The following is a 100460-nucleotide window of genomic DNA, read 5'->3' as shown; positions in this document are numbered from 1 at the left end:
ACGGGCGCCGCGCTGGAAGCCATCGTGCGCGAGGTGCAGGAGATCAACGGCCATGTGAACGCCATCGTGCTTGCCGCGCGCGAACAGTCGACGGGTCTGCAGGAGATCAACACTGCGGTCAACACGATGGACCAGGGCACGCAGCAGAATGCCGCCATGGTGGAGGAGCAGACTGCCGCCAGCCACGGCCTTGCCGGCGAGGCAGCCGCACTGTCCGCGCTGCTCGCCCAGTTCAAGCTTGGCTCGGGCGGTGCCGGCTACGCCGCAACGCCGGCACGCCGCGCGGCTTGAGGCATAGGGAACCATGGAAAGGCCCGGGAGGGATCCCGGGCCTTTCTCTTTTCTGGCCACTTCTTGCCGTGCGGCCGATGGCGCTCCATCTATAGGCGACCCGAACGCAGTTCAGATAGCAGAGGCAGAAAATGGTTGAATTACAGGGACGTACGGCCGTCATCACCGGCGCGGGCCGCGGCTTGGGAGCGGCGCTTGCAATGTCCCTTGCGCAAGCGGGGTGCGAGCTCATCCTGTGCGGTCGCACCCTGGCGGCGGTTGAGCGCGTCGCGGAGACCGTCTGGCAGGCAACGGGCGCCCGTCCGACCTGCATCGAGGTCGACCTTGCCAGCAGCGAAAGCGTGCAGCGCGGCGTCGAGGCGATCAACCGGTTGCAGCGTGGTGTCGATCTCCTCGTGAACAACGGCGCGATGTGGCTGGGGGCGAGCGACGAGCCGCACACGGCGGAAGACGTGCTGAGCACCGTCAATTCCGCCGTTACCGGTACGTTTCTGTTCACGCAGGGCCTCTTGCCGCTGCTGCGGCAGTCCAGCCATCCGGACATCGTGACGATCGGCTCGATCAGCGGCTTGCCGAATGCGCTCATGCGGGATGTGTCCGTACCCTTCTACGCCGCAAAGCGTGCCCAGGCTGCCATCGCGGAGGGGCTGCAGCAGATGCTGGCGGGAACGCCCCTGCGCTCCATCGTGGTGCACCCGCCCTATCTCGATGACGTTCAGCCGGGTTCGCCGGAATGGGCTGCGGTGGCCGAGCGGGCGAAGGGCGCGCGCGGCACCACGCGGGATGTGGTCGAAGCCGTGCTCTTCGCCGTCACGCGCCCGCGCCACGTTTCCCTCTCCATCGTGCTGGACGCGGACGATGGCGGGGTGTTCGCCACGCAGGTCGATTGAACGAGGCCTACTTCTCCAGCACCGCCACCGCCTCGACATGGGCCGACCAGAGGAACTGGTCGATCGGTGTCACGAGGCGGATGCGGTAGCCGGCGGCGGTGAGGATCGCGAGGTCGCGGGCAAGGCTCACGGGATTGCACGAGACGGCGACAATGGTCTTGACGCCGGAGCGGGCAAGCTCCTTGCACTGGTCCTCCGCCCCGGCGCGCGGCGGATCGAAGACCACGGCGTCGAACACCTTCAGCTCGGAGGCCATCAGCGGGCGGCGGAAGAGATCGCGCCGCTCCACCGTCACCGGCTTCAGGCCCTGCGTGTTGCGTGCGGCCTGGTCGAGCGCCTTCAGCGCCTTTTCCTCGCCTTCCACCGCATGCATCTTGGCCTGCCGGGCGATACGCAGTGCGAAGGTGCCGGAGCCGGCGAAGAGATCGGCGACGCGCTTGGCCTTGCCGAGCGCGTCCAGCACCAGCTCGGCCATGGCGTCCTCGGCCGGCTTCGTCGCCTGGGTGAAGCCGCCGGCGGGCGGGAAGACGCGCACGCCGGAGAAATCGATCACCGGCTTCTGCGGCTCGATGAGGATTTCGCCGTCGCTGGAAACCCGGGCAATGCCGCGCAGTGACAGGACGCATTGGGTAACGGCGCGCCGCTCCTTGTCGCCCACCTTCTTCACGCCCTCGAAGGCAAGGTCGAGGCCGGAAAGGGTTTCGAGCACGGTTACGCGGAAGGGCTCGGCCGAGGTGGCGATGGCGGCGGCCACCCGGCGGATCGCCTCCAGCATGGACATGATGCCGTCGCTCGAAATCGGACAGTGGTCGATGGAGACGATGTGGTGGCTGCCGGCCTGGTTGAAGCCGAGCAGCATCTCCTTTTCCGTCCGGCGTGCGGTGAAGACGACGCGGCGGCGTTCACCCGGCCGGGCGATGACGAGCGGGGCGACCTCGGGCGTCAGGCCCTTGCTCTTCAAAGCATGAACGACGAGGTCGCGCTTGAAGTCGTGGTAGAGCGCATCGGAGGCGTGTTGCAGCGTGCAGCCGCCGCAGGTGCCGTTCTTGCCGTCGGGGCCGAAATGTGCGCAGGCCGGTTCCACCCGCTCGGGCGAGGCGACCGACATGGACATGACCGTGCCGTGGTTCTTGACCCGCGCGACGGCGACCGTCTCGCCCGGCAGGGTGAAGGGCACGTAGACCGGGCCACCGGCTGCCTCCGCAATGCCGTCGCCGCCGCTGCCGAGCCGGGCGATGGTGAGCGTTTCCGTCGTCATGGCTTGCGGCCTCCCAGAAGAAACTCCACATTTCCGTCGCCGCCGGCGATCGGTGAGGGAATGAGGCCGAGGCTCTGCCAGCCCATGTCCTCGACGAGCCAGCGCTCCAGTTCGGCCGCAACAGCCGGCGCGCTGTCCGGGTCTTTCAGCAGGCCCGCCTTGCTGATCGCCTCGCGTCCGGCCTCGAACTGCGGCTTGACGAGCAGCACGCAGAAGGCGCCGGGCTCGGCGAGCGAGAGGGCCGGCGGCAGCGCCAGTTTCAGCGAGATGAAGGAAACGTCGGAGACGACGCCGCCGATGGTACGATCGTCGAGATGGTCCGCATCGAGCACGCGGGCGTTGAGGCCCTCGTGGCTGGTGACGCGGGCATCCGCCATGAGCCGCGGGTGAAGCTGGTCGTGGCCCACGTCGACCGCGACGACGTGGCTCGCGCCGCGCTCCAGCAGGATCTCGGTGAAGCCGCCGGTGGAGGCGCCGATGTCGAGGCAGTCAAGGCCCGCGGGATCGAACCCGAAGGTCTCCAGCGCGGCCTTCAGTTTCAGCGCCGCGCGCGAGACATAGGCCTGGGCGGGATCGTCGATCTCGATGGTGACGGAGGGGGAAAAGCTCGAACTCGGCTTGGTGACGACGCGGCCGTTGACGCGCACGGTGCCGCGCGTGATGGCGTCGCGCGCCCGCGAGCGGCTGGCGACAAGGCCGGCATTCAGCAGGAGCTGGTCGAGGCGGATGGTTTCTGTAGTTTGGGACATCGCCTCTCATGACGCCTCACGCCCCGGGTGGCAAGCCCCATACGGTGTGTTGCGCCCGGCAAGGCTCGCTGGAACAGATGAAAACCCTAAAACTGTTGAGCTATATTCATCGCTCCTTAAATTATGACAATTAGCATTTGTTAAGCATAAGCCGGCATGACGACGGCGCTTTGCCCTATGACTCCCGAGCAGGGGGCATCCACAAATTCCCATGAACGAGCGGCCCGCCCGGTGCGGGCGCAAGGAGCATGCATGACCCTTCGTCTGTCACACCGCATCGGCCTGATGGCGCCGATTGCTGTCGCGGGCATCCTTCTCATCGTCGGCATTTTCGAAGTCGAAAAGCGCATCTCCGACGACTACCGCGTTACCGTCGAGCGCCATCGCAGCGCCGACGCGCAGCTGCGGGTGCTGGAGACCGAGTTCCTGCAGAACCGGCGGGCGGAGAAGGATTTCCTGCTGCGACGGGACGAGAAATACACCGCCGCCCACAAGGAGATTTCCGCGCGGGCGGAGAAGACGCTTGCCACGCTCGACGGCCTCATCGAAGCGCCGGCGACCCGTGCGGACCTCCAGGCGATCTCGGAAGGGTATGCGGCCTACCGCAAGAGTTTCGCAACGCTCGCCGATGCGAGCATTGCGCTCGGGCTTGATCCGTCGTCCGGGCGGGAAGGCGCCATGCGGTCGGCCGTGCATTCGATCGAGGAGCTGCTGAAGACCGTCGACGACAAGGGCCTCCAGGCCAGCATGCTGATGATGCGCCGCCACGAGAAGGACTTCATCATGCGCCGCGACGCGAAGTACGTCGCCAGGCATGCCGAGGAGCGCGCGGCTTTTGCCAGCGCGCCGGTGGACAGGTTCGGCGGTGCCGCAAACCAGGCGACCGTCCTCAAGGCGCTGGACACCTACGGCAAGGCTTTCGAGGACTATGCGGCGATTGCCGAGACCGAGGCTGCAGCCGGCGCCGGTGTCTCCGGGGCCTTTGCCGCCGTCGAGCCGTTCTTCGACCGGGTATCGGCCGCCATCGCCTCGGACAAGGCGAAGGCCGAGTCGGAAAGCGCAAGCGCCCTGGAGACGACGCACAGGATCGCGATCGCCGCGATCCTTGCGGCCATCGCGGCGATCGCCGCCACGGTCCTTCTCATCGGCCGTTCGATTTCCCGCCCGATCGTCGCCACCACAAAGGCGATGACGCAACTTGCCGGCGGTGACACCGCCTCGGCCATCCCTTTCGCCAGCCGCCGGGATGAAATCGGCCAGATGGCCAGCGCGGTCGAGGTTTTCCGTCAGGCGGCCATCGCCAATCGCCGTCTGGAAGCGGAAGCCGCGGAGAACCGTTCTCGTGCCGAGGCCGAGCGTGTCCGCCTGCAGGACGAGGCCGAAGCTTCGGCGCAGGCGCGTCTGCAGCAGGCCACCTCGGGGCTTGCCGGCGGCCTGCGCCGCCTTGCGTCCGGCGATCTCAGCTTCCAGCTGACCGAACCCTTCGCGCCCGATTTCGAACAGCTGCGCCATGACCTGAATTCGGCCGTCGCGCAGCTTGGCGAAACGCTCGGCTCCGTCGCGCTCTCCAGCACCTCCATCGACGACGGTTCGCGCGAGATCAGCGAGAGCGCCGACGATCTCTCCAAGCGTACGGAGCAACAGGCCGCCTCGCTGGAGGAAACGGCCGCAGCACTCGACGAGATCACGGCCAATGTCGCGAGTTCGACGAAGCGGGCGGAAGAGGCGCGCAGCGTCGCCAGCGAGGCGAACCGCAGCGCTCTGAAATCCGGCGAGATCGTTGCCGGCGCGGTCGAGGCGATGAAGCGCATCGAGACGTCGTCCAGCAGGATTTCCAACATTCTCGGCGTCATCGACGAGATCGCCTTCCAGACCAACCTGCTCGCTCTCAATGCGGGTGTCGAGGCGGCGCGCGCGGGCGAGGCCGGTAAGGGTTTCGCCGTCGTGGCGCAGGAGGTGCGGGAACTTGCACAGCGCTCGGCGCAGGCAGCACGCGAGATCAAGGAGCTGATCCGCAATTCGGCCGCCGAAGTGGAGGGCGGCGTGCGGCTGGTACAGGATACGGGTGCTTCGCTGGAGGCGATCGGCATGCATGTCGCCACCATCAACCAGCACATGGATGCCATTGCGATTTCCGCCCGCGAGCAGTCCGTCGGCCTCAGCGAGGTGAACACGGCCGTCAACCAGATGGACCAGGTCACGCAGCGCAATGCCGCCATGGTCGAGGAGGCGAATGCTGCCAGCGCATCGCTTGCCAACGAGGCGGTGCGCCTGCGCGATCAGATTTCTCGCTTCGTCCTGCCTGGCGCGGCGCGCGAACTCCGGGCCATGCACCGCACGATGGAGACGGCCGCGCGCCCAGGTCACCGGCCGGTGGCGGTCTCCCGCGGCAACACGGCCCTCGCGCAGGAATGGACCGAATTCTGACCTCTGCCTGAACGACAGGAAAGCGCCCCGGCCCATCCGCCGGGGCGTTTTGTTTTCAGCGGGAGACTGAGGGCGGAGATGCGACTATTCGCGGCGCCCACCCTGACAGCCGTCCGGCGGAGGGTCTGAAAGATGGTGGAGGCAATGCCGGAAACGGGGGCCGGTATCCTGCTCCTGAAGCCAAGCCGCACATAGCCGGCATCTCCTGCGTCAACCTTGGTTGACGGATGTCGAATCGTCAACTAAAGTTGACATATGGTCGATCTCGAAAAGCTGCCCGATCCCGAGGATCCGGAAAACGCCTTTGCGGCGGTGATTGCGCTTCGTCGCCTCGCGGACGGGCTGGAGCGGCGGGCGGTGCGATCGGCCTTGAAGCAGGGCTGGTCGTGGGCGCGCATCGCGCAGGCGCTCGGCGTCACCAAACAGGCCGCCCACAAGCGGCTTTCGGATATCGCCGCGGGTGACGATCCCGCATAGGAGGTTTTGTGTTCGACCGGATCAAGGAACGCTTTCAAAGCATGGGCACGATCAAGGCCCTTTGTGAACAGGCGGAACAGCATGCAAGGCAGGACCAGCAGAAGGAGCCCGGCGCGGAGCATTTCCTGCTCGCGGCGCTCGATCTGCCGGATGGCACCGCCCGCCGCGCCTTCGAGGCGATCGGCGCCGATCCCGATGCGTTTCGTCCCGCCATCGCGCGCCAATATGCGGATGCGCTGAAAATGCTGGGGCTCCCCGCCGGGCTTGCCGCGGGCCTGACGGAACCCGAGCCGGCACCCGCGCAGCATGCCGTCTTCGACGCCGCGCCCTCCGGCAAGGCGGTCATGCAGACGCTGGCGGAAGGGCGGGACAGCCACAACCCGCTGCTTGGCGCCCATGTCGTTGCGATCGTTGCCGCCATGCCGCATGGCGTTGCGGCCCGTGCCTTGCGGGCGATGGACATCGACGCCAAGGCCCTTCAGGCTGCGGCGGGCCGCATCCTGGGCAGCCAATAGGGCAATCCCCGCAAACGTGCGGCGCAGATTGCGCCGCACTTTCTTTAAAACAGTGCGTGAGAGCGTTTTGCGCTGCCGGAAACAGCGGAAACGCCGCGGAGATCAGCCGGCGACGCCCACGCCGACAGCCTTCTGGCCGAGGGCCTGGAAGACCGTGGAGACGATGCCGGCACGGTCGAGGCCCGCCTTGGCATACATCGCCTCGGGCTTGGCCTGTTCCATCCAGATATCCGGCAGCACCATCGGGCGCACCTTCAGACCATGGTCGAGCAGGCCTTCGAGCGCCAGGAACTGCAACACATGGCTGCCGAAACCGCCGATGGCGCCTTCCTCGATGGTGATCAGCACCTCGTGGTGGCGGGCAAGCTGGCGGATCAGGTCGTGGTCGAGCGGCTTGGCGAAGCGCGCATCGGCGACCGTCGTGGACAGGCCGGCCGCATCGAGGTCCTCGGCGGCGAGCAAACAGTCGGCCAGTCGCGTGCCGAAGGAGAGGAGAGCCACCTTGGAGCCCTGCTTGACGACGCGGCCCTTGCCGATCTGAAGAATCTCGCCGCGAACAGGCATGTCGACGCCGACGCCCTCGCCGCGCGGATAGCGGAAGGAGAGCGGGCCCTCGTCATAGGCGGCGGCGGTGCGCACCATATGCTTCAGTTCCGCCTCGTCGGCGGCTGCCATCACCACGAAACCGGGCAGGGTGGCGAGATAGGTCGTGTCGAACGAGCCGGCATGGGTCGGCCCGTCGGCGCCGACGAAACCGGCGCGGTCGATCGGGAAGCGCACGGGCAGGCCCTGGATGGCGACGTCATGCACCACCTGGTCGTAGCCGCGCTGCAGGAAGGTGGAATAGAGCGCGCAGAACGGCTTGTAGCCTTCGGAGGCAAGGCCGGCCGCAAAGGTCACGGCATGCTGCTCGGCAATGCCGACATCGAAGATGCGGGCCGGATAGGCCTTGGCGAACTTGTCGAGCCCGGTGCCGGACGGCATGGCGGCGGTGATGGCGAGGATCTTCTCGTCGAAGCCCGCCTCCTGCACCAGCGCCTCGGCGAAGACGGAGGTATAGGCGGGGGCGTTCGGCTTTGCCTTCGCCTGCGTGCCGGTGATGACGTCGAAGGTGTTGACGCCGTGATACTTGTCGGCGGCAGCTTCCGCCGGCGGATAGCCCTTGCCCTTCTGGGTAACGACGTGGATCAGCACCGGGCCCTTGGAATTGTCGCGCACATTGCGCAGCACGGGCAGAAGATGCTCGAAGGAATGGCCGTCGATCGGGCCGATATGGTAGAAACCCATCTCCTCGAACAGCGTGCCGCCGGTGACATAACCGCGCGCGTGCTCCACGGCGCGGGTGATCGCCCGATCGACCTTCTTGCCGAGATAGGCCGTCAGTTTCTTGCCGAGATCGCGGAAGCCCATATAGGTGCGCCCGGAGGCGAGGCGTGCGAGATAGGCGCTCATCGCGCCGGTCGGCGGGGCGATCGACATGTCGTTGTCGTTGAGGATGACGATGAGGCGGGCATCGAGCGCACCGGCATTGTTCAGCGCTTCATAGGCCATGCCGGCGGACATCGCGCCGTCGCCGATGACGGCGATGACGTTGCGGTGCTCGCCGGAAAGGTCGGCTGCGACGGCCATGCCGAGGCCGGCGGAAATCGACGTCGAGGAATGCGCCGCGCCGAAGGGGTCGTATTCGCTCTCTGCGCGTCGGGTGAAGCCGGACAGGCCGTCCTCCTGGCGCAGCGTGCGGATGCGCTCGCGCCGGCCGGTAAGGATCTTGTGCGGATAGCACTGGTGGCCGACGTCGAAGATCAGCCGGTCCTTCGGCGTGTCGAAGACCTTGTGGATGGCGATGGTCAGCTCCACCACGCCAAGGCCAGCACCCAGATGTCCACCGGTGCGCGAGACGGCATCGACCATTTCGGCGCGCAGTTCGCTGGCAAGCTGCGGCAGGTCACGGTCGTCCACGGCCTTCAGGTCCGCGGGAATGCGAACCTTGTCGAGCAGGGGGGTGGCGGGTGCTTGGGTCACTCTCATGCCTCGTGTTCTCGCCCGTGTGCCCTGGCTCCGTTGCGGAACCCGGCCCGGACATGCGGTCTCATGCCGCGCTCACCTGTCACATGCAGAATGCGGCGCGCGATTTCAACCGTTTCAGCAAGTCTAGAGCGTATTTCGCCGGATTGATACCGCGCAAACCGACGCATTCCCGCGTTCTCCCGGGCAATTGGGGCATTTTGCGGACACGAGGTGCCCGCAGTCACGCTGTCGTGATTCCCCTAGGCCCTTTTCGCCCGCGGCTTGGCGCGGGAAGCCTGGTTCAGCGCCACCGCGGTGCGGATGAGCGCCTTCAGGGCGTCCTCGCGGATGGCCTCGCCCTCGCGGAAGTCGATGGCGCGACGGGTATTGCCCTCCAGGCTGGAATTGAAGAGGCCTGCCGGGTCCTCCAGTGCGGCGCCCTTGGCAAAGGTCATCTTCACGACGGCCTTGTAGGTCTCCCCGGTGCAGACGATGCCGTCATGCTCCCAGATCGGCACGCCACGCCATTTCCATTCCTCGACGATATCGGGGTCGGCCGCCTTGACCAGCGCGCGCAGCCGGGCGAGCGTTTCGCCCCGCCAGTCGGCAAGTTCGGCAATGCGCGCGTCGATCTGCGCGGAAGGGGTGGCCGTCTCGCTTTTCGTCTCGTCCATGGTCGTCGTCTCCTTCGTCACAGGCGCTCGCCCGGCAGCCGGCTCGCCTGCGCGATCCAGTCGGCAAGCGGCGTCTTGTCGAGATCGTCGCCCTCCTGGATATGGAAATAGCGCGTTTCAGGGGTTTTCGAGGCGACCGGCGGCACCGGATCGAGTGACGTGCCGCGAAAGAAGGTCAGCTTGATGTATTTCGCAAAGCAATGGTAGCTGAGAAACCAGCCGTCTCCCTCGATGCCATAGAACGGCGAGTTCCATTTCACGGCCTTGTGGACGTCGGGCACTGCCTTCGCGATCAGCGCGTCGAGCTTGCGGCCGACATCGCTCTTCCAGCCCGGCATCGCCGCGATATAGGCCTGGATCGGGCCGTCGCCATAACCTTTGGCGATCTGCGGATTGCCACCGGAAAGGAGTTTGGGGTCCCCGGTCATCGCAGGCCCTCCGGGCTGCGTCGCCGCGCCAGATAGGGCAGGGCGAAGAGATAGAGCCCGCTTGCGAGCAGCAGGATGAGCGGAAAGAGCGCGAGAAGGCCGATCCAGAGGGCCGGGTTCTCCTGCGTCATGGCCGCGATGTTGATCAGCACGGCGACGGTGAAGACGATCGAGAGCCAGCGGTGTATCTGCCGGATCCGTATGTTCCAGTTCATGGTTGCCTCCTCGCAACGGTGAAGGGGGTGCCCGCCGATCAGTCCAGATCGCTCAGGACGCGGTCGAGATTGTCGAGGAACCGCGGCCAGCCGGCCTGCGCGCCCTGGAAGTAACGTGGCTGGTCCGGCTTGAAGCCGGTCTGTTCCATGCGCAGGGTCGTGCCTGCGCCGACCGGCGTCAGCGTCCAGGTGACGACGCTCTTCAGGCGCGAATCGCCCCAGGTGTAGGAAAGGCTGCGGTGCGGCTCGACCTCCAGCACCTCGCAGTTCACCGAGCCCCATTCCGCCCGGAAATCGAAGCGGTGACCGACACTGGCCGCAAAATCGGTCTCCATCAGCCATTCGGCGATGAGATGGGGCTGGGTCAGCGCGCGCCAGATCTTTTCCGGCGGATGGGGAATTTGCCGTTCCAGGACGACGGAAAGCGTTTCTGTCATTGATCCATTCTCTTCAGGAGGTCTTCCAGGCGATCGAACCGGCTCTGCCAGAAGCCGGCCATCTGGCTCGTCCAGTCGACGAGCGGGGCGAGTGCATCGAGCTGTGCGCTGTAATGCGTCTGCCGGCCCTCGTGCCGGTCGCGCACCAGGCCCGCCTGCTTGAGCAGGGCAAGATGTTTGGAAACGACCGGCTGGGAAACGCCGGCCTGCGCCGTCAGCGCCCCCACCGTCTTCTCCCCCTCGCGGCACAGTCGCTCGAACAGCGCCCGGCGGGTGGGATCCGCAAGCGTGCGGAAGAGCGCGTCGTGTGCTTCGGCCACGTTGATCCATACCTCGATAGCTATGGATTTCCTATAGCTGTATGGCTATGAATAAGTCAAGATGGGCACGAGGAGCCGAAAACCATCGGCTCGGCTCACGCGAACATATGCCCGCTCATCTATAGGTCAGCTGGCCGGCAGCGGTGTGAACTCCTCCTCGTCACCGGGTACTATGTCGAAGCGACCGGTGCGCCATTCCTCCTTGGCCTGCTCGATGCGCTCCTTAGAGGAGGAGACGAAGTTCCACCAGATATAGCGTTTCGAGCCGAGCGCCGCGCCGCCGAAGAGCATGATGTGACAGCCCTGCGGGCCGGCCTTCAGCGTGATCGCATCGCCGGGACGGAAGACGAGCAGTTGGTCGGGTGCAAAGACGTCGCCGGCGACATCCAGCGTGCCGGACAGTACGTAGACCGCCCGCTCCTCCCAGTCTGCCGCAAGCGGTGCGGCGGTGCCGGGCGCCAGCGTCAGGTCGGTGTAGAGCGTCTGCGTCGGCACGGCGACCGGCGATGCATAGCCCTCGTAGGAGCCGATGATGGTGCGTCCGGTGATGCCGTCCGCCGAAAAGGCAGGAAGCTCCGCCTTGGTCGTGTGGGCGAAGACGGGGGCAATCTCCTCGTGGCTGTCCGGCAGCGCAAGCCAGGTCTGCAGGCCGGAAATCGACTGCGGCTTGCCGCGCAGGTTCTCCGGCGAGCGCTCCGAATGCACGATGCCGCGCCCTGCCGTCATCAGGTTCACGTCGCCGGGCGCGATGACCATTTCGGTGCCGAGGCTGTCGCGGTGCTTGATCTCGCCGTCGAAGAGATAGGTGACGGTGGACAGCCCGATATGCGGATGTGGCTTGACGTCGATGGCCTCACCCGCGCGCAGCAGCGCCGGGCCCATGCGGTCGAAGAAGATGAACGGCCCGACGAGCCGGCGCTTGGCCGTCGGCAGCGCCCGCCGCACTTCCAGCCCGCCGATATCGCTCGTGCGCGGAATGATCAGATGCTCCAGCGCATCGCACGCCGCCGCATCGCCGGCCTCCGGGTCCTTTCCGGGAAAGAAACTCATGGCGCCCTCCTGTCGTTGCCGTGTGACCCGCATGCTAGCGGGCGGGGAGGGGCGTGGATAGGGCGGCGGGCGTTGACGGTGTGTCGCCGGGTTCGGCTGCTTGCCGATGTCGGGGAGTACCGCCCCGCCTCGCGAGCGGCGCAATGCGCCTCCCTGCTCACGGGGATTTTTCCAGAGGCAGGGACGGCGCCGGACTAGAGGCTCATGCCCCGTCGAGCGGCTCGGTGCCCTGCGGCTTGCCGGCGCGGTCGAGGCGGATCTTTTCGATGCGGTTCTCGGCGGCCGAGAGGAGCGTCTCGCAATGCTTCTTCAGCGCCTCGCCGCGTTCGTAAATCTCGATGGAGCGGTCGAGCGGCACGTCGCCGCGCTCGAGGGCGGCGACGATCTTTTCCAGCTCCTCCACGGCCTGTTCGAAGGAGAGGGCGGAGACGTCGGGGGTGGTGGCGTTGGTCATGGTCAGCCTCTCATCAGGCGGTAGATATGGGTGGCGGCGGATTCGGCGAGGCCCGTGAGGTCGTAGCCGCCTTCCAGCAGGCTGACCACCCGGTTGTTCGCCGATTTTTCGGAAAGCTCCATCAGCTTGGCGGTCGCCCAGTCGAAATCGTCGGCAACGAGGTTGATCTGGGCCAGGGGGTCACGGTGGTGGGCGTCGAAGCCGGCGGAGATGATGATGACATCCGGCCGGAAATCGGCGACGCGCGGCAGGACGCGCGACCTGAAGGCATCGCGGAAATGGTCGCTGCCGTCGTTCATCGAAAGAGGCGCGTTGACGATGTTGCCGGCGCCCGTCTCGTCCTTCGCGCCGCTGCCGGGATAGAGCGGCATCTGGTGCGTCGAGCAGAACAGCACGGACGGATCGTCGAAGAAGATGTCCTGCGTGCCGTTGCCGTGATGCACGTCCCAGTCGACGATGGCGACGCGCTCGGCGCCGTGCGCCTTCTGGGCATGGCGGGCGGCGATGGCGGCGTTGTTGAAGAAACAGAAGCCCATCGCCTTGTCGCGTTCGGCGTGGTGGCCGGGCGGGCGGGCGGCGACGAAGGCGTTGTCGGCCTTGCCGGTGAAGACGGCGTCGACCGCCGCGATGGCGCCGCCGATGCCGGTCAGTGCCGCCTGCAGCGTCGCGGGGCTCGCATAGGTATCGGCCTCGACCTGGGCGATGTCCTCCTCGGGCATGGCGGACATGACGGCGGTGAGGTGCCGCTCGGGATGGGCGAGCAGGACGAAATCCTCGTTCGCCTGCGGCGCCTTCTCGCGCAGGAGCGGCGAAAAGCGCTCGTGCTCCAGCGCAAGATTGATCGCCCGGATGCGGTCCGACCGCTCCGGGTGGCCCTCCGGCGTATGGTGCTCGAGGAAGATCGGGTTCTCGAAGAGACACGTCGTCATGGCCGGAAGCTACCCATTGCGGTTCGCGAGGTCCACGGGAAATGGGCCGGTGTCCACGGCTTTTCAACCGTCAGGGCGCAAGAAGCAGTTTTCCGGCGCGCGCGGGATCGTCCTGCCGGGCGAGTGCGGCGGAAAGGTCGGAAAGCGCGAAGACGCGGTCGACGGCCGAGCCGAGAAAGCCGGCGCGGATGCCCGCAAAGCTGCGTTCGAAGGCTGCTTCGATCGCCGCGCGCGGCGCCGAATGCACCCAGCCGCGCAGCCAGAGGAAGGAGAAGGCCACCGCCTCGCGCCGGTTCGCCACCAGCGCCGGGTCGAGCTGTGCGCCGCTCAGCGCGCCATACTGGATGAAGGCGCCGCCGTCGCGGATCTGCCGGAACAGCGCATTGCCGGGCTCTCCGCCGACCGCGTCGAGCACCGCATCGAGCGGCGGGGCGGCATGGGGAACGATCTCGCCGGCAAACGTCTCCGCCAGCCGCGTCGCGCTCGCCGGGCTGCGCACGAGGGCGACAGGCCGGAAGCCGGCCTCGGCCAGCAGCACCAGCAGCATGCGCCCGATGGCGGAGGCGGCGGCCGTCACGCCGACGCGCTGGCCCTCCACCGCGCCGAAATGCGTCCTGGCGGCCTCGACCAGCTGGAAGGCGGTGAGCGGGTTCACATAGGCCATCGCGGCGGCCTCGTCGGAAAGGTCGTCCGGCACGGCAAAACACCAGTCGGCCGGGCGCAGCAGAAAGGGTTGCCACAACCCGCTCGCGCCGATCGGCAGCACGCGCTGGCCGATGGAAAATCCGGTGACGCCCGCGCCGAGGGCGGCGACTTCCCCGACGCCCTCGAAGCCGGGCACGAAGGGCAGCGTCGTGCGGCTGCGATAGGCGCCGGTGACGGGAATGAGATCGGACGGGTTAATCGCCGCGCGGCGGATGCGGATCTCCACGTCGCCGGGACCGGGTGACGTGCGCTCGGCCTCCTCGAGGCGGATCACTTGCCGGGGATCGCCGAACGCTCTAACAACGGCACGAAGCATGGTTTACCCCGGGACAAGACGTGGAACAGGCGGCAGACATCACGGTCAGCGAAGTCCGGATACCCTTCCGCGATATAGACATGCACGGCCACATGCACAATGCCGCTTACTATGCCCATGCCGAGGCGGCCGTCGCCGGGCTCTGGCGGCACCGGCCGGAAGGCGCCGGTGATCCGGTCTATTTCGTGCGCAAGTCCGGCTGCACCTTTCACCGCGGCCTGAGGCTTGACGACCGCGCCCGCTTCAAGGTGTCCGTCACGCGCATCGGCGCGACCTCGCTGAGCTTTGCCGTGGCGATCTCCGCGGAGGGCGCACCGGTCGCCGACCTGGAGATCGTCTGGGTCGCCGTCGATCCCGCAAGCCGCCAGCCCGTCAACGTGCCGCAGCCGGTGCGCGACTGGCTGAAGTCATTCCTCGCCTGACGCGGTCTCGACCTTCAGCCAGCCGGGCCGGCAATCTTCGAAGGAATGGTATTGCGGCATGAGCGCGGGATCGCCCGGATCGTCGAAGCCGCCGATCAGCAGCGCCACGACAGGCTCGTCGTCGATCGCCCCGATGGAGCTGCCGCAGGCCGGGCAGAAGGCGCGGCTGGAATAGTCGGAGGAGCGCCAGGTGGCAGGCTTGCCGCCGCTGCCGGTCCAGGCGAGGCGCCCGGCGGGAAACTCCACCCAGGCGGCGGTCGGGGCCCCCGTGTGCTGCTGGCAGAAGCGGCAGGAGCAGGTATGCGGCTTTTCCGCCACGCCCGTCGCCTCGAAACGGATGGCGCCGCACAGGCAGCCGCCGGAATAGATCTTCTCGCCCATAATCCCCCTCACAATTTCCGGAAAAGTGTCACGATTCCCATGCCGCCGCCAATGCCCATCATGGCGAGCCCCTCCGTGCCCGCGTCCGCCGTCCGCATCTGCGCGAACAGCCGCGTGGCGAGGATGGCGCCGGAGGCTCCATAGGGGTGGCCGAGCGCCAGCGCCCCGCCTTCGCGGTTGACGGCGGCAGGATCGATGCCCAGCGCATCGAGGCTGGCAAGCACCTGGGAGGCGAAGGCCTCGTTGAATTCGATGAAGGGGACCCGCGCGGCGTCAAGGCCGGGATGGCGCGCGGCGAGCTTTTGCATCGCCGGCACGGGGCCAAGGCCGAGCAGGTTCGGATCGACGCCGGCGACCGCGCTGTCGACGATTTCCAGCAGCACCGTCAGGCCCAGCCTTAGCGCCTCGGCGCGCGAGGTGACGAGCACGACGGCGGCCCCGTCATTGACCGGGCACGCATTGCCCGCCGTCACCGTTCCATCGGGACGGAAGACGGGTTTCAGGGCGGCGAGTTTTTCCAGCGAGGTATTTTCGCGCGGGCATTCATCGTCAGGGACCGGGCCGGTGGGTGTGACGATCGGCACGATCTCGCCGGCAAAGCGCCCGGCCTTGCGCGCCGCCACGGCGCGGCGGTGGCTTTCGAGCGCGAAGCGATCCTGCCGCTCCCGGCTGATGCCGGCATGGGCGGCGACGTTTTCGGCGGCGATGCCCATGTCCGGATCGCCCACCGTATCCGGCGCCATGCGGGCGCGGCGGAGAGGCTCGGGCGCGCCGCCTGGCGTTGAGGGTGGACGGAAGCGCAGATGCGCGCGGCTGGTGCTCTCGGTGCCGCCGGCAAGATAGACGCGCCCGGCGCCTGCCTGCACCAGTCGCGCTGCCAGCGTAATCGCCTCCAGCCCGGAGCCGCATTGCCGGTCGATCGTCATGCCGGGCACGCAAACCGGAAGGCCCGCCTCCAGCGCGGCAAGGCGCGCGAGATTGCCGGCGCTGTTGGCGGCATTGCCGAGGATGACGTCGTCAACGGCATCCGGCGGCAGTCCCGTCTCCTCGAGGATTTTTCGGATGAGCGGCGCGGCGAGGCTGGCCGGCTCGATGGCCGAAAGCCACCCGCCGATGCGGCCGATCGGCGTGCGGAAGGCCGCGGCGACGACGGGAATGCGGTCAGAGGAAACGGTCGAGTGCATCGCTCTCCTCCGCCACCCATTGCCGGACGGTCTTTGCTGCCACCTTGCCGGAGGGCGTCATGGGCATGGCGCGGCACAGCCAGATGCGGCGCGGCTGCTTGTAGCGCGGCAGAAGCGCCGAGAGCGCCGCCGTCAGCGCCTTTGGTGTCAGGCCCGGCTGTTCCGGTTCGATCACGGCAACGAGCTCGCTGCCGAGATCGGCATGCTCGATGCCGAAGACATGGGCGGCACGCACCAGGGCCGTATCGCGCAGCGCCGTCTCCACTTCGGAAGGATAGATGTTGTTGCCGCCTGACAGCACCATGCCGCCGGAGCGGCCGAGGAGGTGCAGCGTGCCGTCCGCCTCCAGGAAGCCGAGGTCGCCGACCGTCGCCAATGTGCCGAAGCGGGAGAGTCCCGCCCCGTCGCCCTGTCCGAGATAGCCGGTGGCGACCAGCGGGCTTTCGACGAAGACCGTGCCCGTCTCTCCCGCTGGCAGCGGGTTACCGGCAGCGTCCAGAACGGCAATGTTCACACCCGGAAAGGCCTTGCCGACCGCGGTGGAGGAGGCGGCATCGCCCGGTGCGGCGACAGTGACGAAGCCGAGTTCGGAGGCGCCGTAATATTCGCGCAGCGCCGCGGCGGGAAAGTGCGCCGCGCACAGGGCGTGGTCCGTCGCCGTCAGCTTCGCGCCGGCAATCGTGATGGCGGCAACGCCGGTTGCCGGGGGCTCTGCGGCGAGCCGGCGCAGCATGGTGGGCACCAGGACGAGGCGGCGGATGGTGTTGGCCCGGATCGTTGCCAGCGCCGCATCCGGATCGAAATGCGCGGCGGAATGAAAGGCGCCGCCGGCAAGCAGCGTCTCGGTCATCGCATAGAGCGCAAGGCCATGGGCGAGGGGGCCGGGGGCATAGGTGTCCAGCGCCCGGTCGATGCCGAAGAAGGGCGCGCCCGTGGCAAGGCTGACGCGCCAGGAGCGCCGGTCGCGGATGATCGGCTTCGGATCGGCCGTCGTGCCCGAGGTGAAAACGATGAGGAACGGGTCGTCGTCGGCCCCTTCCGGCAGCACGGGCGTGTCCAGCGCGGCGCTTTCGGCGATGACCCGCCGCGCACCGTCGCGCCGGCTCTCGATGGCAAGATCGGCGCCGTGGGCGGTGACGACGAGGTCGGGGTCGATCTTGCCGATCAGGCGTGTACGCTGGGCTTCCGGCAGGTGCGGGTCGATCAGGGCGGCGCAATGGATGCCGGCCGTTGCGGCCGCAAAGGCGGCGGGAAAGAGCGCGTGGTTGCCGGTCATGATCGCGACCAGCCGGGTTTTCGGCCCGATGGTGCTGCGGCCTTCGGGCGCGAGATCGCAGAAGGCTGCAAGGAACCGCCGGGCCGTTGCCGCCAGTGCACCATAGGAAAGAACCCGGTCCTCCAGGTGGAAGGCCGGGTTCGAGGGGTTTTCGGCGGCGTGCCGTTCGAGGGCGCCGGAAAGCGGCATCGGCTCAGGCGCGCTGCGGCAGCAGCGGATAGCCGGCAAGCACCGCGCGGCCGGCCAGCATGGCGACGCCGGCCTTGATGATGTCGCCGGGCACGAAGACCATCGAGGCGAGGGCCGTCTCGAAGAAGGCCTTGCCGCTCATATAGGCCAGCCACGGAATGCCGAAGAGGTAGACGACCGCGATGCCGCCGACGATCGAGGCGCCGAGGAAGGCGGCGAACTGGGTCAGCTCCGGCTGGTCTTCCTTCACGAAGCGCTCGGCGATGAGGCCGCAGACATAGGCGCCGAAGAACCAGCCGACGAGGTAGCCGGCGGTCGGGCCGGCAAAGACGGCTAGGCCGCCGCGCCCGCCCGACAGGACCGGCAGGCCGATGGCCACGAGCAGCAGCACGAGCAGCACGGCGGCCGCGCCGCGCTTTGCGCCGAGAATGCAGCCGGCGAGCATGACGCCGAGCGTCTGCGCGGTGATCGGCACCGGAATGAAGCCGAGCGTGATCGGCGGCAGCAGGCCCAGCACCACGATGATCGCGGCGAAGAGGGCGACGAGGACGATGTCTCTGGTGGTCATGTGAGGTTCCCCGGTGGACAAAATTGGGTCGAATGCTTAGTGCCGCCGAAAGCCGCGCGCGTCAATCGCCATGGCGATCGTATCGGCGTCCTTCAGCGTCAGGATGATGAGCGGCACGAGAGTGGTCAAGGGCCGGACCGGCAGGCCGCGCGCCCGGTGGGCGTCGGTGATCTCGCCGTAGCGCGCGAAGATTTCCGGCACGAAGCGGATGACGAGGCCGACCGCGAGGCTCACATCGGCCGCGCGCACGAAGCCGAAGCGTTCGAGCGGTGTCAGGAACCGGGTGATCTCGTCCATGAAGGCGGAAATGGAGGTCGTGGCGGTGACGGCGGCAGCCAGTAGAACCAGTGCGCTCAGCCGGGAGAAGACAACCAGCGCCTCGTGCAGCGAATGGAAGGCATAGTTCGCGATTGCGACGAGGAGCACCGTGAAGAGCACGAAGCGCACGCGCCGGAAGGCCTCGCGAAGACCAATGCCGGTCGAAAGGCAGAGGACGGCCGAAAGCCCGAGCGCCGGCACGAGGATGCGCAGGTCGGCAACGATAAAGAGCCCGATCGCGGCGGCGAAGAGCATGAGCAGCTTGCCGCGCACCGGCATGCGGTGCAGCAGCGAGTCGCCCTCGATGTCGAGTCCGTTCAGCATGCCGCGATCCCCCGATAGGCGCGGATCGCCGCGGCCGGCCGGTCGTCGGCCGCAAGCCGGCCCTCGTGGAACACCAGCACCCGGTCGAACCCCTCCAGCAAGGCGAGATCGTGCGTGATGACGAGCACCTGTTCCGGCAGGCCCGCAACCGTGCGCTCGATGAGCGCGCGGTTCTTCAGGTCGAGCTGGTTGGTCGGCTCGTCGAGGATCAGGAGGTCCGGGCCGGTGACGAGCACGCTGGCGATGGCGCCGAGCTGCGTCTCGCCGCCGGAAAGCTCGTGCACGCGCCGCCGTGCGAGATGGGATATGCCGAAGCGCGCGAGCACCGCCTCCGTCCGTGCCGCGATCTCCGCCTTGTCGAAGCCGCGGTTCTTGAGGCCGAAGGCGATGTCTTCGGCCAGGATCGGCAGGATCATCTGGTGCTGCGGGTTCTGGAAGATGAACCCGGTTTTCCCGCGCGCAGCCGCTTCGTCGGCCACCGTGTCCAGCCCGGCGACCGTCACCGTGCCGCCCGTCGGCTTGACGAGGCCGTTGATCAGCCGCGCCATGGTGGTCTTGCCCGAACCGTTGAGCCCGACGACGCCGATGCGCGGCTCGCTCAGGGCAAGCGTCAGCGGGTGCAGCGCGGTGCGTCCGGCATAGGTCACCGTTGCGGCGGAAAAGACGATATCCAAAAGCGGGGTCCCGTTTCGTGGATGGTGGGGGAGCTATAGGCAATTCTACCGCATGTGCGAAGAGGTTTTCCGCGCCGGTCTGTTCGATAAGCGGCACTCGTGTGACGGGCACAGCGGCCCTATCCCGCTTGGCCATCGAAAATGTGTAGAACAAACCAAGAATATGTGTCTATCATCCACCATGACGATTCTTCTCTCCAATGCCGAGGCCCGGCGCATCTTTCTCGCCCGCCAGGGTCTGAGCGCTCCGCCCGGCCGCCTGCTCGGCAAGGCGGACCTGCTGAACCTCATCCACGACATCGGCTTCGTGCAGGTCGACAGCATCGCCACCGTGGAGCGGGCGCATCACCAGATCCTGTTCTCGCGCAACCAGACCTATCGCCGCGAGCATCTGACGGCGCTGCTGGAGAAGGACGGCGACCTCTTCGAACACTGGACCCATGATGCCTCGGTCATCCCGAGCAGCTTCTTCCGCTACTGGAAACACCGCTTCCGCCGCAAGGAGGCCTCGATGACCGAGCGGTGGCGCCGATGGCAGGGCGAGGGCTTCGACAAGGCGTTCGGCGAGACCTACGAGCGCATCGCCTCCGGCGGCGCGGTCCTTTCGCGGGACCTCAAGGCCGACGACCACAAATCCGGCGGCTGGTGGAACTGGCATCCGAACAAGACGGCGCTGGAATATCTCTGGCACACGGGCAAGCTGGCGATCGCCCGGCGCGAGAACTTCCAGAAGGTCTACGATCTCGTCGAGCGCGTGGTGCCGGCCCATCACCATGCGCCGGACGTCGAGCACGATGCCTTTGTCGACTGGGCCTGCCGCAGCGCGCTGGAGCGGTTGGGTTTTGCCACCCATGGCGAGATCGCCGCCTTCTGGGACCTCATCTCGCCGGAGGAGGCGAAGGCCTGGGTGGAGGACCATCGCGAGGAGCTGCGCCCGGTCTCCATCGAGCCGGCGGACGGCGGCAAGCCGCGCGCCTCGCACGCCTTTGCCGATTTCCCGGCCTGCCTTGGCGATGTGCCCGAACCGCCCGCCCGCCTGCGCGTGCTTTCGCCCTTCGATCCGCTGATCCGCGACCGAAACCGCACCGAACGGCTGTTCGGCTATTTCTACCGCATCGAGATCTTCGTGCCGGAGCCCAAGCGGCAATATGGCTACTACGTCTTCCCGCTGCTCGAGGGCGACCGCCTCGTCGGCCGCATCGACATGAAGGCCGACCGCAAGGCCGGTACGCTCGACGTCAAGCGGCTGTGGTGGGAGCCGAAGGTCCGCGCCTCCGCCGGCAGGCAGGAGAAGCTTGAGGCAGAGCTGGCCCGCATTGCGAAGTTCGCGGGCGTGGAGACGGTGCGGTATCTGGACGGCTGGCGCGGGGACGCGGGTTAGGCCGTCACCGGCCGCCCGCCGAAGGCGGCTTTGCCCTTTTCCGTAAGCGCACGGAATTTTTCGGAGGCGCCCGTCAGCTTGGCGTCCCATTCCGGGTCGGGCACCTGGCCGCGGATCGTGTCGAAATACACGGCCATCAGCGCGGCGATCGCGAAGGGCTCCAGCACGGCGGCCTTGAAGGCCCAGGCGAAGACGATGGCGACGACGAAGCTGTAGCCCGCGATCTCGCCCGGAAAGGCGTAGAGGATCGCGCCGGCGGGGGCGAGGGCGAGGAGGAAGACGACGATCGACAGCACCCAGAGGAAGACGGCGAGCCAGACGGCGTTCTTCACCATCTTCAGGCCGTTCTGCGCGTAGAGCACGAGGCCGCGGCGGGCGCCGTCCCAGGCATTGTCGCTGTTCGTGCGGATGTTGTAGCCGAGGATGATCTCGTCGACATAGGTCAGCGACAGGCGGATGACCGTGTTGGCGAAGCGGGCGATGGCGTCGAGCCCGGGGATCGGCAGGAAGGCGGCGACGCCGCCGATGAGCCCGGTAATGGCGGCGATGACGCCCTTGACGAGCTGGTCGAGTGCAAAGAGCACGTTGGCCTCGCCGAAACGGGCCGTGACGACCTCGCGGCCATAGGCGACCTGGCCCTTGCCGTCCGGCAGCGCCTCGCCGTCGATCAGTTTGACGATGACGGCGATATGGGCGGCCTTGACCATGTAGAGCAGCCATTCGCGCGCCCAGTAGACGGCGGCGGCAATGAAGCCCATGCCGATGAAGCCGCCCCAGGCGGCGTAGGATTCCGGGCTTTCACTGAGCGAGCCGACGCCGTAGCCGATACCGGCTCCCGCACCCGTTGCGAGGATGAAGGCGAGCGTGATGACGAAGTAGATCACCATCCGCAGGAGGATGAACGGCATGGTCCTGGCAAGGATACCGATGGTCCTGCCGATGCTGAAATCCCACATGCCCCGCCATCCCCCGAGAAAATCCCGCGATCCCCGATTGCCGCGTGAAACTCAGACGTTTCGGGGAAGCGGGATATTCGGTTTCAGCAGAGGTCGGTGGCGCTGATCTGGATGCCAAACCCTTCGAGGCCGACATAGTGGCGCTCGCGCGAGGCCATCAGGCGGATCGACGTGATGCCGAGATCCTTCAGGATCTGCGCACCGAGGCCGATTTCCAGCCATTCGCTTTCGCGCGCCTGCGCCTCGTCGTGGCCCTCGCGGTCGTGTTTGCCCTTGCGCGCGGTGGAGGACTGGCCGACGCCGACGGACCCCTCGCGCAGATAGACGATCACGCCGCGGCCCTGTTCGGCGATGCGCTTCATGATCGCGTCGATCTGGCGGCTCGCACCAAAGACGTCACCGCCGACATTTTCGAGATGCAGGCGCACCGGAATGTCGACGCCGTCCCTGATGTCGCCGAAGACGACAGCAAGATGCTGCATCGGGTCCCAGGGCAGGGTGTAGGTCAGGGCCTTCGCCTTGCCGTAGGGCGTATCGATGTCGAAACCGTCGACCTGCTCGATCAGTGTTTCCTTGCGCTGGCGATAGGCGATGAGGTCGGCGACGGAGACCTGCTTGAGGCCGTGCTGCTCGGCAAAGCCTGCCACCTGCGGCCCGCGCATGACGGTGCCGTCGTCGTTGACGAGCTCGCTGATCACGCCGATCGGCGGCAGGCTTGCGAGCTTGCAGAGGTCGACCGCGGCTTCCGTGTGGCCGGAGCGCATGAGGACGCCGCCTTCGCGGGCGACGAGCGGGAAGATGTGGCCGGGGCGCACGAAGTCGGCGGCGCCGACATTGGGGTTGGCGAGGTTGCGCACCGTCAGCGTGCGGTCGTCGGCCGAAATGCCCGTCGTCGTGCCGTGCTTGAAGTCGACCGAGACGGTGAAGGCGGTGGTATGCGCCGAATCGTTCTCCGCCACCATGGCGTTGAGGTTGAGGCGCTTGGCCTCCTCGCGCGGCATGGGGGTGCAGACGATGCCGGAGGTGTGGCGCACGATGAAGGCCATCTTTTCGGGCGTGCAGTGCACGGCGGCGACGATGAGGTCGCCCTCGTTCTCGCGGCCGTCGTCATCCATGACGACGACGATCTCGCCGGCCTCGAAGGCGCGGATGGCATCGACGACACGCTTCTGATCGTAGCTCATGGCAGGCTCCTATTCAGCCGATTATTTCAGGCGGCCGGTCTGGCCGCGATCGCGCAGGTAGTGGTCGGCAACGGCGCAGGCGACCATTGCCTCGCCGATCGGCACGGCACGGATGCCGACACAGGGATCGTGCCGGCCCTTGGTGCGCACGTCGACATTGTTGCCGTCGGCATCGATCGAGCGGCGCTCGGTGAGGATCGAGGAGGTCGGCTTGATGGCGAAGCGGGCGACGACCGGCTGGCCGGTGGAAATGCCGCCGAGAATACCGCCGGCGTGGTTGGACAGGAAGATCGGATTGCCGTCATTGCCCATGCGCATCTCGTCGGCATTGTCCTCGCCGGTGAGTTCGGCAGACGCAAATCCTTCGCCGATCTCGACGCCCTTGACGGCGTTGATCGACATGAGGAGGGAGGCGATGTCCTGGTCGAGCTTGCCGTAGATCGGTGCGCCGATGCCGGCGGGAACGCCCTCGGCGATCACTTCGACGACCGCGCCGATCGAGGAGCCCGCCTTGCGGATACCGTCGAGATAGTCCTCCCACACGGGCACGATGGCAGGGTCGGGCGCGAAGAACGGGTTGTTGTTCACCTCGTTCCAGTCCCAGTTGCTGCGGTCGATCTTGTGTTTGCCGATCTGCACCAGCGCGGCGCGGACGGTGAGCCCCGGCACGACCTTGCGGGCAAGGCCGCCGGCGGCGACGCGGGCCGCCGTCTCGCGGGCGGAGGAGCGCCCGCCGCCGCGATAGTCGCGGATGCCGTATTTGACGTCATAGGTATAGTCGGCATGGCCGGGGCGGTAGCGTTTCGCGATCTCGCCGTAGTCCTTGGAGCGCTGGTCGGTGTTCTCGATCAGCATGGAGACGGGCGTGCCCGTCGTGATCATCGTCTCGCCGTCGTCGTCCAGCATCACGCCGGAGAGCACCTTGACGAGGTCGTCCTCGCGGCGCTGCGTCACGAAGCGCGACTGGCCCGGCTTTCGCTTGTCGAGCCAGGCCTGCAGTTCGGCCAGCGTGAAGCGGATGCCGGGCGGGCAGCCGTCCACCACGCAGCCAAGCGCCGGCCCGTGGCTTTCGCCCCAGGTGGTGACGCGGAAGAGATGACCGAAGGTATTGTGCGACATGAGCGGAACCGGACCCCACAGGAAAGTGCGACCTCTCTTAGTGGAAAAGGCGGGGTAGGGACAAGGGTTTCGCGCTTTTACCATCAGGATGCCCGGTGATTGCCCCTCATCCCGCTGCCGCGACCTTCTCCCCGCAGGCGGGGAGAAGGGGCAAGGGGCGATGTTCTCCCCCACAACGATGCCGCTGTCTGGGGAAACGGGCGCGACACCCCCTTCGCCCCGCCTGCGGGGAGAAGGTGCCGGCAGGCGGATGAGGGGCGATCCAGGCCCTTACGACGCCAGCTTCCACCGCATCTCGCTGCCGAAGGCGAGGAAGGCGTCGCGGGAGAGCGGCTTGGCGAAGGCGTAGCCCTGCAGAAGATCGCAGCCGAGCAGGCCCAGCATCTCGGCATGCTCCATCGTCTCCACGCCTTCGGCGACGATCTCGATGCCGAGCGAGCGGCCGATCTCGATGATCGAGCGCACCAGCGCCTGTTCGTTGCGGGCGGTGAGGATGGGGGCGACAAGCTGGCGGTCGATCTTCAGCCGCTTCGGCTTCAGCTTCAGGAGGCTGACGATGGAGGTGTGGCCGGTGCCGAAATCGTCGATCTCGATGTCGATGCCGAGCGCCTTGATGCGTTCCAGGTTGGTGAGAACGACGTCGTCGCTCTCGTCGAGAAAGATCGATTCGACCAGTTCGAAGGCGATCTGGCCGGGCTGGATGGAGAGGCCGGTGAGGCTGTCGATCAGGCTCTCGTCCCGGAGGCGCCGGGCCGACACGTTGACCGAGATCTTCGGCATGATCAGGCCCTGCGCCGCCCAGCGGGCGCAGTCGAGCAGCGCCTTTTCCAGGACGATGCGGTCGAGCGTGGCCATGACGTTGAGGTCTTCGGCGATCTTCAGGAAGTGGTCGGGCGTCAGCAGGCCTTCGCGCGGATGGTTCCAGCGGATCAGCGCTTCGGCGCCGGCGAGCTTCAGTGTGCCTGCGTCGATCTGCGGCTGGTAGTAGGGCACGAATTCGTTGTTCTCGATGCCGGCCAGGATATCGTCGGCGATGCGCTTGTTCGAGATGATCTCGGCCTGCAGCGCCTCGGTGAAGAATTCATGCCGGTTCCGCCCGAGCGCCTTGGCCCGGTAGAGCGCGATATCGGCATTGACGAGCAGCCTGGCCGTGTCGATCGACCGGCCCTCGGCAAGGGCGATGCCGATGCTGACGCCGAAGCGGCAGAGATGGCCCTCATATTCGACGGGCTGCTGCATCAGGCTGATGATGCGCCGCGACAGCGCGCTGAGATAGACCTGATCGGTCGTGTTGGTCACCACCACGACGAATTCGTCGCCGCCGATGCGTGCCACGAGGTCGCCGGTGTGCACGCAGGCGCGCAGCACCTGCGAGGCATGCACGAGAAGCGCATCGCCCGCGGCATGACCGAGCGTGTCGTTGATCTGCTTGAAGCGGTCGAGGTCGATATGCAGGATGCCGACGCGCGCATCCTTCGTCTCGCTGCGCGTGGCGATGTCCGTCAGCTCGTCGTCGAGCTTGCGGCGGTTGCCGAGCCCGGTCAGCGGGTCGTGCAGCGCGTTGTGCTCGATGCGGACCTTGGCCTGTTCCAGCTCGATGTTCTTGGCGTCCGCCTGTTCCTTGGCCGCCTTCAGGTTTTCCTTCAGGATCACGTCTTCCGTGACGTCGAAGGCAAGGCCGATCAGCTTGCGGCCGCCGTCCTGAGCGTGGTGGACCTTGCCGACGGAGCGCACATGGCGGATCTCGCCGTCCGGCATCAGGATGCGGGCCTCGCGCACATAGGGTAAATCGTGTTCGACGCAGTGATTGACCGTCTGGACCGTTTCTTCCCGGTCGTCCGGGTGCATTGCGGCGAGCCATTCCTCGTGCGTCACGGTGCCGTCGGTGAAGACCAGGCCGTAAAGCTGGTGCATGCGCTCGTCCCAGTAGGTCCGGCGGAGGTCGAGATCGGCTTCCCAGAGGCCGCACTGGTAGGAATCGAGTGCGAGGTCGAGGCGGCGGCTGGTCTGTTCCAGTTCGGTATTCTGCCGTTCGGACTGTTCCTTGGCCTGGCGCAGGCGGGCGGTCATCTGCATGTCGTCGGTGACGTCGAAGGCGAGCCCGACCAGCTTGCGGCGGCCGTCCTGCCCGGTATGCAGCTTGCCGACCGACTGGATATGGCGAATGGATCCGTCCGGATGCACGACGCGCGAGGTGCGCGAATAGGGCACGTTCTCGTCGATGGTCCGGCTGGCCTTGCCTTCCGCCTCGGCACGGTCGTCGGGATGGATGGCATTGATCCAGGTGTCGTGGGTGATGCGCTTGCCGGTGTTGGTGATCCCGTAGAGCTGGTGCATGCGGTCGTCCCACAGCGTCAGCCCATCCTCCAGATCGGCCTCCCACAGGCCGCATTCGTAGGAATCGAGCGCGAGGTCGAGGCGCTGCGTCAGCTTGGCGAGCTCGGCGTTCTGCACCTCGGCATGGTCCTTGGCACTCTTCAGCGCCTCGTTCAGCAGCACGTCCTCGGTCACGTCCCAGCTGATGCCGGTCAGCTTGTCCTCGCCGTTGGGACCGGTGAGGCGTGAACCGACATTGCGGATATGGTGCCAGTTGCCGTCGGGCATGAGGATGCGGTACTGCGACTTGTAGTCGTTGCCGCCGGCGCGGATCCGGTCCATCTCGCCCCTGGCGATGGCGACGTCGTCGGGGTGGAGAACGGAACGCCATTCGTGGTCGTTCGGCGTCTCGTTTTCCGGGAAGCCGTGCAGACGGTGCATCTGTTCGTCCCAGTTGCGCGCGCCGGTCGACAGCTCGACTTCCCAGATGCCGATCTTGGAGGCGTCGAGCGCGATGTCGAGGCGCTGGGAGAGTGACTGCACCTGCCGCTCGCGCGCCCGCAGCCGGGCGATGTTGCGCTGGCGTTCGCTGACGAGGCCGCCGGTCAGAAAGATCGGCACGATGATGACGAGTGCCGCAGCGGCGATGATCAGCCGGATCTGGGTGAGGTTTTCAGGCGGGTGCTGCCAGCCTTTGGAGGGGATGGCCGCCAGTTGCCAGCGCCCGCCGGGAAAATCCAGCGCCTGGAGGACGGGTTCCTTCTCGAAGACCTCCGCATCGCCGAAGAACGGATCGACGATATTGTCGGGCACGCTGACGTCGCGGATGGCGAGCTGGATATCGGTTTCGTGCCGTTGCGCGCTGTGCCGCGTGGGCTGGTCGGCATCGAACAGGCCGGCGTCGGTAAAGAGCTTGCGCTCGTCGATCAGCCCGTCGATATAGCCCCAGAAATAGTGCCGCGCCTCCACATTGGTGAAGACCGGTATGAAAAGGTTGAAGCCGCGGCCGCCCTTGGCGAACTGCACCGGCCCGAACATTAGCGGGCGCCCGCGCGAACGGTCCATCTGGGCGGCCCGGCGGAAAGAGGGGAAGCGGTTGAAATTGGTGCCGAGGTAATGCTGGTTGCCGTCGAGCGGGAAGGCCTGCCGGACCTTGCCCTCCGGCGCGACGCCGACCCGGCGGAAATGGGTGTTCTGCAGCATCAGCTTGCGGGCGAAGACGTTGAACTGCAGCGTCGCCTGCTCCGGCGCCACCGCGAACATGTTGGCGACGCTGCGCAGGGCCGCGACATTGCCGTTCACCTGGCTCTGCAGCCGGGCTGCGACCAGCGCGAGGTCGCCCGCCACATGGTTCTGCAGCTCGTTGCGGTAGATATGCTCGTTCTGCCGCTCGTAGACGATGCCCGCCGTCAGGATGACGCAACCGGCGATCGCCGCCGGAATGAGCGACGGTTTCGCCCATTCTGCTATGGATGCCAGAGCGTGGCGAAAGGCGGCTGGAACGCGCAAAAAGAGAATCCCCGGTGGTCGCAAAACGGTAAGGGAGGCTTCCTTAAGATTGCATTTATAAACAGCTGAAATACTTGCATTTCCGTCCCGATACGGGAGAGTGTTGCCAAGCCGCTTTCCGGGCCCTCCGCCGCCCTTGTCCGACAATTCCGGGGATGAGCGGGCAGCCTGCCTTGCTTCGTATGATCTTTCCGGCCATCCATTTCACCAGCGCACGCGGGGGCGGGCGAATTTCGCCATATTTGGGGGGCATCTGACATGGCCAGCAAAAAGACTGATTCATTCCCAGGGGTTCGCAAGATGCGCTTTCTGATCGCCGCGCTGATGGCCACGGCCGTTTTCCTTTCGCCGCTCGCAGCTTCTGCCGAAAGCGCCGACGTGGAGGCCGTGATCACGAATGTCGACACGACGAACCTCAGCCTCTCGCTCGATGACGGCAAGAAGTACCAGGCGCCGGAAGAGTTCAATTTCGAGGGGCTGGAACCGGGCGTGAAGGTGCTGGTGTTCTACACCGAAGTCGACGGCAAGCGCGTCATCAACGATCTCGAGATCATCCAGTAAGGCTTTGCCTTTCATTCCGCCACGGCCGTCCGGCTTTTCCAGGCGGGCTCTTGTCCCTTAGAGCCAGTGCATGCCCGCCGCATCGATGCGCAGCAGGCGATCCTGGTGGATCGGCGTGTTGGCCGCTTCTTCCTCGTCCATGCCGTTCAGCCGGAAGGCCGCGCGGAAAACACCGCCATGGCTGACGCAGACGGTCGGACCACGGACATCGGCAAGCCAGGACGCGATGCGCCAGGAGAGAATCTCGTAGCTTTCCGCCGCATCGCCGGGCGGAATGAAGTTCCATTTCGCGTGGCTGCGTTCTTCGACCCGTGCCGGCGCTTCGGCCATCAGCTCGGGCAGGGTATGGCCTTCCCAGTCGCCGAAGGACAATTCGACGAGACGCTCGTCGGTGCGGTAGGCGAGGGGATCGAGCCCCATGGCGCGGCGCAGGATTTCCATCGTCTCGCGCGTGCGGCCCAGCGGGCTTGCGACGAAATCGAAATCGGCGGCCGCGGCGCCGAGAATATCTTTGAGGGCGGCGCCGTTGCCGGCCGCCTGGCGGCGGCCGGTCTCGTTCAGCGGAATGTCCTTCTGCCCCTGCAGCCTGCCCTCTGCATTCCACGCGGTCTGGCCGTGACGGATCATGTAGATGAGCAAGGCGAAAACCCCGGGGCGGACGTTCGTATCAGTCCTTGATAACGGAGATGTCGGGCGCGTCGACGGCCTTCATGCCGACGACGTGGTAGCCACTGTCCGCATGATGGGTTTCGCCGGTCACCGAGCGCGACAGATCGGACAGCATGTAGAGGCCGACATCGCCGACTTCCTCGATCGTGACGGTCCGGCGCAGCGGCGCATTGTACTCGTTCCACTTGAGAATATAGCGGAAGTCACCGATGCCGGAGGCTGCGAGCGTCTTGATCGGGCCGGCGGAAATCGCGTTGACGCGGATGTTCTTCGGGCCGAGGTCGACGGCGAGATATTTCACGCTCGCCTCGAGCGCGGCCTTGGCGACGCCCATGACGTTGTAGTTCGGCATGACCTTCTCTGCGCCGTAATAGGTCAGCGTCAGCATCGAGCCGCCATCGGTCATCAGCTTTTCCGCACGACGGGCGACCGACGTGAAGGAATAGACCGAGATCTGCATGGTCTTGGCGAAATTCGCCGGTGTGGTGTCCACGTAGCGGCCGGTCAGTTCGTCCTTGTCGGAAAAGCCGATCGCATGCACGAGGAAGTCGATCTTGCCCCAGGTCTTCTCGATGTTCTCGAAGACGGCGTCGATCGATGCCTCGTCGGAAACGTCGCAATCGCCGGCCAGCACGGCGCCGATTTCGACGGCCAGCGGCTCCACACGCTTCTTCAGCGCATCGCCCTGATAGGTCAGGGCGATCTCGCCGCCCTGTGCGTGGATAGCCTTGGCGATGCCCCAGGCGATGGAACGGTTGTTGGCGACGCCCATGATGACGCCGCGCTTGCCCTTCATCAGACCAGATGCCTGAACCATGGTTTGCCCCCTGATACTTAAGTCAGATTTGCCTATGGCATAGGCGGCATTGGGGTTCAAGCGCGGGAGGGTTCAGGAACTGTTAGCACTCGTAACAATGGGTGCATGTTTTATGAAAGCGTCACAAAGGGCTCAAAGATAAAGCCCTTCGCGCAGGCTGCGCATCAGGTCGATCATCTTGTCATCCGGTTTTTCCCACAGGAGAAGGCGGATTTCGGCGACGAGATCGCCCCGTTCGCCGTTTTCCATGAGCAGACCTTCACCGGGAATACGGATCTGGTGGTCGGAGCCCGACCAGGCCGGAACCGTTACCGGCAGCGGTCCGAGCGGGCCGTCGATGGTCGTCTCGCAGCCGAGCACGGCATTCTCGATCGTCACCGGCAGGTCGACCTTCAGGTCGAAACCATCGACCCGGAAGCGACCGGGGGCAACGCGCAAGGTGATGACGGCATCGCCGCGCTTCAGGTTCTCGATGCGGTGACCGGCCTCCTTGAGGCGGATCACCTGGCCATCCGTCGAGCCGGCGCCGACAGGCACGCGCAGCGTCTGCCCGTCCGGGGTCTCGATCGTCGGGCGCACCTTGTTGAGGATGTCCTCGACGCTGACGGTGACGTCGGCAACGAAGTCCGGTGCCGTCTCCACCTTGACGCGGCTTCCGCGGATGCGGCGGATGATAGCGGAGATGAGGCTGCTTGCCGGGGCGACGCCGCGGCCCGGCGGTGCCTCTTCGATCTCAGGCTCGTCGGCCGCCTTGCGGGCGTCCTGTGCGGCGGCGCCGGCGGCCTGTGCCTGCTGCTGGGGGCGCGGCTGGGACTGCGCTTGCCCCTGGACTTTTGCTTCTGCCGGCTGTCCGCGCGAATCGACGCCGAAGATGCGGGCGATCATGTCCTCGGCATCCTCGTTCGACACGCGCGGCGGCGCTTCGCTCCTTGCCTTGCGCTCGGCCTGCTGGCGGCGCATCTGCTCCATGCGGCGCAGTTCGGCCTCGCGCTGCTGGCGGTCGTAGCGGCTGCGTTTGTCGGGGTCGCGCAGGATGTCGTAGGCGCGGCCGGCCTCCGTGAAGCGCACGGTGGCATTTGGGTCGTCATGGTTCTGGTCGGGATGCACGGCCTTCGCCAGCGAGCGCCAGGCCGCCTTGATTTCCTCCTGCCCGGCGTTTCGCTTCACGCCGAGCACCGAATAGGGGTCACGCATAACTTCCACCCGTTGCCGTTTTGCCGGCCATGATAGCGATGAACGTCCTAATCACTGGTTACGGGCCAGAGTTGAAAAAGTGCAAAGATCGCGTGTCCTCAACCTTGCAGATCAAAGGCGAGCAGCAGCCATTCGCCGGAATTGCCAAGGCAGGTGCGGCCGGAATAGTTGGCGATGCCCTGGTAGGAATGGCGTGTCGTCACGAAGTCGCGGCACGGCCGCCCGGTCGTGTCGCGATTTTCCGCAATGCTGCTGATGACGCCGGCGCTGCCCGAGGCGGAGTTCGCCCACGGAATGGCGCTGCCGCCGGTGCGGGCAAGATCGGCGGAGGAGACGGCGTTGCGCACGGTGATCTCGTCGGTCAGGCGTTCGGTGCCCGAGGGCACGGAACTGGTGCGCAGGGTATCGACCTTGCTGCCGTCGAAGATGTCGAGACCGCCCATGCAGCCGGAGAGAGAGGCGCCGCACAGGGTCACGACAACAACCGCAAGGCAATGTGCCCTGTATGGCTTTGTCTGCGCGCGCGACTTTGCTATGACGTCCACTCCAACCTGCCTCATGCAGTTAATAGATCGGCATTGAATCGAATATGAGCGAAAATGCGTTAACAAGCGGTGACTTCACCGAGGAAAACGAACCCTACGCCCTCTTCGGCACATGGCTGGAGGAGGCGGCGAAGACCGAGCCGAACGACCCGAACGCGGTGGCGCTCGCCACCGTCGACGAGGCGGGCCTGCCGAATGTGCGCATGGTCCTGCTCAAGGGGTTCGATGCACGCGGCTTCGTCTTCTATACGAATTTCGAGAGCCAGAAGGGTGTGGAAATCCTTGGCGCACTGAAGGCCGCCATGTGTTTCCACTGGAAGTCGCTGCGCCGTCAGGTGCGCATCCGCGGCGAGGTGGAGGTCGTCACCGATGCCGAGGCGGACGAATACTACGCCTCGCGCCCACGCGGCAGCCGCATCGGCGCCTGGGCATCGAAGCAGTCGCGCCCGCTGGAAGGCCGTTTCGCGCTGGAAAAGGCGGTTGCCGAATACACGGCCCGCTACGCCATCGGCGAGATTCCCCGCCCGCCGCACTGGTCCGGCTTCCGCATCAAGCCCGTCTCGATCGAGTTCTGGCACGACCGCCCCTTCCGCCTGCACGACCGCATGGAATTCCGCCGCACGGCGGACGGTGCCGGCTGGACGAAGGTCAGGATGTATCCGTGAGGCCGTGACATGCGTGCCGAGGACGTTCTCAGTCGATACGAGGCATTGATCAACCGGCACGATTTCGACCTCCTCCTTCCATTGCTCTCGAAGGAGGCGATCTTCTGGTTCAACGACGGTTCCCATTCGGGTCTCGACGAGATTCGCAAGGCCTTCGAGGAGACCTGGAAAAAATTCCCGCTTGAGCGCTATTGGCTCGAAGACCGACGCTGGCTTGCTATGGGTGAGGCTGCGGCCGGATGCGTCTATCGCTTCTGCTGGCAGACGACGCGGGACGGCAGAATGCTTTCAGGTGGTGGACGGGGCACGACGTTGTTGCGTGCTGAGGCCGGAACGTGGCGGATCGTCCACGAGCACCTCAGCCAATTTCCAAAATAATTTTGGCTCAGCGCCGCATCAGCCGGAAGGGAATGCCTGAAGCCAGTGCCCCGACATATTTGGCTTTCTGGTAGTGCCCGTTCAGCGAGATGCGCGGGAGCGTCGTCGGCGCGTCGAAGGAGCGGGCCGAGATCGTGCCCGGATCCGTCGTGACGGCGACGCGGAAGCCGAGGTCCCTGGCAAGTCGGTGCTCGCGGGGCGAGACGGAGGCGCGGCCGCCATAGGGATAGGCGAGCGTGTCCGGCCGGTGGCCGATGATGGCGGCGATGCGCTCGGCCGACTGCTCCATCTCCTGGCATGCTTCCGCGTCGCCAAGGCGGGCGAGGGCCCGGTGGCTCACGGTATGCGCGCCGATCGAGGCGAGGGGGTTGACGACGAGGCTCTTCAGCTCCGGCTCGCGCATGACGAGCCGTTCGGTGATCATCAGAGGATCGATGCCATGGGCCCTTGCGGCGGCATCGAGCCGCTCGATTGCCGTAGCCTCGTCCATCTCCGCCTGGATGAAATGGGCGAGCCGGACATAGGCGGTCTGCTTCTGGAAGAGGGTTGCGAGCGGCAGGGCGATCGCGCCGGAGCCGAAATCGAACTCCAGATGCGGGGCGACGCGCAAAAGCTCCGTCAGCGTCTCCCACCAGATGCCGTGCGTCTTGCAGGCAAAGCCCGGCGAGACGAAGACGGTGAAGGGCACCTTGTGCCGTGTGAAGACCGGCTGGGCATGAACCGCATTGTTGCGATAGCCGTCGTCCAGCGTGAAGGCTGCGAAACGCTCGCCACCGCGTGCGATGGCCAGTCGTGCCGGCATGTCGGCCAGCGCCACGAACTGGTAGCCTTCTTCCGTCAGGTGTTCGATCGCCGCGTCGAGAAAGTCCGGCGTGATCTCCAGATGCGCATTCGGATCGAAGGTCTGCGGCGTCTTCGGCCGCACATGATGCAGCGTGAAGATCGCACCCATGCCGCGCGCGGACGCCATCAGCCCGACGCGCTCGGCCAGATGCGCGAACTCCAGCCCGCCGGTGATCATGGCGCGCCTCAGCCCCTGTCGCATGACGCTGCGAATCGGCATGTCGTCTTCGTCGTCCCTTTTCGTCTCTCGCGGCCGTTATCGCACCCGGTCGGTATCCGAGTGGTTAACAACGGCTTTCCTGTGGCGCGGCGGCGCCGGCCGCCCGGCCTGGAAGGTGAGGATGCGGATCACATCCATGAAGATGCGCGTGATGGGGTCGAGCATCGTGGTTCTCCGTGTTTTCTGTCTGCACGGATTGTCCGCCTGCTTGCCCTTTTTGCTCAAACGAGTTTATCGTCGATTTCGAATGACTTGAGGTTATGCGATGAAACGCGGACGGTTGCCGCTCACGGCGCTCAGGAGTTTCGAGGCGGCGGGCCGGCTTGGCAGCTTCACGCTGGCGGCCGAGGAGCTGCTCGTCTCGCAGGCCGCCGTCAGCCGGCAGGTCAAGGAGCTGGAGGCCGAGCTTGGCAAACCGCTCTTCGAGCGCCGTCACCGCAGCGTCCGCCTCACCTCCGCCGGCGAAGCGCTGCTCGACGTCCTGTCGCGCGCCTTCGATGCGATGGATGCAAGCCTGTCGGAGATTCGCGGCCGGCGTGGCGGCGGACTGCTGGAGATCAGCTCCGAACCCTCCTTCGCGGCGAGCTGGCTCGTGCCGCATCTCGACGATTTCCACGCCGACCATCCCGAGATCGACGTCGTGGTCGAATCCGACATGCGGCTCATCGAGTTTCGCGCGCACGAGCCGGAAATCGCCATCCGGCATGGCATGGACGCCAGAGCCTGGCCGCGCGTTGCAGCCGAGCACCTGGCGGATGTGGAGCTGGTGCCCGTCGTCATGCCCTGCCTGATGGAGGAGGGGGCGCCGCTGCGCACGCCGGCCGACATCCTCGCCTACACGCTGCTGCACGAGGAGAACCGCAGCGCCTGGCAGCGCTGGTTTGCCGCCGCCGGCCTGGCGGATGTGCCGCCCGGGCGCGCGCAGATCTTTACCGAAGGCAATCTCGTCTTGCAGGCGGCGCTGCGCGGCCACGGCGTCGCGCTGGTCGACCGCGCCTTCGCGGCCGAGGACATCGCCGAAGGGCGCCTTGTGCAGCTCTTCGACATATCCATTCACTATGGCGCCTACTGGCTCGTCGCCCGTGACTTCAAGCGCCTCTCCCCGGAAGCGCGCGCCTTCCGGGAATGGCTGTTGCAGCGCTTTGCCGTCTCTGGTTCTTGAAGTCGAGGCTCGGTAGAGCGATTTCGGGATCAGGCCTTGGTGCCGCCGACCGTCACCTGGTCCATGCGCAGATGCGGCTGGCCGACGCCGACCGGGACCCATTGGCCGGCCTTGCCGCAATTGCCGATACCGGTGTCGAGCTTCGTGTCGTTGCCGACCATCGAGACGCGGCGCATGGCGTCCGGCCCGTTGCCGATCAGCATGGCGCCCTTGACGGGGGCCGTCACCTTGCCGTTCTCGATGAGGTAGGCCTCGGTGCAGCCGAAGACGAACTTGCCCGAGGTGATGTCCACCTGTCCGCCGCCGAAGGAGACGGCGTAGAGGCCGTTCTTCACCGAGGCGATGATTTCCTCCGGCGTCCTGTCGCCGGACAGCATGTAGGTGTTGGTCATCCGCGGCATGGGGCGATAGGCATAACCCTGCCGGCGGCCGTTGCCGGTCGCCTTCATGCCCATCAGGCGCGCGTTCTGCCGGTCCTGCATGTAGCCGACCAGCTTGCCGTCCTCGATCAACACATTGTAGGCGGACGGCGTGCCCTCGTCGTCGACCGTGATCGAGCCGCGGCGGTTGTCGATCGTGCCGTCGTCGACGACGGTGACGCCCTTGGCCGCGACCTGCTCGCCGAGCAGACCGGCGAAGGCCGACGTCTTCTTGCGGTTGAAGTCGCCTTCCAGCCCGTGGCCGACCGCCTCATGCAGCATGACGCCCGGCCAGCCGGAGGAGAGCACGATGTCCATCGTCCCGGCCGGTGCCTCGACGGCCTCGAGATTGACCAGCGCCTGCCGCAGCGCCTCGTCGGCGCCGAAACGCCAGCTTTCCTCGGTGAGGAACGCGTCGAAGGTGGTGCGGCCGCCGACGCCGTAGCTGCCGGTCTCCTGCCGGTCGCCTTCACCGGCGACGACGGAGATGTTGACGCGCGTCATCGGGCGGATGTCGGTAACGCGGTGCCCGTCGGCGCGCAGGATGTTGACGACCTGCCAGCTTGCGGCGATCGAGGCGGTCACCTGCCGCACCTTGGGATCCTTGGCGCGGAGATACGCGTCGATCTCGGTTAGGAGGGCGACCTTCTGCTCGAAGCTCGGTGTGCCGATCGGGTTGTCCGGCGTATAGAGCCGCCGGTTTGTGCCCTGCGGGGCGGCGGCGTAGTCGCCGGAAAAGCCGCGCGTGACGGCGCCTGCAGCGTCGGCCGCGCGCTTCAGCGCCGACAGGGTCATCTCGCCGGAATGCGCATAGCCGACGGCTTCGCCGGCAACGGCGCGGAGGCCGAAACCCTGGTCGGTGTTGAAGCTGCCGCCCTTGAGGCGGCCATTGTCGAAGGAAAGGGATTCGGCCTGGGCGTGTTCGAGGAAGAGCTCGCCGTCGTCGGCGTTCTTCAACGTCTCCTTGAGCACCGCCTGTACGGACGCCTCGTCGACATCGAAGAGGGAGAGAAGGTCGGTGTTCATGGGAGGCTCCGCAAGCATTGGACTTGGGGCCTCATGTAAGTCCCCGGAAGGCGGGCGGCAAGCCCGCCCGGTGCGGGCTTATGGCAGTGCGTCGTAGCCTTCGCCGAAACCCTTGAGATCAACGGGAATGCCGATGCCTTCCTCGGGCGACTGGAAGACGATGAAGGTTGCCGTCGCGCCGGAGCGGAAGGTCTTCAGGAGTTCGTCCTCGAGCACGACCTCGGCATAGCAGCCGTCCGAGAAGCAGCGCACGAAATAGGCGCGGCCGATATCTTTGCCGTCGACATTGAGGCCGAGCCCGTTCGGCAGTAGCACGCCGAGCGGCGCGAGCACGCGAAGGATTTTCGCCTTGCGGTCGGCGGTCTTCAGCACGACGACGGACAGGCCGAGCTCGGGCCGGTCCTCGGCGAGCACGTTCTGCATCAGCGCGCACTGTTCGCCGGAGGCGCCGGCCGGCTGGTCGCAGACGATCGACCAGGCGCCGTGGTTCGACTTCACCGTGCCGGGCTGCTGGGCTGCCGAAAGGGAAGGAAGCGCGAGAGCGCCGAACCCGAGCGCGGCAAGGCCAAGTGCCGTGCGGGACAGCCGGGAAAGGGGAGCAAAACCCATGAAAACCTCGGAATCTCGAATCAGTCGGGCTATCTTTGAAGGGGCAGGGGGGAAATGAAAAGCCCCGGGCGCTCATTTCCAATTGATTGAAGGCGGAAATTGGACCGGTTCTCCACTCATTATAATAGGGGCCTTGCCCGGGGCCGAACCGCCGGTGCGGACGGTGGATGAGGGGAAGCAAGGGGGCTTTGCGCAGGATCGCCGCGGCCAAACCTTTCATGCTATAGGGAATTATGAAGAAACTGTGGGGAGCGGGCCCATGCTTTTGCTTTTGCGCAAAAATGCCGCACGGGGTGTCCCCCATGGCTGTTGCGGCGAGCATGAAACTGTGGTTTTAAGCACTCAGTATAGCAGGGATTCTGCGCGTCTGTTTGATCCCGATCAAACGCCTTGGGGAGATACGTTGTGAAAAACAAAGCTTTTGCAGTTCTGGCCGCGATCGGCTGTCTGCTCTTTGCTTCGACCGCCTTCGCTGATCAGCCGTTCGACTGGCAGAAGGGCCTTCAGCCCGCCGCGACCTCGATCATGGAAGAGATCCGCTGGTTCGAGCAGTACACTCTGTGGTTCATCGTCCCGATCACCCTGTTCGTTCTCGTCCTGCTCATCGTCGTCGTCGTGAAGTTCCGCGAGAGCAAGAACCCGGTTCCGTCCAAGACCAGCCACAACACGGCGATCGAAGTCGTCTGGACGCTCGGCCCGGTCATCGTTCTCCTGTTCCTCGCCGTTCCGTCCTTCCAGCTTCTGACCAGGCAGCTCGCCCCGACGGAAGAGCCGGAGCTGACGATCAAGGCCACCGGTTACCAGTGGTACTGGGGTTATGAGTATCAGGTCGGCGAGAGCCCGCTCTCCTTCGACAGCATCCTGCTGCAGGACGGCGATCGCGCTGCTGCCGGCAAGGAAGACAGGGGCGTCTATCCGCGCCTTCTGGCTGTCGACAACGAAGTCGTCGTCCCCGTCGGCAAGCATGTCCGTCTCCTCGTCACCGCTGCCGACGTGATCCACGCCTTCGCGATGCCCTCTTTCGGCGTGAAGATCGATGCCGTCCCGGGCCGCCTCAACGAAACCTGGTTCAAGGCTGACCGTGAAGGCCTGTTCTACGGCCAGTGTTCCGAGCTGTGCGGCAAGGACCACGCGTTCATGCCGATCGCCATCCGCGTCGTCTCGCAGGAGAAGTACGATACGTGGCTCGCAGCCGCCGCGACGAACCTCGGCGATGCAAACAAAGCCCTGATGGCGTCGGTCGACGGTGCGGCAAAGTCCGTCAACGTCGCCGCAAACGCCGCGCAGTAATTCCAAGGGAGAGAGACCATGGCCGGAACATCCGCTGCCCACGGCGATCACCACGATCACCACGAACACAAGCCGCTCACATTCTTCCAGCGTTGGTTCCTGTCGACCAACCACAAGGACATCGGCACCCTCTACCTGATCTTCGCGATCTGTGCGGGCATCATCGGCGGCACGCTGTCGGTGGTGATGCGCATGGAGCTGCAGGAGCCGGGCATCCAGATCTTCCACGGTCTTGCCTCGATGGTCTACGGCTTCGAGGGCGATGCTGCCATCGATGGCGGCAAGCACATGTTCAACGTCTTCACGACGGCGCATGCGCTCATCATGATCTTCTTCATGGTCATGCCCGCGCTCATCGGCGGTTTTGCCAACTGGATGGTGCCGATCATGATCGGCGCGCCGGATATGGCCTTTCCGCGCATGAACAACATCTCGTTCTGGCTGATTATCCCGGCCTTCCTGCTCGTCCTGCTCTCGATGTTCGTCGAAGGCCCGGCGGGCGGCTACGGCGCGGGCGGCGGCTGGACGATCTATCCGCCGTTCTCGACGTCGGGTCAGCCGGGTCCTGCCATGGACTTCGTGATCCTCGGCCTGCACATCGCCGGCGCCTCCTCGATCCTCGGCGCGATCAACTTCATCACGACGATCCTCAACATGCGCGCTCCGGGCATGACGCTGCACAAGATGCCGCTCTTCGCCTGGTCGGTGCTGATCACCGCCTTCCTGCTTCTGCTCTCGCTGCCGGTTCTGGCAGGCGGCATCACCATGCTGCTGACCGACCGCAACTTCGGCACGGCCTTCTTCGCGCCGGAAAACGGCGGTGACCCGATCCTCTTCCAGCACCTGTTCTGGTTCTTCGGTCACCCGGAAGTGTACATCCTGATCCTGCCCGGTTTCGGCATCGTCAGCCACATCGTGTCGACCTTCTCGCGCAAGCCGATCTTCGGCTACCTCGGCATGGCCTACGCCATGGTCGCGATCGGCGCCGTCGGCTTCATCGTGTGGGCGCACCACATGTACACGGTCGGCATGTCGCTCCAGACCCAGCGCTACTTCGTCTTCGCCACGATGGTCATCGCGGTTCCGACGGGCGTGAAGATCTTCTCGTGGATCGCGACGATGTGGGGTGGTTCGATCCGCTTCACGACGCCGATGATCTGGGCGATCGGCTTCATCTTCCTGTTCACCGTCGGCGGCGTTACGGGCGTCCAGCTCGCCAATGCCGGCCTCGACCGCGCCATGCACGACACCTACTACGTGGTCGCCCACTTCCACTACGTTTTGTCGCTCGGCGCCGTCTTCGCGATCTTCGCTGCCTGGTACTACTGGTTCCCGAAGATGACCGGCTACATGTACTCGGAATTCCTCGGCAAGCTGCACTTCTGGGTCATGTTCGTCGGCGTGAACCTGATCTTCTTCCCGCAGCACTTCCTCGGCCTTGCCGGTATGCCGCGCCGCTACATCGACTACCCGGACGCCTTTGCCGGCTGGAACGCGGTGTCGTCCTACGGTTCGTACATCTCGGCCTTCGCCGTCCTGATCTTCCTCTTCGGCGTCTTTGAAGCCTTCGCCAAGAAGCGCGTCGCCGGCGACAACCCGTGGGGTGAAGGTGCAAACACGCTGGAATGGCAGCTCTCTTCGCCGCCGCCGTTCCACCAGTGGGAACAGCTCCCGAAGGTCAAGTAAGACCCTTGAGATCGGAGCCGCCGGAAACGGCGGCTCCGCCAGTAGAAAAGGCCGAATGAATCGGCCGAACGCGACGGAAAGAACATGGCGGTCATCGAGCATCACGAAACGGTTCCGGGCGGCGGCGAGGTCTACCTCTCCGAAGCGTCGCCGCGTGATTTCTTCGAGCTCCTGAAGCCGCGGGTCATGTCGCTCGTCGTCTTCACGGCCTTCGCCGGCCTCATTCTTGCTCCGGGCGAGATCAACCCGTTCATCGCCGCCATCGCGATCCTCTGTATCGCCGTGGGCGCGGGAGCATCCGGCGCCCTCAACATGTGGTACGACGCCGACATCGATGCGGTCATGACCCGCACCGCCAAGCGTCCCATTCCCTCCGGCCGCATCCGCCCGGAAGAAGCGCTCGCCTTCGGCCTGACGCTCTCCGCCTTCTCGGTCGCGATCCTCGGCCTTGCGGTCAACTGGCTTTCGGCCGGTCTGCTTGCCTTCACCATCTTCTTCTACGCCGTCATCTACACGATGTGGCTCAAGCGCTCGACGCCGCAGAACATCGTCATCGGTGGCGCGGCCGGCGCCTTTCCGCCGATGATCGGCTGGGCCTGCGTCACCGGCGGCGTTTCCATCGAGAGCGTCGTGCTCTTCCTCATCACCTTCCTGTGGACCCCGGCGCATTTCTGGGCGCTCGCGCTGTTCAAGATGCGCGACTACGGCGCCGTCGGCGTGCCGATGCTGCCGAATGTCGCCGGTGAGCGGACCACCAAGGTGCAGATCCTCATCTATGCGGTGCTGACCGCCGTGATCGCCGTCGTGCCGACCCTTCTCGGCTTCGCCAGCCTCGGCTACGGTCTCTTTGCCGCAGCCCTCGGCCTCGGCTTCGTGTGGTACTCTGTCGGCGTGTTGCGCATGCCGGAGGGCGACGTCGCGATGGTGCCGGCCAAGAAGCTCTTCGCCTTCTCCATCGTCTATCTGTTCGCGGTCTTCTCCGGCCTGATGGTCGACCACATGATCGCGTCATTCGGATGGGTGCTGTAATGGAAACCGTAAATCTCACGGAAAATCAGAAGAAGGCGCGCCGCGGCCGCAACATCGCGCTCGGCGCGGTGCTTCTGGGCCTCGTCGTGCTGTTCTACATCGTCACGCTCGTGAAGTTCTCCGGCGGAATGGCGGGCTGACGATGAGCGAGATGCAAAAGACCGAAAAGAGCAGGATGGGCAATGGCACGATCGTCGCCATCTGCTGCTCCTTCGTCATCGGTATGGTCGGCATGGCCTATGCGGCCGTGCCGCTCTACGAGATGTTCTGCAAGGTGACGGGGTACGGCGGCACGACGCAGCGCGTCGAGCAGGCCTCCGACATCATCCTCGACAAGACGATCAAGGTGCGCTTCGACGCCAATGTCGGCCCGGGCCTTGCCTGGAGCTTCGAGCCGGTGCAGCGCGAGGTCGAGCTGAAGATCGGCGAGACCGTGCAGATCATGTACAAGGCGCGCAATCTCGCCTCCACGCCGACGACCGGCCAGGCGACGTTCAACGTCACGCCGCAGGCGGCCGGCGCCTATTTCAACAAGGTCCAGTGCTTCTGCTTCACCGAAACGACGCTGAAGCCCGGCGAGGAACTGATCATGCCCGTCGTCTTCTTCGTCGATCCCGCGATCGTCGAGCCGGTCGAGACGAAGGGCATCCACACGCTCACGCTGTCCTATACCTTCTATCCGCATGAGGCGTCGAAGCCGGTGGCTTCGGCTGCGGAGGTGAAGACGGACGACGCGAACAAGCTTTGAATACCATGCGTTTCCGGCTATGCCGGGAACGGAACGCGATACATTGGGGATAAGTCAGATGGCCGATGCGCATCAGAAGAAACACGACTACCACATCATCGACCCCAGCCCGTGGCCGCTGCTTGCCTCCATCGGCGCCTTCGTCCTGGCGCTCGGCGGCATCGGCTACATGCGCTACCTGTCGGGCGGTACCTTCCACCTGTTCGGCCTGAACCTGGCCAATCCGTGGATCTTCTATATCGGCCTGCTGATCACGCTCTACACCATGTATGCCTGGTGGGCGGACACGGTGAAGGAAGCGCATGAGGGCCACCATACCCGCGTCGTCTCGCTGCACCTGCGCTACGGCATGATCATGTTCATCGCCTCCGAGGTGATGTTCTTCGTCGCCTGGTTCTGGGCCTTCTTCGATGCCAGCCTTTTCCCGGCCGAAGCCATCCAGGCCGCGCGCGTCGAGCACACCGGTGGCGTCTGGCCGCCGAAGGGCATCGAGGTTCTCGACCCCTGGCACCTGCCGCTCTACAACACCGTCATCCTGCTGCTTTCGGGCACCTGCGTGACCTGGGCGCACCATGCGCTGCTGCACAACGACCGCAAGGGCCTCGTCAACGGCCTCGCCCTGACGGTCGTCCTCGGCGTGCTGTTCTCCTTCGTCCAGGGCTATGAATATGCCCACGCACCGTTCGCCTTCAAGGAATCCATCTACGGCGCGACCTTCTTCATGGCGACCGGTTTCCACGGCTTCCACGTTCTGGTCGGCACGATCTTCCTGATCGTCTGCCTCATCCGCGCCATGCGCGGCGACTTCACTCCGAAGCAGCATTTCGGCTTCGAGGCGGCCGCCTGGTACTGGCACTTCGTCGACGTCGTCTGGCTCTTCCTGTTCTTCTCCATTTACATCTGGGGTGGCTGGGGCGCGCCGATCGCGCACATGTAAGCGAGCCTTGCTCGATTTGTCGAAACGGCCGCAGCGATGCGGCCGTTTCCCGTTTCGGGCCCCTTTGTCGCGGCCTTTCGGTTGGACGGGCGGCGGGCAGGACGGTATAGGAGCATATGCGCCGCTTTGGCCCCTCATCCCCCTGCGGGGAGAGGATGCCGGCAGGCAGGTGATGGGCCTTGCCGCCTGAAGCAAGAGCCCGCGGCAGCCCACCCGGGCGTGAACATACGGATACGAGCATGGACGAGGACAAGGCACTTTATCCCCCCGTCGACCCTTTCAGCACCGGGCTGCGTGGCTGTTGCCCACGCTGTGGCCAGGGCAAGCTGTTCGACGGCCTGCTCAAGGTGAAGCCGTCCTGCACAAGCTGCGGGCTCGACTATGCCTTCGCCGATTCGGGCGATGGCCCGGTCGTCTTCGTGCTGCTCATCGTCGGCTTCATCGTCGTCGGTGCAGCGCTGTGGATGGAGGTCAACGTCAACCCGCCGCTCTGGGTGCATTTCCTTCTGTGGATCCCGCTCGTCATCATTCTCGGCCTTGGGCTGACGCGCGTGCTCAAGGGCCTGCTGATCACGCTGCAATACCGCAACAATGCCCGGCCGGGCGAGATCGACCGTGGCTGAGGTCCCGGCCGGCGCGATGCCGCGAAAGAGCAGGGGCGTGGCGATCCTCATGGGGGCCGCCTTCGTCGTCGCTCTCGCCATCCTGCTGTCGCTCGGCACCTGGCAGCTGCAGCGCCTCTACTGGAAGGAGCAGCTTCTTTCCGACATGGCGGCGCGCCGCATCGCCGCGCCGGTGTCGCTGGCCGATATCGAGGCGATGGCGGCGCGGGGCGAGGATATCGAATACAGCCCCGTGACGGTCTCGGGCGTTTTCGCTAACAACAAGGAGCGGCACTTCTTTGCCACCTGGCGCGGCCAGACCGGCTATCACGTCTATACGCCGCTCCAGCTGGCCGACGGGCGCTTCCTCTTCGTCAACCGGGGCTTTACACCCTTCGAGGCGAAGGAGCCGGAAATGCGCAAGCAGGGCCAGCTCACTGGCCTGCAGAGCGTGACCGGTCTTGCCCGTGCCCGCCTTGCCGAAAAACCGTCCTCCATCGTGCCAGACAACGACCTGTCGAAGAACATCTTCTACTGGAAGGACCTCGACGCGATGGCGGCGACGACCGGTATTCCCGCAGACAGGCTCGTGCCTTTCTTCGTCGATGCCGGGGATGCGCCGAACCCCAAGGGGCTGCCGATCGGCGCCGTTACCCAGTTCGACCTGCCCAACAACCATCTGCAATATGCCGTCACCTGGTATGGCCTGGCGGCCGCACTGGTCGGCGTCGGCCTCTTTGCCGTGCTGCGGCGGAGGACCGCTCGTCCAGGGGCCTGAAAGCGGGCGATCAAGTTGTTTTTTCTTGGCGCGGCGGCGCTTGCCGGCCTATATGGGGCGCAAGGCCCCGACCATTGCCGGATACAGTGAAGCATGATTGATACCCGACCGGACTTGACCATCAGGCTGTGTGGCCCGCGCGGCTTCTGCGCCGGCGTCGATCGCGCCATCCAGATCGTCGTGCTGGCGCTGAAGGCCTATGGTGCGCCGGTCTATGTGCGCCACGAGATCGTGCACAACCGCTATGTCGTCGAGGGGCTGGAGGCCAAGGGCGCGATCTTCGTCGAAGAGCTCGACGAGATCCCGGAAGAGCACCGCCAGCAGCCTGTCGTCTTCTCCGCCCATGGCGTGCCGAAATCCGTGCCCGCCGATGCCGAGGCGCGCAATCTCTTCTATCTCGATGCGACCTGCCCGCTCGTCTCCAAGGTCCACAAGCAGGCGATGCGCCACCAGCGCCTTGGCCGCCACGTCGTTCTGATCGGCCATGCCGGGCATCCCGAGGTGATCGGCACCATGGGCCAGCTGCCGGAAGGCTCCGTCTCGCTGGTCGAGACCGTCGAGGACGCGGACAGATACGTTCCGCCGGACGAAAACAATCTCGGCTTCGTCACCCAGACGACGCTCTCGGTGGACGACACGGCCGGCGTCATCAAGCGCCTGCACGAGCGCTTCCCGAACCTGACGGCCCCGGCCGCCGATTCCATCTGCTACGCCACCACCAACCGGCAGGAAGCGGTCAAGCAGGCCGCGCCGGGCTGCGATCTCTTCCTCGTCGTCGGCGCGCCGAACTCCTCCAATTCCAAGCGCCTCGTCGAAGTGGCGCTGCGGGCCGGGGCGACGAAATCCGTGCTCGTGCAACGCGCCGCCGAGATCGACTGGGAAACCATCGGCGATATCAGGACCGTCGGTCTCTCGGCCGGCGCATCGGCGCCCGAGGTCATCGTCAACGAGATCATCGAGGCTTTCCGCGCGCGCTACAACGCCGTCGTGGAGCTTGCCGACACGGTCGAGGAAAACGAGCACTTCCTCGTCAACCGCGAGCTTCGCACCATCGAACTCACCTCCGCCGACATGGCCTTCGTCAATGGGGAATAAAATCCTGCAGGCCCTGCCGTCTATTGCCCCTCATCCCCCTGCCGGGACCTTCTCCCCGCAAGCGGGGCGAAGGAGCAGAGCGGTGCGCCCATCGCTCCTCGCCCCGCTTGCGGGGAGAGGATGCCGGCAGGCAGGTGAGGGGCGGCCGTCCATGCCATACCGTCCCGTCGATCCTACCACCCCACAAGCCTGAGACCCGCCGTGGCCGTTTATACCGATATCACCGAAGACGATCTCGCCCGCTTCCTCACTGCCTATGACGCGGGCACGCTGCTGTCCTACAAGGGCATTGCCGAGGGCGTGGAGAATTCCAATTTCCTGCTGCACACGACGGCAGGCGCCTTCATCCTGACGCTCTACGAGAAGCGCGTCGACCGAAACGACCTGCCGTTCTTCCTCGGTCTGATGCATCACCTGGCCGAGCGGGGTCTTTCCTGCCCACTGCCACTGCCGCGCAACGACGGCGCGCTGCTTGGCGAGCTTTCGGGCCGCCCTGCCGCGATGATCTCCTTCCTCGAGGGCATGTGGCTGCGCAAGCCTGCGGCGAAACATTGCCGCGAGGTCGGCCGCGCGCTGGCCGAAATGCATCTGGCCGGCGAAGGGTTCGACATCACCCGCGCCAACGCGCTCTCTGTCGGTGGCTGGCGGCCGCTGTGGGAAAAGTCGGCGGACCGCGCCGACGAGGTGGAAACCGGCCTGCAGGATGAGATCGCCGGCGAACTCGCCTTCCTGGAGACGAACTGGCCGAAGGGCCTGCCGTCGGGCGTCATCCATGCCGATCTCTTCCAGGACAATGTGTTCTTCATCGGCGACGCCCTGTCGGGTCTCATCGATTTCTATTTCGCCTGCAACGACCTGCTCGCCTACGACGTCTCCATCTGCCTCAACGCGTGGTGCTTCGAGAAGGACGGTGCGTTCAACCTGACCAAGGGCATGGCGCTGCTGGAAGGCTACGAAAGCGTGCGCCCGCTTTCGCAGGAGGAGGCCGCGGCCCTGCCGCTGCTGGCGCGCGGCTCGGCGCTGCGCTTCTTCCTGACGCGGCTCTACGACTGGCTGATGACGCCGCCCGGCGCGCTTGTCGTCAAGAAGGATCCGCTGGAATATCTGCGCAAGCTGCGCTTCCACCGTCAGATTCAAAACCCTGCGGAATACGGTCTGTCGCGATGAAGCATGTCGATATTTTCACGGATGGCGCCTGCTCGGGCAATCCCGGTCCCGGCGGCTGGGGCGCAGTGCTGCGTTACGGTACGGTCGAGAAGGACCTGTGCGGCGGCGAGGCCGAAACCACCAACAACCGCATGGAGCTGACGGCGGCGATGAGTGCGCTTGCCGCGCTCAAGACGCCCTGCGAGGTCGATCTCTACACGGATTCGAAATACGTCATGGACGGCATTTCGAAATGGATCTTCGGTTGGAAGAAGAACGGCTGGAAGACCGCCGACAAGAAGCCCGTGAAGAACGGCGACCTCTGGCAGGCGCTGGATGCCGAACGCCTGCGCCACAAGGTGGAATGGCACTGGGTCAAGGGCCATGCCGGCCACCCGGAAAACGAACGTGCCGACGAGCTCGCCCGCAAGGGCATGGCGCCGTTCAAGAAGGGGTAGGGCGCTCAGGCTGATTGCCGCTCATTCCCCTGCCGGGACCTTCTCCCCGCGCGCGGGGAGAAGGGGCGGTAGCCGGATGAGGGGCCTAGCCCCCCTTTGATCTCAAAGCTGCTCGATCATCGCCGCCGCGCCGGAAACGGTCGCCTGGCCGGGGCTTTCCTCGATGTTCAGCGCCTTCACCACGCCGTCCTCTACCAGCATGGAATAGCGCTTGGAGCGCACGCCGAGCGTGCCGGCGGAGAGATCGATGTCCATGCCGAGCGCTTTGGTGAAGCCGGCATCCCAGTCGGCGAGGAAGCGCAGCTTGCCGGCGCCGCCCGTGGAGGTCGCCCAGGCGCCCATCACATGGTGGTCGTTGACTGCGACGACGGCGATGTCGTCCACGCCCTTGGCGAGGATCGCGTCGCGGTTTTCGAGATAGCCCGGAAGATGGTTCAGCGAGCAGGTCGGCGTGAAGGCACCCGGCACGGCAAAGAGCACGACGCGCTTGCCCGCGAAAAGGTCCGCGGTCGAGATGTCGGCGGGACCGTCCGGCGTGCGCTCCTTGATCTTGAGCTCGGGCAGCTTGTCTCCAACGGAAATGGTCACGGCGTCTCTCCTGTCTGATAGGGAATGGCGAAGGGCCGGAAGGGGCCTGCCGGCGGCACTATAAGCAGCGCCGGCAAAAGTGCGAAGCGGTTTTCCGCCCGAAACGCCGCGGGTTCACTCGACGGCGAGCGGGGCTTCCATCGTCTTCTCGCCGGAGCGGAGCGTCAGCTGGATCGGGTTCTTCGCAAGGTCGAACACCTTCGGCCGGTGCAGCACCGGAATGTCGGCGACGAAGGCATTGCCGTCCCGCCGCACGGGGCCGGCCGCGCCGAATTCGAACGGGGCGCCCGAGAGGAAGACATCCGTGGGTGCCGCGTCCGCCGGTGCCTCGAAACGCACGGAAATCGTCTTGCCGTCCGCCGACCAATGGCCGTCGAGTGGCCGGAGGCCGTCGCCTGCCATCCCGGGAAGGGTCGCCTCGGCGGCGGCGATCGCCGTCTCCTCCAGCGGGTTGGTGAAGCCTTCGCCGCCCGGCTCGACCGTCAGCTCGGCCTGCACGGGGATACAGATATCCTTGCACACGCCGAGGAAAATCGTGGCAGTGACAGTGCCGCGCGCCGCCGTGGCGAGTTTCATCGGCAGGCGCACCGGCGCGTCATAGCCGATATAGTGGTTCGCCTCGTCGCCGAGCCGGCGCGGCGCAGGAAAGCCGATCGAAGTCAGCGTTGCGCCGGAGACGGTGATGGACGGCGGAATGCCGCTGCCGCCGGGGTCACGCCAGTAGGTCTTCCAGCCGTCATGCAGGCGGATGTCCAGCATGGCGCGCGCCGAACCGTCGGTTTCCGCCGGAAGCACCACGAGGCGCACGTCGCCGCCCGGCGTCTCCACCCAGGGCGAGGTTGCCGCCGAGGCGGCGGAGGACAGGAAAAGCAGCGCGATTGCAGCAGTTTGCAGGCGTTTCATGGGTCAACATCTACCGCTGCGGCGGAATGCTTTCCAGCAACAAAAATGCACGGACCGATCATAAAAGCTTGATCGCCTGCCGGGACACCATACCTTTCTTGCAGGGCTGGCGTTCTGCGCCGGCGAAAAGAACGCTTTTCATTTGATGGCGAATTGGTAGGCTACATCCATTATGGCTATGTCGGTTCTGAAAAACAGGCGAGAACGCGGCTTCCTTGACGGTCAGTTCCTGATCGCCATGCCGGGCATGGCCGACGCCAATTTTACCCGCACCGTCGTCTATATCTGCGCCCATTCGGACGATGGCGCCATGGGCTTCGTCATCAACCGCCCGCAGCAGCTGAACTTCTCCGATGTGCTGCTGCATCTCGACCTGCTCGGCGAGGACGAGGTGATCCGCCTGCCCGGCGCGACGCTGGATTTTCCCATCCGCTGCGGTGGGCCGGTGGAGAGCGGGCGCGGTTTCGTGCTGCATTCGGACGACTACATGTCCGAATCCTCCATTCCCGTCAGCGACGACATCTGCCTCACGGCGACGCTGGATATCGTGCGTGCCATTTCCCGCGGCCGCGGGCCGGAGAAGGGCCTGATGATGCTCGGCTATGCCGGCTGGGGCGCAGGCCAGATCGAAAACGAGATCGGCGCCAATGGCTGGCTGTCCTGCCCGGCCCAGGAGGAGCTGATCTTCGACACCAATCTTGACAGCAAATACGAGCGGGCGCTCGCCCTGATGGGCATCTCGCCCGCCATGCTCTCCGCCGAGGCCGGCCACGCCTGAGCGGCGCGGCAAATTTTCTCCAATGCTGCCGGAACCTGTCGCAACGCCTGCCGTTTATGGAGCGCGTCAACAATTGCGCCTCTAACAAGGAGTACGATGGTGGGTAGCACGAGCGACAAGATCAAGGGCACGGCCAACGAGCTGGCCGGCAAGGCAAAGCAGGCCGCAGGCAAGGCCGCCGGCAGCCCGAAACTGCGCGTTGAAGGCGCCGTCCAGGAAGCCAAGGGCAAGACCCAGAAAGCGGTCGGCAAGGCCAAGGATGCAGCCAAGGGCGCCGTCGATCGCCTCTGACCGACGACTTGCGGGACGGCGCGCCGCGTCATCCCGCCACCGCAAAGCCTAAATACCCGTATCGCCAACGGCCGATGCGGGTATTTTGTCGAAGGGCCATCGCCGGATCGAGGCATCATGAAACTTTTCACCTGTGCGACATGCGGCCAGACCACCTATTTCGACAACCGCGTCTGCGTGCGTTGCGGCTCCACGCTCGGGTTTCTTGCCGAGGACATGACATTGCATGCCCTGGTGCCGGAGGGCGAGGGGGTCTGGAAGATCGCGCCGGGCGAGGGCGTCTACCGCTTCTGCGACAACGCCGCGCAGGATGTCTGCAACTGGCTGCTGCCGGCCGACAGCGCGCACGCCTTCTGCGAGGCCTGCCGCCACAACCGCATCGTGCCCACCACGGACCCGAAGGGGCTGGAGCGCTGGCGGCGTATCGGCGCAGCCCAGCGCCATCTCTTCTATTCCATCCTGCGCTGGAAGCTGCCGCACCCGACGCGCGAGGACGACCCTGCCGGCGGCCTCGTCTTCGATTTTCTGGCCGACGAGCTGGATGCCGGCGGCAATGTCGTCCAGGCCGCCATGACCGGTCACGAGGACGGCCTCGTCAGTCTGCGCGCGGCCGAGGCCGACGATGAGGTGCGCGAGGGCGTGCGCGTGTCGATGGACGAACCTTACCGCACGCTGCTTGGCCATTTCCGCCATGAGATCGGCCACTTCTACTGGACCAGGCTCATCCGCGAGGAGGCGACGCTGGAAGAGGCCCGCCGCCTCTTCGGCGACGAGCGCGAGGACTACGCTGCCGCCCTCCGGCGCAACTACGAACAGGGGCCGCCCGCCGACTGGCCGCAATATTTCATCAGCGCCTATGCCAGCTGCCACCCGGCGGAGGATTTCGCCGAGTGCTGGGCACATTTCTTCCACATCGTCGATACGCTGGAAACCGCCCGCGCCTTCGGCCTCAACACCGATCCGAAGGGCCACGAGGAGCTGGAGGCCGAGGTCACCTTCGATCCCTACCGTGCCCCCGATGCCGGTCGCCTCGTCGAAGCCTGGATCCCGCTCAGCGTCGCCATGAACGCCATCCAGCGTTCGATGGGCCAGCCCGACAGCTACCCCTTCGTCCTGCCGCCACCGGTCGTACAGAAGCTGGATTTCATCAACAGGCTGGTGAGGCGTTCGTAGCGGGCGTCTACGCCCGCTTCATCAGCGGAAAGCGCTCCTTCAGCAGCCGCAGCACGGAATCGTAGCCGATCGGCGGGCCGAAGAGGTAGCTCTGGCCGAATTCGCAGCCCATATTGCCGAGCTCGATCGCGTCCTCCTCGGATTCGATGCCCTCGGCGACGACCTGCATTTCCAGTTCCCGCGCCATGGAGATGACGGAGCGGAGCAGCACGGTGCGCTTGTCGGAACCGTCGCGCACCAGCGCCTTGTCGATCTTGATCGTGTCGAAGGGGAAGCGGGTGAGATAGGAGAGCGAGGAATGGCCCGTGCCGAAATCGTCGAGCGCGAGGCCGAGGCCGACGTCCTTCAGCTTGGTGAGGATCAGGCGGGCCTGCTCGGGATTCTCCATCACCACGGATTCGGTGAGTTCCAGCTTGAGCTTTTCCGGCGCACAGCGCGTCTTGGCGAGCGCGGCGCGCACGTCGTTGTAGAGTTCGTTGTTGAGGAGCTGGGCGCTGGAGAGGTTGACCGAGACGAAGACGGGCAGGTCGCCGGTCTGGAGCTGCCAGTCCATCAGGTCGCTCGCCGCCTTGTCGAAGGCGAAGAGGCCGAGCTGGTTGATAAGGTCGGAGCTTTCCGCGATCGGGATGAATTCCGTCGGCGAGATGTTGCCGCGTTTGGGGTGGTCCCAGCGCATCAGCGCCTCGAAGCCGGCGATCTCGGCATCGGAAAGGCGGACGATCGGCTGATAGACGAGCGAGAGTTCCTTGCGCTCGATGGCGCGGCGCAGGTCCGTCTCGATCTGCAGGCGATCCGCGCCGAAGGTGCGGAAGGCGGGACGGAAGGGTTCGACGCGGTTGCCGCCGCCCTTCTTGGCCCGGTACATGGCCAGTTCCGCATCGTTGAGCAGGCCCGGCGCGTCCTCCTGCTGGTCGACCCAGGAGACGAGGCCGATCGAGGCGGTCAGGATGATCTCGCGGCCGCCGAAATTGATCGGCACCATGATCGCCTTGCTGACCGCATCGGCGAAATCGGCGACCTTGGCGGGGTCGCGCTCCGACATCAGGATAAGGCCGAACTGGTCGCCGGCAAGCCGTGCCAGCGTGTCCTGCGGCTTCAGGAGGCGGCGCAGACGCCGGGTGAGGGCGATGAGGATGTTGTCGCCGGCGGCAATGCCGAGCGCGTCGTTGACCTGCTTGTAGCGGTCGATGTCGATGGTCAGTACCGTCGGGCGCACAGTGTCCGAGCTTGCGGTGAGCGACAGGATCGATTGCAGCCGGTCGAGGAAGACTTGGCGGTTCGGCAGGCCCGTCAGGTTGTCGTGCAGGGCGTCCTGCAGCAGGCGGTCGACGGAGTTCTTCTGTTCGGTGATATCGATGATCGTGCCGACGCAGCGGATGATCTCGCCGTTCGCGCCGAGCACCGGCCGGGCGCGGATGGCGAGCCAGTGATAGTGGCCGTCCTCGGCGCGCACGCGGAACTGATGGTTGAGCCGGCCCTTGCGGTGCTCCAGGAGCACGTCCAGCGTCGCGCGAAAACGGTCGCGGTCGTCCGGATGCAGACGCGGCAGCCAGTTGCGCGCCGGGCCGTGCATGACGCCAGGGGCAAGGCCGAGCTGGATGGAGATGTCGGGGATGGTGACGACACGGTCGCGTGCCACGTCCCAGTCCCAGACCGTGTCGCCGGAGCCCGTCAGCGCCAGCGACTGGCGCTCGAGATCGGAGAACAGCCCCTGGCTGTAGGCGCCGCCGGCAAAGGCGTGCTGCATCACCGTGAAGCCGATGAGCAGCACGATCAGCACGAGGCCGCCGCCGAGCGCCGGCTGGATGATGTCGTTGTTGAGCTGTCCCGTCACCGTCAGCCAGGCGCCGAACAGCCAGACGAGGATGAGGGCCCAGGCGGGCACGAGCAGGATGGCGCGGTCGTAGCGGTTGAAGCCGAGATAGGCGATCAGCACGATGCCGACCGTGCCGGTCAGGGCGAAGGAGAGACGGGCGATGCCGGAAGCGATCGGCGGATCGTAGATCGCGACACCGAAGAGCAGGCCGAGGCCAAGAATCCAGGCGAGCGTCGCATAGGAAAGATGCGCGTGCCAGCGGTTGAGGTTCAGGTATGTGAAGAGGAAGACGACGAGGCCTGCGGCGAGGAACACCTCCGTGCCGGCGCGCCAGATGCGCTCGTCCCCCGCGGTGATGCTGATGAGCTTGGACAGGAAGCCGAAGTCGACGCAGATATAGCCAAGCACGGCCCAGGCGAGCGCGGCCGTCGCCGGCAGCATGGAGGTGCCCTTCACCACGAAGAGGATGGTGAGGAAGACGGCGAGCAGGCCCGCAATGCCGAGCACGATGCCGCGATAGAGCGTGAAGGCGTTGACCGTGTCCTTGTAGGAATCCGGCGCCCAGAGATAGATCTGCGGCAGATCGGGCGTCGCCAGCTCCGCGACGAAGGTGACGACCGTGCCGGGGTTGAGCGTGATGCGGAAGACGTCCGCCTCGTCGCTCGGCTGGCGGTCGAGCGCGAAGCCTTCGCTCGGGGTGATCGAGATGATGCGCTTTGCCCCAAGGTCCGGCCAGAAGAGTTTCGACTGCACGAGGCGGAAATGCGGGGCGACGATCAGGCGGTCGATCTGCTCTTCCGAGACGTTGGCGAGCGCGAAGACGGCCCAGTCGCCCTGATGGTCCTGCGAGGTGGCGCGCACCTCGATGCGGCGCACGATGCCGTCCGTTCCGGGTGCCGTGGAGACCTGGAAGGCCTCGCCCCGGCCGGTATAGATTTCCGTGGTGGCGGTGAGGTCGAGCGCGGTGTCGTCACGGGAGATCTTGACGGGTTCGACGGCAAAGGCGCGTCCCGTCATCATGCCGGAAAGGAGCATCGTGGCCAGAAGGATGAGAGCGAGCAACCGGCTGGCATGCAGCGTTTGCGGCACGGATAGAGGCTTCATTGAAACTGCATGGTCCTTAGGTCTGCCCAGTCCTGTCGCGCCCCGGGTGCCGCCTACGGCCGCCTGTCGGCCGCCAGAAGCGAAAACATCACGTGGTCGCGCCACTCCCCGTTTATCTTCAGATACTCCCGAAGGTAGCCTTCCTGCCGAAAGCCGGCCTTTTCAAGGAGACGGATGCTTCTCTGATTGTCTGGAATACAGGCTGCCTCGATACGGTGCAACTGAAGGCTCGAAAAGATATACGGTATGACCAGTTTCAGGGCACCATGCATATGGCCCTGGCCGGCATGCCGCTCGCCCATCCAGTAGCCGATCATGCAGCATTGCGCCGCGCCGCGCCTGATATAGCCGATGGTCAGCCCGCCGAGCAGCGCCTTTTCCTCGCGCGCGAACACGAAGAGCGGCACGGCCTGGCCGGAGGAAAATTCCTGTTCATTTCTGAGAACACGGGCGCGAAACGCGCTCTCCGTCAACTCGTCGTTGCGCCAGGTCGGTTCCCACGGCTCAAGGAAGCGGCGGCTTTCCGAACGCAGCTGATACCATTGCCGGTAGTCCTGGAAGCGGGGCAGGCGCAGGAGGTGCCGATCGTCGGCAAGTTCCACGGTGTCGGACTGCCGGGACAGAAACCGAAAAACCGACCGTGCCATTCGCCCTCCGCGCGCGCCGATGCATGGCGTGCCTTGTCGGACAAGATTATGCCGAGAGGCTCACCGGCGTCAAATGGTCCGGGGGGACCGGGGCCTCGGCGTGGCGGGAAAAGTTCCGAAAAAACAAAACCCGCCTTGCGGCGGGTTGCGTCTTCAAAGCCATGGGCGCTCCACCTTCCGGTGAGGGCGGGACGACCGGTTCGAGCGCTTCATCAAGCGCGCCCCGTCATCAGGCCTGGCGCCCGGCTTTCCTGCCGGATGGCTCAGCCGAAAACAACGAGGCCCTTGACGGCGGACTGGATGTTCGAGCGCGAGATACCGAGGTCCTGGAGGGCGCGGTCGTCGAGGGCGCTGAGTTCACGGACGGCACGGCGGTCGGCGGCGTTCTTCTTGAGCTTTGCGAAGATGTTCATTGGTCAACTCCTTTGTGTTGCCAATGATATAAACAATCGCGTGCCCGGAAAAAATGCATATGCTTGCAGCGTAGGCATGCGTTTTTTGCATGGCGTCGTGAATGCCTGCTATTCGAGGTCCTCCTGGGCGAACACCGCCGTCACATGCAGGTCCGTCGTCTCCAGCCGGCCGGGGCCGAGATTGACGAATTTGTGCGGCACATTGGCCGGCCCGAAGACGATCTGCCCGGCGCTTGCCTCAAGCTGCCGGTCGCCTACCGTGAAGAGCGCACGGCCCTGGCGCACGATGAAGATCTCGTCATAGGGATGCCGGTGGAGCGACGGGCCGCGCCCGATCTCGTCCGTGGTGTAGAACACGACGGAGACGTCGGTGCCGAAGGCCTGGCCTTCGAACTCGCCCTGCCAGACGTCGGGCTTTTCAGCCCATTGGGCGCGTTCGAGCATCGCGGCGATTTTCTGCATGGTTTTCCCGTCTTTCCGATTTCAGCCGGCCGGATCGAAGCCGTCCATCAAGATATAGGTACCCTTTTCCCGCTGATGGGCGTCGATCTGCGGGACGAGGCGGCGGAAGTGTTCGGTGGCGCAGTGCACATCCAGCGCAGCGCGGTCCGGCCAGGTTTCGATGAAGACGAAGTGGCCGGGATCCTTCTGGTCCGTGAAGAGATCGTAGCTGATGCACAGCGGCTCCCGGCGGGTGAGCTCGACGAGCTCCCGGTAGAGCGGCCGGACGATATCGACCGCCTCGGGGCGAATGAAATCCTGTGCGATGACCTTGAGCATGCTGATCCCTGTATCCTGACGTGCCCCGCCACTCAGTCCGCCGCCGCGAAATGCACCATCTGGTCGGCATGGGCCTTGGCAAAGGCAGGGCGGGCGGTGGCGCGGGTCATGTAGGTATGGCAGGCCGGATACTCCACCAGCCCGCCGAAGCGTTCGACGAGGCGAAGCACGTCCGCCATCACGATGTCGGCGATGGAGAAGCGGCCGGCCAGCCACTCACGTTCCGAAAGGACCGCTTCCATGCGCTGCAGCCGCAGCGTGAGAAAGCTGTCGAGCGGCTTGCGCGAGGGTGAACCTGTGGGAACGTTCGCGAACATCAGCAGGGCCCAGGGCAGGCTCGCCATCTCGACGGAATTGAGTGCCGCGAAAAGCCACTTGATGGCGTCGCTCCGGCCGCGCGGATCGGTGGGCATCAGGGCCGCGCTGCGTTCGCCGAGATGGAGCAGGATCGCACCGGTCTCGAAGATCGAGATGTCGCCATCCACGAGCCAGGGCACCTGGCCGAAGGGCTGGTGCGCGAGGTGCCTGGCCTTGCGGTCGCCAAAGGGCACGCTCTCGACACGGTAGGGCAATCCGGCCTCCTCCAGTGCCCAGCGCACGCGCAGGTCGCGCACGAAGCCGCGCGGCATTTCGGGCACCCAGTCGAAGGTCGTGAGAACGAGGTCGGCCATGGTCCATCTCCTTTCCGTTTCAGGACAAGGACGGACACGCCATCTCCGTTCCGACACCGCTGCCGGAAGTTTTCCCGGCAGTTGTGGGAGATGGTCTCCTCAGCTCGCCGCGCGGTCGGGAAGGGCCTGGCGCGACAGCGAACGCGTGATGTCGCCGGTCGAGACGAGATGCTCCAGCGGGCCGATGGCCGAGATGGTCGGCACGGTATCGAAGAACAGGCGGCCGGCAAGGTCCGTCAGGCGCTCGATGGTGATACCGGCAAGGCGCTCCATCAGCTCCTCGTTGGGGATCGGGCGGCCGTAGAGCATCATCTGGCGGGCGATCTGGCCGGCGCGGGCTGCAGGGCTTTCCTGACCCATCAGAAGCTGGGCGCGGATCTGCGCGCGGGCGCGCTCGATTTCCTGCTGGTGGATCGTCTCGGAGGACTTCTTCAGCTCATCAAAGATGACGGGCATCAGTTCCGGCAGGTTCTCGCCGCCGGTCGCGGCATGGATGCCGAAGATGCCGGTGTCCGAAAAGCCCCAGTGGAAGGCGTAGATCGAGTAACACAGGCCCCGGTGCTCGCGCACCTCCTGGAAGAGGCGCGAGGACATGCCCCCGCCGAGGATGTTGGCGAGGATCTGCGAACAGTAGAAGTCGCGGGCATGGTAGGCCTTGCCCTCGAAGCCGAGCAGCACCTGCGCATCCATCAGGTCGCGCGTCTCGCGGATGTCGCCGCCGGTATAGCGGGCCGGTTCGAAGACAGGCGAGATTTTCGGTGCGGTCGGAAGCGAGGAAAAGCGGTCCTCGACCTGGCGCACGAAGTCTTCGTGGTTAACGGCACCGGCCGCCACGACGAACATGCGGTCCGTCGTATAGTTGCGGTCGAGATAGGAGCGGATCTCGCCGGGCGAGAAGGACAGCACCGAGTCCGGCGTGCCCAGAATGGCGCGGCCGATGATCTGGTCGCGATAGGCGACCTCGGAGAACTTGTCGAAGACCACGTCGTCGGGCGTGTCGTTCGCCGCGCCGATTTCCTGCAGGATGACGTGTTTCTCGCGGCGGAGCTCTTCTTCGTCGAAGACGGATTCCGTCAGGATGTCGGCAAGGATGTCGACCGCGAGCGGGACGTGGTCCTTCAGCACGCGGGCGTAGTAGGAGGTGGTTTCCGTCGAGGTGGCGGCGTTGACCTCGCCGCCGACATTCTCGATTTCCTCGGCGATCTGGCGGGCGGAGCGACGCTCCGTCCCCTTGAAGGCCATGTGTTCCAGAAGATGGGCGATGCCGTGCTCGTCCGTGGTTTCGTTGCGTGACCCCGACTTGATCCACACGCCGAGAGCGACACTCTCGAGATGCGGCATGTTTTCGGTCACCACGGTCAACCCGGATTGAAGCCGGGTGCACTCAACTTTCATCCTGCGCACTTTCTGCGTTTCTAGCCTCGAACCCGCGTGTGTTTCCCGATGAAGTCTTCCACCGCATCGAGCTCCGCATCGAGGACGTCGAACCGCTCCTCCCTTTGCATGAGGTCAGCAAGCCACGTCGGAAGCGCCGGGTCAATACCGCTGGCCGATTTTACTGCGGCGGGGAATTTCGCGGGATGGGCGGTGGCGAGCGTCACCATGGGTGCGCCGGGCTTCTCGTGCTTGGCGGCGACGAAGACGCCGATCGCCGAATGCGGATCGAGCAGATAGCCGGTCTCGGCAAGCGTATCCTTGATCGTCGCAGCCACCTGCTTTTCGGACGCGCGGCCGGCGCGGAAATCCTTGCGGATCGCCTTCAGCGCCTTTTCTCCGATGTCGAAGGCGCTGGATTGCTTGAGGCTTTCCATGGCGCGGCGCACCGCGCCGGCATCCCGGCCATGGGTCTCGAACAAGAGGCGCTCGAAGTTGGACGAGATCTGGATGTCCATCGATGGCGAGGTGGTGGCCTTCACCTCCTTCATCTCGTAGCGCCCGGTCTTCAGCGTGCGCGCGAGGATGTCGTTCTCGTTGGTGGCGATGATCAGCTTGTCGATCGGCAGGCCCATGCGCTTGGCGGCATAGCCGGCAAAGATGTCGCCGAAATTGCCTGTCGGTACGGTGTAGGAGATCTTCCGGTCCGGGCCGCCCAGCGCCACGGCGCTGGTAAAGTAGTAGACGATCTGGGCCATGATGCGCGCCCAGTTGATCGAGTTGACACCCGAGAGCTGTACCCGGTCGCGGAATTTCACGTCGTTGAACATTGCCTTGACGAGGTTCTGGCAGTCGTCGAAATTGCCCTTGATGGCAAGCGCGTGGACGTTCTTTTCCTTGGAGGTCGTCATCTGGCGCTGCTGCACCGGCGAGACCTTGCCCTCGGGGAAGAGGATGAAGATGTCGGTGCGCTCGCGGCCGGCAAAGGCGTCGATCGCCGCCCCGCCGGTATCGCCCGAGGTGGCGCCGACGATGGTGGCGCGCGCGCCGCGGGTCGCCAGCGCGTGGTCCATCAGCCGGGCGAGCAGCTGCATCGCCACGTCCTTGAAGGCGAGCGTCGTGCCGTGGAAGAGCTCCATGACGAAGGAGTTCGGCCCGGTCTGCACCAGCGGCGCGATCGCCGGATGGCGGAAGGTCGCATAGGCCTCGTCGATCATCGTGCGGAACGTGTCTGCGGGGATGTCGCCCTTGACGAAGGGCGAGAGCACCGTGAAGGCGATCTCCTGGTAGGACTTGCCGCGCAGCGCCCGGATCTCCTTCTTGGAGAAGCTCGGCCATTCACGCGGCACATAGAGGCCACCGTCGCGGGCTAGACCCGCCAGAAGCGCATCGGAGAAGCCGAGGGAAGGGGCCTCGCCCCGCGTCGAAACATAGTCCACGTTCATACGTCCTTGGGAAGGTTGATGATTTCGAGCGACGAAAATCGCAGGAACCGACTGTCGCTTCGTACCAATGCTCTGTCGCCCAGTCTAGCGAAAGGCCACGCAAGGCCGCGGGTCTCTTTGCGGCAGATCGTGGCAATGCCGTTGCATTCTGCCCGCTCCGGCGTGAAACGGGCCGTGTCGAAATTCTGCGGGCGGTTTCAATCGACAATCGATTTTTCGCCACGTCGCTGCTATAGACCATCGCCTAGGGTCGTGAAAAGGCCCGTAAAAGAGTTCCGAAAGGCTTGCACGCCGGGGGCGGGGCCTGATCGCAGGGGTTACAGTATCGTGTTTGGAATGAATATCCGCCGCTTTCTCGGCATATCCCTTCTCGCCGTCGTCGCCGGTTGCAATCAGACCGACAAGCCCGCCGATCTCGGCGTGACGAGCGATCCGTCTGGCGTACAGACGGCCACCCAGCAGCAGACGGGCACCGCCGTCGTGCAGGGTTCGTGCCCGCAGGTCTATCTGCGCGACGGCACGGCTGTGATGCGCCGCTACGCCAAGGGCGCCAAGGACGATCCGCAGAAGCTGCTCTACCAGGTGACGCTCGCCGACTCGACCCGCCAGTGCGTGCTGAACCAGAACCAGCTCGTCATGACCGTGATGGTGCAGGGGCGCGTCGTGTCCGGCCCTGCCGGCAGCGGTGGAACGGTCAATGTGCCGATCCGCGTCGCCGCCACGGACGGCAAGACGACGCTCTATTCCGAACTCGTCCAGTATGCCGTGAACACGGACGCCGGCCAGTTCATCTTCACCAAGGGTGACGTGGCGCTGCCCGGCGGTTCCGGCGGCTTCACCAAGGTCTATGTCGGCTTCGACGAAGGCCCGTACAACACGAAATGACGGCTCCGGCCAGAGGGAATGAAAAAGGCCGCGGGAGCATGCTTCCGCGGCCTTTTTGTTCCTGGATGCAATCGGCTCAGATCGCTTCCTGCCATTCGGCAAGCGCCGCGATGACGTCCGGCAGTTCGCTCATGCGCGAGATCACGGTCTCGGCGCCGGCTTCGGTGAGGCGGTCGGCGTGCGAGGGGTAGGTGTGCGAGGCGCCGGTGAAGCCGACGACGCGCATGCCGGCGGCGCGCGCACCGGCGATGCCGTGCACGGAATCCTCGATGACCAGCGTGTTGGCCGGGTTCGCGCCGAACTGCTTGGCGCCGTGCAGGAAAATGTCCGGCTTCGGCTTGACGCGGTCCGCGCCGAGGTCCTTGGCCGAATAGACATAGGGGCCGAAGACCTCCCGCAAACCGACCTTCGAGAGCATCATGTCGAGGCGGGGTGCAGAGGAGTTCGAGCAGATGCAATAGGGCTTGCGGATGCGGGAGAGCATCAGCTTGACGCCGTCGATGACCTTCACCTCCTGGGCGAGGCGGGCATCGAGCAGCTTTTCCGACTTGTCGAGCAGCGAGGCGGAGAGCGGGATGTCGGCCTCGCGCTCGACGGCAAGCAGGATGTTCTGCCAGGTCATGCCGGCAAAGCGCTCGCCCATCTCCTCGACGCTGATCGGATAGCCCGCATCGGTCAGAAGCGCCGATTCAACCTCGGCGGCGATAATTTCCGAATCGACCAGAACGCCGTCGCAGTCGAAGATGATGAGGTCGAAACCGTCCATGACAAACCGTCTTTCAATGGCGCAATTGCCCGCAAGGGGCGGGACGCGGATGGGCGTCGGGAATTGCGGTAGAACGAAGGGGCGGGATCGCCCGTGAAGCCGCGGTCTCCCTACACGAAAGGGCGCGCGGCGACAATTGCCGATTCCGGAGACGAGCTATGCGGCGGCTAGTCCGGGAACAGTGCCAGGAAGCGTCGCTCGCCGTCCGGCGTGAAACGGATGGCGCGGCTGTCCTTTTCGCGCTTCGCCCAGCCGTCGGCGATGAAGCGGGCGAGCAGCGCCTCGCCGAGCGAGCCGGCAAGGTGCGAGCGTCGCTCGCTCCAGTCGAGGCAGGTGCGGCAGACGGGGCGGCGCTGGGTCCTCAGCGCGGCGACGTCGATGCCCATGGCGGTGATGCGTGCCTCGCCGGTGGGCGTCAGCGCCGCGTCCTCGCCGTCAAGCGCCACATCCCCGTCGGCCACCAGCTGGTCGAGCATGCGCACGCCGAAATCGCCGGCAAGGTGGTTGTAGCAGACGCGCGCCTTGCGCAGTGCCGGGTCCTTCGGGCCGGGCCGGGTGCGCATCAGCCCGCGGTTCGCCGCAAAACCCATGATGTTTTCGAGCAGCAGCCCCACCTCGTCGTCGCCGAGCGCGAAATAGCGGTGCCGGCCCTGCTTGCGCTGGGCGACCAGCCCGCCGCCCTCCAGCTTCGAAAGATGGGCGCTGGCGGTCTGCAGCGTGACGCCGGCCGCGCCTGCAAGCTCGGTCGCCGTCAGCGCCTGCCCGCCCATCAGCGCGGTCAGCATGTTGGCGCGGGCGGGATCGCCGATCAGCGCGCCGATCTGGGAAATGTCGGGGCCTTCTTTCATGCTTCGATGATAGACGAAGCATTCGCGTTCGGCAATGTGGGAAAAGGGCAGCGTAAACACAGGCAATTCCAGCAGGCGCGTGAGCGCTCTTGCATCCGGGACGAGGCCAGAACGAGGAGACGACCATGATCACCTGTTTCATCCGCTACCAGATCGATCCGTTCCGCAAGGACGCCTTCGCCGCCTATGCCCGCAACTGGGGCGAGGCGATCCCGCGGTGCGGCGCCGATCTCATCGGCTATTTCGCCCCGCACGAGGGCTCTGCCACCACCGCCTACGGTGTCTACAACATTGAAAGCCTAGCCGCCTACGAGGCCTATCGCGCCCGGCTTGCCGCCGACCCGCTCGGCCGCGAGAACTACGATTTCGCCCGCAGCGAGCGTTTCATCCTGAAGGAGGACCGGATCTTCCTGAAGAACGTCTCGCTGCCGCATGCACCGCGGGTGACGCCATGATCGCCGTCATCTTCGAGGTGGTGCCGGCGCCCGGCCGCATCGACCTCTATCTCGATACCGCGCGGGACCTCCGCCCGTTGCTGGAAAGCAGCGAAGGTTTCATCTCGATCGAGCGCTTTCGCAGCCTCACCGACCCGACGCGCCTCCTGTCGCTTTCCTTCTGGCGCGACGAGGCGGCGGTGAAGGCCTGGCGCAACAGCGAGCAGCACCGTGCCGCCCAATCCCTCGGCCGCAACGGCGCCTTCGACAACTATCGGCTGCGCATCGCCAGCGTCGTCAGGGACTACGGCCTCAACGACCGCAACGAGGCCCCGGACGACAGCCGGGCCTTTCACGCGGCGTAGCGCGGCTGGTACGATCACGGATGCGGCGCCCGTCTCGCCCGAAAAGGGGGAGGCGGGCGCCGCTGTTTTCCCGGCAGGTTGCTTTCCGCCTACTGTACCGCCACTTCCGAGCGCTCGCCGGCCTTGACGGTCGCCTTGGCCTGCTTCGGCGCGACGTCGCCCTCGTATTTTACGGCCACGATGTAGTCCCCCGGCGGCAGCGTGTCCTGCCATTCGGCGCCGTAATTGTAGGACATGGATTTCTGGTTGCCCTGGATGTCCTTCGCGGCGCTGAGGATCTCGATGAAGCTCGCCCCGGGCGCGGTGATCGCCAGCACGCCGGCATTGATGTTGACGGTGACTTCCTTCATCTCCCCTGCCTTGATCGTGAAGGGGATCTCGCCCGTCGCCGAGCCGAGCTTTGCGGTCAGAACGTGCTCGCCCGGCGGGACGTCCAGCTTCGTGCCGGTGCCGTAATTGTAGGCGATGCTCTTGCGGGTGCCGTCGATGTTCTTGTTGGCCGCCACCACCTCGAAGAAGACGTTGCCGGAATCCACCGCCGTCCCGCCTTCCGCATAGATCGCCTTGTTGAGCACGACGCCCGAACCGATGACGAGGTCGCGCTCGATGGTCTCGCCCGCCTTGACGGAAACCGTCTCCTCGACGATGGACGGACCGATCTTGCCGATCAGCTTCACGTCTCCGGCCGAGGCATAGAACTTGGCCGTGCCGTAATAGGTGGTGGAGTAGCCGCCGAAGGCAATCTCCACGGCCGCGTCCGCATCGTCCTCGGCAGCCTCGGGCGTACGCTTCGGGTGGATCGTCAGGTGGCCGGCGTCGAAGTTGATGAAGGGCTTGGCGACCGCGCCGTCCTTCACCTCGAACGGCACCTCGCGCTTGACCGCGCTTTGCAGCGTTGCCACGGCGATATACTTGCCCGGCGGATAGTTGCCGGAAAACTTGCCCTTGTACTGGCTCTCCAGGTAGTCGCCGGCCGGCTTGCCGCCCGCATCCGCCTTGTAGATTTCCCAGAACACATTGTCGTTGTCGCCGAGCGAGGGGCCGCCCTCGGAAAGGACGCTGTCGAACTCCGTGTTGAACGCGATGGCGGGCTCCGGCTCGGGTTCGGCTTCCGCCACTTCCTCGGCCGGCTTCGACATCGGCGCTTCCGCCACCGTCGCCGTCAGTGCGGCAACGAGCTGGGAAGCGTCGGATGCCTGGAAGTATTTGCCGCCGGTGTTTTCGGCAAGGCAGGCGACCTGCTTGCCTTCTTCTTCCGTCAGGCCGAAGCCGACGACATGGGTGGTAAAGTCGACGCCCTTGCTTTCGAGCGCGGAGGCGAGCGCACAGGGGGCCGCCTCACAGGTCTCCAGCCCGTCCGTCACCAGCACCACGGTCGCCTTGTCCTCGGTGTATTTGAGAATGTCGGCGGCCTGCTCGACGGATTGCGTCAGCGGCGTCTTGCCCTTGGGGTTGAGCCCCGAGACGAAGGATGTGATCGCCTCCCCGGTGCCTGCGCCCGGCGGCACGGCCAGCTCGATGTCGCTGCACGAGCCCTTTTCGCGGTGGCCATAGACCATCAGGCCGAGTTCGGTGCCCGCGGGCACCGATTTCAGCACCGTGCCCAGCGTCTCGCGGGCGATCTCGATCTTGCTGCGTCCGCCGATCTGGCCCCACATGGAGCCGGACGCGTCGAGCACGATCATCGTCTTGTCGGCGGCAATCGTCTCTGTGGCGGCAAGAAGCCCCGCCAGAAGCATGAAGGCGGCTTTCAAACGCACGTCTTTCCTCCCCGTTTTCCCTGGAAACGCCAGCCGTCCACGCCGGCAAGGCTCAGCGATGCTGTTTCATGACGGGCGAGGCGGGGCGTCTATTCGCGGTTCCTTGAATGAAGCGCGCAAATCCCGTTGCGAAACGTATTTGGCTTTTTCTCCAGGCCCTTCAGCCTTTGGTAACCATCTTCGGTAACCATAAGCCCCAGTTCAGTTCCGAGTCAGCGTATCAGCGAGTATTCAATGCCATCTGTCCTTTCGCTTGCAGACGTCTCCCGTTCGCCCCGCAAGAGCGGCTGGCTCGACACGATCATCAAGGGGGACTGCGTCGCCGCGCTCGAGGCGCTTCCGGACCAGTCCGTCGACGTCATCTTTGCCGATCCGCCGTACAACCTGCAGCTTGGCGGTGCGCTGCACCGTCCCGACCAGAGCCTGGTCGATGCCTGCGATGACGAGTGGGACCAGTTCGCGTCCTTCGAGGCCTATGACGCCTTCACCCGCGCCTGGCTGCTCGCCTGCCGGCGCGTGCTGAAGCCCACCGGCACGATCTGGGTCATCGGCTCCTACCACAACATCTTCCGCGTCGGCGCGACCTTGCAGGATCTCAACTTCTGGATCCTCAACGACATCGTCTGGCGCAAGACCAACCCGATGCCCAACTTCAAGGGCCGCCGCTTCCAGAACGCGCACGAGACGATGATCTGGGCGACGCGCGATCCGAAGGCCAAGGGCTACACCTTCAACTACGACGCCATGAAGGCCGCCAACGACGACGTGCAGATGCGCTCGGACTGGCTGTTCCCGATCTGCAGCGGCGGTGAGCGCCTGAAGGGTGAGGACGGCAAGAAGGTGCATCCGACGCAGAAGCCGGAAGCATTGCTCGCCCGCATCCTGATGGCTTCCTCCAAGCCCGGCGACGTGGTGCTCGACCCGTTCTTCGGCTCCGGTACGACCGGCGCCGTCGCCAAGCGCCTCGGCCGCCACTTCGTCGGCATCGAGCGCGAGCAGGCCTATATCGACGCGGCCCGCGAGCGCATCGAGGCAGTCGAGCCGCTCGGCAGCGGAACCCTGTCGGTGATGAGCGGCAAGAAGGCCGAACCGCGCGTTGCCTTCAACACGCTGATCGAAAGCGGGCTGCTCGCACCCGGCACGGTGCTCACCGATGCCCGTCGCCGCCACAGCGCCATCGTGCGCGCCGATGGTACGCTCGCCTCGGGCAACGACGCCGGCTCCATTCACCGCGTCGGCGCCAGGGTGCAGGGGCTCGATGCCTGCAACGGCTGGACGTTCTGGCACTATGCCGATGGCGCCGAGCTGAAGCCGATCGATGCGCTGCGTGCCGTCGTGCGCTCCGGCATGGCCGGCCTGGAATAGGCCGGCACCGAACTACCGTTTCTCCAGCTGCGGCCTCCGGTGTTCCCTGCACCGGGGGCTGTGGCTTTTTTGGGGGAGGGTCGTTCGGGTCGCGCCTCCCGATTTTCCACTGGCGCGATTCAGCGGATGTTAACCATCAATGGCTTAGTGTGATTTCGAAAGCACATCAGGCCAAGCAACGGAAATCGTTGCGGAAAGCCAGGGCCGATCAACCGGCCGGGCAGGCCGGATATCGCTTTTCCGGTTTTCGTACCTTCAGTCCCGGAAATGCGAAAACGCCCGGAGCCCTCTGGCTCCGGGCGTTTCGGTTTCTACCCTCTGCTGCTCAGAGCGCGATGCCATGCGCGGCAAGGTCTGCCTTCAGTTTTTCGGGGTCGGTGAACTGCACCGCGTTCCATCCGGCAAGGCGCGCGCCCTCGACATTGACCGGGGCGTCGTCGATGAAGAGCGTGTGGCCCGGCGAAAGACCGAAATCGCGCCTGTGTTTCTCGTAGATCGCAAGGTCGGGCTTGATGAGGCCGATTTCGCCGGAAACGGTCACGCCGCGCGGCATGTCGAGGAAGGGGAAGAGCTTGCGCGCCTCCTTGAACGTATCGGCGGCGAAATTGGTGAGCATGGTCACGTCACGGCCTTCGGCAATCAGCGTCTCCATGATCGCGACGCTCTCGACATAGGCATGCGAGACCATCTCGTGCCAGTGCTTGCGGAACGCCCGGATATGCTCTGCCCGGTCGGGATGCGCGTCGATCAGCAGGGCCTCGGCATCGCCCCAGGCGCGGCCGCGGTCCTGTTCGAGGTTCCAGTCATGGGTGCAGACATTGCTGAAGAACCAGTTGCGTTCGGCATCGTCGGGAATGAGGCGGGCATAGGGAATGTGCGGGTCGTAGTGGATCAGCACCCGGCCGATGTCGAAGACGATGTGTCGGATCTCGATGCTGCTCATGCTTTCCTCGCTGTTCGTCCAAACGCGTCGGGTATGGCCTGTTTTATTGCCTTCTTCATGACGGTCGGCAGCGCCTCGCCGTCAAGCGTTTCCCTGGCCTGCCACCATCCGTCGCCGCTCCGCGTCTGGCGCGGTAGCCTGGAGCGGTAGATGGAGAGGCGCAACTCGAAATGCGTAAAGACATGGGTGACGGTGCCGCAGGCCTGCCAGTCGGCCGCAAAGGGTGCGGCGGCAAGGCCGGTCTCGCCGTCGATCCGTGCCGTCCAGCCGCTGCCCGGCACCTCCGTCATGCCGCCGAGAAGGCCGGTTTCCCCGCGCTTGCGCAGGAAGACCGCGCCCGTCTCGTCCTCGGCGACGAAGGCCGCACCGAGCCGCACGGGCTTTGCCTTCTTCGCCGCCTTGCGCGGATAGAGCTCCGGGTCGGCGTGCCCGAGCACGCGACAGCGGGCATTCAGGGGACAGAGCGCGCAGGCCGGCCGGCGCGGGGTGCAGATCGTCGCGCCGAGGTCCATCATCGCCTGTGCGAAGTCGCCCGGCCGGTCCGCCGGCGTCATGGCGGCGACCAGCGCCCGCATCTCGGGTTTTGCCGCGGGCAGGGGCGTTTCGATGGCGTGGAGGCGGGAGATGACGCGCTCGACATTGCCGTCCAGCACCGCGCTCTTCCGGTTGAAGGCGATGGCGGCGATCGCTGCGGCCGTATAGTCGCCGATGCCGGGCAGCGCCTTCAGCCCGTCCTCGCTGTCGGGGAAGATCCCGCCATGCTGAAAGGCCACGGCTTCGGCGCATTTCTTGAGATTGCGGGCGCGGGCATAGTAGCCGAGGCCCGCCCAGGATTTCATCACGTCCTCCGTCTCGGCCTCGGCGAGGTCCGTGACCGTCGGCCAGCGGGTGGTGAAGAGCGCGAAATAGGCTTTGACCGCCTGCACCGTCGTCTGCTGCAGCATCACCTCGGAAAGCCAGATGCGGTAGGGGTCGGGACGTTCGCCGCGCGCCGCCATCGGCGGGCTCACCCGCCAGGGCAAATCGCGGTGATGCCTGTCATACCAGGCAAGAACGAGATCGGCAGGCGCCGTGACGCGGGGAGCTTGGGTCATGATTGGCCTGAACGGGGTCGAAGCGACCCATGATGCGAACACAGCTCCGGACGCAAAACGCTCGCACACTTTTGCTGGAATTGCTCTATAACTGGCGAAGCAGGCGGCGATCTTCAAGTCGATTTTTCGCCGTAACAGGAATATTTTCCCGATCGGGAGCAGGCAAGTGAACACCAGCAAGGCGCCCCGGCGCGGCTATCGGCGAGGCGTCGTCCAGATCAGCGAAGTGGCCAACGGCCTCATTGACCCGGTGCTGGCAAAACGCGCCGGCATCAACACCATGCTGCTCGGCTCGTGGGACGAAATCGCGGGCGCTGAATTTGCCGAATGCACGCGACCGGAGCGTATCACCTGGCCGCGCCGCGCCTCCGAAATGGCGGGCGAGGGCGGCGGCCACCAGCCGGGCGTGCTGACGATCGCCTGCGAGGGCGCCCGCGCGCTCTTCCTCAGCCACCAGCAGGGCGAAATCATCCAGCGCATCAACGGCTTCTTCGGCTTTCCGGCCGTGAACCAGATGAAGATCGTGCAGAAGCCGGTCAGCCCCCATGCCAACCGCCGGCCGAAGCCGCGCCCTTTGACCGGCGCGGCCGCCCGCCATCTCGACGACCTCGTCGACGGCATCGAGGGCGATGCCCTGAAGGCGGCGCTGAAACGGCTCGGCACGGCTGTGCTCGGCCGGCGCCGCTAGTGCGGCCGAAAGCCTCGCTTTCGACCATCGAACGGTCACAATTCTTTGAAGTTACTTGCCTTAACTCCGCTTGTTCCCGCCCCAAAGCAGGTATAACGGGAGTGCCCATAGCAATTCCGGGGAATGCGCGAAGCAGCCTCCTTGGGACTTGCGTCAATGGATCCGAGAATTCCCATCCCCGACAGGAGAGACCATGTCCCTTTCCGAAATGAGCCTGATGAAGCGCCTCGCGACCGGCGTTGCCGTTGCGGCGCTCGCCGTGACGCTGGCTGCCTGCTCCGACGAGAAGAAGGAGGAGACCGCCAAGGCTCCTGAAACCAGCCAGACGACGACGGGCGAAAGCGCAAGCTCGACGCCGGCCACCTCCTCCGGAACGACGACGACCACGACGACCGAGACCGCCCAGGCGCCGGCCGCCGAGGCGAAGTCCGTCGAGGTGCCCACCGCCGACGGCGACGTGGACATGGCGGAAGTGATGAAGGCCGGCGCGCTGCCGGAAATGGCGCTCGGCGAGGCCAATGCCCCGGTCACCATCGTCGAATACATGTCGACGACCTGCCCGCATTGCGCTGCCTTCCACAACAACACCTTCGACGCGATCAAGACGAAGTATGTCGACAGCGGCAAGGTCCGCTTCGTCATGCGCGAGTTCCCGTTCGACCCGCGCGCGGCCGCCGCCTTCATGCTGGCGCGCTGCAAGCCGCAGAACCCGGCCGAGCTTTCGGACGCCTCGCAGTACTTCCCGATGATCTCCATGCTGATGAAGCAGCAGGAAACCTGGGCCGCCGCGCAGGATGGCCGCGAGGCGCTGCTGCAGATGTCGAAACTTGCCGGTTTTACACAGGAGAGCTTCCAGGCCTGCTTGACGAACCAGAAGCTTCTGGATGATGTGAATGCGGTGCGCGAACGCGGCGCCAAGGAATTCGGCATCGCGGCGACGCCGACCTTCCTGATCAACGGCAAGCGCTATTCGGGGGACATGTCGGTTGACACCATGTCGGCCCTCATCGACAGCATGCTCTGACCCTTCGACCGGATTTCTGGCGGGCGACGGCGGAAGCCGTGCGCCCGCTTTTTGCATTGTGATTGATCAGACTGCGTTGCCCCTCATCCCCATGTCGGGACCTTCTCCCCGCAGGCGGGGAGAAGGAGGGATACGGCGAGCCCATCGTTCCTCGCCCCGCTTGCGGGGAGAGGATGCCGGCAGGCAGGTGAGGGGCATCCCGCGCAGGTGCGCCGCATGAAATTCACCAAACTCCGCCTGCTCGGCTTCAAATCCTTCGTAGAACCCACCGAATTCATCATCGAGCGGGGCCTGACCGGTGTCGTCGGGCCGAACGGCTGCGGCAAGTCGAACCTCGTCGAGGCGCTGCGCTGGGTGATGGGGGAGAATTCCTACAAGAACATGCGCGCGTCCGGCATGGACGACGTCATCTTCTCCGGCTCCGGCAACCGCCCGGCGCGCAACACCGCCGAAGTCGGCCTCTATCTCGACAATTCCGACCGCACGGCCCCCGCCGCCTTCAACGGCGAGGACGAGATCCAGGTGTCCCGCCGCATCGAGCGCGAGAACGGCTCGATCTACCGCATCAACGGCAAGGAAGCGCGCGCCAAGGATGTGCAGCTGCTCTTTGCCGACGCCTCCACCGGTGCCCGCTCGCCCTCCATGGTCGGGCAGGGCCGCATCGGCGAACTCATCCAGGCCAAGCCCCAGGCGCGCCGCCAGCTGCTCGAAGAGGCGGCCGGCATTTCGGGCCTGCATTCGCGCCGCCACGAAGCGGAGCTGCGCCTGCGCGCCGCCGAAACCAACCTCGAACGGCTCGACGACGTCACCTCGCAGCTCGAAAGCCAGATCGAGAGCCTGAAGCGCCAGTCGCGCCAGGCGAACCGCTTCAAGGCGCTTTCCGCCGATATCCGCCGCCATGAGGCGATGTTGCTGCACATCCGCTGGGCGCAGGCGAAAGACGCCGAGGCCGAGGCCGACAGCCAGCTCAACCAGGCGACCTCGCTCGTTGCCGAGCGCGCCAATGCCCAGATGCAGGCGGCCAAGGAGCAGGCTGTCGCCAGCCTCAAATTGCCGGAGCTGCGCGAGAACGAGGCAAAACTCGCCGCCGCGCTGCAGCGCCTGCAGATCGCCCGCGCGCAGCTCGAAGAGGATTCCGCCCGGCTGTTGCGCCGGCGTGACGAGCTGACACGCCGGCTTGCCCAGCTTGCCGAGGACATCATCCGCGAGGAACGCATGGTGGCCGACAATGCCGCCGTGCTGGAACGCCTGACCGCCGAGGAAGACGAGATCGCCGAGATCCTCGCCGAGGCCGACGAGCGCACCGTCGGCGCCCGCGAGACGATGGACGCCGCGGCCGCGAAACTTTCCGGCAGCGAGGCCGCGCTTGCCTCTGTCACCGCCGAGCGCGCCGAAGCGCAGGCCTCGCGCAACCAGCTCGAAAAGGCGATTCGCGACCTTGCCGAACGTCATCTGCGCCTCGGCCAGCAGCACGCCGCCCAGGCGCGCGAACTCGAGGAGATGGACGCCCGCATCGCCGCGCTGCCCGACCCGGAAGAACGCCGCGCGGCCGTGCAGTCCGCCGAGGAGGTGCTCGAGGCGGCCGGCGAAATGCTCGTCGCCGTCGAAGAGGCACTGGAGGAGGCGCGTTTTGCCGAATCCGCCCTGCGCGGTCCGGTCGATACCGCCCGCGCCCGGCTTGCCGGCATCGAGACGGAAGCCCGCACGATCCGGCGCATGCTGGAGGCCGGCAGCACCGGAGGCTCCTTCCCGCCGGTCGTCGAGGCGGTCGACGTCGACCGCGGCTATGAGACGGCGCTCGGCGCGGCGCTTGGCGACGACCTCGATTCGCCCGCTGACAACTCGGCCCCCGTTCATTGGCGCCCGTCCGGCGACGCATCCGGCGACGCACCCCTGCCGAAGGGCGTGCCGGCGCTGATCGATCATGTCCGTGCGCCCGACGTGCTGGGCCGCCGCCTTTCCCAGATCGGTATTGCCGGCAGCGCGGAGGAGGGGTTGTCCCTGTTGCCGCAGCTCAAGGCCGGCCAGCGGCTCGTCACCCGCGAGGGCGCGGTCTTTCGCTGGGACGGCCATGTCACGGGTGCCGATGCGCCGAGCGCCGCCGCGCTCCGCCTCGAACAGAAGAACCGCCTTGCCGAGCTCGAAGCAGAGATGGAAGACGCGCGCGCCGCGCTTGGCGGTGCGGAAGCCGACCTTTCGCGTGCCGGCGAGACCATCCGTGCCGAAACGCAGCGCCAGCAGCAGGCGCGCGAGGCCCAGCGCACCGCCACCCGCGCCCTTGCCGAGGCACGCGAGGGGCTGGAGGCGGCCGAACGGGCCTCCGGTGATCTCATCCGCCGCAGGGCGGTGCTCTTCGAAACCGGCGCGCAGATCGAGGCACAGGTGGAAGAGGCCGCCGTCTCGCTGGAGGATGCCCGTGCGGCGCTGGAGGAGGCGCCCGATCTTGCCGATCTCGACCTGCGCCTTCGCGCCCACACGATGGATGTCGCGACCGACCGGGCGACGCTGGCCGAAGCGCGCGCCGGCCATGACGGGCTTGCCCGCGAAATGGCCGATCGCCGCCGGCGCCTGATGTCGATCTCTGCGGAGCGCGAGACATGGCGGAGCCGCGCCGCCAATGCCGAGAACCATATCGCCACCCTGCGCGAGCGCGAAGCCGAGGCGCATGAGGAGATGGAGGAGCTGGCCGAGGCGCCCGACGAGATCGAGGACAAGCGCCGCGAACTCCTGACCGGCCTCAGCAATGCCGAGGCTGCCCGCCGCGAGGCCGCTGATGCCCTGCAGGAGGCGGAGAACCGCCAGCGCGAGGCCGACCGCACGGCCGCCACCGCGCTCTCGCAGCTTGCCGAATCCCGCGAGACCCGGGGCCGTGCGGAAGAACGCCTCGTCTCCGCCCGCGAGCGCCGCGTCGAGGGCGAGGCGCGCATCCGCGAGGCGCTGAACTGCGCCCCGCACGAGGCCCTGCGGCTGACCGGCCATCCCGCCGGCAGCCCGCTGCCCGATCCGCGCGAGCGCGAACGGGATCTCGATCGTCTGAAGATGGAGCGCGAACGGCTCGGCGCGGTGAACCTGCGCGCCGAGGAGGAGCAGCGGGAGCTGACCGAAAAGCTCGAGGCGCTCGTCGCCGAACGCGAGGACATCATCGAGGCGATCCGCAAGCTGCGCTCGGCGATCCAGAGCCTCAACCGCGAAGGCCGCGAGCGGCTTTTGGCCGCCTTCGACGTGGTCAACGTGCAGTTCCAGCGCCTCTTCACTCATCTCTTCGGCGGCGGCACGGCCGAGCTTCAGCTCATCGAGAGCGACGATCCGCTCGATGCCGGCCTCGAAATCCTCGCCCGCCCGCCGGGCAAGAAGCCGCAGACCATGACGCTGCTCTCCGGCGGTGAGCAGGCGCTGACGGCCATGGCCCTGATCTTCGCCGTCTTCCTCACCAATCCGGCGCCGATCTGCGTGCTCGACGAGGTGGACGCCCCGCTCGACGACCACAATGTCGAGCGCTACTGCAACCTCATGGACGAGATGGCGGCCTCCACCGAGACCCGTTTCGTCATCATCACGCACAATCCCATCACCATGGCCCGCATGAACCGCCTCTTCGGCGTCACCATGGCCGAACAGGGCGTCTCCCAGCTCGTCTCCGTCGACCTGCAGACGGCCGAGCAGCTGCGCGAGGCGTCGTAGCCGTTCCTCTTTTTGGACGGTGACGCAGCGGAACAAACACCCCTCTCATGCATTGAACAGCGCCTGCCGTTCCCGCAGGATCTTGTGCAATTGGGGATCAAACGTGAGCAGAGACGCACTTTACATGATCATCGGCGCCCTCGTCGTCGTGGTGGCCGGGTTTTCCTATTATGCCTGGCAGCAGGAGAAGAAGCCTGACGGCGTCGAGATCCGTCTGGACCAGCAGGGGCTTTCCATCGAGGGGAATTGAAGCCGGTTTTTTCACCGGGGCTTGTCCGCCGTCTTCGAGATGCGAAAACACTCCCGCAGTTCTTTCGCCGCAGTTCCGGCAAAGGCGCCTCGCTCTTTGTTGGAATTGCTCAAGGCCGTGTTCCCGCTGGGGCACGGCTTTTATTTGGCTCTCGTAATGTTGCATTGCCGTCGCAAATTTGATGCGTTGCAACAAAAAACGCGTCATGCCGCGTTTTCAACAAGATGCAGTTCATGTAGATTGTCAGGACGCATATGGGGAGGCGTGCATGAACAAGTGGGTCTATACCTTTGGGGGAGGCCGCGCCGAAGGCAGCGCGGGCGATCGCAACACGCTCGGCGGCAAGGGCGCGAACCTCGCCGAAATGTGCAATCTCGGCCTGCCGGTGCCGCCCGGGCTCACCATCGTCACCTCCGCCTGTAACCACTATTACGACAACGGCCGCCGGCTGCCGGACGATCTGAAGGATCAGGTCCGCACCGCGCTTCGCCAGATGGAGGGCATCACCGGCCGCCTCTTCGGCGACATGACGAAGCCGTTGCTGCTTTCCGTACGCTCCGGTGCGCGCGCCTCCATGCCGGGCATGATGGACACGGTCCTCAACCTCGGTCTCAACGACCGCACGGTGGAGGCGCTTGGCCATGATGCCGGCGATGCGCGTTTTGCCTGGGACAGTTACCGCCGCTTCATCCAGATGTATGGCGACGTTGTCATGGGGCTCGACCACGAGGTCTTCGAGGAGATCCTGGAGGACGAGAAGGGCCGGCTCGGGCACGAACAGGATACCGAGCTCTCGGCCGTCGAATGGCAGCACGTTATCGCCCGCTACAAGGAGACGATCGAGGAGGAGCTGGGCGAAGCGTTCCCGCAGGATCCGGAAGTCCAGCTTTGGGGCGCGATCGGCGCCGTCTTCGCGAGCTGGATGAACGCGCGCGCGGTGACCTATCGCACGCTGCACAACATTCCCGCCGTCTGGGGCACGGCCGTGAATGTTCAGGCCATGGTCTTCGGCAATCTCGGCAATTCCTCCGCCACGGGCGTCGCCTTCACGCGCAACCCCTCGACGGGCGAGAACAAGCTCTACGGCGAATTCCTCGTCAATGCACAGGGCGAGGATGTCGTCGCCGGCATCCGCACGCCGCAGAACATCACCGAGGAGGCGCGCATCGCCTCCGGCTCCGACCGTCCGTCGCTTGAAAAGCTGATGCCGGAGGCTTTTGCCGAGTTCCGCGGCATCTGCGACCGGCTGGAGCGGCATTACCGCGACATGCAGGACCTCGAATTCACCATCGAGCGCGGCAAGCTCTGGATGCTGCAGACCCGCTCGGGCAAGCGCACGGCAAAGGCCGCGCTGAAGATCGCCGTCGACATGGCGACGGAAGGCCTGATCAGCGAGGGCGAAGCCGTCGCGCGCATCGATCCCGCCTCGCTCGACCAGCTTCTGCACCCGACCATCGATCCGCGCGCACGGCGCGACGTCATCGGCTCCGGCCTGCCGGCTTCGCCGGGCGCGGCGACCGGCGCGATCGTCTTCACCTCGGAAGACGCCGTCGCGGCGCAGGAGGAGGGGCGCAGGGTCATTCTCGTGCGCATCGAGACGAGCCCGGAAGACATTCACGGCATGCATGCCGCCGAAGGCATCCTGACCACCCGCGGCGGCATGACCAGCCATGCGGCCGTCGTCGCCCGCGGCATGGGCACGCCGTGCGTGTCCGGCGCGGGCACGCTGCGCGTCGATCTGCGTAACGAGCTTCTCGTCGCCCATGGCGTGACGCTGAAGAAGGGCGACGTCATCACCATCGACGGCTCCTCCGGCCAGGTGCTGAAGGGCGAGATCCCCATGCTCCAGCCGGAACTGTCGGGCGATTTCGGCCGCATCATGGAGTGGGCCGACCGCACGCGCCGCATGAAGGTGCGCACCAATGCCGAGACGCCGGCGGATGCCCGCGCGGCGCGCTCCTTCGGCGCGGAGGGCATCGGCCTTTGCCGCACCGAGCACATGTTCTTCGAAGGCAGCCGCATCAATGTGATGCGCGAGATGATTCTCGCCGAGGATGAAGCCGGTCGCCGCGCCTCGCTGGCGAAACTCCTGCCCATGCAGCGCTCCGATTTCGCCGAACTGTTCGAGATTATGCACGGTCTGCCGGTGACGATCCGCCTGCTCGATCCGCCGTTGCACGAGTTCCTGCCGAAGAGCGACGAGGAGATCGCCGAAGTGGCGACCGCCCTTGCCATCGAGGAGGCGGCGCTGCGCCGGCGCGTCGATACGCTGCACGAGTTCAATCCCATGCTCGGCCATCGCGGCTGCCGCCTTGCCATCTCCTATCCGGAGATTGCCGAGATGCAGGCGCGCGCCATCTTCGAGGCCGCCGCGGAGGCGGCCAAGACGACCGGTGCGGCCGTCGAGCCGGAGATCATGGTGCCGCTCGTCGGCCTCAAGGCGGAGCTGGATTACGTCAAGGCCCGCATCGAGGCGGTCGCCAAGGCGGTGATCGCGGAAACCGGCGTCGCCATCGACTATCTCGTCGGGACGATGATCGAGCTGCCGCGCGCCGCCCTTCGCGCCCATGTCATCGCCGAATCGGCCGAGTTCTTCTCCTTCGGCACCAACGACCTGACGCAGACGACCTTCGGCATTTCACGCGACGACGCCTCGGCGTTCCTGTCGACCTATATCCAGAAGGGCATCGTCGAGCAGGACCCGTTCGTGCAGCTTGATTTCGACGGGGTGGGCGAACTCATCCGCATCGCCGCCGAGCGCGGCCGGAGCACGCGCAACGACCTGAAGCTCGGCATCTGCGGTGAGCATGGCGGCGACCCGGCCTCGATCCATTTCTGCGAGGAGGCCGGGCTCGACTATGTCTCCTGTTCGCCCTTCCGCGTGCCGATCGCCCGGCTTGCCGCAGCGCAGGCGGCGTTCAACGGCAAGGCCTGACGACCGCTGTGCTGTGTCTCGCTTCGGCTGGAAAGGCTCTAGCGCCGCCGAACGGGCACATAGATATAGGTCGGCCGGTCCCACATCGGCGATTGCAGGCGCGCCGCGCGGAAGTCCGCGCGACGGTCGAGTTCGATACGCTGCAGGCATTCGGCAAAGGCGTCCGTGCCCGGGCGAAAACCGTAGGACCGGCACTTGGCCTCGTCATTGGCGCGCACTTCGGCAGCCGTCTGGCAGCCGGCGAGGAAAAGGGCGGTGGCGGCGAGGGCGGCGAAACGAAGAAGCATCTTGGGCATGCGGGCTCCGGCGAACTGTTGCGCGCCATGGATAGGCCCGTCGGCGCGCCGCGGCAAGGGCTTCCGGCAATCTCCACCCGGGCGGAGTGCGCCGGGGCCGTCCCCAAGCCGGCCGTGCACGAGGGTGCAGCCGCCTTGCGGCAATGGCAGTCGTGCAGTCAGGATCCCGAAGCGCAGTGGCGACTCGGTCGCGGCCTTGTACCTAGATGCGTTGCAGCACATCCACGAAGGCATCGGCGAATCGCTTGAGGTCCTTCGTCGTCTCGTCGGGCGCCTCCACGCGAATGGCGGTCCCCTCCGCATCGAGCAACGCGAAGACCACGGCGAGCGCGCCACCCTCGCCCTGCGGCACGCGCAGCGCGGCGATGCGCCGGCAATCCTCGGCAAGGCCGGAGGCGGGCAGGTCGAAAAGGAAGTCACCGCCCAGTTGGCCGGCGGCAGTGCGCACGGCCTCGGCAAAGCCAGCCTCGTCGCCGGAAAAGCCGTCGAGCGACAGTTCGAGCTCCAGAAGCTCCAGGGGGAGTGCGGGTTCGCCCGTGGGCGCGGTGATAGCGGTGTCGGCGGCCGTCTGCGTCGGCAACATCATCTTGCTCCTTGGTCTACCCCCGTTCGTAAACCGTCGTTAACGAGCGTGGCGAATTTGCGGCACGCAAGGATTTTTGCCGCTCTGCCGCATGTTGTCCCCGGCCAGGAGGTCGCATGGCGCGGTGGGCGGTGCTTCAGGTTTCCGTAGAACCTGAACGGTACGCCGCAATGTCTTAAATCGATTCCGGTTTCGGCAAATTTGCAGTAGGAAAAGGACGCGGCAGCGAGCGCCGCGCGCGCATCCGGTGAGGCCATGGCAATCACGATCCAGTACGAACGGCCCGTTTCGCATGCGGCGCACTGGGCGCGGCGCATGGCGCTGTTTTCCTGTCTGCTGTTCGTCGCCGTCGTGCTGTCGCATCGTTTCGGCCCGCTCACCACGCCGCACTTACTGGCGCTGGCCGGCTTTTCCGCCGCCATGGCCGTCCTTGCCATGCTGCTGGCGGCGATCGGTCTCGCGCAACTCTGGCATGTCGGCGCGCGCGGCGGCAAGGCGGCGCTGATGGCGCTGCTGCTCTGCCTGCTGCCGCTCGGTTTCACCGGTGCTGCCGCCTATGCCTATTTTTACAAGCCGGCGCTCTACGACGTGACGACGGATACGGCCACCGCCCCGCCCTGGCTTGCCGAGCCCGCCGCCGAGCAGGACTGGCTGCCGCGCATCGGCCCGGTCGGCCCGCGCGACCGCGCGGTGCAGCTCGAGGCCTATCCCGGCCTTTCGGGCCGCCGTTACGACGGCGCGCTCGACCGTGTCTACCAGGGGGTGCGCAAGGTCGCCGCCGCCTATGGCATTACCATCACCGCCGAGGACGGGCTCGACAACATCCTCGCCGACCTCGAAGACCTCGTCGTCGATCCGGCCAAGGTGGCCAAGAGCCAGGAAGCGCTGGGTGACGTGCCGATCCCCGAGGCGCGCCCGCTGGATACGCCGCTTCTTCCCCGCATCGGCGGTCCCGGCGACGTTCTCCTGCAGGGGGAGTGGCGCTCGCCGGTCTTCGGCTTCCGCTTCGATCTTGTCATCCGCCTGCGCGAGGAGGCGGAGACGACGCTCGTCGACATGCGCGCCGCCTCGCGTTACGGCCCGCACGATCTCGGCATTGGCGCGGAACTGGTCGAAGGCTACCTGAAGGCGCTCGACGCCGAACTCCTGGGCATTGCCGGCGACTGAGGCCCTTCGATCCGCCGCTGTGTCGAAAACCTCAGAGGCCGGGGGCGGGGAAATAGAGCCCCTTCAGCGCGGGCGGGCCTTCCGTGACCACCTCGCCGCGCGCGACGAGGTCCTCCAGATGCGCCAGCACGGAAAGTGCCGCCGCGCCATGCAGGCGCGGATCCGTTTCGCGGTAGATCACCTTCACCATGTCCGCAATCAGCCGGTCTCCGGCGCGCACACGCTCGCGCACGGCCCGCTCGCGCATGCGCCGGTGGGTCCTCAGCCCACGCAGAAAGGCCGCCGGCTCGGTGACGGGGCCGCCATGGCCGGGCAGGTAGAGCCGGTCGTCGCGCTCCAGAAGCCGTTCGAGCGAGGCCATGTAGTCCGCCATGGCGCCATCCGGCGGCGCCACGATGGTGGTCGCCCAGGCCATGACATGGTCGGCGGAAAAGACGATGCCGTCGGGCCCGTCGAGCGCGAAGGCGGCATGGTTGGCGGTATGGCCGGGGGTGAGCAGTGCCGTCAGCGCCCAGCCGTCGCCCGCCACGCTCTCGCCATGGCCAAGCGCGATATCGGGCGCGAAGTCCACGTCCGCGCTTTCCGCAAAGGGATTGCTCTCGCCGGCATGCAGCGGCCGTGCGGCGCGGTGCGGCCCTTCCGCGACGATGATCGCGCCCGTCTCCGCCTTCAGCCGGCGGGCGAGCGGCGAGTGGTCGCGGTGCGTATGGCTGACGGCGATGTGGGTCACGTCGCGCCCGGCGAGTGCCCGCATCAGCGCCGCAAAATGCGCTTCGTCCTCGGGGCCGGGGTCGATCACCGCCACCGAGCGGTCGCCGACGATGTAGCTGTTGGTGCCGTGGAAGGTGAAGGGGCCCGGATTGTTGACGGTGATGCGCTGCACGCGCGTCGCCACGGGCACGGCCTCGCCATGGGCGGGCTTGAATTCGAGGTCGAACCGCGGCGCTTCCCGGCCAGTGTCGCTTGCCGTCGTCACTTGTATTCGATCTCGATGAAGCTCATCGGCGCGTCGCCGCCATTGACGACATTGTGTGCCACGCCCGCCTCGCGCCGGTAGACGGCGCCCGTCTTGGTGTGCACCCGCCGGTCGCCGGTCTCCTCCTCGATCAGGAAGTCGCAATCGGTCATCGGCACGACGACATAACCGAGCCCGTGCACATGATGGCCGGTATCGGCGCCCGGTTCGAAATCCCAGCGCGTGACACGCACGACGGCATCGTCGAGGAGAACGGTGGGTACGGCCGGCGGGCGGGCGCGGAACTGGGGCATGGCGGGCTCCTCACGGGAAAGGGCAGGGCGGGGAAAGCCCGGCCGGTGCCGGACGCCCGCCGAAAGGCGATCGTTCGACCGGACCCTATCGCCGCCTCGCGCCCCTGCCAAGCACCAAGCGGCAGTTCGTCGCCATTCGCACGTACCGCCCGGAGAATAATCACCCCGAACCGGAAGTTAAGCATTGTCCATGCCGCCCGCCTTTGCTATCAGGCTTGCGCCGTGTTGGGGCGTCGCCAAGCGGTAAGGCACCGGTTTTTGGTACCGGCATTCCCAGGTTCGAATCCTGGCGCCCCAGCCACGGCTTTCCCCATGGATTCATCTGCGCTGCAGGACTGGTGATAGCCAGGCCGGCGACCCGCATCGTTTCTCCCTCTCCATGCGCAGCTTTCATTGAAATGAAGAGCGGCGCCTCTATGTTGGTCTTGCCGAGTCAGAGCCGGTAGAGATCAACAGGGAGCAAGACATGGGTATCTTCAGTTCCATCAAGGAAAAGCTTTTCGGCAAGGCAGAGGAAAAGCCGGCGGAAACCATCACGGCCGAAGCCGTGAAGCCGGCAACCGCGGATGTTTCCGCCACGCCGGCGGCCGGCAGCGAAACGGTGGCGAAAACGACCGGAAGCCAGCCCGCCGTCGCCACGCCGAGCCAGCCGGTGGACGTCGCCGCGGTCCTCGACGCGGCCGTTGCCAAGAATGGCCAGAAGCTCGACTGGCGCCGCTCCATCGTTGACATGATGAAGGCCCTCGGCATGGATGCCAGCCTCAAGGAGCGCAAGGAGCTGGCCGACGAGCTCGGCTATACCGGCGACAAGAACGATTCCGCCAGCATGAACATCTGGCTGCACAAGGCCTTGCTGAAGGCCCTCGCCGAAAACGGCGGCAAGGTGCCTGCCGATCTGCTGGACTGATCGAAAGCAGACACCCGCCGGCAAAGCCCGGCGGGCGTCTGGAACAGGCCACCTGCATCGCATGTCCCCACGCAGGGCGCCGTCGTTGTCAGGCACGCGCGTAGGCCTTCCGAACGCCCACAGCCCGTCATCCCGCCCTGAACGGTGGCTAGAGCGTTGCCGGTGAACCCATGTTTACCGAAGATGCCTAGGCAAGCCCGCCCAGCGGGATCAGTTCCGGTGTGCCCGGCTGCCAGTCGTTTCCTTCCCAGTCCCCGAGCCAGCGGTCCACGCGCAGGCCTGCCCCGGCGATAAGCGTCTCCAGCTCCGCCTTTTCGGGAAAGGCGATGCGGGAGACGGCGGAGAGGCGTTTTCCGGTGGCGCGGATCTCGTAGTGGGTGCCGTAGGTGACGATGCCCGTCGCGGCATCGTGGGCGACGTCGTTCCAGGCGGCGACGGGGCCGAAGCGGGGATGATCGACGAGGCGCATCGACGCCTCCGGCCCCCATTCCTCCCATTCCCGGCAGGCGGGATTGCGGCTGTCGAAGACGAAGCGGCCGTCGGGCGCTAGATGCGCGGCGATGGTCGCGAGGACCGCGGCGCGATCTTCCCGCGTCAGGAAGACCTGGAAGGCATGGCCGGTCAGCACGACCAGCGCGAAGCGGCGGCCGAGCCGCAGCGTACGTGCGTCGCCCTCGACGAAGTCGACGCCTTCGGCACCAGGCTTTCCGCGGGCGATGGCGAGCATGGCCGGGGCCGGATCGACACCGACCACCGTGCGGCCGCCGGCGAGTGCAACGGCAAGCGCGCCCGTGCCGCAGCCAAGATCCAGCACGCTCTCCGCCCCTTCGGCCAGTGTTTTGCAACAGGCGAAATCCGGCGAACGCTCCCAGCCGTTTTCCAGGTCGTAGAAATCGGCAAGCTCCGGGTCGTGGTAGAGGCGGTCTTCGTCCATGGTGTGCTCCAAGAAAAAGGCCGCGTTTTCGCGCGGCCTTGGAGAGGGTCGGTCAGGCTGCCGCTTACGACGCCGCGTCGAGAACCTTCTCGCAATGGGTCGGGCCGCCCTTCGGATCGACGCGGTCGCCGACGGCGCGGATGGTGTTGATCCGGTAGGCCTCGCTCACCGCCAGCTCCACGGTGCAGGACTTGCCCTTCACGAAGCCGCCGCGCCACTTGTAGAGCGTCGTGCCGCCCGCGCCGGCCGTGTCGGAGATCGGCGGGCCATTGGCCGCGAAGAAGCTGCCGGCGGTCTTGCCGTTCCAGCGGGCCTGCAACGGGTTGGACGCGACGGAGACGGTGGTGCATCCGGCGAGGGCAAGCGCGACGCCTGCCAGAATTGCAATGCGGGAGTTCATGGGTGCCATTTCCTTGGGGCTTTGGTGCGGCCGTGAATGTGAGCCTGGCACCGCCATAGCGCAGCGCGCCGAAAAGGGGAATCGCCGCCGCGCCAACTTTGCCGTCGTCCCCAGCGAAGACGTCTCAAACGTGCGGATTTGCAACAGTTTGCGGTGCAGCGGGAACCGCCTGCGGAGAGGACCCGGCGGTTTCGCACCGGGCCCCCGCGCAGCGGGTGTCACAGAAGGAAGTCGCCCTTGTCGAGATTGCTGAGGCTGAACTTCTTGAGGATCAGGACGTCGTTGCCGCCGAGCTCGATATGCACGTCGCTGCCGACCTGATCGGCCTTGGCCAACACCTTGTTGACGCTGGAGAAATTGTAGGAGCGCAGGTCGATATCATCGACATTGTTCTTGAAGTCGGTGATCGTGTCGCGGCCGTAACCCTTCTTGAAGATGAAGATGTCCGAGCCCTTGCCGCCGGTCAGCGTGTCGTTGCCCGTGCCGCCGGCAAGCTTGTCATTGCCGGCCGCGCCCTTGAGCGTGTCGCTGCCGCCATTGCCGATCAGGTAGTTCTTGCCCTGGTTGCCGAGGATCGTGTCGTTGCCCGAGCCGCCCTTGGCGTTCTCGATGAGCGAACGCAGATCGCCGTTGAAGAGCAGCGCGTTGAAGATGTTGCCGCGGGCATAGCCGTCGTTCGGCCCGCCGCCGAGATAGCCGAGCTGGGTCTTGCTGAACATGGAATAGGCGCCAGGACGCAGATCGATCTCGACGCCCGTCTTGTAGGCGCTGAGGTCGTAGGTGTCGGTGCCGCCGCCATCCCAGACCGTGGCGAAGATGCGGTCGCCGCCGGCATCGATGGCGACCTTGCCGTTGACGAAGGTATCGCCGCTGCCCGGCTTCCACTTGTAGACGGTTGCGCCCTTGTTCGTCGTGTAGTCCGCGCCATACATGTGCTGCAGCGCGTAGATATCGGCCATCATGAAGGTCTGCGGACCGCCGAACTCTTCGTACTGATAGCCGCTGGCATTGTCGCCGGCGAAGGAGTTGTAGGTCATCACCGAGTATTCGGGACTGTTCCATTCGCTCTGGATCGCACCGAACGTATCGGTTTCATGGGCATGCTTCAGGCCGAGCGCATGGCCGAGTTCGTGGACGAGCGTGTGCCAGGCGTAGTTGCCGGCCTTCGGCGTGCGGTAATCGTTGATGGTGCCGGCATATTCCGTGCTGAACCAGATGTCGCCGCCGGTGGCGCCGGTGTCCGGGTAATAGGCGTGGGCGGTCGGTTTGGCATCGTCCGACTGGGCGAAGCGCAAGATCGCGGTGCTGGTCGTGCCGGCAGAAAAATTCAGGTTGGTGAACCCTTCGACGGAGAAACCGTCATTCGCACCGCCGCCGAAGCTCTTCTCCATGATGAAGAGTGCGGCGTTCTTCTGCATGGCCGAGACGGCCCCGAAATTGTTGTCGGGCTCGCCGCTGTAGGAGTAGCTGCTCGTCGATGTGGGGAAGGCATAGGTGACGCCGGTGCCGCCCCAGGCGAAGCCGCTGAGAACGGAATCGACGAACTGTGATCCCGTCGCGGTGACTGTCTTGGTGAGTTTGCCCGTTCCCGTCATTGCTGTACCCCTTCAAGCAGAGTTCGTGTGTTGTCGTTTTCGGGCGCGTATCGTCACCGCCGGCGTGCATCGTTGCAGCTTCGGATCGGCCCCCGCCGTGAGTCCATGGCATCTTATGGCGGCAAGACGTTCATGCAAGAAGCCTTATTCACGAGCGGAAGAACAAATTTGGTCGTATGTGCGCTTTTCGTGCCCGCCTTGCCTGCTCGTCGCCGGAAAAGCCCCGCCCGCAATCGCGGTGGGGTGTTTTCGGCGCTGGGGAGGGTGCGGTTGGCCGGTCGCCGTCAATGCGTCGTCGGCACGTCGTCGTCTTCGAGGAACGACTGGATGCCGTCGCGGGCGACGGTCGCGAGAAATTCGTCGAAGGCTTCCCGGTCCGTGGCAAAGGGCTCGTCCCATTCGAAGAGATCTTCCTTCTCCGTGACGACCTCCAGCTTCCAGTCCTCTTGCGTTCCGGCCGGGCGGAAGATGTCGACGAGGACCGTGACGCCGTCCTCGGTATATTCGCCGGACAGTTCGGAATGCTCGAGCTTGGGTTTCTTGGCCATGGTCTTCCTCGAAGGTGAATCCGGGCAATGTTCGCGAAGCCGGACCGTTATCCTATCTTGATGAAGATCGCAAAGCCGCGCGGGATGCTGCGAGCGGTCTGCTGGGCTTAGGAAGGATTTTTTTGGGATTCGGGAGAATGTCAGAACCGCCTGAATTTCAGGGGTTCGAGCTGGTCGGAGTGGAGTGATTCGAACACTCGACCCCCACGTCCCGAACAACGAGAATGAGCCCGGAAAGCCTGGAAATCCGGCATTTTTCGCAGTAGCTCGTGGCGCCAAAACGCGCCTGAAAACACCCATTCGTTGCCAATCATTGCCGTAGATACGAACCGGCGACCCCTACGTTAAAAACGCACCACCATCACCCCGCCGGCGCCAGTCGGCGGGCAGCGCCTTCGTGCGCCCATCTGAAAGGAGCCACATGGAAATCCTAGACCTTAAACCGATTGACGAGCCGACCGACGGCCATCGAGCGCTGGCAACGTTCGACCTTCAACTAAATGACAGCGTCAGAATGTACGGCTTGCGCCTCCTGCGCATGCGGGACGGCCGTCGTCTGACGTTCGCGCCACAGTCCGGACATCGCCGGGTCGCGACATTCGCCACGGCTCTCGCCACCGAAATCACGAAACTTGCAATCGACCAATATGAGGCAGTGACCGCCGATGACCGCAATCGACATTAAAGCCGCCGCACGTCTTCTTGGCGGAGACGCCCGCGGCAACCGCATCCTCTGCCCCGGCCCCAGTCATTCAAGGCGCGACCGGTCGCTCTCCGTTACCTTCCACGCCGACGGTTCCTTTACGGTCAACAGCTTTGCCGGCGACGACTGGCGGGCCTGCAAGGACCATGTGAAGGCAGTGCTCGGCATGTCCGACGAGCGTCCTGTCGCTGTAGCTGCACCCGCAGTAGCTGTGTCGTCTGGAAGCTCGGCCGCTCGCATCGCAGCTATGGCCCGGCTATGGGCGCAATGCATCCCGATCGCCGGCACCCTCGGCGAGCGATATCTGGAGAGCCGCGGGCTTTCCTACGACGGGGACGGATGGCGGTTCCGCCCGATGAGCCGAGCATTGATCGGCATCATCACGGACGCGGCAACGGGCAGCCCGATCGGCTACCACGAGACGATCCTCGACCAGGACGGCAACAAGACCGGCCGGCTGATGCATGGACGCGCTTCCGGCGGCGTCGTGCGCCTCTATGACGATCCTGGTGCCACCGAGATCTCCATCGCCGAAGGTATCGAAACAGCGCTGGCGACGGGCGCACGGCCGATCTGGGCGTGCCTTTCCTCCAGCATCATGCAAGGCTTGCCCGTGCTTCCCGGCATCGACCAGTTGACCGTCTTCGCCGATCACGACGCCGCCGGAGTGAAGGCGGCGAACGAGGTGGGCGAGCGATGGCACGCTGCCGGACGGCGAGTAACGCTCACCATGCCAGGTCTGCCGGGCAAGGATTTCGCCGATGTAAAGGAGGCCGCATAATGGCGCCGCTACCGAAGATTAAAACCTCGGAGCCGGGCGAGCCTTTCGTCAAGCTCGAGGCGGCCAATGACAACAAGGCCTCACCGGACTCCGGCCCGATCAACGCCGAGGCGCTCCTCGGCATGGATTTTCCGCCGGTCAACTATGTTGTTCAAGACTATGTTGCTGAGGGCCTAACGATCCTCGCCGGCCGGCCGAAGCTTGGGAAGTCCTGGATGGCGCTCGGCTTCTGTGTTGCCGTCGCAACCGGTGGCACGACGTTGGGCGTCGAGTGCGAGCAAGGGGACGTTTTGTATCTCGCCCTGGAAGACAATCGACGACGCCTTCAGGACCGCTTGCGAGTGGTTCTTACGCCGCCGCAGGTTCGGCCTGACATGTCGCGCCTGACTCTTCAGACCCGTTCGGCGAGGATCGGTTCTGGCCTGATTGAGGAACTTGATGCGTGGCGGAAATCCTCAGAGGATCCAAAGCTGATCATCATCGACACGCTATCCATGGTTCGTCCACCCAAGAAGGGCAACCAGGATGCATATGCAGCGGACTACGATGCGATATCGCCACTACAGCAATATGCGAGCGAGCATCGCCTTGCGCTCGTCGTAGTGCACCACGTCCGAAAGGCCGAAGCGGAGGATCCTCTTGAGGCCGTTTCCGGCACTAACGGCCTGACTGGTGCGGCCGACACGACGCTCGTTCTGAACCGGACGGCGGACGGACCGAAGCTATATGGGCGTGGCCGCGACATCGAAGAAATCGAGAAGGCCCTTCGCTTCGACAAAGGTGTCTGGACCGTGCTCGGCGATGCCGATGACGTGAAGCGTTCCGACCAACGGCGCAAGATCCTAGAGATTCTTACTGAGGCCACCTATGCGCTCAGTCCAACCGAAATCGCGAAAGAGGCCGGCATGAAGGAAGGCAACGTAAAGTACCTGCTTCGCCAGATGGTGAAAGCAGGCGAGATCGAGAAAGTCGGTTACGGCCAGTACAAGTTGGCCGGAAGGTAGCGCCCCCTGTGTACCCCCCTCACTCTCCTCACTCTTAACTCTTGGTTTTCCCAAGAGTGAGGAGAGATAGGAGAGTGAGGGGGGGGGTATGTACCCCTTAAGCAGGGTTGCAGGTCATGCCATTACGTTTCGCATTGTCCACACAGTCTGACCGGTTTGAATATCCCTGGGATGCCGCACCGACAATTCTGCCGTTGCTCGCTGTTCTTCTCCACCGCCAACCGTCGTTGGCCTGATAGATTTCCCACGTATCACCGCTTCCATCTTTGCAGCTTGCCATTCAATCCTCCATTGCTAGCTAGCGTTGCAAACGCTATCGCTTAGGAGTTGTGTTGGCAATCGGAGTTTTACGTGATCTGACAATAGTCAATTGAAGAGCGCAATTCATCGCCGTTCTCGGTTAGTATACTCCGGAATGTGAAGTCGGTTCACTACTCCGGCAGCACAAGATTCTTCTCCCGAGTGATGCCTAGCGAAGTAGGCAGGCGAAAGCGATTGGGGTTTTCACGCAAGAACTCGGTCACGATGGTACGAATGAGTTCCGCTTTGCTCTTTTGTGTCTGCGCCGACAATCGCTCCAACACGTCGAACTCCTGGTCGGGGAAAGATACGGAGATTCGATTTTGTACCGCCATTATTCACCTCGAATTATGCTGCTCGCCTCGGCAACCAGCCAGGCTGTGCCGGCGACAATTGCCATTTGACTAGCGTCTGAGCCGCCGAGCGGCAAACCCGGGACATTTAAGGGCAACAACTTCACGATGCTAAGCGCCGTCAGAATCAAGAATGCGATGCGCAAGATGCGATCTGTCATGGCTTCACCTCCAGATGGAGGCATTATCCGTCACAATTCTAAATATTGTATCAACAGTGCACCACCCACGTTCTTGTGGGCCGCCTGGTTTACCGACAAAACGAGAAACCCTCCAATTTTTGGAGGGTTTCGAAAAGAAGGGTGATCTCGGTTCTCCCCTCAGACCTGTTTGATCCCAGCCGCCGCGAACAGCCTTGCGATCTTCGCCGGATCGATAAGCTCGCCGCTCTCCAGCTTCGCAATCTCCGTGACTGTCAGCCCGCTGATCAGCGAAAGCTTATCAAGGTCATATCCAGTGCTCTTCCGGAGGTCAGCGATGGGATTTCGGAAATTAATTGTCATACAAATCTCCTTGTGCTGCAACGCAATATGGGTAGCGCACTATCGGTCCGCAAGTCCGCAGGGCTCCGACTATTTCTTCTTCTGCCCGCCAACCTTCAGCACGGTCTCCGGCCTCTCACGCTCAATCTCGCGGCGCGCGGCAGCGTCGGGGGTGTCCTCGGCGATTGCTGGATCGCTTTGAGCGACCTCCGCTTCGGCCTGCAGCCAAAATTCCGCCCCGTCTCCACGAGGCGACCCCGCTGCCTGCCAGAGTTCGTACGCACGGCGTCGAATTCGATCTTCTCTGTTGTCCATGGGCACCTCCGCGGCCACAAACGTCTCGTTGTGATTTTGGTTCCATCGACTGCAAGGGGCGCGGCCTATACACTATTCGGCGAGTGAAGTCAACAAAAAGCTTGACAAATTTGTAAAACGGTACTATCTTTAGAATTGCGGTTTGACGGCCGCGATTCCGCTTGCGCAAAGACCGAGAACCGGCGGCGCCATATTCTTCCAGACATCGGGAAACTCATGACCTTTATCCGCAGCAAAGCCGTGCCCGTCGGGCACCGGCTCTACACCTCTGTCGCCACCGTCCGCGCGTGGGGCAAGAGCGGCCCGCATGATGCCGGTCGCGAAAGCTACGACTCCCGCGGCTGGCTCGTCCCGCCCAAGCCCGCTCACATTGAGTGGAAAGACTACGCACCGCAGCGAATTCGCCCCTTCCGTTCTGCACCTCACCTCGGTTCGAAGGAGTGGATAGGTTCGCGCATCACGGCCCGCCAGCCTCGCGTGCCCGTCCGCCTTCCTAATGATGGTCCGCCCCCTGGCTGGCTCGCAGAGCGCAACGCCGCCGGGACGGCAGACAAGCACGGCCAGCACGCCACCAGAATTGAGCGGTGGATGGTGGAAAAAAAGTCGCCGCTCATCGTCCCCTTGCGTCTGGTCAAGGAACTCCTCCGCCCACCCGTCACGGCCGTCAACGACAACCGGCCCGTCGGCGAGAACGAGGACGCCGGCGTGGGCGCCGAACGTGTTCACAACCAGGGCAGCTTCCTGCCGTCGATACCAGAGTACCTGAACGCCCTCGGCGCGGCTTATCGCCCACACGTAGTGACCGAGAAATGCCGCTTCGGTCATTCTGAAAGAGTTGAGCTCCGGCACGCTGGTCGCGGCTTCTCCTTCATCGAGGGTAACCTCTTGTGGGGCTCAACGAACTGGCGGGGTAAACTGACCGGCCTCATCTTCCGCAATGGGGAGCTTGTAGCCTACGGCGACTATAAGGGGCGAAAGCGCCGCCCTGCCTACACGGCCGACCCGCTCGGGTTGGTCTACAATGAGAAGTCGGAAACTGAGAAGCATGTCGAAGCACAGCCGGCGGAGGACAAGGCGTACATGCGGCTGAAGTCGGCCTGCACCTATGTATCCGCTCAGTCCCCCAACGCGCCTCGGTCGCTCGCCTCGCCGCCACGGACGGCGCGGGCTGTGGCAAATGACAACGTCCTCGCAACGGCCATTGCCAACACGAAGGTGATGCCCCCCGCCAAGCTGTTGCCCGATGGCGTGGCCGCGGATTACGGCCGTCTCGCCGGAATTTCTGAAATGAAGGGCGTGGGCGGGGCGAGCGCTGGATTGCATGAGGTGCTGACCGAAATGGACCGCGCAGAGAAACTGGCTGCCGCAGGTATCGACGAGGTGGACCTGGAAGTGCTTGATGCGGTCCTTGATGACGCGAGTTTCCGGTCCATCGGCATGCGTTTCGAGCATCCGGAGTCCTCCGCATCGCATGAAGGCCGGAAGATAGTGGAGCGGACGCTGAAAAAAATTTCAGAAAAAATCGCCGCATAATACCAACTCGGTCGATTCTCAGCCCCCTTAGATAAGGGCGTTCTCCGATGTCCCAACTTGGCCCCGTCTCGCACGGGGCTTTTTCTATTCCGAAATCGCCGCCGGTTTATCCTTCTACCGACGGTCGATCTCCCCGTCGGCGCGGTCCCGCGACGCGGGGCCAGTCTCCGTGGATCGCGGTTCTTTGGACGTCCGCGATCACCTGACCGCCTGCCTGCACTTGGCCGCAGGCAGGCGGTCATTTTTTTGCCCTTCCATTTCGCAACCCCCAAAAATTCAGGAGCAACCATGCGCCTTCACGAATGCGCGCAACTCATCGCGCACCACCTCCGCCGCGGCCCTGGCCGCACACAAAACATCGCCGCCCGCCTCCAGGATGCCGGGATTCTTTCGAAAACCGAGGGCAGCCGCCGCTACCCTGAAAGCGCCACCCGCGACGAAATCGTCAGTTTGTTTATCGCGTCCATCGCCGAAACCAGCCTGGGCGCTGCCGCGGCAACCACGTCAACGTTTGCGGCCCTGGCCGACGGCGAAGGTACGCGGTTCGACCAGGCGGTAACCGATCTCCTCTTCCGCGAGGAAGTTCCCGCCTCCGACATTGCGGTGCACATCGCCCCACCGGCCGCGACTATTGCGATCGCCGATCAAATCGTCGTCTTCGGCGCACACGAACCCGCCAGCGGCGCTGTCTCTGCACGGTTCGTCGACGCCGCCACCATCGGCGCTCTTCGCGCTGATCTCAACAAGAAGGAAGCTTGAATGTCGAAAGTCACAAAATTCTTTGGCCTTGGCCGCCAATCCTCCAGCGACATTGCGGTCGCGCTGGAAAAGGCACGCGCCGATCTCACGGCCGCAGAATCTGCCGTTGAGACGGCAAGAACAGCATATGATGCAGCATTGCTGAGCGAAACACCCGCGGCACTTCGAAAACTCCACGACGGCATCACCGACGCATCGATCGAGGCGGATCGTGCGACGGCCGTGATCGCCAAACTGGAAAAGCAGCACGCCGAGGCCCTCGAATCTGAAGCCGCTGATCAGCGTCAGCGCCGTTATGACGATGCCAAGGCTGCGTCCGAATCCGCCGAGAAGCGGTTGCGCCGTGAATATCCGAAGGCTGCCCTCCAGATCCGCGACCTTCTTGCAGAGGTCGCTGCGGCATCCCTGGCCGTCCGCGAAGCCAATGAGGACCGCCCGACAGGTGCGCCAGCTCTCGCAGGTCCCGAGCATTCGCGTTCGCAGGCAAATCTCTATCAGGAGGTTTTGAGCGAGGACATCGCTGATCTTTGGACCGAGATCGATGGCGCTACCCCCATTCGCGAAGACCTTCAGCGACACGTCCGCGCCCACGAGAAGGGGCGCCGGGGCATGATGCGGGACCGCTCTGATACTGACGAAAATCCGATGACCTACGGGGTGGTTCAGTCTGAGCACGGGACTCTTGAGGTCGTACTTAAACGCTTCCGCCGCACCAAGTTTCTGCCCGATGCGGGCGGCCGTCACATCGGTTCGCTCGCCAGCGAAATCGTGCTCCCGCCGCTCGACGCCGACGCCACACCGTATTGGACGCCGGCCTATGACGCCCATGACGCAGCGAGGCAGGCTATCGCCGAACTGAAGCCGGCACCGAAGCGCCCCGAGCGTGTTGCTGAATTCTCCTACAGCCTTGCACCGAAGGAGGCCGCGGATGTCTGACCACGACCGTCGTAAAGAGATGATTGCGGCAGCGGCCGTCGCGATGGCGCAGCGAAACGTCGCTATCGCCAAGGCCCGCTTCGGCTACCAACCGCCTGAACAGCCCTCTGCGACTACCGCCGCAGTACCAACGCCGGCACCAGTCACGGCACGCGACGACGTCCTCGTCGCGGAAGCAGCACGCCGCCGCGCCGAACGGGAGGCCGCGGAAGCGGCCGAGACGAAAGCCGCCTGGGCCCGTGTGGCCGCGCGAATGAGCGGTAAAGAGGTCAAGGATCCCAGCCGCCTTCAACACGGCTGGGACAAGGTCGTTGCTCGCGCCAACGGCAAGCGGAACGGCGCCGCAGCCACGGGCGAGAAGCCGGCCGAGCTCACGGGCTGGGCCAAGGTGATCGCCGAGATGAACGCGCGCCGCCGGTAGCCCCCCCCAGGTCAAGGATCGTGTCCCTTCTTGACCGCCCAGCGGTCACACAGCCCCCGGCTCTGGGCGATAACGTAGTTCAAAAAGGTGTCCGCGGACATGGTTCTTGGCATATCAATACGTGAGTTCGCACGCCGTGCCGGATGCGATGACAAGGTCGTTCGCAGGAAGGTGAAAACCAAGCATATTCATCTGCTTAAGGACGGAACGATTGATCCGGCATACCTCGACGTAAACTGGCGTTCTGGTGACCGGTTACCACTGTCCGCACAGGGGCAGTTTGCGGACAGCAGTGCGGACACCAACGGCCCGCAAGAAGCCGCTTTGGCCCTAGTGTCCGCAGGCGGTGAAGAGCTGTGGTCCAAGGCCGACGCCGAAACAGTGAGGGAAAACTACGCTGCCAGGCTGAAACAGATCGAATATGGGCGCGAAAGCACTCAAGTCGTAACCGTCGACGACGCAATCGCGCTCCTGCGAAGCGAGTGCGGCAGCGTCCGTCAGCGGTGCAGTTCTATTGGAGCGGAAGTCGCCCCCGAACTGGTCGATATGACCTCGGCATCGGAAATCAAGGCACTGATCGACGCCGCCGTAGTCCGGGCGCTGGCCGATCTGGCGGCGGCCTGAACCCACCCCACACCAGTCCACCATCGCCCGGCCATCGCGCCGGGCTTTTCTCTAGGAGCACACATGCCTTCCATTGAACTCAAGAAGCCCGTTACCAACGGCGCCGAGACTGTTTCCACGCTTACTTGGCGCGCCATCCGACTTGGCGACTATCCCGTCGTCATGACCGCCGTCGGCTCGCTCGCACAGGGCCAGCTCGGCGCTTTCAGTGAAGACCTGCTGAACCTCGTCGCCCATTTCTCGGGCCTTCCCCGTGCGGTGGTCGATGAAATCGACGAGGTTGACGGACAGCCGGTTCTCGACAGCCTCGCCGATCATCTTGCCGCTCACATGGCCAAAGTGAAGAAGTAAAAAGGAGGCCGGTCAATGGCACAACTAAGCAGCGTCCTCAAACTGACGCTTCTGGACCAGGTGACCGGCCCAGTCCGCCGCGTCTCCGGCGCCATCTCCGCCCTGGATCGCCAGCAGACCGCGATGATGGCACCGTTGAGGGGATTTGGTGCCCAAATGCTCGCCTTCGGCGCTGGATACGTCGGCGTTAGCAAGGGCATCGGTTCGACAATCGGCGCGGCGATGGACTTCGAGTCGGCCTTCGCAGATGTCAAGAAAGTCGTGAACGCCTCGGATGCGCAGTTCGAAGTGATGTCACGCTCAATCCGGAAGATGTCCACGGAGCTTCCGATGGCCAGCACGGAAATCGCAGCTCTCTTTGCGGCGGCCGGCGAATCTGGCATCGCGACGAACGAGCTTCAGGCCTTCGCCGAAATGGCGTCACGTGTCGGCATTGCGTTCGACATGACTGCGGCAGATGCCGGCGAAAGCCTTGCGAAACTCAAGACCCAATTCGGCCTAACCGTTGCCGAGACCGGCGATCTTGCTGATGCGGTCAACCACCTCAGCAATAACATGGCGTCGAAGAGTTCGGAAATAACGACCTTTCTCCTCAAGGTAGGCTCGCTTTCCGAAATGGCCGGTTTCGCTAAAGAGGAAGTTGCGGCCCTGGGCTCCGCAATGATCGCCGCCGGCGCACAGCCGGAAGTCGCCGCTACCGCCATGCAAAACGTGGCGAAGAAGATGACGGCCGGGGTTCTTGCGAAGAAGGAGCAGCGCGATGTAGCGAAGGCTCTCGGGCTGGACTTGCCGACGCTCTCGAAGGAGATGCAGAAGGATGCTCCGGGCGCGGTCAAGAAAGTCCTGAAGGCGATTTCGAAGCAGTCCAAGGATAAGCATATTTCCTTGCTGTCCGGCTTCTTCGGCGATGAGGCGAAAGCGTTTGCTCCGTTGATCGCCAATACCGAGCTGATGGACAAAGCCCTCGACTCTGTTGCCGACAAGTCCAAATACACAGGATCGGCCTTCCGTGAGTTCACGGCCCGCGCGGACACCACGGCCAATGCCCTTCAGATCCTGCGCAATAAGATCGGGTATGTCTTCGAGGATATCGGTCTTAGCTGGCTGCCTTCCCTTAAGGGGGGCATTGCCGAGTTCGGTCACGTGATGGATACCCTCGGGAGCCGGTTCACGATCTTCGACGAATTCCAGTCCCGCATAGGCGGCTTCCTCTCGGGGCTTGGCGCCACGGACGGCAGCGATGCGCTGAAGGGCATCCGGGATTTCATTTTTGGTGCAGAAGACGCGGACGGTGCGGCCGATAAATATGGCAGGTTATTCGGGCAATTTCAGGAATATGGAAAGTCCATCCGCGAGTTCGGGAAAGAAGTCAGAGACAATCCGGTCGTCAAGTTTCTGAGCGACCTGAGCCCATATTATCTCGAAGCTCTAAAATGGACTATCGGCTTCGCCCTTGTAGCAGGTGCCATTCGGAAACTCGCCGGCGCCATGATGTTGCTCTCCGGAGCGTCGACCGTCCTGGCGGCGTTGAAGGGTCTGGGGGGCATCTATGATGCACTATCAGGCGACGGCGTGGATCTGCCAGACCGTGACGGCAAGCGAAAGCCAAAGGGAAGCAAGCCGACGGGTAACGGTCCGCTGGACTGGGTAGAGAAGGGTCGCAAGAACTCCGGTCCGACTTTCGATATCCTGGCCTACGAAGCTGTGCGGCGCTGGGGCTCAAAAGCTCTTGAGTGGGGTGGTAAGGGCGCGCGCTTCAGCCTTCCCTTCATTGCGGGATCGGTCGGCTACGAGGCTCTTAACGCCGTCCCTCACGGCACCATGGAGTCCGCCACTAAGGGGAATCCGGATCTGCTCCCAGCGCTTGACCGCGAGAACGCGCTTTGGCGCGGCGTTGCCTTCGAAGGTGGCCGTCATCGCGCCGGGCTGGGTGCAGGTCCACAGCCGGGCGATCGGCCAATAACCCTGGATGCTGGCACGATCGGTCAGTTGCTAGGGCCGACCAGAGGCGTTTCCGACGTGCGCGTCACAAATAAGCAGGCTCCGGAATTTCGCCAGACCAACAATTTTTACATAACCGAAGCCGCCAGCGCCAAGGACACAGCCGCAGCCGTGATGTCTGACATCGGCGGAGTTGTGAAGAACGCCGTCGAGGCTGCCGACACCGACTAGACGAAGCCAGAGAGCGCAGCAGCAATAGCCAGCAGCGGCGGCAAGAACAACGCTGCCACAAACGTCATGCGTGCAACTCGCACTCGTCGCGTCCGCATTCCTGACCAATCATAGTCCATGATCCACCCCTCTCGCCGCTCATAAAACCGTGGCGGAAGGGGCCGGTCAATTGCCCTGAAAGGCGTAGCATATGAAACCCCAAGTCCAAATCACTGTCGACGGCAACCCGGTTGCCGGCGGCTTCTACGAACGCCTTGTCTCCATTTCGGTGACGGACAAGGAGGGCCTGGCATCCGACACGTTCCAGATGGAACTCAACGACGGTCCGCCCCAGTTCCTGGCCCTGCCGCGCAAGGGCGCCATCGTAGACATCCGCATAGGCTACGGCGCGGCCCGCAGCCTGGGCACATATGTCGTCGACAAGGTCAGCGCCAAGTGCCTGCCGTACTCGCTCTCCATCTCCGGCAAGGCCCGCGACATGCGGGAAAGCAAGGCGAAAGAACGCAAGGAACGGCACTGGGACAAGAAGAAGGTCAAGGACATCGTGTCCGACCTTGCCGGCGACATGGGGCTTTCCGCGTCAGTGGATAGCGAGATCGGCGAGCACGAATACGAATGGTTCGGCCAGCAGGACGAAACGCCTATTCACGTTCTCCGTCGCCTGGCCGAGCGCCACAACGGCCTCTTCAAGGTCAAGGACGGGCGTTTGGTTTTCTCCAAGCGCGGATCCGGCAACGCGGCGTCTGGCTCGTTCATGGGCTCCGTCGTCGTCACGCCGCCGCGGGTCATTCAGGGCACCTGCAACTTCGAGGCTAACGACCGGACGAAATATCAGAAGGTCGTCGCGTACTACGAAGACAAGGACCAGGCCAAACGCATTGAGGTCGAGGCAGACAGCGATGCCGACGGCGACAGCGTATATCGCATTGCCGAGCCCTACGCCGACGCGGCAGAGGCCGACAAGGCCGCCCAGTCCAAGGCCAAAGACCTGAAGCGTGGCGAAGGCGCGGCGTCTGTCACCGTGACCGGCGACACAGCAATCGTTGCCGGCGCGCCGCTGCTGTTCGAGGGCGTGCGGCCCGGATTGGATGGTGTGCCGTACATCATCGATACAGCGACGCACACCTACAACAAGAAAGACGGCTACCGCACGGCGATCAGCGCCAAACTGTACGACGGGAAGTCGGGGGGCAGCAAGAAGAGCGGCGGGAGCGAGAGTACGGGTGGCAGCGCCACTGAAGACAAGGTCGCCGACAACGCGCCGGACGGCACGCCGGCCACGCCGACCGAATGGACGAACACGCGCCGCTATGGGCGGACGGATGAGAATTAGCGGTTAGGCCGCAGGAGGCTCGGCAACACCGGCAACGGGGTTGCTGAGGTTGCCGACCTGTGCCTGGACGAGCGCCGGGATTTCCGACCCGCAGGGGGCTTTTTTAGGCTGGAAAGGGACCCATGGTGGGGGGGCTGGGATCCGGAACGCCCCCGGCGCGTCCCGGATCCGGCGGCTCGCGCGTCTTGGTACGCTGAGCCGCTAATCTATCGTCGACGCGTTCGGGCGCGGCAGAGAGTTTTCGTTCGCCGCGCCGCCTGTCGAAGTGTTTTCCAAGAGAGCCACCTCGGCAAGGTACTTGAGGAAATGCTGCCCTTCCTCCGCTGCCAGATCGTGCACGCGGCGGAGCAGACGATCGATTTCTGTCGCATGGCGACGCACGGCAAACCTCCTTCGATTCGGGCAACTTGCGAGGGCAACTATGCGCCGAATTCCTAAAAAAGAAATTGGGCAAATAGAACAATTCAGGGATGAGGTGATCGACTTTGATCACCCTGAGAGCGAGGGCCAAATGATCAAAATCACCAACATGAATCCGACACGCGGACGGATTTCCGCAACATTCACGGCCGACGTCGCTGGCCTGGTACTGCCGGGCTGCGCCCTCATCCGCCGTGGCGATGGGTATTCCCTATCAGTGCCGCGGATCGGCACGCCTGGTGAGACACGGCCCGCTCCGTTGTCATCGGTGATGGAAGCGGAGTTGCTGCGGGTGGCGGTGACCACATACAAGGAGACGACATGATCAACGTTAGCAACATGCGGCCCGGACGCGGCAGCACGAAAGCGGTATTCGACGTAGAAATCGGCGGGTGGACCATGCGGGGCTGCACTGTCGTGCAGCGGCCGGACGGCAAGCTCGAGGCTCGGCCGCCGCTCCTGCGAGACGGGCGCCGGGCCGTGCAGGTGCCAGCCGAATCGTGGCCCGCCTTCGTCCAGGATGGCCTTGCGGCATATCGGCGAATTTCCCGCGAGGAGGGTTGGGTCGAGCTCTACGAGGGCGAGCAAGAGGCGTTGAGGGCGGCGGGGATCTAGCGTACTGGCTATCAATCCGGCGTCAATGGCAACTCCGGCATGACCTCTTCCGGTTAGGGCATTGGAAGCGCTGCGCGCAGAACTTTCCAGGCAGCGATATGCTTGCGCGCTTCCTCGCGGAAGTCGTGCCACCGAGGTCGCGTCACGTAGCGCTGCACAAATGCCGATCCTTCCCTGACAGTCTCCAGTTTATTGCTCTGTAGCTCTTCGTCAGGGCTCTTGCCGGTCTCTGCGCAAATCGCGCGCGCAACTCGCTCAACCAGTTCGTCGTCAGTCATGTTGTCTCCATGAAGGAAAATCAGAATGAACCATATAAGCAAAGCAATGCTGGCCGAAGGCATCAGGGTGTATCAGGAGCTATCCGATCAATGCTCTTCAGAGTTTGTGGTATCTGAAGTTTTTCTGGCAATGGCGCGCTTATCGTCGGATGGTCTAGATAGGTCCGATGCAGGCCGAAATGCATCAAATATTGTCCAGCAGTGTAGCAATCCTCAGCTACCTCCCTGATTTCACCCAGGTCAAAGGAGAAAACTTCTGTGAAAGGGTTGCCGCCTCTGGCGCGGTTCGGTTTAAATAGCTTATCACCTTTGAAATTCACCCAACTGTGAGCTAAGTTATTTCTGTTTCTGCGGCAGATATCAACACAGGTTATCGCGTGATCTAGGGCCTCCAGAAGATCAGGACGCTTTTCATTTCGCCGGGCAAGTCCACGGAGCAGGTCAAGTAGGGATACGGCGTTTGCGCCATAGAGAAAATGCGCGGCATCGGCAGGTTTCATACCGGAGTAGTCCGTGACCAGCTCGGCGAGTCCCGCCTCGCAGAAATTCCAATAGAGCGTAACCAGACCAAGAGCATGGGCTCGCTCGGCGGAGATAAGCGTGTGCCTACCAATCCACGCATTCTCACCGAGGGGTACTGGTTGGGTCATCGACTTTCTCCTTGATGAGAATTCAACCCTACGGCGAGTTTGACCATGTGTCGATACCCGTCGCAATGCTGTCCCCATTCAATCCCTCCCCATCTTCGCCAACACGAAGTCATTGGCCTCCCGGTTGCCGCACCGCGCGCACCGCAGTTTCGGTTCGAGGGTGATGATCATTCGCGTTCGACCGAACCGGCGCGCCCTAAGACCAAGCTTGCTTTTCGTCGAAGATCGCCAGCACTTCAGCGATCCAATCCTTGTCCGTGGAATGAATCGCTACGGCCGCTAGGACTTGCACCAAGAGCGGGATTTCTGCGTCATCAGGATAGTCTGCCAGCAGAAGCGACATTACGCCGCCCGCTTCTACAACGAGAGCAGAAGACCCTGCAGGCAGTACCGTGCCGCGATCAGAAGAAGCGTCGTGTTCCATTTTTATCTCCGAACTTAGCCGGTGCGCCCCGATGGCGCACGGGCATGTGTCGGAGAGGATGATGGCGGATGATCATGGGGGTTAGTCTCGCACTGAGAGTCATTCTTGTCGATGGTTCGGCTCGCGTCGCTTCACTTCCGCAGTACGGCTTCCTGATCGCCAGTCACGTATCGCTTCCCATCCTTGTCGCCATTCCACGGATCGCCGAACGTCTTCGGGTGTGGCGGTTCGGTGCCGGTCGCCAAGGCGTCGCGTACCGCGGATCGCTCGCGGCGATGTTCGCGCTTCTTGAACTCTTTGTCACTTTCAGCGGTCGTGATGCCGGTGATAGGGACCTTTTTATGCGACCTGGTCATTGCTGGGGCTTTCCAAACTATCGTGGCGGGTGAGATTTGCACCAGTGGGCGGTGATGTCGAGGGCTCGGCCCGGTTTTGGGTTGAGTGCTGAACGCAAAATTGCGTCGAATGATTTCAATGAGTTTGCACCGATGAGCGCCGACTCGTTCCGAATCAAATCGCGCCTCCTATATCTATTGTTCAATGAACCGAGAGAAAGGAGCAGCCAAGATGAACAGATCGGCGGTAACGATTTCCGGCGTGCTGCTGCTGCTCGCCGCGCTGTACGTCGTGTTCTGGACGCCTGGTGCCCCCGAAAGCCAGCCGACCTCCCATGCAATCAATCGGACCGAGTGAGGTGGCAATCGTGGGGTGTAGGAGCTTACGGGAATAGGCTGCCCGTCTTCGGATTGACCCGCCGGTGGTGTGCCTTTGGGGGCTTTGCCAGTCCCGGCCTCTTGCGTCCGCCTCGTCGGGTCGCCGCGACATAGAAGATGATGGTCGTGCTCGCGAAGATCAGCAGAATCGCGACTAACACGATCAGGTTCACCAAACCTCCAGACATCGCCACCTCTCAGTATCCCAGACTGGTTACAACGAAAACGGCAGCTCCGAAAATAACCATGAGCACGGAGCAAACGATCTTGAAGGTACGGTCGTCATGGTTTGTGGCCATCTTGCCGTAGGACGCGTCGCTGATTTCTTCACGGGCAAGGCGCTCATGCAGCAACCGTTTAGCTTCGTTCCCGCCGTGGCGCATCTGATGGTAGTGCTGGGACATGAGCGCTCCGCGTTTTCGTGGACTTTTCGATTTCCTCCTCGGATGCGTTCCTCAACCATATGTCGCCCATTTGCCGTTGTCGATGGCGCGGGAGATCGGCGAGACCCGACACCGAACAATGGGGCGCTTGAAATCAAGAGGGGGAAGTTATGCAGATGCCGCTAATAATTGAGTAGATTCAGGAGCTGCCAGCCTTCCGCAGTGATCCTCGTCCAGAACTGCCCATCCTCTTGGCTCTCGGCCCAGCCGCGCAGCCGCAGTCGGCGCACCGTGTCTTTCATGGAGGCGGGGATATCGTTGAATTGCCGCGGCCTTTCAGCGAGGAAGCGCAAAGCGGCAATCTGTGGCTCAGTAAGGCGGGCGACGGGCTTCTTCGAGATGTAGCCCGCGGCACGGACTTGTGCCCCCTGGTCCGTGATAACAATTCTGATCTTCCTTCGGGGCTCAACGCGCATTTCAGCGAAACCGAGTTTCTCCAGTTCCTGATAGGCAACCAAATCCGGGTAGGCGAGCCCGTCCATTTGGACGTCGTCGCGTGAGGCCAAGCGATCGATGAGGTCGATCTGGGCTGGCGTGAGCTTGTGGATCAAGATTGGTTGTGAGGCCATGGCTACATCGTCATGATGCGGAAACTTTGCCATTGCGATGAGAGATTGTCGAGATGGCACGAGACGGAACAAAAGGGCTGCGCCATTAACATGGACCCAGGTCCAGGAGGCAACTCTCAAGCAGCTTGGTCAGTTTTGCTGACCTTTCTTGGCGTCTGCCGGTTTTGTTCGATCGCCATTCCGATAAAATAACTGAGCATTCCATCATCTTGCTGAGAAGCTAGTAGCTTGGCCATCAGCAGGAGATGGTTGATTTCTTGCTTGTTATTCACCGCTTCGTCCTCCAATCCTAGAGTTGCTTCACGCCGCGCTTGCGGCACAAGAAAGTCTGGAATTTGAAGGTGAAGAAATGGTTAATGCTGACATCCTAAAATTGCATCAGTATGGTATCATACAAACTTCCTGGCGTTGTAACGGTGGCGTCACGGCTGAGTAACGCGGAAACCGCTCGCCTTAATTTCAAGGCGAGCGGCTGAGCCGGCGGATGTTCCAAGGTTTTCGCATGGCGATCGGCCGGCCGAAGACCGTATGAGGCCGCCCCGTCTTGTGTAGGCGACGGTGGTGGTGGGCGGCCTCCGGTGTTGGAAGAAAAGGCCCCGTCGCCATGAGGCGCGCAGGGGCAAATGCCAGCCGGAACATGCGGCAACGGCTGGCGGGAAATTTTAGTTGGGTCGATCGATCTTGGCGTAGTAGCCAGCCCGCAATTGGAGCAGATCGCCATAAATCGTTTCGACGATGCCG

116 protein-coding genes, 1 tRNA gene and 1 pseudogene are annotated in these 100460 nt (G+C 64.7%); 51 read left to right on the top strand and 67 right to left on the bottom strand.

Features of this window, described 5'->3' with window-relative positions:
- Nucleotides 1-291 (top strand): annotated as a pseudogene (locus EXZ48_RS25460) (chemotaxis protein); the annotation flags it as partial.
- 131 nt (nt 292-422) lie between these two features.
- Nucleotides 423-1181 (top strand): SDR family oxidoreductase, encoded by a 759-nt coding sequence (locus tag EXZ48_RS25455; RefSeq protein WP_130519195.1) that lies wholly within the window; start codon nt 423-425, stop codon nt 1179-1181.
- A 7-nt stretch (nt 1182-1188) separates the two neighbouring features.
- Here EXZ48_RS25455 and EXZ48_RS25450 read toward each other — a convergent pair whose 3' ends face one another.
- Both EXZ48_RS25450 and EXZ48_RS25445 read right to left on the bottom strand, forming a co-directional pair.
- Nucleotides 1189-2439, bottom strand: coding sequence for a class I SAM-dependent RNA methyltransferase (locus tag EXZ48_RS25450; protein ID WP_130519193.1), 1251 nt, complete (start codon nt 2437-2439; stop codon nt 1189-1191).
- Complete coding sequence (locus EXZ48_RS25445) at nt 2436-3188, bottom strand: TlyA family RNA methyltransferase (RefSeq protein WP_050743446.1); 753 nt, start codon at nt 3186-3188, stop codon at nt 2436-2438. The genes EXZ48_RS25450 and EXZ48_RS25445 overlap by 4 nt, the downstream gene beginning before the upstream one ends.
- Nucleotides 3189-3440: 252 nt before the next feature.
- Here EXZ48_RS25445 and EXZ48_RS25440 point away from each other — a divergent pair, with 252 nt between their 5' ends.
- The 3 genes from EXZ48_RS25440 (at nt 3441) to EXZ48_RS25430 (ending at nt 6607) form a co-directional block, all read left to right on the top strand.
- Nucleotides 3441-5615: a methyl-accepting chemotaxis protein gene (locus EXZ48_RS25440; protein ID WP_245462354.1), complete on the top strand. Its 2175-nt coding sequence runs from the start codon at nt 3441-3443 to the stop codon at nt 5613-5615.
- A gap of 255 nt (nt 5616-5870) precedes the next feature.
- Entirely contained in the window at nt 5871-6092 is a 222-nt protein-coding gene (locus tag EXZ48_RS25435; RefSeq protein WP_050743447.1) for a hypothetical protein, read from the top strand.
- 8 nt (nt 6093-6100) lie between these two features.
- Entirely contained in the window at nt 6101-6607 is a 507-nt protein-coding gene (locus EXZ48_RS25430; protein ID WP_130519191.1) for a Clp protease N-terminal domain-containing protein, read from the top strand.
- A gap of 102 nt (nt 6608-6709) precedes the next feature.
- Here the strand turns inward: EXZ48_RS25430 and dxs are convergent, their stop codons facing one another.
- The 10 genes from dxs to EXZ48_RS25380 form a co-directional block, all read right to left on the bottom strand.
- A complete protein-coding gene (dxs, locus tag EXZ48_RS25425) occupies nt 6710-8629 on the bottom strand; it encodes a 1-deoxy-D-xylulose-5-phosphate synthase (RefSeq protein WP_037408303.1) in 1920 nt (639 codons plus the stop codon).
- A gap of 245 nt (nt 8630-8874) precedes the next feature.
- The gene (locus tag EXZ48_RS25420) at nt 8875-9288 is read right to left on the bottom strand and encodes a DUF1801 domain-containing protein (protein WP_130519189.1); all 414 of its coding nucleotides are present in this window, start codon (nt 9286-9288) and stop codon (nt 8875-8877) included.
- Between the two features lie 17 nt (nt 9289-9305).
- Nucleotides 9306-9716: a DUF1801 domain-containing protein gene (locus EXZ48_RS25415; protein ID WP_023514297.1), complete on the bottom strand. Its 411-nt coding sequence runs from the start codon at nt 9714-9716 to the stop codon at nt 9306-9308.
- On the bottom strand, nt 9713-9931 hold the full coding sequence (locus tag EXZ48_RS25410) for a hypothetical protein (RefSeq protein ID WP_023514296.1): 219 nt from the start codon (nt 9929-9931) through the stop codon (nt 9713-9715). The genes EXZ48_RS25415 and EXZ48_RS25410 overlap by 4 nt, the downstream gene beginning before the upstream one ends.
- A 38-nt stretch (nt 9932-9969) precedes the next feature.
- Nucleotides 9970-10368: an SRPBCC domain-containing protein gene (locus EXZ48_RS25405; protein WP_023514295.1), complete on the bottom strand. Its 399-nt coding sequence runs from the start codon at nt 10366-10368 to the stop codon at nt 9970-9972.
- Nucleotides 10365-10688 (bottom strand): helix-turn-helix transcriptional regulator, encoded by a 324-nt coding sequence (locus EXZ48_RS25400; protein ID WP_130519187.1) that lies wholly within the window; start codon nt 10686-10688, stop codon nt 10365-10367. Before EXZ48_RS25400 ends, EXZ48_RS25405 begins: the two co-directional genes overlap by 4 nt.
- Nucleotides 10689-10814: 126 nt before the next feature.
- Nucleotides 10815-11738 (bottom strand): pirin family protein, encoded by a 924-nt coding sequence (locus EXZ48_RS25395; RefSeq protein ID WP_130519185.1) that lies wholly within the window; start codon nt 11736-11738, stop codon nt 10815-10817.
- Between the two features lie 202 nt (nt 11739-11940).
- Complete coding sequence (locus tag EXZ48_RS25390; protein ID WP_024271032.1) at nt 11941-12192, bottom strand: exodeoxyribonuclease VII small subunit; 252 nt, start codon at nt 12190-12192, stop codon at nt 11941-11943.
- 2 nt (nt 12193-12194) lie between these two features.
- Entirely contained in the window at nt 12195-13121 is a 927-nt protein-coding gene (locus tag EXZ48_RS25385) for a histone deacetylase family protein (RefSeq protein WP_023517337.1), read from the bottom strand.
- 70 nt (nt 13122-13191) lie between these two features.
- Nucleotides 13192-14142, bottom strand: coding sequence for a zinc-dependent alcohol dehydrogenase family protein (locus tag EXZ48_RS25380; RefSeq protein ID WP_023517338.1), 951 nt, complete (start codon nt 14140-14142; stop codon nt 13192-13194).
- Between the two features lie 20 nt (nt 14143-14162).
- Between EXZ48_RS25380 and EXZ48_RS25375 the strand changes: the two genes are divergently transcribed.
- On the top strand, nt 14163-14564 hold the full coding sequence (locus EXZ48_RS25375) for a thioesterase family protein (RefSeq protein ID WP_245462353.1): 402 nt from the start codon (nt 14163-14165) through the stop codon (nt 14562-14564).
- Here the strand turns inward: EXZ48_RS25375 and EXZ48_RS25370 are convergent.
- From EXZ48_RS25370 to EXZ48_RS25345, 6 genes are read right to left on the bottom strand one after another with little or no spacing between them, the layout of a single operon-like run.
- Entirely contained in the window at nt 14550-14945 is a 396-nt protein-coding gene (locus EXZ48_RS25370; protein WP_130519183.1) for a GFA family protein, read from the bottom strand. The two genes, EXZ48_RS25375 and EXZ48_RS25370, sit on opposite strands and share 15 nt — an antisense overlap.
- A gap of 8 nt (nt 14946-14953) precedes the next feature.
- Nucleotides 14954-16129, bottom strand: coding sequence for a thiolase family protein (locus tag EXZ48_RS25365; RefSeq protein ID WP_130519181.1), 1176 nt, complete (start codon nt 16127-16129; stop codon nt 14954-14956).
- The gene (locus EXZ48_RS25360) at nt 16107-17594 is read right to left on the bottom strand and encodes a class I adenylate-forming enzyme family protein (RefSeq protein ID WP_130519179.1); all 1488 of its coding nucleotides are present in this window, start codon (nt 17592-17594) and stop codon (nt 16107-16109) included. Before EXZ48_RS25360 ends, EXZ48_RS25365 begins: the two co-directional genes overlap by 23 nt.
- A gap of 4 nt (nt 17595-17598) precedes the next feature.
- Nucleotides 17599-18162: a biotin transporter BioY gene (locus EXZ48_RS25355; RefSeq protein ID WP_023514775.1), complete on the bottom strand. Its 564-nt coding sequence runs from the start codon at nt 18160-18162 to the stop codon at nt 17599-17601.
- 36 nt (nt 18163-18198) lie between these two features.
- Nucleotides 18199-18804, bottom strand: a complete 606-nt coding sequence (locus EXZ48_RS25350) for an energy-coupling factor transporter transmembrane protein EcfT (protein WP_130519177.1) — start codon at nt 18802-18804, stop codon at nt 18199-18201.
- The gene (locus EXZ48_RS25345) at nt 18798-19478 is read right to left on the bottom strand and encodes an energy-coupling factor ABC transporter ATP-binding protein (protein ID WP_130519175.1); all 681 of its coding nucleotides are present in this window, start codon (nt 19476-19478) and stop codon (nt 18798-18800) included. The genes EXZ48_RS25350 and EXZ48_RS25345 overlap by 7 nt, the downstream gene beginning before the upstream one ends.
- 181 nt (nt 19479-19659) lie before the next feature.
- On the opposite strand from EXZ48_RS25345, the gene EXZ48_RS25340 reads away from it, so the two are divergent.
- Nucleotides 19660-20859 (top strand): winged helix-turn-helix domain-containing protein, encoded by a 1200-nt coding sequence (locus EXZ48_RS25340; RefSeq protein WP_130519174.1) that lies wholly within the window; start codon nt 19660-19662, stop codon nt 20857-20859.
- Here the strand turns inward: EXZ48_RS25340 and EXZ48_RS25335 are convergent.
- From EXZ48_RS25335 to EXZ48_RS25320, 4 genes are all read right to left on the bottom strand, one after another.
- Nucleotides 20856-21815 (bottom strand): hypothetical protein, encoded by a 960-nt coding sequence (locus EXZ48_RS25335; protein ID WP_130519172.1) that lies wholly within the window; start codon nt 21813-21815, stop codon nt 20856-20858. The two genes, EXZ48_RS25340 and EXZ48_RS25335, sit on opposite strands and share 4 nt — an antisense overlap.
- A gap of 83 nt (nt 21816-21898) precedes the next feature.
- Complete coding sequence (gene ribB / locus EXZ48_RS25330; protein ID WP_023514770.1) at nt 21899-22999, bottom strand: 3,4-dihydroxy-2-butanone-4-phosphate synthase; 1101 nt, start codon at nt 22997-22999, stop codon at nt 21899-21901.
- 21 nt (nt 23000-23020) lie between these two features.
- The gene (gene aroC / locus EXZ48_RS25325; protein ID WP_130519170.1) at nt 23021-24118 is read right to left on the bottom strand and encodes a chorismate synthase; all 1098 of its coding nucleotides are present in this window, start codon (nt 24116-24118) and stop codon (nt 23021-23023) included.
- Between the two features lie 270 nt (nt 24119-24388).
- A complete protein-coding gene (locus EXZ48_RS25320) occupies nt 24389-27943 on the bottom strand; it encodes an EAL domain-containing protein (RefSeq protein ID WP_130519168.1) in 3555 nt (1184 codons plus the stop codon).
- A gap of 300 nt (nt 27944-28243) precedes the next feature.
- Here EXZ48_RS25320 and EXZ48_RS25315 point away from each other — a divergent pair, with 300 nt between their 5' ends.
- Entirely contained in the window at nt 28244-28504 is a 261-nt protein-coding gene (locus EXZ48_RS25315; RefSeq protein ID WP_023511842.1) for a DUF1344 domain-containing protein, read from the top strand.
- Nucleotides 28505-28561: 57 nt separating this feature from the next.
- On the opposite strand, the gene EXZ48_RS25310 is transcribed toward EXZ48_RS25315, so the two are convergent.
- The 4 genes from EXZ48_RS25310 to EXZ48_RS25295 form a co-directional block, all read right to left on the bottom strand.
- The gene (locus EXZ48_RS25310) at nt 28562-29143 is read right to left on the bottom strand and encodes a histidine phosphatase family protein (protein WP_130519166.1); all 582 of its coding nucleotides are present in this window, start codon (nt 29141-29143) and stop codon (nt 28562-28564) included.
- Between the two features lie 28 nt (nt 29144-29171).
- On the bottom strand, nt 29172-29990 hold the full coding sequence (gene fabI / locus EXZ48_RS25305) for an enoyl-ACP reductase FabI (protein WP_023511844.1): 819 nt from the start codon (nt 29988-29990) through the stop codon (nt 29172-29174).
- A gap of 132 nt (nt 29991-30122) precedes the next feature.
- A complete protein-coding gene (locus tag EXZ48_RS25300) occupies nt 30123-31184 on the bottom strand; it encodes a DnaJ domain-containing protein (protein WP_130519164.1) in 1062 nt (353 codons plus the stop codon).
- A gap of 98 nt (nt 31185-31282) precedes the next feature.
- On the bottom strand, nt 31283-31729 hold the full coding sequence (locus EXZ48_RS25295; protein ID WP_023512260.1) for an RT0821/Lpp0805 family surface protein: 447 nt from the start codon (nt 31727-31729) through the stop codon (nt 31283-31285).
- 44 nt (nt 31730-31773) lie between these two features.
- Between EXZ48_RS25295 and pdxH the strand changes: the two genes are divergently transcribed.
- Both pdxH and EXZ48_RS25285 read left to right on the top strand, forming a co-directional pair.
- Nucleotides 31774-32394, top strand: coding sequence for a pyridoxamine 5'-phosphate oxidase (gene pdxH / locus EXZ48_RS25290; protein ID WP_130519162.1), 621 nt, complete (start codon nt 31774-31776; stop codon nt 32392-32394).
- Nucleotides 32395-32403: 9 nt separating this feature from the next.
- Nucleotides 32404-32772, top strand: a complete 369-nt coding sequence (locus tag EXZ48_RS25285) for a nuclear transport factor 2 family protein (protein WP_130519160.1) — start codon at nt 32404-32406, stop codon at nt 32770-32772.
- A 7-nt stretch (nt 32773-32779) separates the two neighbouring features.
- Here the strand turns inward: EXZ48_RS25285 and EXZ48_RS25280 are convergent, their stop codons facing one another.
- On the bottom strand, nt 32780-33835 hold the full coding sequence (locus EXZ48_RS25280; RefSeq protein WP_130519158.1) for a polysaccharide deacetylase family protein: 1056 nt from the start codon (nt 33833-33835) through the stop codon (nt 32780-32782).
- 36 nt (nt 33836-33871) lie between these two features.
- Entirely contained in the window at nt 33872-34000 is a 129-nt protein-coding gene (locus EXZ48_RS35810) for a hypothetical protein (RefSeq protein ID WP_256370924.1), read from the bottom strand.
- 100 nt (nt 34001-34100) lie between these two features.
- Between EXZ48_RS35810 and EXZ48_RS25275 the strand changes: the two genes are divergently transcribed.
- The gene (locus EXZ48_RS25275; protein ID WP_130519156.1) at nt 34101-34997 is read left to right on the top strand and encodes a LysR substrate-binding domain-containing protein; all 897 of its coding nucleotides are present in this window, start codon (nt 34101-34103) and stop codon (nt 34995-34997) included.
- Between the two features lie 29 nt (nt 34998-35026).
- On the opposite strand, the gene tldD is transcribed toward EXZ48_RS25275, so the two are convergent.
- Nucleotides 35027-36442 (bottom strand): metalloprotease TldD, encoded by a 1416-nt coding sequence (gene tldD, locus EXZ48_RS25270; RefSeq protein WP_130519154.1) that lies wholly within the window; start codon nt 36440-36442, stop codon nt 35027-35029.
- Nucleotides 36443-36520: 78 nt separating this feature from the next.
- Nucleotides 36521-37051, bottom strand: a complete 531-nt coding sequence (locus EXZ48_RS25265) for an invasion associated locus B family protein (RefSeq protein WP_023512268.1) — start codon at nt 37049-37051, stop codon at nt 36521-36523.
- A gap of 405 nt (nt 37052-37456) precedes the next feature.
- Between EXZ48_RS25265 and coxB the strand changes: the two genes are divergently transcribed.
- The 11 genes from coxB (at nt 37457) to rnhA (ending at nt 46820) form a co-directional block, all read left to right on the top strand.
- Nucleotides 37457-38341, top strand: a complete 885-nt coding sequence (coxB, locus tag EXZ48_RS25260) for a cytochrome c oxidase subunit II (protein ID WP_023512269.1) — start codon at nt 37457-37459, stop codon at nt 38339-38341.
- Between the two features lie 18 nt (nt 38342-38359).
- Entirely contained in the window at nt 38360-40027 is a 1668-nt protein-coding gene (gene ctaD / locus EXZ48_RS25255; RefSeq protein ID WP_023512270.1) for a cytochrome c oxidase subunit I, read from the top strand.
- Between the two features lie 84 nt (nt 40028-40111).
- Nucleotides 40112-41056 carry a heme o synthase gene (locus tag EXZ48_RS25250; RefSeq protein WP_023512271.1) on the top strand — a complete coding sequence of 315 codons (945 nt, stop codon included), beginning with the start codon at nt 40112-40114 and terminating at the stop codon, nt 41054-41056.
- Nucleotides 41056-41196 (top strand): hypothetical protein, encoded by a 141-nt coding sequence (locus EXZ48_RS25245; RefSeq protein ID WP_023512272.1) that lies wholly within the window; start codon nt 41056-41058, stop codon nt 41194-41196. Before EXZ48_RS25250 ends, EXZ48_RS25245 begins: the two co-directional genes overlap by 1 nt.
- A 2-nt stretch (nt 41197-41198) precedes the next feature.
- Nucleotides 41199-41804 (top strand): cytochrome c oxidase assembly protein, encoded by a 606-nt coding sequence (locus EXZ48_RS25240; protein WP_130519152.1) that lies wholly within the window; start codon nt 41199-41201, stop codon nt 41802-41804.
- 58 nt (nt 41805-41862) lie between these two features.
- A complete protein-coding gene (locus EXZ48_RS25235; RefSeq protein ID WP_024271149.1) occupies nt 41863-42741 on the top strand; it encodes a cytochrome c oxidase subunit 3 in 879 nt (292 codons plus the stop codon).
- Between the two features lie 239 nt (nt 42742-42980).
- A complete protein-coding gene (locus tag EXZ48_RS25230) occupies nt 42981-43364 on the top strand; it encodes a DUF983 domain-containing protein (RefSeq protein WP_130519150.1) in 384 nt (127 codons plus the stop codon).
- Nucleotides 43333-44121 (top strand): SURF1 family protein, encoded by a 789-nt coding sequence (locus EXZ48_RS25225; protein WP_130519148.1) that lies wholly within the window; start codon nt 43333-43335, stop codon nt 44119-44121. Before EXZ48_RS25230 ends, EXZ48_RS25225 begins: the two co-directional genes overlap by 32 nt.
- Before the next feature lie 93 nt (nt 44122-44214).
- Complete coding sequence (gene ispH, locus EXZ48_RS25220; RefSeq protein WP_023514564.1) at nt 44215-45216, top strand: 4-hydroxy-3-methylbut-2-enyl diphosphate reductase; 1002 nt, start codon at nt 44215-44217, stop codon at nt 45214-45216.
- 201 nt (nt 45217-45417) lie between these two features.
- Nucleotides 45418-46383 (top strand): homoserine kinase, encoded by a 966-nt coding sequence (locus EXZ48_RS25215; RefSeq protein ID WP_023512605.1) that lies wholly within the window; start codon nt 45418-45420, stop codon nt 46381-46383.
- On the top strand, nt 46380-46820 hold the full coding sequence (gene rnhA / locus EXZ48_RS25210) for a ribonuclease HI (RefSeq protein WP_023512604.1): 441 nt from the start codon (nt 46380-46382) through the stop codon (nt 46818-46820). Before EXZ48_RS25215 ends, rnhA begins: the two co-directional genes overlap by 4 nt.
- A gap of 102 nt (nt 46821-46922) precedes the next feature.
- Here the strand turns inward: rnhA and EXZ48_RS25205 are convergent, their stop codons facing one another.
- On the bottom strand, nt 46923-47408 hold the full coding sequence (locus EXZ48_RS25205; RefSeq protein ID WP_023512603.1) for a peroxiredoxin: 486 nt from the start codon (nt 47406-47408) through the stop codon (nt 46923-46925).
- A 114-nt stretch (nt 47409-47522) separates the two neighbouring features.
- Nucleotides 47523-48311, bottom strand: coding sequence for a protein-disulfide reductase DsbD domain-containing protein (locus EXZ48_RS25200; protein WP_130519146.1), 789 nt, complete (start codon nt 48309-48311; stop codon nt 47523-47525).
- A gap of 172 nt (nt 48312-48483) precedes the next feature.
- On the opposite strand from EXZ48_RS25200, the gene EXZ48_RS25195 reads away from it, so the two are divergent.
- The 3 genes from EXZ48_RS25195 to EXZ48_RS25185 all read left to right on the top strand — a co-directional run bounded on the left by EXZ48_RS25195 (nt 48484) and on the right by EXZ48_RS25185 (nt 50553).
- Entirely contained in the window at nt 48484-49089 is a 606-nt protein-coding gene (locus tag EXZ48_RS25195) for a YqgE/AlgH family protein (protein WP_023512601.1), read from the top strand.
- Between the two features lie 99 nt (nt 49090-49188).
- Complete coding sequence (locus EXZ48_RS25190; protein WP_130519204.1) at nt 49189-49380, top strand: CsbD family protein; 192 nt, start codon at nt 49189-49191, stop codon at nt 49378-49380.
- A 117-nt stretch (nt 49381-49497) separates the two neighbouring features.
- Nucleotides 49498-50553: a putative zinc-binding metallopeptidase gene (locus EXZ48_RS25185; protein WP_130519144.1), complete on the top strand. Its 1056-nt coding sequence runs from the start codon at nt 49498-49500 to the stop codon at nt 50551-50553.
- 7 nt (nt 50554-50560) lie between these two features.
- Here EXZ48_RS25185 and EXZ48_RS25180 read toward each other — a convergent pair whose 3' ends face one another.
- From EXZ48_RS25180 to thrC, 8 genes are all read right to left on the bottom strand, one after another.
- Entirely contained in the window at nt 50561-53404 is a 2844-nt protein-coding gene (locus tag EXZ48_RS25180; RefSeq protein WP_371260047.1) for an EAL domain-containing protein, read from the bottom strand.
- Nucleotides 53405-53526: 122 nt separating this feature from the next.
- Nucleotides 53527-54120: a GNAT family N-acetyltransferase gene (locus EXZ48_RS25175; RefSeq protein ID WP_023512597.1), complete on the bottom strand. Its 594-nt coding sequence runs from the start codon at nt 54118-54120 to the stop codon at nt 53527-53529.
- Between the two features lie 263 nt (nt 54121-54383).
- Entirely contained in the window at nt 54384-54533 is a 150-nt protein-coding gene (locus EXZ48_RS25170) for a DUF1127 domain-containing protein (protein ID WP_130519142.1), read from the bottom strand.
- A gap of 108 nt (nt 54534-54641) precedes the next feature.
- Nucleotides 54642-54995: a cupin domain-containing protein gene (locus tag EXZ48_RS25165; RefSeq protein ID WP_130519140.1), complete on the bottom strand. Its 354-nt coding sequence runs from the start codon at nt 54993-54995 to the stop codon at nt 54642-54644.
- 21 nt (nt 54996-55016) lie between these two features.
- Nucleotides 55017-55313 (bottom strand): putative quinol monooxygenase, encoded by a 297-nt coding sequence (locus tag EXZ48_RS25160; RefSeq protein ID WP_130519138.1) that lies wholly within the window; start codon nt 55311-55313, stop codon nt 55017-55019.
- 32 nt (nt 55314-55345) lie between these two features.
- Entirely contained in the window at nt 55346-55984 is a 639-nt protein-coding gene (locus tag EXZ48_RS25155) for a glutathione S-transferase family protein (RefSeq protein ID WP_130519136.1), read from the bottom strand.
- Between the two features lie 99 nt (nt 55985-56083).
- A complete protein-coding gene (locus EXZ48_RS25150; RefSeq protein ID WP_023512592.1) occupies nt 56084-57379 on the bottom strand; it encodes a pitrilysin family protein in 1296 nt (431 codons plus the stop codon).
- Nucleotides 57380-57399: 20 nt separating this feature from the next.
- Nucleotides 57400-58803, bottom strand: coding sequence for a threonine synthase (thrC, locus tag EXZ48_RS25145; protein ID WP_197283964.1), 1404 nt, complete (start codon nt 58801-58803; stop codon nt 57400-57402).
- 327 nt (nt 58804-59130) lie between these two features.
- Between thrC and EXZ48_RS25140 the strand changes: the two genes are divergently transcribed.
- On the top strand, nt 59131-59688 hold the full coding sequence (locus EXZ48_RS25140; protein WP_371260045.1) for a hypothetical protein: 558 nt from the start codon (nt 59131-59133) through the stop codon (nt 59686-59688).
- Between the two features lie 76 nt (nt 59689-59764).
- Here EXZ48_RS25140 and EXZ48_RS25135 read toward each other — a convergent pair whose 3' ends face one another.
- Complete coding sequence (locus EXZ48_RS25135; RefSeq protein ID WP_023512589.1) at nt 59765-60454, bottom strand: HAD family phosphatase; 690 nt, start codon at nt 60452-60454, stop codon at nt 59765-59767.
- Nucleotides 60455-60621: 167 nt separating this feature from the next.
- Nucleotides 60622-61302: a helix-turn-helix transcriptional regulator gene (locus EXZ48_RS25130; protein WP_130519134.1), complete on the bottom strand. Its 681-nt coding sequence runs from the start codon at nt 61300-61302 to the stop codon at nt 60622-60624.
- 125 nt (nt 61303-61427) lie between these two features.
- Here EXZ48_RS25130 and EXZ48_RS25125 point away from each other — a divergent pair, with 125 nt between their 5' ends.
- On the top strand, nt 61428-61757 hold the full coding sequence (locus EXZ48_RS25125; protein WP_023512587.1) for an NIPSNAP family protein: 330 nt from the start codon (nt 61428-61430) through the stop codon (nt 61755-61757).
- On the top strand, nt 61754-62101 hold the full coding sequence (locus EXZ48_RS25120) for an antibiotic biosynthesis monooxygenase (protein WP_023512586.1): 348 nt from the start codon (nt 61754-61756) through the stop codon (nt 62099-62101). The genes EXZ48_RS25125 and EXZ48_RS25120 overlap by 4 nt, the downstream gene beginning before the upstream one ends.
- Nucleotides 62102-62190: 89 nt before the next feature.
- On the opposite strand, the gene EXZ48_RS25115 is transcribed toward EXZ48_RS25120, so the two are convergent.
- The gene (locus EXZ48_RS25115; protein ID WP_245462352.1) at nt 62191-63861 is read right to left on the bottom strand and encodes a VWA domain-containing protein; all 1671 of its coding nucleotides are present in this window, start codon (nt 63859-63861) and stop codon (nt 62191-62193) included.
- A gap of 234 nt (nt 63862-64095) precedes the next feature.
- Here EXZ48_RS25115 and EXZ48_RS25110 point away from each other — a divergent pair, with 234 nt between their 5' ends.
- Nucleotides 64096-65226, top strand: coding sequence for a site-specific DNA-methyltransferase (locus EXZ48_RS25110; protein ID WP_130519132.1), 1131 nt, complete (start codon nt 64096-64098; stop codon nt 65224-65226).
- Nucleotides 65227-65551: 325 nt separating this feature from the next.
- On the opposite strand, the gene EXZ48_RS25105 is transcribed toward EXZ48_RS25110, so the two are convergent.
- Together EXZ48_RS25105 and mutY are read right to left on the bottom strand one after the other, a co-directional pair.
- Complete coding sequence (locus tag EXZ48_RS25105) at nt 65552-66169, bottom strand: HAD family phosphatase (RefSeq protein ID WP_023516538.1); 618 nt, start codon at nt 66167-66169, stop codon at nt 65552-65554.
- Nucleotides 66166-67266, bottom strand: a complete 1101-nt coding sequence (gene mutY, locus EXZ48_RS25100; protein WP_165909420.1) for an A/G-specific adenine glycosylase — start codon at nt 67264-67266, stop codon at nt 66166-66168. The genes EXZ48_RS25105 and mutY overlap by 4 nt, the downstream gene beginning before the upstream one ends.
- 163 nt (nt 67267-67429) lie before the next feature.
- Here mutY and EXZ48_RS25095 point away from each other — a divergent pair, with 163 nt between their 5' ends.
- The 5 genes from EXZ48_RS25095 to ppdK all read left to right on the top strand — a co-directional run bounded on the left by EXZ48_RS25095 (nt 67430) and on the right by ppdK (nt 75841).
- Entirely contained in the window at nt 67430-67951 is a 522-nt protein-coding gene (locus EXZ48_RS25095; protein ID WP_023516536.1) for a DUF721 domain-containing protein, read from the top strand.
- A gap of 193 nt (nt 67952-68144) precedes the next feature.
- Nucleotides 68145-68975, top strand: coding sequence for a DsbA family protein (locus EXZ48_RS25090; protein ID WP_130519128.1), 831 nt, complete (start codon nt 68145-68147; stop codon nt 68973-68975).
- Nucleotides 68976-69191: 216 nt separating this feature from the next.
- The gene (locus EXZ48_RS25085; protein ID WP_130519126.1) at nt 69192-72656 is read left to right on the top strand and encodes a chromosome segregation SMC family protein; all 3465 of its coding nucleotides are present in this window, start codon (nt 69192-69194) and stop codon (nt 72654-72656) included.
- A 103-nt stretch (nt 72657-72759) separates the two neighbouring features.
- Nucleotides 72760-72906: a hypothetical protein gene (locus tag EXZ48_RS35005; protein ID WP_037408656.1), complete on the top strand. Its 147-nt coding sequence runs from the start codon at nt 72760-72762 to the stop codon at nt 72904-72906.
- Nucleotides 72907-73174: 268 nt separating this feature from the next.
- Complete coding sequence (gene ppdK, locus EXZ48_RS25080; RefSeq protein ID WP_023516955.1) at nt 73175-75841, top strand: pyruvate, phosphate dikinase; 2667 nt, start codon at nt 73175-73177, stop codon at nt 75839-75841.
- 38 nt (nt 75842-75879) lie between these two features.
- On the opposite strand, the gene EXZ48_RS25075 is transcribed toward ppdK, so the two are convergent.
- Both EXZ48_RS25075 and EXZ48_RS25070 read right to left on the bottom strand, forming a co-directional pair.
- The gene (locus tag EXZ48_RS25075) at nt 75880-76137 is read right to left on the bottom strand and encodes a hypothetical protein (protein WP_023516954.1); all 258 of its coding nucleotides are present in this window, start codon (nt 76135-76137) and stop codon (nt 75880-75882) included.
- Between the two features lie 202 nt (nt 76138-76339).
- Nucleotides 76340-76723, bottom strand: coding sequence for a hypothetical protein (locus EXZ48_RS25070; protein ID WP_088016479.1), 384 nt, complete (start codon nt 76721-76723; stop codon nt 76340-76342).
- A 258-nt stretch (nt 76724-76981) separates the two neighbouring features.
- Here EXZ48_RS25070 and EXZ48_RS25065 point away from each other — a divergent pair, with 258 nt between their 5' ends.
- On the top strand, nt 76982-77887 hold the full coding sequence (locus EXZ48_RS25065; protein WP_130519200.1) for a DUF1499 domain-containing protein: 906 nt from the start codon (nt 76982-76984) through the stop codon (nt 77885-77887).
- A gap of 31 nt (nt 77888-77918) precedes the next feature.
- On the opposite strand, the gene EXZ48_RS25060 is transcribed toward EXZ48_RS25065, so the two are convergent.
- Complete coding sequence (locus EXZ48_RS25060; RefSeq protein WP_130519124.1) at nt 77919-78863, bottom strand: MBL fold metallo-hydrolase; 945 nt, start codon at nt 78861-78863, stop codon at nt 77919-77921.
- Nucleotides 78860-79156 carry a cupin domain-containing protein gene (locus EXZ48_RS25055; RefSeq protein ID WP_023517389.1) on the bottom strand — a complete coding sequence of 99 codons (297 nt, stop codon included), beginning with the start codon at nt 79154-79156 and terminating at the stop codon, nt 78860-78862. The genes EXZ48_RS25060 and EXZ48_RS25055 overlap by 4 nt, the downstream gene beginning before the upstream one ends.
- A 226-nt stretch (nt 79157-79382) precedes the next feature.
- Between EXZ48_RS25055 and EXZ48_RS25050 the strand changes: the two genes are divergently transcribed.
- Nucleotides 79383-79457 (top strand) — tRNA-Gln (locus EXZ48_RS25050).
- 165 nt (nt 79458-79622) lie between these two features.
- Nucleotides 79623-80063, top strand: a complete 441-nt coding sequence (locus EXZ48_RS25045) for a DUF3597 domain-containing protein (RefSeq protein ID WP_024271220.1) — start codon at nt 79623-79625, stop codon at nt 80061-80063.
- A gap of 187 nt (nt 80064-80250) precedes the next feature.
- Here EXZ48_RS25045 and EXZ48_RS25040 read toward each other — a convergent pair whose 3' ends face one another.
- The 4 genes from EXZ48_RS25040 to EXZ48_RS25025 form a co-directional block, all read right to left on the bottom strand.
- Nucleotides 80251-80997: a trans-aconitate 2-methyltransferase gene (locus EXZ48_RS25040; RefSeq protein ID WP_130519122.1), complete on the bottom strand. Its 747-nt coding sequence runs from the start codon at nt 80995-80997 to the stop codon at nt 80251-80253.
- A 64-nt stretch (nt 80998-81061) separates the two neighbouring features.
- Nucleotides 81062-81397 carry a hypothetical protein gene (locus EXZ48_RS25035; RefSeq protein WP_130519120.1) on the bottom strand — a complete coding sequence of 112 codons (336 nt, stop codon included), beginning with the start codon at nt 81395-81397 and terminating at the stop codon, nt 81062-81064.
- 218 nt (nt 81398-81615) lie between these two features.
- Nucleotides 81616-82992 (bottom strand): M10 family metallopeptidase, encoded by a 1377-nt coding sequence (locus EXZ48_RS25030; RefSeq protein ID WP_130519118.1) that lies wholly within the window; start codon nt 82990-82992, stop codon nt 81616-81618.
- A gap of 284 nt (nt 82993-83276) precedes the next feature.
- Nucleotides 83277-83540: a hypothetical protein gene (locus tag EXZ48_RS25025; protein WP_023514766.1), complete on the bottom strand. Its 264-nt coding sequence runs from the start codon at nt 83538-83540 to the stop codon at nt 83277-83279.
- Between the two features lie 421 nt (nt 83541-83961).
- On the opposite strand from EXZ48_RS25025, the gene EXZ48_RS25020 reads away from it, so the two are divergent.
- The 3 genes from EXZ48_RS25020 to EXZ48_RS25010 are packed head-to-tail and all read left to right on the top strand — an operon-like array spanning nt 83962 to nt 86028.
- Nucleotides 83962-84225 (top strand): hypothetical protein, encoded by a 264-nt coding sequence (locus EXZ48_RS25020; RefSeq protein ID WP_130519116.1) that lies wholly within the window; start codon nt 83962-83964, stop codon nt 84223-84225.
- Nucleotides 84206-85024: a toprim domain-containing protein gene (locus EXZ48_RS25015; protein WP_130519114.1), complete on the top strand. Its 819-nt coding sequence runs from the start codon at nt 84206-84208 to the stop codon at nt 85022-85024. Before EXZ48_RS25020 ends, EXZ48_RS25015 begins: the two co-directional genes overlap by 20 nt.
- A complete protein-coding gene (locus tag EXZ48_RS25010) occupies nt 85024-86028 on the top strand; it encodes an AAA family ATPase (RefSeq protein ID WP_130519112.1) in 1005 nt (334 codons plus the stop codon). Before EXZ48_RS25015 ends, EXZ48_RS25010 begins: the two co-directional genes overlap by 1 nt.
- 97 nt (nt 86029-86125) lie before the next feature.
- Here the strand turns inward: EXZ48_RS25010 and EXZ48_RS25005 are convergent, their stop codons facing one another.
- The 5 genes from EXZ48_RS25005 to EXZ48_RS24985 form a co-directional block, all read right to left on the bottom strand.
- A complete protein-coding gene (locus tag EXZ48_RS25005) occupies nt 86126-86308 on the bottom strand; it encodes a DUF1508 domain-containing protein (protein ID WP_130519110.1) in 183 nt (60 codons plus the stop codon).
- Between the two features lie 151 nt (nt 86309-86459).
- Complete coding sequence (locus tag EXZ48_RS25000; RefSeq protein WP_130519108.1) at nt 86460-86663, bottom strand: ribbon-helix-helix protein, CopG family; 204 nt, start codon at nt 86661-86663, stop codon at nt 86460-86462.
- On the bottom strand, nt 86663-86842 hold the full coding sequence (locus EXZ48_RS24995; RefSeq protein ID WP_130519106.1) for a hypothetical protein: 180 nt from the start codon (nt 86840-86842) through the stop codon (nt 86663-86665). Before EXZ48_RS24995 ends, EXZ48_RS25000 begins: the two co-directional genes overlap by 1 nt.
- 159 nt (nt 86843-87001) lie before the next feature.
- Complete coding sequence (locus EXZ48_RS24990) at nt 87002-87184, bottom strand: hypothetical protein (RefSeq protein WP_130519104.1); 183 nt, start codon at nt 87182-87184, stop codon at nt 87002-87004.
- A gap of 69 nt (nt 87185-87253) precedes the next feature.
- The gene (locus EXZ48_RS24985) at nt 87254-87478 is read right to left on the bottom strand and encodes a DUF2934 domain-containing protein (protein ID WP_130519102.1); all 225 of its coding nucleotides are present in this window, start codon (nt 87476-87478) and stop codon (nt 87254-87256) included.
- A 216-nt stretch (nt 87479-87694) separates the two neighbouring features.
- Between EXZ48_RS24985 and EXZ48_RS24980 the strand changes: the two genes are divergently transcribed.
- The 8 genes from EXZ48_RS24980 to EXZ48_RS24945 all read left to right on the top strand — a co-directional run bounded on the left by EXZ48_RS24980 (nt 87695) and on the right by EXZ48_RS24945 (nt 95607).
- On the top strand, nt 87695-89011 hold the full coding sequence (locus tag EXZ48_RS24980; protein ID WP_130519100.1) for a hypothetical protein: 1317 nt from the start codon (nt 87695-87697) through the stop codon (nt 89009-89011).
- A 288-nt stretch (nt 89012-89299) separates the two neighbouring features.
- Nucleotides 89300-89770 carry a hypothetical protein gene (locus tag EXZ48_RS24975; protein WP_130519098.1) on the top strand — a complete coding sequence of 157 codons (471 nt, stop codon included), beginning with the start codon at nt 89300-89302 and terminating at the stop codon, nt 89768-89770.
- Nucleotides 89771-90706: a hypothetical protein gene (locus EXZ48_RS24970; protein WP_130519096.1), complete on the top strand. Its 936-nt coding sequence runs from the start codon at nt 89771-89773 to the stop codon at nt 90704-90706.
- A complete protein-coding gene (locus EXZ48_RS24965; protein ID WP_130519094.1) occupies nt 90699-91127 on the top strand; it encodes a hypothetical protein in 429 nt (142 codons plus the stop codon). The genes EXZ48_RS24970 and EXZ48_RS24965 overlap by 8 nt, the downstream gene beginning before the upstream one ends.
- A gap of 99 nt (nt 91128-91226) precedes the next feature.
- Nucleotides 91227-91751, top strand: coding sequence for a hypothetical protein (locus EXZ48_RS24960; protein WP_130519091.1), 525 nt, complete (start codon nt 91227-91229; stop codon nt 91749-91751).
- 63 nt (nt 91752-91814) lie between these two features.
- Entirely contained in the window at nt 91815-92102 is a 288-nt protein-coding gene (locus tag EXZ48_RS24955) for a phage tail assembly protein (RefSeq protein ID WP_130519089.1), read from the top strand.
- A gap of 15 nt (nt 92103-92117) precedes the next feature.
- Nucleotides 92118-94274 carry a phage tail tape measure protein gene (locus EXZ48_RS24950; protein WP_130519087.1) on the top strand — a complete coding sequence of 719 codons (2157 nt, stop codon included), beginning with the start codon at nt 92118-92120 and terminating at the stop codon, nt 94272-94274.
- Between the two features lie 190 nt (nt 94275-94464).
- Nucleotides 94465-95607 carry a phage late control D family protein gene (locus tag EXZ48_RS24945; RefSeq protein ID WP_130519085.1) on the top strand — a complete coding sequence of 381 codons (1143 nt, stop codon included), beginning with the start codon at nt 94465-94467 and terminating at the stop codon, nt 95605-95607.
- A 201-nt stretch (nt 95608-95808) separates the two neighbouring features.
- On the opposite strand, the gene EXZ48_RS24940 is transcribed toward EXZ48_RS24945, so the two are convergent.
- The gene (locus tag EXZ48_RS24940) at nt 95809-95988 is read right to left on the bottom strand and encodes a hypothetical protein (RefSeq protein ID WP_130519084.1); all 180 of its coding nucleotides are present in this window, start codon (nt 95986-95988) and stop codon (nt 95809-95811) included.
- A 40-nt stretch (nt 95989-96028) separates the two neighbouring features.
- Between EXZ48_RS24940 and EXZ48_RS24935 the strand changes: the two genes are divergently transcribed.
- A complete protein-coding gene (locus EXZ48_RS24935) occupies nt 96029-96352 on the top strand; it encodes a hypothetical protein (protein WP_130519082.1) in 324 nt (107 codons plus the stop codon).
- A complete protein-coding gene (locus tag EXZ48_RS24930; protein WP_130519080.1) occupies nt 96349-96642 on the top strand; it encodes a hypothetical protein in 294 nt (97 codons plus the stop codon). The genes EXZ48_RS24935 and EXZ48_RS24930 overlap by 4 nt, the downstream gene beginning before the upstream one ends.
- A gap of 53 nt (nt 96643-96695) precedes the next feature.
- Here the strand turns inward: EXZ48_RS24930 and EXZ48_RS24925 are convergent, their stop codons facing one another.
- The 4 genes from EXZ48_RS24925 to EXZ48_RS24910 form a co-directional block, all read right to left on the bottom strand.
- The gene (locus EXZ48_RS24925) at nt 96696-96920 is read right to left on the bottom strand and encodes a hypothetical protein (RefSeq protein WP_130519077.1); all 225 of its coding nucleotides are present in this window, start codon (nt 96918-96920) and stop codon (nt 96696-96698) included.
- A 62-nt stretch (nt 96921-96982) separates the two neighbouring features.
- A complete protein-coding gene (locus EXZ48_RS24920) occupies nt 96983-97570 on the bottom strand; it encodes a hypothetical protein (protein WP_130519074.1) in 588 nt (195 codons plus the stop codon).
- 196 nt (nt 97571-97766) lie between these two features.
- A complete protein-coding gene (locus EXZ48_RS24915; protein ID WP_130519072.1) occupies nt 97767-97994 on the bottom strand; it encodes a hypothetical protein in 228 nt (75 codons plus the stop codon).
- Between the two features lie 131 nt (nt 97995-98125).
- On the bottom strand, nt 98126-98350 hold the full coding sequence (locus tag EXZ48_RS24910; protein ID WP_207900489.1) for a hypothetical protein: 225 nt from the start codon (nt 98348-98350) through the stop codon (nt 98126-98128).
- Between the two features lie 211 nt (nt 98351-98561).
- Here EXZ48_RS24910 and EXZ48_RS35805 point away from each other — a divergent pair, with 211 nt between their 5' ends.
- A complete protein-coding gene (locus EXZ48_RS35805) occupies nt 98562-98687 on the top strand; it encodes a hypothetical protein (RefSeq protein WP_256370923.1) in 126 nt (41 codons plus the stop codon).
- A 25-nt stretch (nt 98688-98712) separates the two neighbouring features.
- On the opposite strand, the gene EXZ48_RS35000 is transcribed toward EXZ48_RS35805, so the two are convergent.
- The 4 genes from EXZ48_RS35000 to EXZ48_RS34995 form a co-directional block, all read right to left on the bottom strand.
- Nucleotides 98713-98880 (bottom strand): hypothetical protein, encoded by a 168-nt coding sequence (locus tag EXZ48_RS35000; RefSeq protein WP_165909419.1) that lies wholly within the window; start codon nt 98878-98880, stop codon nt 98713-98715.
- Between the two features lie 24 nt (nt 98881-98904).
- The gene (locus EXZ48_RS24905) at nt 98905-99111 is read right to left on the bottom strand and encodes a hypothetical protein (RefSeq protein ID WP_130519070.1); all 207 of its coding nucleotides are present in this window, start codon (nt 99109-99111) and stop codon (nt 98905-98907) included.
- A 161-nt stretch (nt 99112-99272) separates the two neighbouring features.
- The gene (locus EXZ48_RS24900; RefSeq protein WP_130519068.1) at nt 99273-99719 is read right to left on the bottom strand and encodes a hypothetical protein; all 447 of its coding nucleotides are present in this window, start codon (nt 99717-99719) and stop codon (nt 99273-99275) included.
- A 116-nt stretch (nt 99720-99835) separates the two neighbouring features.
- A complete protein-coding gene (locus EXZ48_RS34995; protein WP_165909418.1) occupies nt 99836-99991 on the bottom strand; it encodes a hypothetical protein in 156 nt (51 codons plus the stop codon).
- Between the last annotated feature and the right edge of the window lie 469 nt (nt 99992-100460).

It is taken from the genome of Shinella sp. JR1-6, assembly GCF_004284735.1.
Taxonomy (GTDB): Bacteria; Pseudomonadota; Alphaproteobacteria; order Rhizobiales; family Rhizobiaceae; genus Shinella.
The sequence above is the reverse complement of the archived record's forward strand: the minus strand, read 5'-3'. Positions and strand labels throughout refer to the sequence as shown.

What these genes read in the sequence shown, in the direction of transcription:
- EXZ48_RS25455 (WP_130519195.1), top strand. Translation starts at nt 423, where the DNA reads ATGGTTGAATTACAGGGACGTACGGCCGTCATCACCGGCGCGGGCCGC.
- EXZ48_RS25450 (WP_130519193.1), bottom strand. Translation starts at nt 2,439, where the DNA reads ATGACGACGGAAACGCTCACCATCGCCCGGCTCGGCAGCGGCGGCGAC.
- EXZ48_RS25445 (WP_050743446.1), bottom strand. Translation starts at nt 3,188, where the DNA reads ATGTCCCAAACTACAGAAACCATCCGCCTCGACCAGCTCCTGCTGAAT.
- EXZ48_RS25440 (WP_245462354.1), top strand. Translation starts at nt 3,441, where the DNA reads ATGACCCTTCGTCTGTCACACCGCATCGGCCTGATGGCGCCGATTGCT.
- EXZ48_RS25435 (WP_050743447.1), top strand. Translation starts at nt 5,871, where the DNA reads ATGGTCGATCTCGAAAAGCTGCCCGATCCCGAGGATCCGGAAAACGCC.
- EXZ48_RS25420 (WP_130519189.1), bottom strand. Translation starts at nt 9,288, where the DNA reads ATGGACGAGACGAAAAGCGAGACGGCCACCCCTTCCGCGCAGATCGAC.
- EXZ48_RS25415 (WP_023514297.1), bottom strand. Translation starts at nt 9,716, where the DNA reads ATGACCGGGGACCCCAAACTCCTTTCCGGTGGCAATCCGCAGATCGCC.
- EXZ48_RS25410 (WP_023514296.1), bottom strand. Translation starts at nt 9,931, where the DNA reads ATGAACTGGAACATACGGATCCGGCAGATACACCGCTGGCTCTCGATC.
- EXZ48_RS25405 (WP_023514295.1), bottom strand. Translation starts at nt 10,368, where the DNA reads ATGACAGAAACGCTTTCCGTCGTCCTGGAACGGCAAATTCCCCATCCG.
- EXZ48_RS25395 (WP_130519185.1), bottom strand. Translation starts at nt 11,738, where the DNA reads ATGAGTTTCTTTCCCGGAAAGGACCCGGAGGCCGGCGATGCGGCGGCG.
- EXZ48_RS25390 (WP_024271032.1), bottom strand. Translation starts at nt 12,192, where the DNA reads ATGACCAACGCCACCACCCCCGACGTCTCCGCCCTCTCCTTCGAACAG.
- EXZ48_RS25385 (WP_023517337.1), bottom strand. Translation starts at nt 13,121, where the DNA reads ATGACGACGTGTCTCTTCGAGAACCCGATCTTCCTCGAGCACCATACG.
- EXZ48_RS25380 (WP_023517338.1), bottom strand. Translation starts at nt 14,142, where the DNA reads ATGCTTCGTGCCGTTGTTAGAGCGTTCGGCGATCCCCGGCAAGTGATC.
- EXZ48_RS25370 (WP_130519183.1), bottom strand. Translation starts at nt 14,945, where the DNA reads ATGGGCGAGAAGATCTATTCCGGCGGCTGCCTGTGCGGCGCCATCCGT.
- EXZ48_RS25365 (WP_130519181.1), bottom strand. Translation starts at nt 16,129, where the DNA reads ATGCACTCGACCGTTTCCTCTGACCGCATTCCCGTCGTCGCCGCGGCC.
- EXZ48_RS25360 (WP_130519179.1), bottom strand. Translation starts at nt 17,594, where the DNA reads ATGCCGCTTTCCGGCGCCCTCGAACGGCACGCCGCCGAAAACCCCTCG.
- EXZ48_RS25355 (WP_023514775.1), bottom strand. Translation starts at nt 18,162, where the DNA reads ATGACCACCAGAGACATCGTCCTCGTCGCCCTCTTCGCCGCGATCATC.
- EXZ48_RS25350 (WP_130519177.1), bottom strand. Translation starts at nt 18,804, where the DNA reads ATGCTGAACGGACTCGACATCGAGGGCGACTCGCTGCTGCACCGCATG.
- EXZ48_RS25340 (WP_130519174.1), top strand. Translation starts at nt 19,660, where the DNA reads ATGACGATTCTTCTCTCCAATGCCGAGGCCCGGCGCATCTTTCTCGCC.
- EXZ48_RS25335 (WP_130519172.1), bottom strand. Translation starts at nt 21,815, where the DNA reads ATGTGGGATTTCAGCATCGGCAGGACCATCGGTATCCTTGCCAGGACC.
- ribB (WP_023514770.1), bottom strand. Translation starts at nt 22,999, where the DNA reads ATGAGCTACGATCAGAAGCGTGTCGTCGATGCCATCCGCGCCTTCGAG.
- aroC (WP_130519170.1), bottom strand. Translation starts at nt 24,118, where the DNA reads ATGTCGCACAATACCTTCGGTCATCTCTTCCGCGTCACCACCTGGGGC.
- EXZ48_RS25315 (WP_023511842.1), top strand. Translation starts at nt 28,244, where the DNA reads ATGCGCTTTCTGATCGCCGCGCTGATGGCCACGGCCGTTTTCCTTTCG.
- fabI (WP_023511844.1), bottom strand. Translation starts at nt 29,990, where the DNA reads ATGGTTCAGGCATCTGGTCTGATGAAGGGCAAGCGCGGCGTCATCATG.
- EXZ48_RS25300 (WP_130519164.1), bottom strand. Translation starts at nt 31,184, where the DNA reads ATGCGTGACCCCTATTCGGTGCTCGGCGTGAAGCGAAACGCCGGGCAG.
- pdxH (WP_130519162.1), top strand. Translation starts at nt 31,774, where the DNA reads ATGAGCGAAAATGCGTTAACAAGCGGTGACTTCACCGAGGAAAACGAA.
- EXZ48_RS25285 (WP_130519160.1), top strand. Translation starts at nt 32,404, where the DNA reads ATGCGTGCCGAGGACGTTCTCAGTCGATACGAGGCATTGATCAACCGG.
- EXZ48_RS25280 (WP_130519158.1), bottom strand. Translation starts at nt 33,835, where the DNA reads ATGCCGATTCGCAGCGTCATGCGACAGGGGCTGAGGCGCGCCATGATC.
- EXZ48_RS35810 (WP_256370924.1), bottom strand. Translation starts at nt 34,000, where the DNA reads ATGCTCGACCCCATCACGCGCATCTTCATGGATGTGATCCGCATCCTC.
- EXZ48_RS25275 (WP_130519156.1), top strand. Translation starts at nt 34,101, where the DNA reads ATGAAACGCGGACGGTTGCCGCTCACGGCGCTCAGGAGTTTCGAGGCG.
- tldD (WP_130519154.1), bottom strand. Translation starts at nt 36,442, where the DNA reads ATGAACACCGACCTTCTCTCCCTCTTCGATGTCGACGAGGCGTCCGTA.
- EXZ48_RS25265 (WP_023512268.1), bottom strand. Translation starts at nt 37,051, where the DNA reads ATGGGTTTTGCTCCCCTTTCCCGGCTGTCCCGCACGGCACTTGGCCTT.
- ctaD (WP_023512270.1), top strand. Translation starts at nt 38,360, where the DNA reads ATGGCCGGAACATCCGCTGCCCACGGCGATCACCACGATCACCACGAA.
- EXZ48_RS25250 (WP_023512271.1), top strand. Translation starts at nt 40,112, where the DNA reads ATGGCGGTCATCGAGCATCACGAAACGGTTCCGGGCGGCGGCGAGGTC.
- EXZ48_RS25245 (WP_023512272.1), top strand. Translation starts at nt 41,056, where the DNA reads ATGGAAACCGTAAATCTCACGGAAAATCAGAAGAAGGCGCGCCGCGGC.
- EXZ48_RS25240 (WP_130519152.1), top strand. Translation starts at nt 41,199, where the DNA reads ATGAGCGAGATGCAAAAGACCGAAAAGAGCAGGATGGGCAATGGCACG.
- EXZ48_RS25235 (WP_024271149.1), top strand. Translation starts at nt 41,863, where the DNA reads ATGGCCGATGCGCATCAGAAGAAACACGACTACCACATCATCGACCCC.
- EXZ48_RS25230 (WP_130519150.1), top strand. Translation starts at nt 42,981, where the DNA reads ATGGACGAGGACAAGGCACTTTATCCCCCCGTCGACCCTTTCAGCACC.
- EXZ48_RS25225 (WP_130519148.1), top strand. Translation starts at nt 43,333, where the DNA reads ATGCCCGGCCGGGCGAGATCGACCGTGGCTGAGGTCCCGGCCGGCGCG.
- ispH (WP_023514564.1), top strand. Translation starts at nt 44,215, where the DNA reads ATGATTGATACCCGACCGGACTTGACCATCAGGCTGTGTGGCCCGCGC.
- rnhA (WP_023512604.1), top strand. Translation starts at nt 46,380, where the DNA reads ATGAAGCATGTCGATATTTTCACGGATGGCGCCTGCTCGGGCAATCCC.
- EXZ48_RS25200 (WP_130519146.1), bottom strand. Translation starts at nt 48,311, where the DNA reads ATGAAACGCCTGCAAACTGCTGCAATCGCGCTGCTTTTCCTGTCCTCC.
- EXZ48_RS25195 (WP_023512601.1), top strand. Translation starts at nt 48,484, where the DNA reads ATGGCTATGTCGGTTCTGAAAAACAGGCGAGAACGCGGCTTCCTTGAC.
- EXZ48_RS25185 (WP_130519144.1), top strand. Translation starts at nt 49,498, where the DNA reads ATGAAACTTTTCACCTGTGCGACATGCGGCCAGACCACCTATTTCGAC.
- EXZ48_RS25180 (WP_371260047.1), bottom strand. Translation starts at nt 53,404, where the DNA reads ATGCTCCTTTCCGGCATGATGACGGGACGCGCCTTTGCCGTCGAACCC.
- EXZ48_RS25175 (WP_023512597.1), bottom strand. Translation starts at nt 54,120, where the DNA reads ATGGCACGGTCGGTTTTTCGGTTTCTGTCCCGGCAGTCCGACACCGTG.
- EXZ48_RS25170 (WP_130519142.1), bottom strand. Translation starts at nt 54,533, where the DNA reads ATGAACATCTTCGCAAAGCTCAAGAAGAACGCCGCCGACCGCCGTGCC.
- EXZ48_RS25165 (WP_130519140.1), bottom strand. Translation starts at nt 54,995, where the DNA reads ATGCAGAAAATCGCCGCGATGCTCGAACGCGCCCAATGGGCTGAAAAG.
- EXZ48_RS25160 (WP_130519138.1), bottom strand. Translation starts at nt 55,313, where the DNA reads ATGCTCAAGGTCATCGCACAGGATTTCATTCGCCCCGAGGCGGTCGAT.
- EXZ48_RS25155 (WP_130519136.1), bottom strand. Translation starts at nt 55,984, where the DNA reads ATGGCCGACCTCGTTCTCACGACCTTCGACTGGGTGCCCGAAATGCCG.
- EXZ48_RS25150 (WP_023512592.1), bottom strand. Translation starts at nt 57,379, where the DNA reads ATGAAAGTTGAGTGCACCCGGCTTCAATCCGGGTTGACCGTGGTGACC.
- thrC (WP_197283964.1), bottom strand. Translation starts at nt 58,803, where the DNA reads ATGAACGTGGACTATGTTTCGACGCGGGGCGAGGCCCCTTCCCTCGGC.
- EXZ48_RS25135 (WP_023512589.1), bottom strand. Translation starts at nt 60,454, where the DNA reads ATGGACGGTTTCGACCTCATCATCTTCGACTGCGACGGCGTTCTGGTC.
- EXZ48_RS25130 (WP_130519134.1), bottom strand. Translation starts at nt 61,302, where the DNA reads ATGAAAGAAGGCCCCGACATTTCCCAGATCGGCGCGCTGATCGGCGAT.
- EXZ48_RS25125 (WP_023512587.1), top strand. Translation starts at nt 61,428, where the DNA reads ATGATCACCTGTTTCATCCGCTACCAGATCGATCCGTTCCGCAAGGAC.
- EXZ48_RS25120 (WP_023512586.1), top strand. Translation starts at nt 61,754, where the DNA reads ATGATCGCCGTCATCTTCGAGGTGGTGCCGGCGCCCGGCCGCATCGAC.
- EXZ48_RS25110 (WP_130519132.1), top strand. Translation starts at nt 64,096, where the DNA reads ATGCCATCTGTCCTTTCGCTTGCAGACGTCTCCCGTTCGCCCCGCAAG.
- EXZ48_RS25105 (WP_023516538.1), bottom strand. Translation starts at nt 66,169, where the DNA reads ATGAGCAGCATCGAGATCCGACACATCGTCTTCGACATCGGCCGGGTG.
- EXZ48_RS25090 (WP_130519128.1), top strand. Translation starts at nt 68,145, where the DNA reads ATGTCCCTTTCCGAAATGAGCCTGATGAAGCGCCTCGCGACCGGCGTT.
- EXZ48_RS25085 (WP_130519126.1), top strand. Translation starts at nt 69,192, where the DNA reads ATGAAATTCACCAAACTCCGCCTGCTCGGCTTCAAATCCTTCGTAGAA.
- ppdK (WP_023516955.1), top strand. Translation starts at nt 73,175, where the DNA reads ATGAACAAGTGGGTCTATACCTTTGGGGGAGGCCGCGCCGAAGGCAGC.
- EXZ48_RS25075 (WP_023516954.1), bottom strand. Translation starts at nt 76,137, where the DNA reads ATGCCCAAGATGCTTCTTCGTTTCGCCGCCCTCGCCGCCACCGCCCTT.
- EXZ48_RS25070 (WP_088016479.1), bottom strand. Translation starts at nt 76,723, where the DNA reads ATGATGTTGCCGACGCAGACGGCCGCCGACACCGCTATCACCGCGCCC.
- EXZ48_RS25055 (WP_023517389.1), bottom strand. Translation starts at nt 79,156, where the DNA reads ATGCCCCAGTTCCGCGCCCGCCCGCCGGCCGTACCCACCGTTCTCCTC.
- EXZ48_RS25045 (WP_024271220.1), top strand. Translation starts at nt 79,623, where the DNA reads ATGGGTATCTTCAGTTCCATCAAGGAAAAGCTTTTCGGCAAGGCAGAG.
- EXZ48_RS25040 (WP_130519122.1), bottom strand. Translation starts at nt 80,997, where the DNA reads ATGGACGAAGACCGCCTCTACCACGACCCGGAGCTTGCCGATTTCTAC.
- EXZ48_RS25035 (WP_130519120.1), bottom strand. Translation starts at nt 81,397, where the DNA reads ATGAACTCCCGCATTGCAATTCTGGCAGGCGTCGCGCTTGCCCTCGCC.
- EXZ48_RS25030 (WP_130519118.1), bottom strand. Translation starts at nt 82,992, where the DNA reads ATGACGGGAACGGGCAAACTCACCAAGACAGTCACCGCGACGGGATCA.
- EXZ48_RS25025 (WP_023514766.1), bottom strand. Translation starts at nt 83,540, where the DNA reads ATGGCCAAGAAACCCAAGCTCGAGCATTCCGAACTGTCCGGCGAATAT.
- EXZ48_RS25020 (WP_130519116.1), top strand. Translation starts at nt 83,962, where the DNA reads ATGGAAATCCTAGACCTTAAACCGATTGACGAGCCGACCGACGGCCAT.
- EXZ48_RS25015 (WP_130519114.1), top strand. Translation starts at nt 84,206, where the DNA reads ATGACCGCAATCGACATTAAAGCCGCCGCACGTCTTCTTGGCGGAGAC.
- EXZ48_RS25010 (WP_130519112.1), top strand. Translation starts at nt 85,024, where the DNA reads ATGGCGCCGCTACCGAAGATTAAAACCTCGGAGCCGGGCGAGCCTTTC.
- EXZ48_RS25005 (WP_130519110.1), bottom strand. Translation starts at nt 86,308, where the DNA reads ATGGCAAGCTGCAAAGATGGAAGCGGTGATACGTGGGAAATCTATCAG.
- EXZ48_RS25000 (WP_130519108.1), bottom strand. Translation starts at nt 86,663, where the DNA reads ATGGCGGTACAAAATCGAATCTCCGTATCTTTCCCCGACCAGGAGTTC.
- EXZ48_RS24995 (WP_130519106.1), bottom strand. Translation starts at nt 86,842, where the DNA reads ATGACAGATCGCATCTTGCGCATCGCATTCTTGATTCTGACGGCGCTT.
- EXZ48_RS24990 (WP_130519104.1), bottom strand. Translation starts at nt 87,184, where the DNA reads ATGACAATTAATTTCCGAAATCCCATCGCTGACCTCCGGAAGAGCACT.
- EXZ48_RS24985 (WP_130519102.1), bottom strand. Translation starts at nt 87,478, where the DNA reads ATGGACAACAGAGAAGATCGAATTCGACGCCGTGCGTACGAACTCTGG.
- EXZ48_RS24980 (WP_130519100.1), top strand. Translation starts at nt 87,695, where the DNA reads ATGACCTTTATCCGCAGCAAAGCCGTGCCCGTCGGGCACCGGCTCTAC.
- EXZ48_RS24975 (WP_130519098.1), top strand. Translation starts at nt 89,300, where the DNA reads ATGCGCCTTCACGAATGCGCGCAACTCATCGCGCACCACCTCCGCCGC.
- EXZ48_RS24970 (WP_130519096.1), top strand. Translation starts at nt 89,771, where the DNA reads ATGTCGAAAGTCACAAAATTCTTTGGCCTTGGCCGCCAATCCTCCAGC.
- EXZ48_RS24965 (WP_130519094.1), top strand. Translation starts at nt 90,699, where the DNA reads ATGTCTGACCACGACCGTCGTAAAGAGATGATTGCGGCAGCGGCCGTC.
- EXZ48_RS24960 (WP_130519091.1), top strand. Translation starts at nt 91,227, where the DNA reads ATGGTTCTTGGCATATCAATACGTGAGTTCGCACGCCGTGCCGGATGC.
- EXZ48_RS24955 (WP_130519089.1), top strand. Translation starts at nt 91,815, where the DNA reads ATGCCTTCCATTGAACTCAAGAAGCCCGTTACCAACGGCGCCGAGACT.
- EXZ48_RS24950 (WP_130519087.1), top strand. Translation starts at nt 92,118, where the DNA reads ATGGCACAACTAAGCAGCGTCCTCAAACTGACGCTTCTGGACCAGGTG.
- EXZ48_RS24945 (WP_130519085.1), top strand. Translation starts at nt 94,465, where the DNA reads ATGAAACCCCAAGTCCAAATCACTGTCGACGGCAACCCGGTTGCCGGC.
- EXZ48_RS24935 (WP_130519082.1), top strand. Translation starts at nt 96,029, where the DNA reads ATGCGCCGAATTCCTAAAAAAGAAATTGGGCAAATAGAACAATTCAGG.
- EXZ48_RS24930 (WP_130519080.1), top strand. Translation starts at nt 96,349, where the DNA reads ATGATCAACGTTAGCAACATGCGGCCCGGACGCGGCAGCACGAAAGCG.
- EXZ48_RS24925 (WP_130519077.1), bottom strand. Translation starts at nt 96,920, where the DNA reads ATGACTGACGACGAACTGGTTGAGCGAGTTGCGCGCGCGATTTGCGCA.
- EXZ48_RS24920 (WP_130519074.1), bottom strand. Translation starts at nt 97,570, where the DNA reads ATGACCCAACCAGTACCCCTCGGTGAGAATGCGTGGATTGGTAGGCAC.
- EXZ48_RS24915 (WP_130519072.1), bottom strand. Translation starts at nt 97,994, where the DNA reads ATGGAACACGACGCTTCTTCTGATCGCGGCACGGTACTGCCTGCAGGG.
- EXZ48_RS24910 (WP_207900489.1), bottom strand. Translation starts at nt 98,350, where the DNA reads ATGACCAGGTCGCATAAAAAGGTCCCTATCACCGGCATCACGACCGCT.
- EXZ48_RS35805 (WP_256370923.1), top strand. Translation starts at nt 98,562, where the DNA reads ATGAACAGATCGGCGGTAACGATTTCCGGCGTGCTGCTGCTGCTCGCC.
- EXZ48_RS24905 (WP_130519070.1), bottom strand. Translation starts at nt 99,111, where the DNA reads ATGTCCCAGCACTACCATCAGATGCGCCACGGCGGGAACGAAGCTAAA.
- EXZ48_RS24900 (WP_130519068.1), bottom strand. Translation starts at nt 99,719, where the DNA reads ATGGCCTCACAACCAATCTTGATCCACAAGCTCACGCCAGCCCAGATC.